Genomic DNA, 112,808 nt, shown 5'->3' on the forward strand with positions numbered 1-112,808 from the left:
GCGGCATGCAGGCGGACATACTCCTCGACTTTTTCCGGCTTCAGCCCCAGAACCATTCCCATCCGCTGCATATCAGTTTCCTTATTTGGTGATCGCCGTGGTGAATTCGGCGATGCTCATGGCCTTGACCGCGTCCCAGTCCCAATCGATGCCGATGCCGGGCTCGTCGGGCGCCAGTGCGTGCCCATCCTCGATGCGCATATGCTTGCCGGTCAACTCATCGAGTTGCGGAATGTACTCGACATATCGCCCGTTCTGAACAGCGCAAGTCAGGCTGACATGCAATTCCATCAGAAAATGTGGGCAGACCGGAATGTCGAAGGCCTCCGCCGCATGCGCGATCTTGAGCCAGGGGGTGATGCCGCCGATGCGGCCGACATCGACCTGAACGATCGAGCAGGCGCCCTTCTGCATGTATTCGCGGAAATGGCGAATGGAATAGAGCGACTCGCCGATAGCAATCGGCGTCGGCGTTGAGTTCGACAGCCTCACATGGCCATCGATGTCGTCGGCCGGCAATGGCTCCTCGATCCAGGCGAGATCCAGGTCGCGCAGCCTTGCCGCGCGCCGGATCGCCTCGTCGACCGAAAACCCCTGATTGGCATCGGTCATGATCTCGTAGCCGTCGCCGACCGCCTTGCGCACCGCCGAGAGGCGCGCAAGATCCTCCGACCCGTGCGGTCTGCCGATCTTCACCTTCGAGCCGCGAAATCCCCTAGCCTTGGCGGCCAGCGCGTCGTCCACCAGCGCCTGCGTCTCGATGTGCAGCCAGCCACCTTCGGTCGTGTAGAGCGGGCAGCGGTCCTTGGCGCCGCCGGCCAGCTTCCACAGCGGCAGGTTCTGCTTCTTCGCCCTGAGATCCCACAGTGCCGTGTCGATCGCCGCGATGGCGATGGCGGTGATCGCTCCGATGGTGGTGGCATGGGTGGCGAATTCGAGATCGTGCCAGATCGCCTCGATCATGTCGGGGTCGCGGCCGATCAGGCGCGGCACCAGATAGTCGGACAAGAGCCGCATTACCGAAGAACCGCCGGTGCCGATCGTGTAGCTGTAGCCGGTGCCGACCGCGCCGTCGGAATCGGTGATCGTGACGATCGGCGTTTCCTGGCTGACGAAGCTCTGGATGGCATCGGTGCGCTTGACCTTGGGCACAAGGTCCACCATCCGCAGGTCTATCTTCTCGATCTTGGCCATGTCGGTCAGCTCCGCAATGTCTTTCCGGTCTCAGTGGCAAACAGATGCGCCTGCGACATGTCCAGGCTCATGGCGACCTGCTCGCCCGGCCTAAGCGGCCTCGGGTTCAGCATGCGCGACACCCAGTCTTCCCCGTTGAATTCGACGAACACCAGCGTCTCATTGCCGAGCGGTTCGGTGACCGTGATCGGCAGCTCTATCTGGTGGACGTCGGCCGCACCTCCGGAACTGATGCCGTGGCCTGTCGGATAGATGTCGTCCGGCCGCAACCCGAACACGACCTTGTGCCCGGTCGCGACATTGGCTTTGAATTGGCCGGGCAAAGGCAGCTTGTCGCCGCTGGCGAAAACCATCTGGCCATCGTCGATCGTGGCCTCATGCAAATTCATCGGCGGCGAGCCGATGAAGCCGGCAACGAAGCGCGTCGCTGGCCGCCGGAACACCTCGTCGGGCGTGCCGACCTGTTCGATATGGCCATCGCGCATGATGACGATGCGGTCGGCAAGCGTCATTGCCTCGACCTGGTCGTGGGTGACGTAGATCACCGTCGACCGCACCTTGGCATGCAGCTTCTTGATCTCGGTGCGCATTTGCGTTCTGAGCTTGGCGTCGAGATTGGAAAGCGGCTCGTCGAACAGGAAGACATCGGGGTCGCGCACGATGGCGCGGCCCATGGCGACGCGCTGGCGCTGGCCGCCGGAGAGTTGCGACGGGCGGCGGTCGAGCATCGTGTCGAGGCCGAGTATGGCCGAGGCTTCGGCGACACGGCGCTCCATGTCCTCCTTGGCCGCCCCGGCGATCTTCAGCGAGAAGCCGAGATTCTCGCGCACCGTCATGTGCGGATAGAGCGCGTAAGACTGGAACACCATCGAGATGTTGCGCGAGCGCGGTGGCAGATCGTTGACGACGCGCCCGCCGATCTCGATGGAGCCGGCGCTGATCTCCTCCAGACCGGCGATCATGCGCAGCGTCGTCGACTTGCCGCAGCCGGATGGGCCGACCAGCGCGATGAATTCGCGGTCGGCGATGTCGAGATCGATGCCATGCACGATCCCGATATTGCCGTAGCGCTTGGTCAGTTTTCTGAGGGAAACCGTTGCCATTGGATCAGCCTTTCACCGCGCCGGAGGTCAGACCGCCGACAAGGTGTTTCTGGACGATGTAGGTGAGGGTGAGCGCCGGAATGATCATCACCACGGCCAGCGCGCACATGCCGCGCCAGTCGATGGTGAACTCGGCGGTGTAGTCGAGCAGACCGACCGGCAGCGTCTTGGCGCTGACCGAGCGGGTCAGCTGCGAGGCCAGCGCGAATTCGTTCCAGCAGGTCAGGAACGCGAAGATCGCGGCGGATGCGATGCCCGGTCCGGCAAGCGGGAACTCGACCTGCCAGAACGCCTGCCAGCGCGTACAGCCGTCGATCTGCGCCGCTTCCGCGAGGTCCTTCGGCACCTGGCGGAAGAAGCCGTCGATCAGCCAGATCGTGAACGGCACGTTGAGCGCGACATAGGCAAGGATCAGCCCGAAATGCGTATCGATGATGCCGAGCCGCACATAGAGGAAGAACAGCGGCAGCGACAGCGCGATACCCGGCACCGTGCGCGTCAACATCAGGCCGAGGAAGACGCTCGATTTGCCGCCGAAGCGATAGCGCGCGAAGGCGTAGCCGCCGGCCATGCCAATGGCCACCGCGATCACCGTCGAGGTCACCGAGACGATCAGCGAGTTGCGGAAATATTCGATGACCGGAATGCCGCCCTTGCCGATGCCGCTGAACATCGCGACGTAAGCGTCGAACGAAATTTCTTGCGGGATCCACACCGGCGGCTTGGCCATGATCTCGACGGTCGGCCGCAGCGACGACAGCACGATCCACAGACCAGGCAGGCAGATGGTCAGCATCGCCAGGAATAGGCCGATGCGATAGACAATGCCAAGAAGCCGGCGCTTCAGGCGGGCGGAAGAATTCTCGTCCATCACCACTCCGCACCGATCTGCGTGCGCGCCGCGGCGAGCTTGTTGAAGAAATAGACGGTGAAGGCGATCGACAGCAGGATCGAGAAATAGGCCATGGCGTTGGCCATGCCCATGCGCCCGTCGCTGTAGGCGGTGCGCGCCACCAGCGTCCACAACAGCTCGGTGCGGCCCGCCGGTCCGCCATCGGTCATGATCTTGACGATGTCATAGGCGCGCGCGACGTCGAGCGAGCGGATGGTCATGGCGATGTAGGCGAAAGGCATGACGAACGGCAACGTCACATAGCGGAATGTCTGCCACGGCGTGCAGCCGTCGACACGCGCCGCCTCGATCGGCTCCTTGGGCATGGCGAGCAGGCCGGCGAGGATCAGGATGGCGAAGATCGCCGTCGACGACCAGATCTCGGCGATCGAAATGGCGATGAATGCGAGATGGCCCTCGATCAGCCACGGTATGGCATCCCTGGTGATGCCGAGCGACTGCAGGGCGTTGTTCACCAAGCCGATATTGTCGTTGAACATGAACTTGAACTGGAAGCCGACCAGGATCGGCGAGAACATCATCGGAAACATCATCAGCGTGCGCAGGATGCGCTGGCCGCGCGTTGCCTTTTCGACCAGCATGGCCAGGCCAAGGCCAAGCAGCATTTCGAGGTTGAGCGCGATGGTCAGCAGCAGCACCGTGCGGCCGAACGCCCACCAGAAATCGCTGTTGGACAGAATAGAGAGATAGTTCCTGAAGCCGACGAAGACGAAGAATGTCTCGGGCTTGGTCAGGCGGAACGGCGTGAAGCTGGAATAGAGCGAGAGCAGCAACGGCACCACGACGACCGCCGCCAGCACGATGACAGCCGGAAGCAGCAGCAGGAATGGCGCGGATGGCTTGAAGCCCTTCATCAGAATCCCTGAGATGTTGTGGACTGGCGGCGATGCGTGGAGCGGGGACGAGGATCAGATGAACCGCTGAACGTCCTGCGAAACGCAACCGCCTCCCCATTGCTGATGGGGAGGCAGCCTTGGGAGTGGTTTTGCTAGAGCTTGCCGGCGTCCTGGAGGATCTGCGTCGCCTTGGCGGCGGCTTCGTCCAACGCCTGCTTCGACGTCTTGTCACCAAGGATCGCCGCCTGCAATTCGGGGTAGACGGCGTTCGAGATTTCGATCCACTCAGGCGTCTGCGGCACGGCGAAAGCGTGCTTGGCCTCTTCCTGGAAGGCGGAGAGAACCTCCTTCTTGTACGGATCGTTTTCGGCCTGCTTCAGGTCCCAGTCCCAAACCGCGGTGCGGGTCGGCAGCGGGCCTGCGGCCGCTTCCAGCTTTTGGCTGTCCTCGTTGGTCAGCCACCACACCAGCGACGCGGCGGCCTCCTTGTTCGGGCAGTTCTCCGTGACCGAGAAGCCGTGGAAACCGGACCAGCCGGTGCGCGTGCCGGAAGAACCCTTCGGCGCGACCTTGACGCCGACATTGCCGGCGACCTTGGACGACTTCGGATCGTTGAAGAATCCGGCCCAACCCGGCCAGTCCAGGTTGATGGCGACGGTGCCCGAGGCAAAGCCCTGGCCGAGATCGTCCCACAGGTAGTTGGTGGTTCCGGCCGGCACGGCCTTGGCCTTGTAGAGATTGACGAACCAGTCGAGCGCCCGGATGCCGGCCTCGGAGTTGAAGACCGGCTTGCCGTCCTTGTCGAGATATTCGCCGCCCTCGGCGACCACCATCTCGTAGAACCGGCCGTTGATCGCCTCTTCCTTGCCGGCGAACTGCGTGCCGTAGAAATTGGGCGGGTTGGCGAAGAACTCGGCCTGGTCGGTGACTTCCTTCCAGGTGTCCGGCGGCACCAGATCGTAGCCGAATTTCGCCTTGAATTTGGTCTTGTTGTCGGCGTTCTCGTAGAGACTCTTTTGGTAGTAGAGTGCCGAGACGTCGAACTGCGCGCGCGGCAGCATCTCCAGCTTGCCGTCGATGGTTGCCGCCTTGATCGTCGACGGCACGAAGGCGTCGATCTCTTCCTTGGGCAGCAATTTGCCGAGATCGGTGTAGAGACCCGTATATTGCGGTGCGAACGAGGAATGGTTCCAGCCGACGCACCAGTTGGTGCTGCCCGAGGCGATGTCGGACTTGAGTTCCTTGTCGATGTCGAAGCCGTTCTTCTTGGTCAGGATGTTGACCTTGGCGCCAGTCGCCTTCTCCCATTCGGGAATGCGCTCGTAGAGCTTTTCATATTGCTGGCCGCCGATCAGCTTCACGTCGACGGTAACGCCTTCGAACTTGCCGGGCAGGTCGCCGGCAAGGGCCGTGCCTGCACCGAATGCAAGCAACAATGCGCCGGCGGACACGCCGGAAAGCAGTCTGTTCATTGGTATCCTCCCTTGGTGCGCCTTGGCCGGCGACCGCAACTCGTCTGATGACAAGAAGTGCTACATTCATATACAAACAAAACATTCATGGAGACGTCAAGGCGAAATTTGTTTCCGCTGGCGATGTTCCTGCGTATATGAAGAATCGATTTCACTGGAGGGATGAGCCATGGATGACAGCGAGGACGAGCGCTACCGTGCGCCGGCGCTCGACAAGGGGCTCGATATCCTCGAACTGCTGGCCGGCGTCGACGGTGGCCTGACGCAGGCCGAAATCGCCAAGAAACTCGAGCGCAGCCCCAACGAATTCTACCGTATGCTGGACCGGCTGGTGCGGCGCGGCTATGTCACGCGGCTGGACGGCGACCGCTATTCGCTGACGCTCAAGCTGTTCGGCCTGGCGCAATTGCATGCTCCCGTGCGGCGGCTGGTCTCCTACGCCACGCCGCTGATGCGCGAACTCGCCGAGACCTCGCAGCAGGCCAACCAACTTGTTGTTTTTGATCGCGGTTCCGCCGTGGTGATCGCTCAGCAGGAGGCCCCGAACTATTGGGGCATCTCGATCCGTGTCGGTTCCCACATCAGCCTGTTCGACACCGGCTCTGGCCATGTGTTGCTCGCCTTCCGCTCAGCGGAGGAACGGCAGATGATGATCTCCGAACACGTCCGCAGCACGGACAAGACCGCGCAGCCGGCCGAGTTCTTCGCCCGGCTCGACCAGATCCGCGACCGCGGCTATGAGATGATGGCCTCGATGCAGACCGCTGGCGTCTTCAACCTGTCGGCACCGGTGCGCAGTTCCGACGGCAGGGCGATCGCGGCACTGTCCATCCCTTATATAACCGTGGTCAATGCGCCTTCGGCGCCCGACATTACCAGGACCATCGAGCTGCTGCTAGCAACATGCGAGAAGCTGTCGCATCTGGCCGGGTCGGCCGTCGGCTCATCGGGCTAAATTCTTATTTGAATGAAGAATTCCTCCGTGAGATGATTGAAAACGCCAGAGGAGGAGCCTCGCCATGATCATCGACACCCATCTGCATCTCATCGATCGTTCGGTGCTGCGCTATCCCTGGCTCGCTGGCGTGCCGGCCCTCAACCGCGATTTCTCCTATGAGGAGTATGCCGCGGAGGCGCAGCGTGTCGGCGTCGGGCGCGTGCTGCATATGGAGGTCGATGTCGATCCGGCCGACATCGAGGCCGAGACCGCCCGCGTCGAAGTTCTGTCGCGGCAATCAGGCAGCATGCTCACCGGAGCGATCGCATCCTGCCGGCCGGAGGAGGCCGGCTTTGCAGCCTACCTCGAACGCCAGCGGGCAAATCCCTTCATCAAGGGTTTTCGGCGTGTCCTCCATGTCGTGCCGGATGACCTTTCGGAAGGCGCGGCATTCCGCGACAACATCAAGCGGCTCGGCGGTACCGGGCTGACCTTCGATCTCGTCGTTCTGCCGCACCAGATTCCGAAAGCGATCGCGCTGGCCGACCTGGCGCCCGATGTCCAATTCGTCCTCGACCATTGCGGCGTCCCCGACATCAAGGGCAATGGCGAGCATCCGTGGCGCGAGCATATGAGCGAGATCGCGCGGCGCCCGAACGTCATGGCCAAGATTTCCGGTGTCGTCGCCTATGCCGATCCCGGCAGTTGGACGGTGGAGACGCTGCGGTCCTATGTCGAACACACCATCGCTGCGTTCGGATGGGATCGTGTCGTCTGGGGCAGCGACTGGCCAGTCTGCACGCTCGGCGGCGGTCTCTCGACCTGGGTTGCGGCGACTCATGCGCTGCTTTCTGGCTGCAGCGTTTCGGAACGCGACAGGCTGTTGTCCGCGAACGCCCGCAAGCTCTGGCGGCTGGATTAGCCGTCTCGTTCAGGCTCCTCCACCGGCAGCGCCGGACACCTGCACGGGAAAACTCTCCCGGAACAGGCGATTGAGATCGGCGACGACCTGACCCGCTCGATGCCTTGAAGTCAGGCCGGCGATGATGCGGTCGGATGCGGCCTGCTGGAACGCCATGTAGCCGTCATGGCGCGGCCGCACCCACGCGGCCTCCAGCGTCGCGCGCGTATCCCTGTAGAAATTGCCGGTTGCGATATTGACCTGCTGGTCCTCCCAGGCCGCGGCGTGGCCGGGCTGACCGCCAGCGGCGGCATAGGCGCCGCGCTGGACATCACCGCTGGCGATCCAATAGGCGAAGTCGATCGCCGCATCTCTGGCTATGGAAAAGGCCGACACCGCTATGCCAGTGCCGCCGAGCGCCGAACCGATCGGGCCGTTCGAGCCGATGACCGGAATATCGGCGAAGGCCAGCCGGTTTGCGCGAAATCCAGCCATCGCATAGGAGACGTAACCGTAGATCAGCGGCGCGCAGACGATCCGGGAACCGGCCTCCGCCATCTGTTCCGAGACGGCAATCGGATCCATGTCGAAGCAGGCCGGTTCGACCAATGAGGCGATCTCCCTCATCGCTTCGAAGACTTCGCTGCCGGTCTCCATGTCGATGAGATCGTGGGATGAGCCCGTCGAGCAGGGACGGCCGAGATTGCCGGCCAGCGTGTAGAACACCATCAGCGAATGCGGCGGCCGCAACGGCAACAGCACGCGGTCTTGCCGGGCGAGATCGAGCACCTCACTCCAGCGCGCCGGCGGTGCATCGAGAGCATCCGGTCGCCAGGCCTGGACTTGGCTGGCCGCGTCGATCGGGAAGGCCCATTGCCGTCCCTGCCAGTTGTAGCTCGGGTAAGATTTTCCGACACTGCCCGAGGCAAGTGCTGCGCACTCCGTCTCGCGGCCGGCGATATCCAGCGGCTCGAGGCAGCGCTCCCCTGTGATCTGGCCGACATGCGGATGGTCGATGACAATGAGATCAAAGGCCCGCGCCAGTTCCTCGACCGGGAAGGTTTCGAAATCTTGCAGCGAGCGCTTGTCCCATTCGATGGCAATGCCGGTCTTTTGTTTCCACTGTGCCGAACACGCGACCATCGGGTCGTAGCCGCGTGGATGGCTCCAGGTCATGCCCTTGAGCACTGTCATAGTCCGAACTCCTCGCGGATTGCGGCACTGTGCTCGCCGATGCGCGGTGCCGCCCGGTCGACCTTGGCCCTGATACCGTCGACCCGGAGCGGCGAACTTGTGGTGAGGATCGAGACATCGTCCTCGCGCGTCACAGTCTGCAGCATGTCGAGCGACTGGAACCCCTCGCTCGCCAGCATTTCCGGCCAGGTCAGTACCTTGGCGCACCAGATGTCGGCGGGCTCCAGAATATCAAGCCACTCGTCGATGGTCTTGGTGGCGATCCTCTGCGCGATGATCGCCTTGATGTCGTCGCGCGCGGTGAACCACGATGCCGGCTTGTCGCGATAAGGCGCCAACTCTTCGAGCGACAGCAGGTCGGCCAGCTTGGGGATCGGCGTCATGGCTATGGCGAGATAGCCGTCCTTGGCCGGGTAGACGCCGTAAGGCGCCGAGAGATAGGCATGCGCGCTGCGGAAGCTGGAGCGGCGCGGCAGGCGCCGTCCATCATTGAGATGCGTGGTCAGCACCTCGAACTGAAAGTCGACCAACGCTTCGAGCAAGCTGGTCTCGATAAGGCTGCCCTGGCCCGTGATACCGCGCCGCACCAATGCGGCCAGAATGCCTTGCGCACAGGCAGCACCGGCCAGCATGTCGCCAATCGCAAGGCCGAACGGCACCGGCCCCTGGTCCTCGTCGCCGTTCAGCCACATCACGCCGGAGCGCGATTGCGCCAGCAGATCCTGGCCGGGGCGCTTGACCCACGGGCCCTCCTCGCCATAGCCACTGATCGAGGCATAGACCAGGCGGGGATTGATCTTGCGCACCGCCTCATAGTCGAAGCCCAGCCGCTCGATGACGCCCGGGCGGAAATTCTGGATCAGCACGTCTGCCTTCACCAGCAGGCCGCGCAAAGCCTCGAGATCCGCCTCGTTTTTGAGGTCGATGGCGAAACTCTCCTTGGCCCGGTTGATGGCGTGGAAGATGGTGGAATCGCCGCCGATCTCTGTGTCGCTGAGATAGAGCCGGCGCGACAGGTCGCCGCCATCCGGGCGCTCGATCTTGATGACGCGGGCGCCGAGATCGAGCAGCCTGAGCGAGCAATAGGGCCCGGACAGGAACTGGCTCATGTCGACGACGACGAGACCGGCAAGCGGCAATTCGGCTGCTGCCGGCATTCTTATTTCTCCGTCTTGCCGACGAAATCGGCGGGGTTGCGGTACTTCACCGTCTGCAGGTGCTCGCAATACAAAACGAGTTCGCCTTCGCCCTTGAACACCTCGTAGCTGGCGCGGATCAGCCCCATCTCCTTGTAACGAGGCTTCTTGTCGAGGTTGGAGCGGATCGAATAGATCGTATCGCCAATGAAGACAGGCTTTATGAAGCGGAGCTTGTCATAGCCATAGGAAAAGGCGTTGACGCAGTTGGTGGCGACCAGGCCCAACCCGGCCGAAAAGACGAAAGCGCCGGCGATCAGCCGCTTGCCGAAAATGCCCTCGCTCTCGGCAAACATCTGGTCCTGCACATAAGGATGGATGTCGAGCACTAGCGTGTTGAAAAGGTGGCTGTCGCCCTCCGCCATGGTACGCCGCAACGAACGGATTTTCTGGCCGACCGGCCAGTCCTCATAGAACCAGTTCTCGGCATTCCACACCGGTAAGGCGGCATGCTCCTCGGGCATATTGCTTGGGTGCGTCGAGGCAACGCCGACGGTGGCTGCGAAGTCGTTCATGGCTGGCTCCACGGGTCTCTCAGGAGGGCCCGGGCAGCCGTTCGAACGCGCGTCACGGCGCCTGATTGCACGACGTCTCCTCCCGCCAATCTTCTTTTGTAAATAGTATTTTCACATATGAGATTTCGTTGCAAGCGTGAACAGGCGAAATTTTGGCCGGTCAAGCAGCGCCCAAGCGCTGCTTGCCGACGCCGGCCAGACCATCGAGATCGACACGCCGATGTGCGTCAAGATCGTGCGCTGAACGCCGCAACCAACCATCGCATCTGCATCGAAGCCTCGGACAGAACTGGCCGGGCTCATGCCTGCTGTATTGCCGAGAGCTTCCAGTTCGAGCCATTCTCACGCATGAATGTCCACAGCTCTGTAGTCTCTGTCGGATGATCATCGTCGCCCTCGACGACTTTGCCGCTGGCCCGTTCGCGCGTCACGTCACGAGACTCATAGCGCAACGCGGCCGTGGCGTAGTCGCGGTCATCCTCGCGCCAGCTTTCCGCGATGTCGGCCTGCAGCAAGGTGATATCCGATACCTCGTTCCTGAGACCTTTCTGGGCATTGTCGGCCAGCTCCTCGGACAGATAGGACACCATTTCGGGAGTCGTCACCCGGCGCAGGGCGGCATGGTCCTCGCGCCCGAATGCTTCCTGGACATCGCTCAGCAGCTGCTGGAATGCGTCGAGGTCGCTCTGCGCCAGCGTGATCTCCTCGGAACCGGCGGCCGGCGAGCCTCCGCCCGAACCGCCGCCAAAGCCCGGAATTGTGAAGGAGCGTGCAGCCTGCTGCTGCGCCGTTGTGCGGTTCTCAAACCGCGAAGCTTGAGCATTGCCGGCACCGGCGAGAGCAGGGGCGGAACCGCCTGCGGATTGCGACCGGAAGAACCTGATAGCCAGCATGATCACGCCGCCGATGAGCAGGGCCTGCAACAGGAAACCGAACATGCCGGCCAGCCCGCCGAAGCCTTGGCCCAGGAGCAGGCCAATCAGGCCGCCGATCAGCAGGCCGCGCATCATTGTTCCACCGAAGCCGCTCATGAAGCCGGGCCTCTGCAGGCCCGCCTGCGGCTGCCGCGCCGCACTGTTCACACCGGTGTTGGGCGTCATCGAACGCTCGACCGGAGCGATGGGCGCCGGGGCGGTCCTGGTCGGCGGTGCCGACTGGAACGTACGCATGCCACGGCTGCCGAAACTGCCGCCGCGACGGGCCTCGGCATGATCGATCGCGACCATGGAGAATGCAAGGAACAGTCCTGCAAAGAGGGCGGCAAATCGGCTTGTGCGCGAAATCATCGGGATGGACCTTTGTCGATGCGGTTTCGGAAGTGTTCAGCAAATGCCGGCCCGGTGGCGGGCCATGCGGTCAATCGAACAGCTCTTCGAAGAATGATTTTTTCCGCTTCGGATAGCGGTGGCCCTGCGAGCGCGAATAGTCGTCATCGCGACCATGGCCCTGTGGTGGCTGGGAGAATGCTGCCGGCTGCGGCGCCGGCGAGGCCTCCCTGCCGGAACGCTCGATGATCTTGTCGAGTTCGCCTCGATCAAGCCAGACACCGCGGCACTGCGGACAGTAATCGATCTCGATACCCTGGCGTTCGCTCATTACGAGCGCGACGCGGCAGGAGGGGCAAACCAAACCAAGATGGGAAGAAGGTGTCATGTGGGGCTCCAAACCAAAAAGGATGAGCCCGCTTGACCGAAAGGTATGGAAACGGGCCCGTTATAGCGGTCCGACATCACAATCGCCAAAAACGATCGTCAGAGGGGCCCGGCCCGCAGACGACAGTTAGGAATACGGGGCCGCGCCTTCAAGGGCGATATTGCCCATGAGAATGATTCGTTGGCCTTGGCAGGCTGGGCGCCTGAATGGATGACGAAGATGGTTTTGCTCAAACCGTCACCACGATCTTGCCGAACTGCTCGTTCGACTCGAGATAGCGATGCGCTTCGACGATCTGGTCGAAGGCAAAGGTCCTGTCGATGATCGGCCCCAGCGTACTGGCCTCAAGCCCTTCCAGGATGAATGCCTTGGCGGCTTCCAGCTTGGCCGGGTTGCCGGTGATCTCGTGGACGAGGTAGCCACGCAGCGTCAGCATCTTGCCCAGGACGGCAGCCAAAGGGAACGGCGTCGGCTCATGGCTGAGGCCGCCATATTCGATGAGAATGCCGCTCGTTGACATTGCGGCCGTCAGCGGCTCGAAGATCGGGCCGCCGACGGCATCCAGCACCACGCGCACGCCTTGCGGTCCGGCGATTTCCTTTAGCCGGGCCTCCAGGTCCTCGTCGGCCAGGGCCACGACTTCAGCCGCCCCGGCATCGAGCAGGGCCTGTTTTTTCGCCGACGTCCGCGTCACCGCGATCGCTGTCGCGCCGACCCTGTTGGCGATCTGGATGGCGGCAAGCCCGACGCTGCTTGATGCCGCGGTGATGACGACGGCATCTCCGCTTCCAAGCTTGGCGATGTCGATCAGCGCGCCATAGGCGGTGAGATATTGCATCCAGAGCGCCGCTGCCGTCCGCCAGTCGAGTGTCGGCGGATGTTTGACGATAAGCCCGGCGGGATAGGTGACCAACTCGCCATAAGCCGGCCAGCGGATCATCGATCGCGGCGGGATGACGCTGACCGCGTCGCCCGGCGCGAAGTCCGTTACATCTTCGCCCACTGCCTCGACGACGCCTGCCGCCTCGAGACCAAGCCCGGAAGGCAGTGCCGGGGTCTCGATATAGGCGCCCGAACGCAAGAGTGCCTCGGCGCGATTGAGGCCGAGCGCCTTGACCCGGATTTGAACCTCGCCCGCAGCCGGTGAGGGAAGGTCGACGTCCTCGATGCGCAGAACCTCGGGACCACCAAGCTGGTGGAAGCGGACCATACGTGACATCAGGGCTACTCCAAATCATCTAAGCCGAATGAGCTATGCAGCCAACCGCCTTATGGATAAATGGCTGTGCAGGTAAGGCAGTAGAAACCAGGAGTTTCGAATATGGATCGGCTTGAGAGCATGGCAGTGTTCGTCAAGGCAGTCGATTTCGGCTCATTCGCGGCCGCGGCGGTCGCGCTCGATTTGTCCGGACCGATGGTCGGCAAGCATGTCCGCTTTCTTGAAGAACGGCTGGGTGTGCGCCTCATAAACCGCACCACGCGCCGGCAGAGCCTGACCGATTTCGGCAGCGCCTACTATGAGCGTTGCCGTGTCGTGCTGGCCGAGGCCGAGGCCGCCGACGACCAGCTCTCGGAACCACGGGGAAAACTGCGCGTCACCATGCCGGCGCATTTCGGCCGCCACTGCGTGACGCCCGTATTGCTGCAACTGGCGCGGCAGTATCCGATGCTGGAACTCGACCTGTCGCTCAGTGACCGCTTCGCCGATCTCGCCGAGGACGGCTACGATCTCGCCATCCGAACCGGCGATCTGGACGACAAGGCCGGCGTGATCGCGCGCCGCGTTGCGCGCCAGGGCATGATCGTCTGCGCGGCGCCTTCCTACCTGCAGCGCCATGGCGAACCGCGCCAAATCGAAGACCTCGCAGATCATCAGGCGATTGTCTACCGCCGGCTCGGCCAGATCGTTCAGCCCTGGCTGTTTGCGCGTGAGGGACAACGCACACAGGAGATCATGCCCAGCGGCCGGTTGCGGCTCGACGATCTCGATGCCATTGCCGATGCCGCCGTCGAAGGCATGGGGATTGCCTGGCTACCTTGGTGGCTGGTTCGCGAGCGCATCCGGGCCGGCGCGCTGATGACACTGTTGCCGGAGCAGCGGCGCTATCCCTATGATTGTTACGCCCTTTGGCTGCAGACGCCGCATCTGCCGCTCAAAGTCCGGTTCGCCGTCGACGCGCTGGCGGTCGCCCTGCCGAAATTGATGGGGTGATCGCCAGCCGCGTGCTAGCGCCGCTCCACTTGTCGACGGCGCGCAAACTCTGATCTCTTATGTGAGCCAGTGCACGCTTCGGTCTTTGAGGCGTCGCCTTCCCTGCCATATGATGGTGGCTGACGGAATGTGCGCGTTGCAGGAGAGACGGTTCATGACCAAAGGTTCGGATCTGTTCGTCGCGGCCCTCGAGAATGAAGGGGTCGAGCGGATTTTCGGCATTCCGGGCGAAGAAAATCTCGACATCGTCGAATCCATCCGGCGCTCGTCGATCCAGCTGATCCTGACCCGCCACGAGCAGGCGGCCGCCTTCATGGCCGCCACCTATGGCAGGCTTACCGGCAAGCCAGGTGTGTGCATCACCACGCTTGGGCCCGGCGCGCTCAATCTGACGACCGGCTCGGCCTATGCGCTGCTCGGCGCGATGCCGATGATCATGATCACCGGCCAGAAGGGCATCCTGTCATCCCGGCAGGCGCGCTTCCAGATCGTCGACATCGTCGCGGCGATGAAGCCGCTGACCAAGCTGTCGCGCCAGATCGTCTCGCCGAAGATGATCCCCTCGCTGGTGCGCGAAGCCTTCCGCGTCGCCCAGGAAGAGCGCCCTGGCCCAGTGCATCTGGAGCTGCCGGAAGACATTGCGGCGGCTGAGTGTGAGCCGGTCGCGCTGGTGCCGACGCATCCGGTCGAGCTGCCTCTGGCCAGCGCGGGTGCGCTCGACCGTGCCGCCCGCATGATCATGGAGGCCAAGCGTCCGCTGCTGATGTTCGGCGCGGCGGCGTCGCGGCCGCGTGTGACGCCGGATGTCGCCCAGTTCGTGCTTCGCACCCAAATTCCCTATTTCACCACGCAGATGGGCAAGGGCACCGTGCCCGGCGGCACCGAGCTCTACATGGGAACGGCAGCGCTTTCGGAGCGCGACTATGTGCACGAGGCCATCGAGCAGGCCGATCTGATCATCACCATCGGCCACGACACGGTCGAAAAGCCGCCCTTCATCATGGGCGCCAAAGGACCGAAGGTCATCCATGTCGGCTACCAGTCAGCGGATGTCGAGCAGGTCTATTTCCCGCAGGCTGAAATCGTCGGCGACCTCGGCCCATCACTGGCGCTGCTGGCCGACCGCATCGAGGGCAAGATCCCCAACGCGCAGGCCCTGCTGCCGTTGCGCGAAGGCATTTTGAGCCGGATCGCGGCGCGCGCCACCGAAGACCGCTTCACGCCGCAGCGCATCGTGCATGACGTGCGTGCCGTGATGCCGGCGGACGGGATCCTCGCTCTCGACAACGGCATGTACAAGATCTGGTTCGCGCGCAATTACCGCACGCGCATGGCAAACACGCTGCTGCTCGACAATGCGCTGGCCACAATGGGCGCCGGCCTGCCGTCGGCGATGATGGCGGCACTGCTCTATCCCAGGCGCCGCGTCATGGCCATTTGCGGCGACGGCGGCTTCATGATGAACAGCCAGGAGCTGGAAACCGCCGTCAGGCTCAAGCTCAACTTCGTCGTCCTGCTGCTCGAAGACCATGCCTATGGCATGATCCGCTGGAAGCAGGCGGTCGACGAATTTCCGGACTTCGGCATGACCTTCGGCAATCCCGACTTCGTCAAATACGCCGAGGCCTATGGCGCCCGGGGGACCAGGGTTGACGCTATTGCGGACTTGCGGCCGGCGCTGGAGCAGGCCTTCACCGGCGGCGGCGTGCATCTCGTCGTCGTGCCCATCGACTATTCCGAAAACACCAGGGTGCTTGTCGACGAATTGCGCCAGCGGCTACCGGCGCCGCAAGTGACCTGACGGCAGCGCGAGGCCGCCCGCCGTCGGTATTGGTTGGTCTCATCTGGCGCCGGGCACCCATTCCGTTTCGATCAACGGGATTTGCGGGGCGGCATCGCGCGGCAACGTTCCCTTGATCCGGGGGTCGTCGGTGATTTCGAAACCCGCCGCGAAGGGTTCAAATCCGCAAGCTCTGTAGAAACCGATGACGTTGTGATGATCGAAGCTGCTGGTGTGCAGCCAGATGCGGCCGGGGCTGAGCCGCCATGCCTGATCGAGCGCGCCGGCCATCAGCCGCTTGCCGAAGCCTTGGCCGGTCAAGGATGGGAACAGGCCGAAATAGGTGATCTCGATCTCGTTGTTGTCGGCCACCGAGAATTCGACCATGCCGACATGGCCGCCGCTTTCATCATGGCCGTAATAGAGATGCTGGCGAGGGTCGGCGAAATGCTTGGCGATTTCGGCATCCGACATTTCGGCGGCGCGATCCCAGAGCCAGGGAGCGCCGATCTCGAGGAAGATCGCGCGGTAGGAGGCGCTGTCGGGCTTGGTGACCCGGGTCATGGTCAGCGGTCGGGCGAGGCCTGGCACCGGAGCAAGCGCTTCCATCCACGTTACCGCATTGATGATCTTGCCGGCCGGCACGCGCCGGTAGCCGGCCGAGAGATCGGTGACTTCATCCGGCAATGTGCCTTCGGTGACCAGCATCTGTCCTCGATCTTCCGTCGCACGGCTTGGCCGGCATGCAAGAAGCTGATGCCAATTCTTCGCTCGCCTGCCAAGGGTTTCCGAAGGTGGGTCATAAGTTTGGCCCGCCTGTCCTCTTGCATTTCCTGAAAATGGCATATGAGATATGATACACCATTCTTGGGAAAGCGGAATATCATGCCTGAACGAATTGCCGACGAAGCCATTTTGAGCGCAGTTGATGACGGCTTCGCGCGGCAAGTCGCATTCCTGGCGGACCTCGTGCGCCTTCCTTCCCAGCGTGGCGAAGAGCACGCGGCGCAATCCTTCATGGCGGCCGCTTACGAGGCCGACGGTTATACTGTCGACATGTGGCGTGTCGACATCGATGCGATCCGCGATCTGCCGGGGTTTTCACCCGTGGCGGTCTCCTATGACGATGCCTTCAACGTCGTTGCCACCCATACGCCACGAAACGCCACCGGCCGTTCGCTGATCCTCAACGGCCATATCGACGTGGTGCCGACGGGGCCGCTCGACCGCTGGCTGCGCGATCCCTACGATCCGGCAATTGAAGACGGCTGGATGCATGGCCGCGGCGCCGGCGACATGAAGGCCGGCCTGTCGGCCTGTCTCTATGCGCTGGCCGCCTTGCGCAGCCTCGGCTATCAGCCGGCCGCGAACGTTTATCTCCAGTCGGTGGTCGAGGAAGAGTGCACCGGCAATGGCGCGCTCGCCTGTCTGCAACGCGGCTATCGCGCTGACGCTGCCTTCATTCCCGAGCCGCTGGAACCGCGATTGATGCGGGCGCAGGTCGGACCGATCTGGTTCAGGGTCGAGGTCGACGGCGATCCGCAGCATGCATCGGGTGCTTTCTCGGCCGGCGCCAATGCCATCGAAAAGGCCTTCGTCATCATCCAGGCGCTGAAGCAGCTCGAAATCGTCTGGAACGCGCGCAAGGTCGATGATCCGCATTTCTGCAATCACCCGCATCCGATCCGCTTCAACCTTGGCAGGATCGAAGGCGGCGAATGGACATCGAGCGTTCCGGCGCGCTGTGTTTTCGAGATGCGGGTCGCTACCTATCCCGGCCAGAAGCTCGAAGACGCGAGGGCCGAGCTCGAGGCTTGCATCGCCGATGCGGCCCGCGCCGATCCGTTTCTCGCCAATCGCCCGCCCAGGATGACGTATAACGGCTTCATGGCCGAGGGCTATGTGCTGGAAGGCGCTGACGAGATGGAAGCCGTGCTGCGCCGCAGCCATGTCGCCGTGTGGGGCGAGCCGCTGACGGAGCACGTCACTTCGGCCACCACCGATGCGCGTTTCTTCGGCCTCTATGCCGGCACGCCGGCGATCGTCTATGGCCCGATCTGCCGCATGCCGCATGGCTATGACGAGGCCGTCGATCTCGACTCGGTGCGCAAGGTCACCCAGACCATCGCCCTGTTCATCGCCGACTGGTGTGGTCTTGAGCCGATCGATCCAGAGGCAAGGCCATGAGCGCGGCCGTGCCTGATGCCTTCGGCGAAACGCTGGCCGAGGATGCGCCTGACGTTTCGATCGCCGACGCGCTTGCCATTTTGCGCCGGCATTACGGTCTCAACGGCGGCGCGCGTCCCTTGCCGGGCGAGCGCGACCACAACTTCCACATCCAGACCGAAGGCGAGGGCGAGTTCGTCCTCAAGATCTCGCATCCGGCGGAGGAGGCGGGCTTCACAGATTTCCAAAACAAGGCGCTCGATCATATCCTTGCGGTCGACCCGACCTTGCCGGTGCCTTCTGTGCGCAAAAGCCTGCAAGGCAAAGCGCAGTTCGCGGTCAGCGTCGGCGGATCGGCGCCGCGCATCGTCCGGCTGGTGACCTATCTGCCCGGCCAGTTGCTTTCGCGCTCGCCCATCTCTGCGGCGCAGGATCGCAATCTCGGCATCTTCCTCGCCCGCCTTGGCCGGGCGCTGCGCGGCTTTTTCCATCCGGCAGCCGGCAGCGACCTGCTCTGGGATATCCGCAAGGTCGCCAAGACGCGGCCCATGCTGGCGCATATCGCCGATGCCGGCCATCGCGCCATGGTGGAGCGCGTCATCGACGCCTTCGAGGAGCATGCGGCGCCGATCATCCCGAGGCTGCGCGCGCAGATCGTCCACAACGACATGAATTCCTACAATGTGGTGATGGACGCGTCGCGTCCGGAGGTGGTCAGCGGCATCCTCGATTTCGGCGACATGATCCATTCGCCGTTGATCTGCGATCTCGCCGTCGGCGCCGTCTACCGCTGGCCGGCGGAAGGTCATCCGCTGGCGCCCGCCGCGCGTTTCGTCGCCGGCTACCACTTGGTGCAACCACTTGAAACCGAAGAGATCAGCATTCTTTTCCATCTGATACGTGCCCGCCTTGCGCTCATCGCCAACATCGCCAGCTGGCAGGCCGAACGCTTCCCGGCAAAGCGCGATTATGTCCTGCGCCTCATCACCGAGGTCTGGGCCTCGCTCGAACGGCTGGACGGACTCTCGCCAACTGAGGCCCACCGTTATTTCCTCGACCATTCCAATCCGGAGTAGATGCCCGTGTCCCAGTCCTCGCTATACCCTGCAAATGCCGGCTCGGCGGCATCCGAGCAAGCCCTGCTCGAACGCCGCGCGAGGCTGCTTGGGCCGACTTATCGCGCCTTCTATCGCAACCCGATCCATCTGGTGCGCGGCAGCGGCGTGTGGCTCTACGATGCGCAGGGCCGCAAATTTCTCGACGCCTACAACAACGTCGCCTCGGTCGGGCACTGCCATCCGCGCGTGGTCGAGGCGCTGTCGGGGCAGGCCGCCACGCTCAACACCCATACCCGCTACTTGAGCGAGATCATCCTCGACTACGCGGAGAAGCTGCTCGGCACGCTTCCGGCCCATCTCGGGCACGCCATGTTCACCTGCACCGGCAGCGAGGCCAACGATCTCGCCATCCGCATTGCCCAGCATTCCAGCGGCGGCACCGGCGTGATCATCACCGACTTCGCCTATCACGGCGCCACGATCGCGACGGCGCAGCTGTCGCCGGCGGCGGTCGGGGCGAAGGGCGTGCCCGCGCACCACCGGACCGTGGCAGCTCCCGACACGTTCCGCGAGCATGGCCGCGCCGCGCATGATTTCGCCAGGAATGTCGCCGCCGCGATCGACGACATGCGTGCGCAAAACATCCGTCCGGCGGCGCTGCTGCTCGATTCGGCCTTTTCCAGCGACGGCATCTACTTTCCGGATGCGACGGTGATGCGCAAGGCGGCCGATCACGTCAGGAAGGCCGGCGGCATCGTCATCGCCGATGAGGTCCAGTCGGGCTTTGGCCGGCTCGGTCAAGGCATGTGGGGCTTTGCCAATTATGGCCTCGATCCAGACATCGTCACCATGGGCAAGCCGATCGGCGATGGGCATCCGATGGGTGCGGTGATCGTGCGGCCGCAGCTTGTTGCCTCTTTCGGTTCGAACACCGGCTACTTCAACACCTTCGGCGGCAATCCGGTCGCGGCCGCCGTCGGCATCGCGGTGCTCGACGTCATCGAGGGCGAGGGGCTGATCGAGAACGCGCGCAATGCCGGCACCTACACGGGTGAGCTGCTGCGCGCGCTGCAAGGTCGGCACGGCATGGTCGCCGACGTCAGGCATAACGGCCTCTATTTTGGCGTCGAACTGGCGGCGGATGGCGATGAGGCCTTGGCCGCCACCAAGACGTCTTCCGTCGTTGAAGCCATGCGCGAGGACGGCGTGCTGATCTCGTCCTGCGGTCCGCGCGGCAATGTGCTGAAGATCAGGCCGCCTCTGCCGTTTGCCAGGGACAATGCCGAGCAACTGGCAGAAACGCTCGATCGCGCACTGTCGAACTAGTGACCGGAGCCGGGCGCGCATGCTGAAGCTCGAACATCAAACCCTCAACGACCGCGCCTATGGCGCGCTCAAGCAGGAATTGATTTCGGGCGGTTTTAGCCCGGGCCAGACACTGGTCATCCGCAAGCTTGCCGAGACGTTCGGCATATCGACGACGCCGATCCGCGAGGCGCTGCAAAGGCTTGTCGCCGAGCGGCTGCTCGAGATGCAGAACAACCGTTCGATCATCGTGCCCTTGCTGTCGGCCCCAGCCTTCGAGGAACTGACCCAGATCCGCATCGCCGTCGAAGGGCTGGCGGGTGAGATGGCCGCATCGCGGATAAGCGAAGGCGGGTTGCTCGACATACGGGCGACACTGGCCAGCATGCAGCGCGCCATCGAGACCGGTGACGCCAGCGCCTATCTCTCGCTGAATGAGGCATTTCATTTTGCCATCTATCAGCATGCCGGCGCCCCGATCCTGCTCAACATGATCCGCGACCTCTGGGGCCGGGTTGGCCCTTACCTGAAGCTGCTGATGCAGGCCGATCGCTACATTCCGCAGTCGAACGACGCGCATCGCAGGATCGTTGCCGCATTGGAGCAGCGCAATGGCCCTGCCGTCCGGGCCTCCCTTGAGCAGGACATCGCGGTAGCGGCCGCTGTCCTCTCCGAAAATCTGCGCACAGCCGGCTGATCGTCCGCTCCACCGGCACGATCCACCTACACCTTCCCGTCCATCCGATCGCGCAGCATGCTCCAGCCGAGCAGCACGTTGGGCGCATGACGCAACACCGCGTGGAACGGGATCGGTGCCGGCAGCGCGAACGGCAGCGGCAAATCACGGGCTTCGGTTCCGGCAGCCCAGTCAGCCAGCACCTTGCCCATCGCCGTCGTCATGGCAATGCCGCGCCCGTTGCAGGCGCGGCCGGCGATCAGCCCCGGCCCGAGGTCCAGGAGATGCGGCAGGAAGTCCGGTTCGACGGCAGCCATTCCCGACCAGCTATGGGCGAGCGGCGGCAGGTCAGGCAGGTCGAGATGTCTGGCGAGCCGCCGCCAGATCGTTTGCGGCACGCGTCTGTCGGCGCCTGCGCCAAGTATATGCATGCCACCACTGATCAGCCGGTTTTCGGCATCGAAGCGGAAGGTGAAGAGATTGCGCCTGGTATCGCCAACGCCTTGCCCGCCTGGAAGCAGACGCGTGCGCACATCAAGCGGCAGCGGCCTGGTCGCGATCTGAAAAACCTTCAGCGGGAAAAAGGTTCGGTGCAGCAACGGATTGAGTGACCCGCCATAGGCGTTGGTGGCGATCAGCACCTTGCCGGCACGCACCGTGCCCGATGGCGTTTTCAGCGTCCAGCCATCGGCCACGGGATCGACCGAGGTGACCGTTGTGCGCTCGAAGATCTTCGCGCCGGCCTTCTCCGCCGCATCGGCGAGCCCGCGCGCGTAGGCGACCGGATTGAGCACGCCGCCCGAACGATCCATCCAGCCGCCGACATAGCCGCGCGCACCCGTCAGTGCTTCGACATCCTGCCGGTCCAGCGTGACGGCAGGCCGCCCGCGCCGCGCCCATTGCCCGGCCCGGGATTTGACCTTTTCGAGCGCGGCGGGCGAATGCGCCGGCTGGATCCAGCCGCTCTGCACGGCGTCGCAGTGGATGCCGTGCCGCCGGATCAGCCCGAAGACGAGATCGGCGCTGCCGGCGGCGAAGTCGATCAGGCGTTCACCGCGCTCGGGGCCGAGATGCGCAAGGATGCTGTCTGGGTCCCTCTTCGCGAAGTTCGGCACGACGAACCCGGCATTCCTGCCGGTCGCGCCCCAGGCGATGCACTCGGCTTCGAGAACGGCGACGGAAAGCCCTTTCCCGGCGGCGTGAAGTGCGGTCGACAGGCCGGAAAAACCACCGCCGACAATGGCAAGGTCGACATCGATCTCGCCTTGCAGCGCTGGCCGCTCGCGCCGATTGCGGCTCACGGCATGCCAGAGCGAAGCGCCATGCGCTTCCTGCCGGGTCACCGCATTCATGAGTTGGAACTGCTCTTGGCCGCGACCGCCTTGGACCGCTTGCCGAAACGCGGCCGCTTTGGCCTGTCGCCAAACAGACCGTTCGGCCGGAGCAGCAGGATGACGCAAAGCATCACGCCGATGGCGACGATCTGAAGCGAAGCGGCGCGTGCCTGCTGCTCGGGCGGAAACAGCACGCTGGTCAGCGTGCCCGATCCGGCCCAGATCGCCCAGACCAGGATGCTGCCGATGACGGCGCCGGGATTGCTGCCCGAGCCGCCGACGATCAGCATCACCCAGACCTGGAAGGTCAGGATCGGCAAATAATTGTCCGGCGCGATGAAGCCGGTGAAATGCGCCTGCAGCGCCCCGGCCAGCGCCATGATGGCGCCGCCCACCGCGAAGGCCTGGACACGGTAGAAGCGCGCGCTCTTGCCGAGCGAAATCGCCGCCCGCTCATCCTCGCGCAGCGCCTTCAGCACGCGCCCCCACGGGCTGCGCGACAGATGCTCCAGGGCGAGATAGGCGATCAGCGTGACAACCGAGACGACGGCAAGATTCGACAGGTTGAACAGCAGCGGCGTCTCGGCAAGGCCGCCGAAGGGACGCGGTATGAAGCCGATGCCGAACGGACCGCCGGTCAGCTTCTGCGCGTTGAGCGCCACCAGTTGAACGACCACGGCGACGCCGAATGTGGTGATTGCCAGATAGTCGGATCTGAGCCGCAGCGTGGCCATGCCGGTAAGCGCGGCGGCGATGCCGCCGATGGCCATGGCGCCCGCCCAGCCGACCAGGATCGGCAGGCCGAAGCCGCCCAGGCGGACGGGATCGTCCGGTGTCGTCAGCAGCGCCGATGTGTAGGCGCCGATGGCGACAAAGCCGGCGAGGCCGACATTGAACAGGCCGGTCAGCCCCCACTGCAGATTGAGCCCGAGCGTCACCAGCGAGAAGATCAGCGCGGTGGTCAGGAAGAAAGCGCCGTAGCCGATGAGATCGATCATCTTTCCCTCACGCCGAAAAGGCCGATCGGCCGCACGAACAGCACCGCCATCAGGATGATGAACGAGACGGCGGCGCGCCATTCGGCGCCGATCAACTGAACCGCGCCAGCCTCGGCGAGACCGATGATCAGGCCGCCGAGCACCGCGCCCGGGATGCTGCCGATGCCGCCGAGGATGGCGGCGGCGAACATCGGCAGCAGCATGTCGAAGCCCATGAAGGGGCGGACCTGCACCAGAATGCCGATCATCACGCCGGCCACGCAGGCCAGCGCGCCGCCGATGACCCAGGTGACGCGTACCACGCTGGCGACGTCGATGCCGACGATACGCGCCAATGCAGCGTTCTGGCTCAAGGCCTGCATGGAGCGTCCGGTCTGTGTGCGCGTCATCAACAGATGCACGCCGAGCACGAGCACCGCGGTCAGCAGCAAGAGCGCGATCTGGTCGGGCGTGATGCGGATGCCGAAGCCGACCGGCATGGCTATCTGGATCGCCCGGCTGAAATAGGTCGGGCGCGAGCTGAAGGTGAACTCGAGCAGGCTTCGGAGCGCCATCGAGGCGCCGAAGCTCGCCATCACCACGATGATCGCCTGGCCTTGTGAGCGCAGTCGCGAAAACAGCACCTTGTCGAGCAGCAGCGCCAAGAGGGCGGTGAAGGCCATGCCGACGATCAGCGCGACCAGGAGCGGCCAGCCGAAGGACAGCGGTGCGATCGGCGCCACCTTGCCGACCATCGCGCCGATGGCGCTGACGACGGCGAGCGTCGCATAGGTGCCCCATGCCATGAAGTCGCCATGGGCAAAATTCGAGAAGCGCAGGATTGAATAGGTGAGGGTCACGCCGATGGCGCCGAGGCCGATCATCGAGCCGGTCAGCAACCCGTCAACGACAAATTGCAGGCTCATGCCGCGCCTCCCTTGCCTGCGTGCGACGACTTTTCCGCGTTGAGCGGTCGCTGGCCGAGATAGAGCTCGGCGACGACCGGGTCGTTCCACAATTCGGAGGCGATGCCCTCGTGCCGGTCCTTGCCCTCGACCAGCACATAGGCGCGGTCACCGATGGCCAGTGCCGCCTTGGCGTTCTGCTCGACCAAAAGGATGGTGACGCCGGACTTGCGGATGCCGGCCAGCATCTCGAACACCATCGAGACGAATTTCGGCGACAGGCCGGCCGATGGTTCGTCCAACACCAGCACCTTTGGGTGGACGATCAGCGCCCGCGCGACCGCAAGCATCTGCCGCTGTCCGCCCGACAGGTTGCCGGCGGCGGTGCGCCGCTGGCGGACGAGGTCGGGGAAGGCAGCATACATCTCCTCGATGCGGCCAGGGATTTCACGCCGCTCGAGGATGCCGCAGGCAACCCTGAGATTGTCCTCGACCGACATCAGCGGAAAGATGTTTTCGGTCTGCGGCACGAAGGCGAGCCCAAGCCGCACCATGGTGTGGGCGGGCGCGGCGGTGATGTCCTTGCCGTCCAGGAACACCGTGCCGCCGGTGATCGGGACAAGGCCGGCGATCGCCTTGATGAAGCTCGATTTGCCGGCACCGTTGGGACCAAGCACGACGACGATCTCGCCCTTGCTGACGGTGATCGACGCGCCGCGCACGATCGGCACGCCGGGCTCATAGCCAGCTTCGAGTTTGCGGACGTCGAGGACGATCTCATTCATGCGGCGCCTCCGAGATAGGCCTCGATGACGCGCGGATCGCGGGCAACCTCTTCCGCCGTGCCTTCGCTCAGCAACTGGCCGCTCGCCATGACCAGGACGCGGTGGCAGAGCCGCGTCACCATGTCGATGTTGTGCTCGATCAAAAGGAAGGTGATGCCGCGCGCGTTGATGTCGCGGATGCGGTCGATGATGACTTCGAGCAGCGTCGCATTGACGCCCGCCGCCGGCTCGTCGAGCAGGATGATCGCCGGGTCGGCCATCATGACGCGGGCAAGTTCCAGCAGCTTGCGCTGGCCGCCGGAAAGCACGCGCGCGGGCTCATGCGCGAGGTGGGTGAGGGTGACGAGCTCCAGCAGGTCGAGCGCCTTCGTTCTGGAGGCTCTTTCCTGCGCCGCCACCCGCCAGGGCGTGACGAAGTTGGCGAGCAGCTTTTCGCCGGCCTGGCCCTGCGCGGCCAGCATTATGTTTTCGATCAGCGTCAGATTGGGCAGTGGCCGGGGAATCTGGAAGGTGCGGCCGAGACCTCGACCAATGCGCAGATGAGCGGCTTCACCGGAGACACGCGTGCCGTTGAGGAAGATATCGCCGCTGGTCGGCAATATGCTGCCGGCGAGCAGATCGAACATCGTCGTCTTGCCGGCGCCGTTCGGGCCGATCAGGCCGAGGATTTCGCCCGCGTTGACGTCGAACGAGACATCGTTGACGGCGACGAGGCCGCCGAACCGCCTGACGACGTTGCTTGCCGTCAGGACCGGCGCCCGGGTCTCCTGCCCTTGCCGTTCCGCTGCCTCGCTCATCAAACCCTCTGGCCGAAGACGATCGTCGCCGTCTCCTGATTTTTGATTTGTGATCACACTTGCTTTGATCACGCTATTCGGCTTTAATTTCATTCGCAAGCCGAAAACGGGGCAAACGCCGGTCATGCAGAAGGCTGCCATCGAAAAGAACAACGAGACGATCGCAGCCCAGCTCACGCCGGTCGGCCGCGAGACCGTGCAGGATCGCGTTTATTCCGAGTTGCGCCGGGCGCTGATCGGCGGGCTTTTCGAGCCGAACCAGGTTCTGACGATCCGCGGTCTTGCCGATGCGCTGGTCACGTCGACCATGCCGGTGCGCGAAGCGCTCGGGCGGCTGATCACGGAAAAGGCGCTGGAGGCGCTTCCCAACCGCTCGGTGCGCGTGCCGCCGATCACGCTGGAGCGTATCGACGACCTTCTGCGCGCAAGGTCGCTCATCGAAGGCGAAGCGATCGCACTTGCCGCCACGCGCATGAGCCCGCGCCAGATCGCTTCGATTGAAGCCATGCTCGGCGAGTGGGACGAGATGCGGGCACTGAAGCACAAGAAGGATATCGACCGCGAAGCGACGCTCAACCAGAGCTTCCATTTCGAGATCTACCGCTGCTGCGGCTCGGCTGTGCTGATCCCAATGATCGAAAGCCTCTGGCTGCAATCGGGACCCTGCATACGCGTCGCCATCTACGCCTTTTCCGACGCCGGCGAGGTCGACACCGCGCACTATCACCGCCGCATCGTCGCGGCCCTCGCCAAACAGGACGCGCAGGCGGCGCGCGAAGCGCTGGTCGCCGATATCAGCCGGCCTTTTGCTTTCCTGCGCGACAAGCTTCGATCCGCCGCCACGAAAGACCCGACATGAACAAGCCAGCCATAGGGATTACCGAGCCGCGCTCGAAGCTGTCTGTGACGGCGCTGTTGCTGCCCGAAAAAGCGCCGGAAAACGCTGCCTTTCTCCAGACGTACCTCGCCTCGCCGCGCGTCGTCCCGGGTATCCATGCGATGTGGACGGGACCTGAGGTTTCCTGCCCGGTTCCATCAGCCGATCTCGAAGGCCAGGCCTATGCCAGCCCCTTGCCGGCGGAGAACGCGACGCTGACGCCGCAACCGGGCGACATCGTGCTCTCCTATGTGCCGCCGCGCATGTGGGGCGGCAATCCCAATGCGATCTTCGACATCGGCTTGTTCTACGGTCAGGGCGCGCGTCTTTTGTTCCCGATCGGCTGGCTCGCCGGCAGCGTGGTGGCGCAGGTGCTGGCCGGCGAGCGTGATCAGTTCGCCGCCGCATGCGGCATCATCCGGCGCAACGGCGCCTGCGACATCACCTTCAGCCTGGTGGAGGCCTCGAATGGCTGACGACAGCTTCGAACTCTTCGATCTTCGCGTCGAGGCGGTCATTCCCGAGGGCAAGCCGATCTATTGTGGCGCCAAGGCAGGCGATTATTTTGAACTCAAGGGCGAGATGCTGTCGATGCCGGCGGGCCAGGGGTTTTCGATCTACTCGCTCGCCGCGGTGTTGCCGTTTCTCGCGGCAAAGCAGCGTCCAACCCACCCGAACGACTGGATGACCTCGGACGCCGAGATCGCCTGTCCCGACCCCAATTGCGGCAGCCGGCTGCGGATCGTCAGGCTGGCCAAGCGGCGGTTCAGCCATGCCGAAACCACGGCGGTCCCGTTGCCGAAGGAGAATGACCTGACATGACCGCCAAGACCTTCGAACTCGGCCCCGGCTACACCATCTCGCGCGTCATTCGCGGCGGCTGGCAGCTCGCCGGCGGACACGGCGCCATCGACCGCAGCCAAGCGGTGGCCGATCTGATCGCCACCTTCGATGCCGGCATCTGGACCTATGATTGCGCCGACATCTACACGGGTGTCGAGGAGTTGATCGGTGCCGCGCGCCTGCGGCTGGCCAGCGAGCGCGGCCTCGACGCCGCCGCCAGGATGAAGGTGCACACCAAGCTGGTGCCCGACCTCGAACGGCTGGCCAGCATCAGCCGCGACTACATCAGGGGCATCGTCGACCAGTCGCTGCGGCGGCTGAAGACCGAACGGCTCGATCTCGTGCAGTTCCATTGGTGGGACTATGACCAGCCTCGCTATGTCGAGGCGATGGGCTGGCTCAACGAACTTCGGCTCGAAGGCAAGCTGCGCAATCTCGGCACCACCAATTTCGACACGCCGAGGCTGGCCGAAATCCTGGCGGCCGGCATCCCGCTGGTCAGCCAGCAGTTGCAATATTCCGTGCTCGACCAGCGGCCGGGCAACAGCCTTGCGGGCCTCGCCGCGAAAAACGGCGTCAGCTTCCTCTGTTATGGTTCGGTGGCCGGCGGCTTCCTCAGCGACAAATGGCTTGGCATGGCCGAGCCCGCCACGCCGCTCGAAAACCGCTCGCTGGTCAAATACAAGCTGATCATCGACGACTTCGGCGGCTGGGACCTGTTCCAGCAGCTGCTTCGAGCCCTGAAAGCCGTTGGCGACCGCCATGGCGTCGACATCGCCACCATCGCCAGCGCCTGGGTGCTGGAGCAGCCGCAAGTGGCGGCCGTCATTGTCGGCGCCCGCAATCAGGCGCATGCGCTCGCCAACGCCAAAATCATGGATGTGGAACTGGATGCCGACGACCGCGCAAGCATCGCTGCCGTGATCGCGCAAAGCCGGGGCCCCTTGGGCGACGTCTACACGCTGGAGCGCGACCGCCATGGCCGCCACGGGTCGATCATGCACTACAATCTGAACGCGGGCCGCACATGAGCGCCACCGACACGACGCTGTTTGCAAAGGCCAGCGCCGAGGTCGTCGACCTGCATCGCTTCTTCGTCGACTGGTTCGTCGAAGCGGACGACACGGTGGACTTCGCCCGTTTCGAGCGCGCTATGGGTGACGGGTTCAGCATGGTCGCGCCGGACGGCAAGGTGCTCGATCGCGAAGCGGTCGTCGATCACGTGCGCTCGAGCCGCGCCACTTGCGACGATGGCTTTGCCATTTCGATCGAGGATATCAGGCCGGGCTGGCAAAGCGCCGATACGATCGTCGTCTTCTACGTCGAGGCGCAGCTGCGCGCGGGCAAGCGCAGCCGCCGCCAATCGAGTGCCGTCTTCACCACCAGTTCATCGGCGCCCAATGGCGTCGAATGGCGACATCTGCATGAAACCTGGCTGCAGGTGCCGGAACGTTGAACAGGCTCCAGAGATTAAATTAGAGTCGAGTAACGAAAGGGGAACAACAATGACAAAGACGATACTCCAACTCACCACAGCGCTCGCCCTCGTGACGATGGCCGGTGCCGCACAGGCCGCGGATTGCAAGATCACCGTCGGCCTCGTCATGGAGTTGACCGGACCTGCCGGCGAATACGGCCAGGCCGGCGCCAAGTCGGTCGAAATGGCCTTCCGCGACATCAATGCCGCCGGCGGCGTGCGCGGTTGCGATCTGGCGACCGCCACCCGCGACAGCCAGAGCCAGGGCAACATCGCCGTCGATGCCGCGACCCAGCTAGTTCAGGTCAAGAAAGTGCCTGTGATCATCGGCGGCATCATCTCTTCGGTGTCGATTCCGATCCTGACCTCGGTCACGGCACCGGCCAAGATCGTCCAGGTCTCGCCGGCATCGTCGTCGCCGACGCTGACGGCGCTCGGCCGCGACGGCAAGACCAACGGCATCTTCTTCCGCACCATCACCTCGGATGCGCTGCAGGGCGTCGCCGCCGCCAAATACGCCATCGACAAGGGCTTCAAGAAGCTGTCGATCATCCATGTCAACAACGACTTCGGCGTCAACATGGTGGCCGAATTCTCGCGCGCCTACAAAGCGCTCGGCGGCACCATCGTCTCCGACACACCCTACAACGAGAAGCAGTCGAGCTACGCCTCGGAAGTCACGGCGGCGATGTCAGGCGAACCGGACGGGCTCTACCTCGTCAGCACGCCGGTCGATGGCGCAACGGTTGCCCGCACCTGGATTTCGCAGGGCGGCGTGCAGAAATTCCTGCTCAATGACGGCATGAACAGTCCCGACTTCATCGAGTCGGTCGGCGCCGACTATCTCAAGGACGCCTATGGCACCTCGTCCGGCACCAGCCCGACAGCATCGACCGACTACTTCATGAAGAACTACAAGGAATTCTCCGGCATCGAACCGTCGAACCCGGCGGCAGACCGTTCCTATGATGCCGGCGCCATCGTCGGCTTGGCCATCGCCATTGCCGGCTCCGAGGATCCGGCCAAGATCAAGGACGCCATGTATAAGGCCGTCGATCCTGCCGGCACGCCGATCTTTGCCGGCAAGGACGAATTCGCCAAGGCGCTCGGCCTGATCAAGGACGGCAAGCCGATCCGCTATGAGGGTGTCATCGGTCCGGTCGCCTTCGACAAATTTGGCGACATCACCGGCCCGTTCCGGTTGTGGAAGATCGTCGACGGCAAGGTGACCACCGATGGCGAAATGACCACCGACGACGTCAACGCGCTGCAGGCCAAGCTTCAGTAGATTTGGCACAGGCCTCCGGCATCGATCGCGTCTATCGCGATTGATGCCGGTGTCGCTTGAGGCAGGCCAAAAACGCTTGCAGGGCACGCGATCACGAATAGGATCGGCCGGCGGCAATCGGAGGGAATGGCGAGCGTGTCGGACAGAAATACCCATCGGGCAGGCGCCTGAGCCCGATGTCGCCTGCAACGCAACGGCTTCTGTCCGCCCTTGGCGATCGGCTGGGCGCGGGCGGCATTCTCGCCGGCTCCGACGTGGACCAGCGCTATCGTGACGATCCCGACGGCAAGCTTGGCGCGCTGCCCGAAGTGGTGCTGCGTCCGCGCGACACCAAAGGTGTCGCGGCAGCACTCGCCGCATGCAACGGCCTCGGCCAGCCGGTCGTCGTCCAGGGCGGCCGCACCGGCCTGGCCGGCGGCGCGCGCGTGCAGCCGGGCGAGATCGTGCTGTCGCTGGAGCGCATGACCGGCCTTGCCGCTCCGGATCGCCAGGCGGCCAGCATCGTCGCCGAAGCGGGCGCAACGCTGCAGGCGGTGCAGGACGGGGCCGACGGCGCCGGCTTGATGTTTGGCGTCGATATCGGCGCGCGCGGCTCGGCAACGGTCGGCGGCAACATCGCCACAAATGCCGGCGGCATCCGCGTGCTGCGCTACGGCATGTACCGGGCGCAGGTGTTGGGGGTGGAAGCCGTGCTTGCCGATGGCAACGTGCTGTCCTCGCTCAAGGGCCTGGCCAAGGACAATTCCGGCTATGACCTCGGCCAGCTCTTCATCGGCACCGAAGGGACGCTCGGCGTCGTCACCCGCGCCGCGCTCAGGCTGCATGCGAAGCCGGCATCCGAGGTGAACGCCTTCTGCGCGCTCCCTTCGCTCGATGCGGCGATCGCCTTGCTCGGGCTGCTGCGGCAAAAGCTCGGTCCGTTGTTATCAGCCTATGAGGTGAATTTCGCGCCGCTCTATGACCTCATGGTTGCCAGTATGGCCATGCCGGCGCCGCTGCCGCCTGGCTCGCCCGTCTACGTGCTGGCTGAAATCCAGGGCAGCGAGCCCGAGCGCGACGGCGAGCGCTTCGCCGAGGTGCTGATGCAGGCTGTCGAGGACGGCGTCATCGACGATGTGGTCGTCGCGCAGTCGCCGCGCGAATTCCGCGCCCTGTGGGACGTACGGGAGGACGCCAACCGCGTCCTGTTTTCGATGAAAGGGCTGATCGGCGTCGACATCAGCATTCCCCTGGCGCGCATGGGAACATTCCTGCGGGAGGCCCACGCCGCCATCCATGCCGCCGATCCCGGCGCCGAGATCTATGTATTCGGCCATCTCGGCGACGGCAATCTGCACTATCAGGTTCGCACTGCGGATCCGGCGGTGGCCTACGGCATCATCTATCGCGGCGTGGCGTCGGCGGGCGGTGGCGTTTCGGCCGAGCATGGCATCGGCCTCGACAAGAAAGAGTGGCTGCATCTGGTCCGCAGCGACGCCGAAATCGCCACGATGCGGCGGCTGAAGACGGCGCTCGATCCGAAGAACATCCTTAATCGAGGACGGGTCTTCGATCTCGATCCAACTCCCTTTCCCCGACGATAAGTGGCGGTCTGTAAGGCGGCACTCAGGTCCGTTCCGTCGCCATCTGCCTGGGGATCAGAAAGCGGGCGGCGAGCACGCAGAGCAGCACGGTGAACATCAGGATCAGCGCCACCAGCGCATTGATGTCGGGCGAGAAGCCAAGCCGCATCATCGCCCACAGCCTGACCGGCAGCGTGCTTTGCGTGCCGGTGACCAGGATGGTGATCATCGTTTCGTCGAACGACAGCGCAAACGCCAGGATGGCGCCGCCGACCATCGCGCTCGACAGGTTCGGCAGTATGATGCGCCAGAAGGTCTGCCAGCCGGTGGCGCCGAGATCGTAGGACGCTTCGACCAGCGTGCGGCTCATCGACTGCAGCCGCATCAGCACGGTGCGATAGACGATCGCCAGCACAAAGACCGTATGGCCGATGACGACAGTCAGCAGCGAGCGTTCGAGGCCGATTTCGCGGAAAAAGATCAGCAGCGCCAGGCCGCTGATGATCGGCGGCATCAGGAAAGGCAGGAAGATGATGAACTGCAGGAAAGAGCGCCCTGAACGGCGACCGTGATAATAGAGCGCCAGCAGCGTTCCGCTGACCACCGACAGGATGACGGTGCAGACGCCGACGATCAGCGTGGTGCGCAAGGCAGCCAGGATATCGTGATTTTCGGCCAGCGCCGCATAGGTCGAAAGGGTCGGCGACGACCAGTCGACATTGCCCTGCGAAATGGTGAAGAACGACGACACGATCGGCACGAACAGCGGGCTGTAGAGCAGCACCGCGACCAGCGTCGTGATCGCGGCCAGAAAGATGGTGGATGGCCGGGGCAGGGCGTTCATAGCGAGGTCCCCCGGCTGCGCCCGAACCGTTCGCCGATGAGGATGGCGCAGATCACCACCATCGCAAGCGCCACCGACAGCGCCGCGCCGAACGGCCAGTTGTAGGCGGTGCCGAACTGGCTGTAGAGGATGCGGCCGAAGGTGAAGCCGCTGATCCCGCCGACCATCTGCGGCGTCAGGAAATCGCCGATCGCCAGCACGAAGACGAAGCTCGCCGCCGAGGCGACGCCGGGCAGGCTGAGCGGCAAGGTGATGCGCAGGAATGTCTGCCATCCGCTCGCGCCAAGATCATCCGAGGCACGCAGCAAAGTCTGGGGAATCCGCTCCAGCGACAGGAAGATCGGCAGGATGGCGAAGGGGATCAAAAGCAGGCTCAGCGTCAACAGGATGGCGTTCATGTTGAACACGAAGAGCGTCGATGGCTGCTGCAGTATGCCGAGCGCCACCAGCGCCTTGTTGAGGAAGCCGTTGAGGCCGAGGATGCTGCGGATCGCGTAGATCTTGATGACGTAGCTCATCAGCAGCGGCACCAGGAGCAGCATCAGCAAGGCGTAACGCCAGCGCCCCTTCAGCGTCGCCAGGAAGTAGGCGGCGGGATAGGCGAGCAGGATGCAGATGGCGGCTACCGACACGCACAGCACGATGGTGTTCCAGAACACCGGGAGGAAGATCGGGTCGGTGAAGAACCTGACATAATTGCCGAGTGTCGGCGCGTAGACGATCGTGCCCTGGTCGACGCCGAAGAAGCTGTAGACAAGGAAGATCGCCAGCGGCACGAGGACAAAGACCACCGGCAAGGCAAAAGCCAGCACCGTGACCAGCAGCGACAATTGCCGTTCCGAAGGCTGTGTCGAGCCGGTCTTGCTCATGCCAGCACCAGATGGCCTTCATGCGGCGCAAAGGACAGCGAAACCGTCTCGCCCGATTTCAGCGCGCTGCCGTCGATCCGGCTCGGCACGCGCAGCCGCAAGCGTTGCGCGGCACCGTTCGCACCCGCTGTGATCGTGGCGACGGTCGACGAGCCGGCAAAGGCCAGATCGGCGATGGTGCCGGAAAAGCGGTTGCCGCTGTCTTCGCCATTCGCAAGATGCAAGGCCTCGGGACGGAACGCGGCAAAGGCGCTGGCGCCGTCCGCCGCGGCCTTCAGATGCGGCTGGCCGCTGATCGAGCAGACCAGGCGCCCAAGCGCGGTCTCGATCGGCCGCTGCTCGCCCTGGACCGGGCCAAGTTTTCCGGCCACCAGATTGTTCTCGCCGAAGAAGCGCGCCACGAACTCGCAATTCGGCTTGTAGTAAAGCTCGTGCGGCGTGCCGAGCTGACGGATATGGCCGGCCTGCATCACGCAGATCCGGTCGGCCATACCGATGGCTTCTTCCTGATCGTGGGTGACGAACAGGAAAGTGGTCTTGATCTCGCGCTGGATGGATTTCAGGAACTCCTGCATCTGCCGGCGCAGCTCGAGGTCGAGCGCGGCCAGCGGCTCGTCGAGCAGGATCAGACGCGGTTGGCAGATCAGCGCACGAGCGAGCGCGACACGCTGGCGCTGGCCGCCGGAGAGCTGTGCCGGAAAGCGGTCGGCGAAACGTCCGAGCTGCACCAGTTCCAGGGCTTCAGCGACACGGCGCGCGATCTCTTTGCGCCTGACATGGCGCACCGAAAGTCCATAGCCGACATTGCCCGAAACGGTCATATGCGGAAACAGCGCATAGTCCTGGAAGACGGTGTTGAACGGCCGCCGGTTGATCGGCATGCGGCTGATGTCCTGGCCGTCCAAGTGGATTTCGCCCGACGTCAGCGGCTCCAGCCCGCCGATCAGCCGCAGCACCGTGGTCTTGCCGGAACCGGACGGCCCAAGAACGGTCAGGAACTCGCCATCGCGGATCGACAGGTCGATGTCGTGCAGCACGGGAACCGGGCCGTAGGATTTCGAGACGGACCGCAGCGTCAGCAGGTCGGTGTTCTCAGTCATGAAATATTCTCACATACGCTGCGGCGGTCCGGAACGTCCGGACCGCCGGGTCCTTCGAAGTCAGGCTCGGACAGGATCAGGGCGTCGCCTTGACCTCGTTCCACATGTCCGATCGCTTGAGCGGGTCCTCGACATTGTTGAGCCAGACCAGCTTGTCGTTGCCGCCGGCGCTGCTGGTTTCCGTCACCGTGTTGCCGAAGCCGGTGCGCTCGGAAAGCGCGCTGCTGACCTTCTTGCTCAACATGAAATCGATCCATTTCTCGGCCGCCGCATTGTCGCGGACGCCCTTGGAGATGACCCAGTTGTCGAGCCAGGCCAGCGCGCCTTCACTTGGATTGACGTAGGCGACGTGGGCGCCGATCTTCTGTAGCGCCTTGACCTGCTGCTGGCCGTAATTGGCCCAGATCAGGGCAACGTCATTGTTCTGGTAGATCTGCTGCGCCTCGTCGGCGGTGGTATAGAAGCTCAGCACGTTGCGCTTCAACTCGACCAGCTTGGCCTTGACCGCCGCCATCTGCTCCGCGTTGAGGTTGAACGGATCCTTGTAGCCGAGCGTCAGCGCGGTGAACGAGAAATTGTGCTCGCCATTGTCGTAGGCCAGAATCTTGCCCTTGTAGGCCGGGTCCCAGAGCACCGACATCGAGGTCGGCGCCGGCTTGACTTTGTCGGTGTCGTAGATCAGCCCGATGGAGTCGAAGCAGAACGGAATGCCGTAGACCTTGCCGTCCTTGGTGTCGCCGCTGACCTGAGACAGATCGCGGAAACGCGGCAGCACTTCCTTCTGGTTCGGCAGCTTCGTCACGTCGATCGGCGACACCAGATCGGCCTTGATGTAGCGCTGCAACTGGGCGGTGTTGACGGCGAAGACGTCGAAATCCTGGCCTTCGCTGCCCTTGATCTTGGCCCAGATCTCGTCGTCGCTGCCGATGAAGACGACATCGACGCCGATGCCGGTTGCAGCGGTGAAGTCCTTCACCCAGTCCGGGTCGGCGTAGCCGTCCCAGGCCAGCACGCGCAGGTTCGCGGCGAGCGCAGCGGATGTCATCAGGCCGATGCCGAGCCCGATTGTCGCTAGTCTTAGAAACGCTTTCTTCAGTCCCATTTTTAATCTCCCATTGTCGTTCTGGTGGACCGTAATTTCCGGACCTTTGCCGTCACAGCTGGGTGACGGTGACCAGTCCCTCGTCCGGCACCGAAACCATCCGGTTGCGCAGCGGCTTGCCGAATGTCTGTGCCTGGATTTCATATTCGTCGCCGGAAGCCGTCTTGACGCCGGAGGCGTAGCTCATCACCGCCGCGCCGAAGAAATAGGCGTGCAGGTCGCCCGCTCTGCGGTGCATCGGGTAGCGGAAATGGAAGTGCTCGAGATTGGCGATCGAGTGCGACATGTGCGCCTCGCCCGACAGGAACTCCTGCTCCCAGATGACAGTGCCGTCGCGCAGGATGCGGGAATGACCGCGCACTTCGTCGGGCAGATCGCCGATCAAAAGCTCCGGTCCGATCGAGCAGGAACGCAGCTTGGAGTGGGCGAGATAGAGGTAGTTCTCGGCCTCCGTCACGTGGTCGGAATATTCGTTGCCGAGCGCGTAGCCGATGCGATAGGGGCGGCCATCCGGCCCATTGAGGTAGAGCCCGACGATCTCAGCCTCCTCGGCGCCGGCGCGTGCGAAGGACGGCATGGGCAGCGCGGCACCAGGCGGCACGACACAGGTGCCGACGCCCTTGAAGAACCATTCGGGCTGGATACCGATCTTGCCTGCGCCGGGCTTGCCGCCCTCCAGGCCCATGCGGAAGATCTTCAGCGAATCCGATTCCTCGGCATCCTCGCCATGGGTCAGCACATGCATCTTGTCGCGCGCGGCGGCACTTCCGGTGTGGGTCAGGCCGGTACCGGTGACCAGGAAGCGCGCCGGCTCCGGATGGTCGACAGGAGCCAGCACGCGGCCATCGCGCAACAGCTCGTCATAGTCGACCGTCGCGGTGCCCGTCCGCTTCTCGACCAGCGCTGCGATGGAAATGCCCTCGCTGATCGCCGCTTCCGCCAGTTCCAGCACAGTGCCGGTCTTTTCGAGCGGATGCAGGTGATTGCCGTCATCGGAGACACGGCCGACCCGCCTGCCGCCATCTGGCATTCTGAATTGAACAAGACGCATGAACACTACCTTCTTCCCTTGAGGCTGTACGGGATCACACCCAGCCCGCATCGACGATGAACTGCTGGCTTGTGCACATGCGGCTGTCGTCGGCGGCGAGGAACAGCGCCATGCGCGCGATATCGCAGGGCTGCAGCCGGTCGGGCAGGCACTGCCTCTCCGCGATCTGGCGCTCACCGGCCGGGTTCAGCCACAGGCGCACTTGGCGCTCGGTGATCACCCAGCCCGGCACCATGCAGTTGACACGGATGCGCTCGGGGCCGAGTTCGCGGGCCAGCGCCCGCGTCATGCCGTAGACAGCGGCCTTGGCGGTGACATAGGCCGGGCAATCCGGATCGCCGACCATCCAAGTGATGGAGCCAAAATTGATGATCGAGCCGCCGCCCTGTGCGCTCATCTGTGGGCGCACCGCCTGCGCCGCGAAGAACTGGTGGCGCAGATTGACCGCCATGCGGTCGTCCCAATACGCGACCGTTACGTCCTTGGTCTGATGACGGTCGTCATTGCCGGCATTGTTGCACAGCGCCTGGATCGGGCCGTTATGCTGCGCGGCCTGCGTGGTGGCCGCCCGCAGCTCTTCGACATTGCGCAGGTCGCAGGGAATGAACAGCGGCACGGCGTGGCCTTCGGCCGCGATCGCCTCTACGAGGCGCCGCGAAGGTTCCTCAGCCAGGTCGACGAAGGCGACGCGGCTGCCTTGCGCACAGAAATGGCGCACCAGGCTTTCGCCGATGCCGCTGCCGCCGCCGGTTATGAACACGCTGCGGCCCTTGAGGCTCGGGTAGGTGGCGTAGCTGCCGATCTGATCCGTCATCGCGCGCCTCTCTAGTGGGAATGCCGGGGGATGCCGGCATCGCGCCGGCCGACCAGGAAGTCGAAGTCGCAACCTTTGTCGGCCTGCAGCACGCGCTCGACATAGAGGCTCTGGTAGCCGCCTTCGGGTGGCGCCGGCGGCTTCCAGTCGCGGCGGCGGATCGCGAGTTCCTCGTCCGATACCAGCAGCTCAAGCCGGCGCCCGGCGACGTCGAGCTCGATGAGATCGCCGTCTCGCACCAGCGCCAGCGCACCACCTGCCGCGGCCTCCGGCGCCACATGCAGCACCACCGTGCCATAGGCGGTGCCGCTCATGCGGGCATCAGATATGCGCACCATGTCGGAGACGCCCTGCTTCAACAGCTTCGCCGGCAGCGGCATGTTGCCGACCTCGGCCATCCCCGGGTAGCCGCGCGGCCCGCAGTTCTTCAGCACCATCACCGAGGAGGCGTCGATATCGAGTTCGGGATCGTCGATGCGGGCGTAATAATGCTCGATGTTCTCGAATACGATCGCCTTGCCGCGATGCTGCATCAGTTCGGGTGTTGCCGCCGACGGCTTGATGACGGCACCATTAGGCGCCAGATTGCCGCGCAGGATCGAGATGCCGCCTTCCTTGGTCAGCGGCTCGCTCAGCGGCCGGATGACCTCGCGGTTGTAGTTGGGCGCGCCGTCGACCAATTCACCGATGGTCTTGTCGCTGACGGTCACGGCGTCGCGATGAAGAAGCCCCACTTCATCAAGCGACGCCATGACCGCAGCCAGCCCCCCGGCATAGTAGAAATCTTCCATCAGGAACCGGCCTGATGGCATCAAATCGACAATGGTCGGAACGTCGCGGCCAAGCCGGTCCCAGTCGTCGAGGCTGAGATCGACACCGACCCGGTGGGCGATGGCGATCAGGTGCAGCACCGCATTGGTCGAACCGCCGATCGCGCCATTGACGCGGATGGCGTTCTCGAACGCTTGCCTGGTGAGGATCTGCGAAATCGTCACGTCCCTGCGGACCAGATCGACGATCTGGCGTCCGGCCAACTGGGCAAGCACGCCACGGCGCGAATCCACCGCCGGGATCGCCGCATTGTCCGGCATGCCGATGCCGAGCGCCTCCACCATGCTGGCCATGGTCGAGGCGGTGCCCATCGTCATGCAGCTGCCGGCGGACCGGCTCTGGCCCTGCTCGGCGGCGAGGAAGTCGGCGACGGGCATGCGGCCGGCCTTTACCTCCTCGGCGAATTTCCAGACGTGCGTGCCCGAGCCGATATCCTGTCCGCGGAACTTGCGTTGAGCATCGGCCCGCCCGAAACGGCGATGGTCGGCAAATTGCACGAAGCGGCCCCCATCAGCAGCGCCGGCGTGGTCTTGTCGCAGCCGACCAGCAGGATGACGCCGTCGATCGGATTGCCGCGGATGGACTCCTCGACATCCATGCTGACCAGATTGCGAAACAGCATGGCGGTCGGGCGCATGTTGCTCTCGCCCAGCGACATCACCGGAAATTCCAGAGGCAGGCCGCCGGCTTCATAGACGCCGCGCTTGACGTGATCGGCCAACGCCCGAAGGTGGGCATTGCACGGCGTCAGTTCCGACCAGGTGTTGCAGATGCCGATCACCGGCCGGCCGTCGAACGCGTCGGCAGGGATGCCCTGGTTCTTCATCCAGCTGCGGTGCATGAAGGCGTTCTTGCCTTCACCGCCGAACCAGGCTTCGGATCGCAGTTTGCGTTTGGTGTCCGTCACGATGCCTGTTTCCGATCCTGGCGGCGCTTGTTGCGGTTCTCGACGCTGCGGCGCACGTCGTCCTCGGCATTGTCGATGAGCACCAGCAGCGCTTTTTGTGCACCCAGTGCGTCGCCGGCGGCGATCTTCTCGGCCACTTCCCGATGCAGCGGCAAGGAATGGCGCTGTCCTTCCGGATTGTCGTTGGAGAGGCGAAAGCTCATCACCAACGCGGTTTCGACCAGTGCGGCCAGCGAGCCGATCAGCTCATTGCCGGTCATCCGCAGGATGGTCTGGTGGAACACAAGGTCGGGCTTGGCGAAGCGATCGCCGTCGTCGACAACCGCTTCCATTTCGGCCAGCGCAGCATTGATTTCGGCAATCTGCGCCGGGTTGGCACGCTGGGCTGCGAGCGCGGCCGACATCGGTTCGATGGCGCGACGCAATTCGAACAGCGCCCGGACATCGTCGGTGCTGACACCTTCGGCGTAGCGCCATGACAGCACGTCGGGGTCGAGGAAATTCCAGTCGGAGCGGGGGCGCACGCGTGTGCCGGTCTTCGGCCGCGATTCGACCAGCCCCTTGCCGGCCAGCACCTTGATTGCCTCGCGCAGCACCGTGCGGCTAACCCCCAGCATCTCGCTGGAATCATCGGCATTGGGCAGTGCCTCGCCGGGCAGGAAGTCGCCCTGTACGATGCGCAAGCCGATCTGCTCGACGACGGTTGCGTGCAGCGCGGTGGAGCCGCTGGAAACCGCCACCGCAACCCTCGAGGTGCGTGCCGTGCTGAAAGATTTTTTATTCTTCATACTATTCATATGATATGTCTTATAGCCATGGCGATCGGAGTCAAGGGAGGGGGAGCGCCGATGACTAAGAATTCCGCTGCCGTTACCGCGCGGCACACGGAGCTGGTCTCGATCAGCGACGGCATAGCGACGGTGGAGATCGCGCCGGCCGCCGGCGGGGCGCTGGCTTCGTATCGGTGGTGGCGAGATGGCTCCGCCGTGGATTGGCTACGCCCGGCCGATCCGGCGGCAATCGGCCGTCGCGATGCCGGCGCCATGGCCTGTTTCCCGCTCGTCCCCTATTCCAATCGCGTCAGGGACGGCCGCTTCGAATTCGCCGGCCGCACCGTCGAGCTGCCGACCAGCTCCGACGATCCACACCATGAACATGGCCATGGCTGGCGTCGCCCGTGGACGATCGTGCGGCACGAACAGGGCACGATCGTCCTGCGTTATCGCCACGCCGCCGATTCCTGGCCATGGAGCTATGAAGCCGAGCAGAAGATCTCGCTGGCCGACGGCAGGCTCTGCATGACCATTGCGGTGCGCAACCTGTCGGACAAGCCGATGCCGGTTGGCTTCGGCCTGCATCCCTATTTCCCGTCGACGCCGTGGACGCATGTCCAGGCGCGGGTATCAGGCATGTGGGAAACCGACGCGGAGGTCCTGCCCACCCGGCAGGTCGTGCCGCCGGCGGGTGCCGATCCGTCCACCGGAATTGACGTATCGGAAGTGGACTTCGACACGGTCTTCACCGGATGGGCGCGCCACGCGCGCATCTCCTGGCCGGAGCACGGGCGGCAGCTCGACATCGAGGCCGACGCACCGCTCGATTTTCTCGTCCTCTACACGCCGCCGGGCGAACCGTTCTTTTGCGCCGAGCCGGTCAGCAACATCACCGATGCCTTCAACCGGATGGGCGACAAGGATATCAACACCGGCTGCATCGCACTGGCGCCCGGGCAGACGCGATCCGCCAGCGTTCGCTTCACGCCGTCATTGACCGTCTGACCTTTTGACCGCCCGAAACGAGGCCCCGGTCAGAACGGATAGTGCTGGCCCGGATCCTCGATTGTCACCCAGCGCAAGTCGGTGAATTCGGCGATCGAGGCCTTGCCGCCGAAACGGCCATAGCCCGAGCCTTTGACACCACCAAACGGCATTTGCGCCTCGTCGCCGACGGTCGGGCCGTTGATGTGGCAGATGCCAGCTTCGATACGCGCGGCGACCGCCATGGCACGTTTGATGTCGCGGCTGAACACGGCTGACGACAGGCCGTATTCGGTGTCGTTGGCAACACGCACGGCCTCGTCCTCGCCTTTCACGCGGATCACCGGCTTGACCGGCCCGAAGGATTCTTCGGCATAGACCCGCATCGCCGGCGTCACATAGTCGAGCAGCGTCGCCTCCACGACGGTCCCCGAGCGCTTGCCGCCGGCGACAAGCTGGGCACCCTTGGCGACGGCGTCGGCGACGAGCTCCTCCATCTTGTCGGCAGCCTGGCTGCTGATCAGCGAGCCCAGCACGACATGGCCGCGCGGGTCTCCCGCCGGCAGCTTTGAAGCGCGTGCGGCGAGTTTGGAGACAAATTCATCGGCGATCTTTTCATCGACGATCAGCCGCTCGGTCGACATGCAGATCTGGCCCTGATGCATGAAGGCGCCGAAGGTCGCGGCATTCACGGCGGCGTCTATGTCGGCGTCATCAAGCACCAGCAGGGGTGCCTTGCCGCCGAGTTCGAGCAGCGCCGGCTTCAGGTGCCGGCCGGCGAGTTCGGCGATGATCCGGCCGATCTTGGTCGAGCCAGTGAAGTTGACGCGCTTCACCGAGGGGTGCGCGACCAGCGCCTCGACGATGCCGGCGGCATCCCTGGGATCATTGGTGACAACATTGATGACGCCCTTCGGCAGGCCGGCCTCGACCAGCACCTGGCCGATCAGCCGGTGCGTGCCCGGGCACATTTCCGAGGCCTTCAGCACCACTGTGTTGCCGCAGGCGATCGGCATGGCGATGGCACGCGTGGCGAGAATGACCGGTGCGTTCCAAGGCGCGATGCCGAGGCAGACACCGGCCGGCTGGCGGATCGCCATGGCCAGCGTGCCCGGTTTATCGGATGGGATGATCTCGCCCGAAATCTGCGTCGTCATGGCGGCTGCCTCGCGCAGCATATTGGCGGCCAGCATGACGTTGAAGCCAGCCCAGGGGCCGGTCGCACCCGTCTCCTCCATCATCAGCCTGGTGAATTCGCCGACCTTTGAAGTCATGACGTCAGCGGCTTTCGTCAGCAAGGCGCGGCGTTCGCCAGGACCGGTCTTCGACCAGGCCATGAAGGCAGCGGCAGCGGCGTCGACCGCGGCATTGGCGTCGGCGACGCTGGCTGCCGCGGCGCGCGTCGCCAGCTTACCGGTGAATGGGTCCATGCGCTCGTAGGAGGCCGAACCGGACGCATCCCTTTTGTCGCCGTCGATCAGAAGCCCGATATCCATGATTGTCTCCCTCGCTCCGTTTGGAGCTTCCTGATTAGAAGCCGAGCACTTCGGCATTGATCGACGCCTCGAGACCACCGTCAACCGGCACATTGGCGCCGTTGACCCAGCGCGCGCCGTCTGAGCACAGGAACAGCACGACCGGCGCGATATCGCCCGACGTCCCGGCGCGTCCGACCCTTGCAATGTCGCTGTCCACGCGGGCGTCGCCAAGCACGGTACGGAACTGTTTCAGGATTGGCGTCTCGACCGGGCCAGGGCTGACTGCATTGACGCGGATGCTACGGTTCTTGAACAAATCTTGATGCGCCGCGCGGAAGGTCCACAGAAGCAGCAGTTCCTTGGAGACGGGATAGCCCTCCTCGTTCCTGACAGCATGGTCCTCGACCACGTTCGCAACATCTGGGAAACCCTCGATGCCAACCATGGAAGCGGCACGATTGAGATTGGCGCGCCAGCCATACCCGGCGATCGAGGCGACGTTGACGATGGCACCCCCTTCGCGAAGCTTTGGCACCAGACCTTCCGACAGCGCCCGCAGCCCGAAGAAATTGACGGCCAGCGCCGATGCCGCGCCGCTGTTGCCGGACAGACCAGCGACGTTGCAGAGCGCATCGATGCGTTGCGGCAGCCGCGCGATGAGGTCGTCGACGCCGGCCTTCGACGAGATGTCAGCCTTGACAAAACTACCCACCGCCGCCGCCGGTTCGCGCACATCGACGCCGATCACATCGGCGCCGAGCTGGCCGGCGAGCTCGGCCGTCCGGGCGCCGATGCCGGAGGCGACACCGGTGATGAGGATCGTCTTGCCGAAAAGCATGGTCATGCCTTCTCCTGATGCTGTGTGGTTCGTTCTGGCGAGGGCGCCTCATCGTTGAGCGGAGTTGCCGGATGTTCCGGCAGCCTGACGCGGTAGCCGACCGGCAGCAGGCGCAGCCCAAAGCGCTCCTCGATCGTGCCCCACAGGCCGCGCGGCAGGAAAAGCGAGAACAGCACCGCGGTGGCGCCGAGGCCGACCAGATACCAGACACCCGTGCCGCCGAACCACGTCTCGATGAGGAAGAACACCAGCGCGCCGAGAATGGCGCCCTCGAAGGTGCCGATGCCGCCGACCAGCACCATGAAGATCATGTAGGCGGTCCATTGCACGTTGAAGTAGGTCTTCGGCTGGAAGGTGATCGAGGTCGCCAGCCACAGCGCACCGGCAACGCCGATGCCGAAGGCGGCAAGCACGAACAAAAGCCGCTTGGTGCCGGTGACGCGCACGCCGACCGAAGCGGCCGCATCCTCATTGTCGCGGATGGCGCGGATCGCGGCACCCGTGCTGCCGCGCAGCAGACCGAACAGGACGGCGAGCAGCGCCGTCATCGACGCCAGTGCCAGCCAGTAGATCGTCACTCGCCTGGTACCGGCATGGTAGACGTTGAGCGAGATCAGCGACGTGCCGGTCTCGCCTTGCACCAGCCGGTCGAGATTGACGAGAAGATGCGTCAATGCCGCGATCACCCACATGCCGATGGCGAACTCGCCGTTCCTCAGCCGCAGCATGAACAGCGAGAGCGGCCAGGAGACCGCGCCGACAACGACCGCCGAAACGAAAAGCGCGGCGAACGGATTGAGGCCGGCATCGGCCAGCCGGATGGCGAAATAGGCGCCGAGCCCGAAGAACACTTGCTGGCCGACCGAGACCAGTCCGCCGAAGCCGGCCAGCGCATTCCACATCGCCGCCAGGATTGCATAGATGAACAGCGCGGTCATGCGGTCGACCGCGCCAGCCGACAGGAACTGCGGCGCGACCGCGAGCAGCGCGATGATGATGGCGACAGCAACCGCCGCGATCCGCGACGTCGCCGTGCCCCGCTCGATGACCGGTGAAGACGAGACCGCGCTCATGACGCGCTCCGGGAAGGCAGCCGCAACAGGCCGCGCAGGCCAAGGCCGGACGTGGAAAGCCGCACGAACAGCACGACGAGGAAGACGGCGTGGCCGCCGATCAGAAAGCCTTGCGGATGCACTTGCGCGCCGACGGTCTGGGCAAGCGCCAGCACGATGCCGCCGATCAAGGTTCCCCAAAGCGAACCGGCGCCGCCGATCACGGCGGCTTCGAAAGCAAACAGCAATTGCGGTGCGCCGGCATAGGGATCGAAAGTGGCGCGCATGCCGAGGAACGCGCCGGCCAGGCCGACCGTAACCATGGCGATGGCCGCGGCAATGGCGTTGGCGCGGCGCGCATCGACGCCGACCAGGCCGGCTGTGTCGGGGTCTTCAGAGGTAGCGCGGATCGAACGCCCAAGCCGGGTGCGGGTCAGGAACAATTGCAGCCCGCCAAGCAGGATCACCGCGGTGGCGAACATGATCACCGCGAGCTTGCCGACGTAGATGCTTCCCGGCCACTCCCAGGAATCATAGGACAGGCTGCCGATATAGGGCGCCAGCGAGCGCGTGTCTGCGCCAAACTGCTCGAACAGCATGTTGTCGATAACGATCGCCAGGCCAAAGGTGGTCAGGATCGGCAGCAGCGCGCCGCCGCGCGCGCTGCGCTCGAGCAGGAAGCGCTGCAGGGCCCAGCCGATCGCCGCCATCAGCGGCAGCACGATGAGCAGGCCGAGGAATGGCGAGACATGAAACCGCGAGGCGAGCAGCCACAACACGTAGGCGGCGAAGATGGCAAGGCTGCCATGCGCGAGGTTGATGATGCGCATCACCGAAAACATGAAGGACAGGCCGCAGGCGATCAGCGCGTAATAGCCGCCGAGAAGAATGCCCTGGATGATCTGGTTGCTCATGCCGGAATGCTCCCGGTGCTCTTCCGGTGCAGACCGAAATAGGCTTTCGTCACCTCGTCACGCGAAACCTCTTTGCTCGACCCTTCGAGCGCGATGCGTCCTTCGAGCATGCAGATGACCCTGTCGGAGACCGCGAGTGCCCGGTTGAGGTCCTGCTCGACCAGGATGATGGTCGTGCCCGAAGCGATCAGGCCCTGAAGTGCTGCATAGACACGGTCGACGATCAGCGGCGACAGGCCGAGCGAAACCTCGTCGAGCAAAAGCACGTCGGGGTTGCTCATCAGCGCGCGGCCGATCGCAGTCGCCTGCTGCTCGCCGCCCGAGAGGTGACCGGTCCTGGCATGGCGGCGCGGCTTCAGATTGGGGAACATCTCCAGCACCTTGTCGACACTCCAGTCGCCCGACCGGCCGGCGGTTCTGCCGAGCAGGAGATTCTCCTCGACCGTCATCTGCACGAACAGTCTTCGTCCTTCGGGCACCAGCGCGATGCCCATGCCGACGCGCCTGTGCGATGGCACGCCGGTGAGATCGGCGCCGTCCAGCAGCACGCGGCCGGCCGCCAGCTGGTGCGCGCCGGCGATCGCCCTGAGCAGCGTGGTCTTGCCGGCGCCGTTGGCGCCGACCAGCGCCAGTGTCTCGCCGCGTTCGACCTTGAAGCTGACGCCGCGCACCGCTTGCAGCAGGCCGTGCCGGACAACCAGGTTCTCGACCGACAGCAGGCTCATTTCGGACCTCCGCCGAGATAGGCGTGGATCACTTGCGGGTCGGCCATGACGGCCTGCGGCTCGCCATCGGCGATGATCTTTCCCGCATCCATGCAGATCAGCCGCTCGGCCACCTGCAGCAGGACGTGCACGATGTGCTCGATCCAGACGATACCGATCTTGCGCCGGCGCAGTTCCTTGATCGTATCGACAAGTTCGCCGGCTTCGCCGTCAGTCAGGCCGCCGCCGATCTCGTCCAGCAGCAGCAGCGTCGGTCGGGCTGCCAGCGCCCGCGCCAGTTCCAGCCGCTTGCGGTCGAGCAGGCCGAGCGTCTCGGCACGGCGGTTGGCGACACCCAGCATGCCGCACAGTTTCAGCGAGCCGAGCGCCTCCTCATAGGCCTCGTCGCGGCCAAGTCCGGCGCCATGCGAGGCGGCGACGAAGACGTTCTCGAATGTGGTCATGCCGCCAAACGGTTTCGGCACCTGATGCGTGCGCACCAGGCCGAGCCGGCAACGCCGCGTCGCCGGCAGCGCTGTCACGTCGCCGCCCTTGAAACGGACCGTGCCCGAGCTTGGTGGAAAGGCGCCTGAAAGCACGCTGAGCAGCGTCGTCTTGCCGGCGCCGTTCGGCCCGACAATGCCGACCGCCTCGTCGGCCTCCATGGTGAAGTCGACGGCATCCAGCACCACGAGCGCGCCGAAGCGTTTGTGAATGCCGGCGGCGGTGAGAACTGCCTGTTGTTGCGGATGGGTCACCAGGCGGTCCTCGTCAGCGGTCCATCAGCCGTTGTAAGGCAGAAGCTTGGCTTCGACGGGCACCTTCGGATCGGTGGCGTTCTCCGTCACCACATAGTCCAGCGGGAATTTGCTGCCTTCCTTGGCGGCCACCCATTGAGTGCCGATGATCGGGCCGGGCGATACATTGGCGACCGGACCGCTGGTGAAGTCCACCTTGCCGATCATGGTCTCGGTCTTGAGCTGGCTCAACGCCTTCGCCACCGCCGCCTTGTCCTTGGCGTCCGTGCTTGCCTTCAGCGCTTCGAAGCCGGCGTCGAGTAGCGACATCGAGGCGCCGAGCTGCTGCGTCCACTGCTTGCCGCTGGCCGCCTCGTAGCCGTCGGCCAGCTCGGTGCCCGAAACACCGGTCAGCGGCGACTTGTAGGGGAAGGCCTTGTGCCAATAGGCGGCGCTCGAAATCTTCACGCCGAGATCGCCGAGCGCCTCGATGTCGGATGGGAACAGCCCTGTCTTGGCGACTTGGGCGATCTTAATCTGCCTGATCAGGCCCTGCTGCGCCGCCTGGCGCCAGAAGGCGGCAAAGTCAGGCGGGATCGGGAAGGAGTTGAAGATCTCGACGCCCTCCTGCTTGAACAGCGCGATCTGAGAGGAATAGTCGGTGGTGCCGGTCTCGTAAGCGCCAGGATCGACGATCGTAAAACCTTGCTTCGCCAAAAGCGGCGCCAGATTGGCGCGAATGGCGTTGCCGTCGGCGTCGTTCGGATACATGACGCCGACCTTCTTGTTGGTCTCGATCAGGTTCCACTGCGAAATGTAGGTCTTGAAGAATTCGCCAACGCCGAAGCCGAAATGATAGGTCCATTTGAAGGGCGAGGGTGCACCGGGCTTGGCGCCACGGCCGAAATACCAGGCTTCCCACGGCATGACGGTCGAGAGGCACGGCACGCCGGCCGCCTCGCAGGCGTCCGCCACCGGATTGATCACCTCCGGCGTTGACACCGCCAGCATCAGGTCGATGGCCTGGTTGTTGATCAGGTCCTTGGCGAGCTGGCCCGCGCGGGACGGATCGGACTGCGTGTCCTGATCGAGGATCTCGACGCTGTATTTCTTGCCGCCGATGTCAAGGCCGCCGGCCAGCGCCTTGCGGGCCAGGTCGAGCACATAGCCGTCGGTCTGGCCGAAGCCGGCCAGCGGCCCGGTGCGCGGGCTGACGAAGCCGACCTTGAGCGTGTCGCCGGCTTGCGCAAAAGCCTTGCCGCCGCCAAGCGCGAGCGCCGTGCCGCCGGCAATCGAGGTGGCGATGAACTGGCGTCGCGAAATGCCGCGAATACTGGATTTTCTGCCGATAGAATGGGTCATGCGTTCCTCCCTCTGTGCTCCTCCATCGGCACAGTGCACCAGCGTTTTGGTTCGGTAAAATGATATTTTGCGGTGTTTCATTAACCCCAGGGTTAGGAGATTCTGGATCAAACGAAGCTCGGCTTGAATGTCCGAGGCCTCAGCGACCCGGCCTCGCCGCTTCGCGAATGGTTTGCAGCAGGATGGTGAAGGCGGGCGAGGGGGCGGTGTCGGTGCGCATCGTCAGGCCGACCGGTCCTTTGGTTTCCTCGGTGTCGACCGGCAAGGCGACGAAGGCGCCGCTTGCGATTTCGTTGGCGACCACGCCGGCCGAAATGATCCACACCGCATTGCTCTGGCGCATAAAGGAGCGGCCGAAGGAATCCGAGACGGTTTCGATCTCGGTGGCCGGCGCGGTCATGCCGTTGGTGATGAACAGGCGATCGACGAAGGGGCGGATGACGGATTCCCGGGTCGGCATCAGCACCGGGAATTCGTCGAGCCTGGCGAAGATGTCCGCCTCTGGCTCCAGCAGCGGATGTCCTGCCCGCACCACGAACAGCACCTGTTCGGAATAGAGATGCTCGAAGAAGAAGCCGGTCATGTTTTCGGGGGCCGCCAGCCGTCCGACGACGAGATCGAGCGCGCCGGTGCGCAATTGTTCGAGCAGCACGGCGTTCTCGCCGGTGACGATCTTGATCGCTGCGCCCGTGTTTTCCCCGAGGAACAGGCTCATGGCCCGCGGCATGACCTTTGCCGAAACTGTCGGCAGCGCGCCGATGCGGATCGGATGGCGATTGACGGCGCCGTCCTGGCGTACGGAATCGACGCCGCGCTTCAACGCTGTAATCGCCGAGCCGGCATGGCTAAGGAAGATCTCGCCAAGCCTCGTGACGCGGATGCCGCGCCCGTCGCGTTCGACAACGGCGATGCCGAGTGCCTCCTCCAGCTCCCGCAGGGTCTTGGTCACCGCCGGCGCGCTGACATGCAGGAAGTCGGCGGCGCGGGCCACGCTGCCCTGCCGCGCGACCTCCAGGAACGCCTGCAGATGACGAAACCGGATGCGGCTCTCGGACATGGATTTGATAACCCCTGAGTTAATGAAACGGCGCAAAATATCATTTTACCGAACCAAATGCGGCGTGCAATGTGGAGATGGAGGATCGAAATCGTGCCATTCGTCACCATTGGCGGCATCACGCTGCACCACCGATATATCGAGGCGAGCGGCAAGGCGCCTCCGGTCGTGTTCATCAATTCGCTCGGCACAGATCTGCGGATTTGGGATGATGTCGTTGCGCTTCTGACCGGCGAGATGCCCCTGCTCGTCTACGACAAGCGCGGTCACGGCCTCTCCGACACTGGCAGCGGCGTCCGCTCGATAAACGACCATGTCGACGATCTCTGCGCCCTCATCGACCACTTCGGTTTCGACAAGGTCGTGCTGTTCGGCCTCTCGGTCGGCGGCATGGTTGCGCAAGGCTTCCATATCTGTCATCCGGAGCGCGTCGAGGGCCTGATCCTCAGCGATACCGCCCACAAGATCGGTACCGCCGAAAGCTGGAACAGCCGCATTGCGGTCGTGGAGCGCTATGGCATTGAGGCGATCGCCGATGGCGTGATGAAAGTGTGGTTCACGCCGCATTTCCACGCCGCGCGCCCTGCCGACCTTGCCGGTTGCCGCAACATGCTGATCAGGCAGGCGCTGCCGGGTTACATCGGGACATGCATCGCTGTTCGCGACGCCGACTTCACCGAGAGCGCGCGCCGCATCACTGTGCCGACGCTTTGCGTCGTCGGCGACCAGGATGGCTCGACGCCTCCCGATCTCGTCCGCTCGCTGGCGGATCTGATCCCCGGTGCGCGTTTCGAAATCATCCGCGACGCCGGCCACATTCCTTGCGTCGAACAACCCGAGGCGCTCACCGCGCTGATCCGCGGCTTTGTCGCATCGCTTGCCCCTGGAGCAGAAAACCATGGATGAAGTCCCCGGCAACGCAGCCAGATATCGCACCGGTCTCGCGGTGCGGCGCGCCGTGCTCGGCGACCGCCATGTCGACCGGGCCGAGGTCGCTGCCACCGATTTCGACCAGCCCTTCCAGGAGCTGATCACCGAGGCCGCCTGGGGAACGGTGTGGGCACGGCCGGGATTCAGCAAACGCGAGCGCTCGATCGTCACGCTGGCGCTCTTGGCCGCGCTCGGCCATGATGAGGAGGTCGCCATGCATGTGCGCGCCACCGCCAACACCGGCGCCACGCGCGAGGATATCTGCGAAGCGTTCCTGCATGTCGCCATCTATGCCGGCGTACCGGCCGCCAACCGTGCCTTCAGAATAGCCAAGGACGTGTTTTCGGAAATGGACGGAGCCAACAATGCAAGCTGAGTCCGGCTCGAACCGGGTGCCCGAGACCGGCGCCTTTTTCCAGCGCGACCGGACATGGCACCCGCCAGCGCTGACGCCGAATTACAAGACCTCCGTGCTGCGCTCGCCGCAGAAGGCGCCGCTCGCCTTCGACAACACGCTGTCGGAAATATCCGGCCCTGTCTTCGGTCATGCCATGCTCGGCGAACTCGACGCCGATCTGATCCACAATTTCGCCAGGCCCGGCGAGAGCGCCATCGGCGAGCGCATCATCGTCTATGGACGGGTGCTGGATGAGCGTGGCGTCGGCGTGCCCGGCGCGCTGCTCGAATTCTGGCAGGCCAATGCCGGTGGCCGCTATCGCCATAAGAAAGACGGCTATCTGGCGCCGCTCGATCCGAACTTCGGCGGCTGCGGCCGCACCATATCAGGCGCGGATGGCGGCTATGCCTTTCGCACCGTCAAGCCCGGCCCCTATCCCTGGCCGAACGGGCCGAACGACTGGCGGCCCTCGCACATCCATTTCTCGATCTTCGGCCACGGCTTCGCGCAGCGGCTGATCACGCAGATGTATTTCGAGGGCGACCCGCTGATCTGGCGCTGCCCGATCGCACGCGGCATCCCCGACAAGGCAGCTATCGAAACGCTGATCGCCGCACTCGATATGCAGGCGACGATCCCCTTCGACGCGCGCGCCTACAAGTTCGACATCGTGCTGCGCGGGCGCCGCTCGTCGCTGTTCGAAAACCGGCTGGAGGGCAATTGATGGCCCAGTCGCTCGACCGGCTCAGGGAAAGCCCCTCGCAGACGGCGGGGCCATATGTCCATATCGGACTGACCCCGAATTTCGGCGGCATCGGCGGCGTCTATGCGAGCGACCTTGGCGCGACCATGGTCAACGACAAGACCAAAGGCGAGCGCATCGGTCTCAAAATCCGGGTGCTCGATGGCACCGGCACGCCGCTCAAGGACGCGCTGATCGAGATTTGGCAGGCGGATGCGGATGGGCTCTACAATTCGCCGGCCGAAATGCGCGGTGCCGCCGATCCGAATTTTTTCGGCTGGGGCCGTTGCCCGACCGACATGGAAACCGGCCTCTGCACCTTCGAGACGATCAAGCCCGGCCGCGTGCCTTTTAGGGATGGCCGCTTGATGGCGCCGCACATCACGCTGTGGATCGTCGCGCGCGGCATCAATCTCGGCCTGCACACGCGGCTCTACTTTTCCGACGAGGAAAAGGCCAATGCGCAGGATCCGATCCTGGCGCGCATCGAGCACCGCGTCCGCGTGCCGACGCTGATCGCCGAGCGCCAGGGCGACACCTACATTTTCGACGTCCATCTTCAGGGGGAGAAGGAAACGGTCTTCTTCGACAGCTAAAGCAATTCCAGGAAAAGTGTGAAACGGTTTTCCGTCCGGAATTGCGTCAAAACAAAGTTAGAGCAGTTCGCCGTTTTCCTGAAACGGCGAACTGCTCAGGAGGAGCAGGACATGACCGTATCGCCTTTCGATCATCCGCTGCTCTCCGCGCTCCTTGGCGACGAGGAGGCATCAAGGCATTTTTCCGTCGAGGCGGAAATCGAGGCCATGCTGGCCTTCGAACGAGCGCTGGCGGAAGCGGAGGCCGAAAACGGGATCATCGCCCGGGATGCGGCGGTGGCGATCATGGCGGCTATTGCCGCGTTCCGTCCGGACACGGCCTTGCTCAGGGCCGGCGTCGCCAAGGACGGCGTCATGGTTCCGGAACTGGTGCGCCAGATCAGGGCCGCGGTCGGCGAACCGCATGGCGACAAGGTGCATGTGGGTGCGACCAGCCAGGATGTCATCGACACCGGCCTTGTGCTCCGTCTGAAATCCGTCGTCGAGCATCTCGGGCTGCTGCTGACCGAAACCATCATTCGGCTCGTCTCATTGGAGGAACGCTTCGGGGGCAGGGCGCTGACCGGCATGACGCGCATGCAACCGGCGATCCCTATCCATGTGGCGGATCGCGTGACAGCGTGGCGGGCGCCTCTGCAACGGCATCAGGAGAGATTGTCGGAACAGTCGAGGCGCCTGCTGGTGGTGCAATTCGGCGGCGCAGCCGGCACGCTGGAAAAGCTTGGCGACAAGGGGCCAGCGGTACGCGCGGCGCTTGCGGTCAAACTTGGTCTTGCCGACGCGCCCCAGTGGCACAGTCAGCGCGATGCGCTCGGCGATTTTGCCGGCCTGATGTCCCTGCTGACCGGCAGCCTCGGAAAATTCGGCCAGGACACTGCGCTGATGGCGACGGCGGGCACGGACATCGCGCTTTCAGGCGGTGGCGGCTCGTCGGCCATGCCGCACAAGCAGAACCCGGTGAAGGCCGAAGCGCTGGTGGCGCTTGCCCGCTTCAACGCCACGCAGCTGTCCGGCATGCACCAGGCCCTCGTGCATGAGCAGGAGCGCTCCGGTGCTGCCTGGACGCTGGAATGGCTGTTGCTGCCGCAGATGGCTGTCGCTACCGCCGCTTCGTTGCGCCTTGCCGCCGAACTGGCCGCACAGGTCGAAAGCCTGGGACACTGATGCGCACGCAGGTGGTCATCGTCGGGTCGGGACCATCCGGCCTGCTGCTTGGACAGCTTCTGGCCGGCATCGGTGTCGAGACGGTCATCCTGGAGCGATCCAGTCGCGAGCATGTGCTTGGTCGCGTGCGTGCCGGCGTGCTCGAACAAGGCACCGTCGAATTGCTAGAAGAGGCGGGCGCAGCCACGCGGTTGCATTCCGAGGGACTGCCGCACAGTGGCATCTCGCTTGCCTTCGACGGCCGCCTGCACCGCATCGATCTCGCGGCGCTTACCGGCGGCAAGCATGTCACCGTCTATGGCCAGACCGAAGTGACGCATGATTTGATGGTCAAGCGCGAGGCGGCCGGACTGACCACGGTCTACGAGGCGTCTGATGTCGCGCTGCACGATTTCGACGGCGCGGCACCGTTCGTCACCTATGACAGGGATGGCGTCAACCATCGCATCGATTGCGACTTCATCGCGGGCTGCGATGGCTATCACGGCGTCAGCCGCAAATCGGTGCCGCAAAGCGCACTCAAAACCTTCGAGCGGCACTATCCGTTCGGCTGGCTCGGCGTGCTGGCCGAGGTGCCGCCGGCCGACCATGAACTGGTCTACGCCAATCACGAGCGGGGTTTTGCGCTGTGCTCGATGCGCTCGACGCACCGCAGCCGCTACTATGTGCAGTGCCCCGAGGGCGATCGTGTCGAGGCATGGTCCGACGACCGTTTTTGGGACGAGTTGCGGCGCCGTTTGCCGGAACGGACGGCGGCGAGCGTCACCACCGGGCCATCCTTCGAAAAGTCGATCGCGCCATTGCGCTCCTTCGTTGCCGAACCGATGCGCTTTGGCCGGCTGTTCCTGGTCGGCGACGCCGCCCACATCGTGCCGCCGACCGGCGCCAAGGGTCTCAACCTCGCCGCCAGCGATGTGCGCTATCTCTTCGCGGGTTTGCGCGACTTCTACGCCGAGAAATCGCAAGCGGGCATCGACGCTTATTCACAAAAGGCGTTGGCGCGGGTCTGGAAGGCGGTGCGTTTTTCCTGGTGGATGACGACGATGCTGCACCGCTTCCCCGATACCGGCGAGTTCGGCCAGCGCATCCAGGAGGCCGAACTCGACTACCTCGTGCACTCACGCGCCGCATCGACCGCGCTGGCCGAGAACTATGTCGGGCTGCCTTATTAAGGGCTCTTCGCCTTACGCAATTCCCAAGGGAAAACGCTATACGTTTTTCCCGGGAAAACCGCCCTACACTTTCCTGGAATTGCTCTATCCCTTGATCGCGGAGCCGACGATGGAATCGACGAAGAAGCGCTGCAGCAGGACGAACAGGATGAGCGGCGGCAGCACGGCAAGCGTGGCGCCCGCCATCACCAACCCGGTGTTGACCGCGCCCCTGTTGTAGCTGAGCAGCCGGCTGAGGCTGATGACGATCGGATAGGCGTCGGCATTGCCCTGCAGCACGGTCAGCGGCCACAGATAGCTGTTCCAGTGGTAGACGAAGGCGAACAGGGCCAGCGCTGCGATCGCCGGGGCAACGCTGGGCGCCACGATCTTGTAGAGGATCAGCAGTTCCGAGGCGCCGTCCATGCGCGCGGCATCGATCAAATCGTCGGGTACGCCTGATATGAACTGGCGCATCAGGAAGATGCCGAAAGCATTGGCGAGGTTGGGCACGATGATGCCGGCCAGGCTGGCATTGAGGCCGATCGAGCCGACGAGGCGATAGAGCGGGATCAGCGTCACGATCGGCGGCAGGAACATGGTGGCGATCAGCACGGAAAACAAAAGCGAGCGGCCAGGGAAATGGTATTTGGCGAAGGCATAGCCGGCCATCATGCTGGTGACGAGGATGCCGGCGGTGGTGATCGAGGCGATGACCAACGAGTTCCACATCGAGCGGCCGACATTGACCACGCCGGAGACTTTTTCATAGGCGTCCAGGCTGGGCGCACGCGGTATCCACACCGGCGGCACCTGCATGCTCTCGGCCGGCGTCTTGAGGCTCGACAGCACCATCCATACCAGCGGAAAGGCCGACGTCACGGCGACGGCCAGCATCAGTGTCGCCAGCAGCGCCTCGCGGCGTGACGGACAATTGCGCGGCAACCGGCTCGACGATCCCGCGCTCATTCGACGTCCTTCCGGTTGGCAAGAGCGAACAGCGCGCAGACCACGACGATCAGCGACAGCATCAGCATCACCGCCATGGCCGAACCCAGCCCGCCCTGCGCGCGCTCGATGCCGACGCGGCGGATGTGGTAGGTCAAGACATTGGTCGAGCCGACCGGCCCGCCCTGCGTGATCAGTGCCACCGGCTCGAACACCTGCACCGCGTTGATGATGGCGATGACGGCGCTGAACAACAGCGTGCGCCGCATCAAGGGCAGGGTGATGAAACGGAACTGCTCGAACCGGCTGGCGCCGTCGAGCTTTGCCGCCTCGTAAAGGCTGCCGGAGATCTGCGTCAGCCCGGCGATCGCCAGCACGGTGAAATAACCGACCTGCTGCCAGACATTGAGGAAGACGATCGAGATCAGCGCCGAGCGCGGCGATGACAGCCAGGGCTGCGGGCCGATGCCGAACAGGCCGAGCATCTGGTTGAGCGGCCCTTCGCTCGGCGAATAGAGCTTCGACCAGACCAGCGCCACCGCGATCATCGGCACCATGTAGGTCGAAAACAGCACCGTCCGCAGCGCCGTGCCGCCGGCCACGTCATGCTGGTAGACCATCAGGCCAAAGGCCACCGACAGCGGCAGGATGAGGATGACGGACAGCGCGGTGTAGATGACGGTGTTGGTGAGCGCGCCCTTGAAGTCGCGCCCGACCGAGGTCGGCCCAAAGATCTCGCGGAAATTGTCGAGGCCGATGAAGCTGGCGCTGGAAAACGGCGTCTGCGTCGACCAGTCCTGGAAGGACAGCCAGATGGTAAGCAGCATCGGCAACAGGATGAAGATGCCGATCAGCGTCACGGCGGGCGCCAGCATGATGCCCGCCGAGGCACGGTACCTCTGAATCATTATTTGGCGGCGCGCTCCAGGATCGAGGTGGCGTCGGCCTGCGCCGTCGCCTGCGCATCCTTGGCCGAGACCTGGCCATACTGCAACGCCTCGAGCGTCTGCTGCAGGGATTCGCTGAATTCCTGTCCGCCGGGCACCACCGGGAATGGCTTGGCGTCGGCGAGCACGCTGACGTAACCGGACAGGAACTCCGAACCGAGCTTGTCCTTGTGCGCTTCGATGTCGGAGATGCGCGAGGGCAGGATGCCCATCGACATCAAGATATCGGACATCGCCGAGGCGCCGTTCTTGCCGGACTTCGGATTGTTCAGCCAGGCGAGGAAATCCCACGCCGCCTTCTGCTCGGCCGCGCCGGCATTGGCGTCGACGACGGTCATCCAGGAATAGGAGATCGAATGCGGCTTGTCGCCGCTCGGCCCGACCGGGATAGGTGCCGTGGCGATGTCAGCGAATCTGTCGCCCATGCCGGTCTTCAGCGCGCTTTCCCACCAGTTGGCCATGATGATCATGCCGGTCTTGCCGGAGACGAAATTGTCGAGGAAGGGACCGGTTGTGTTGGCGTCGGCCGTCGCCATGGCGGGAACGCTGGCGCCCGACTTGATCAGATCCTCGTAGAGCTGGAAGGTCTCTGCCGTCTGCGGGCTGTCCAGCGCCGGCTTGCCGTCCTTGACCAGCTCGCCGCCATTGGAGACCAGCAGCGAGGCGAAGGGGTGAACGACGCCGGCCGCCCAGGAATTGATCATGCCGAAACCTTGCCGGCCGGCATCCTTGTTGGTCAGCTTCTTCGCCGCCTCCTTGAATTCGTTCCAGGTCTTGGGCGCTGCCGCAATGCCGGCCTGCTTGAACAGCGCCTTGTTGTAGTTCAGCGCGTAGACGTCGATCTCGTTGGGGATGCCGTAGAGCTTGCCGCCGACCGACGCCGCACTGGTGACGCCCGCCGGCCATGCGCCCTTGACCTCGTTGGCCACCGCATCGGGAGCAGGTGCGACCAGCTTGTCCCGCGCCAACTCGGGCAGCCAGAGATCATAGATGCCACCGATCGTCGGCCCGTCAGAACCGCCACCCTGGGAGCGCAGCGTGGTCAGGAGATCGCCGAACGGAACGGCGCGCACGGTGACGCTGACATCCGGATTGGTCTTCGCATAATCCTTGGCCGCCGCTTCCAGCAGCGCGACCGTCTCCGGCGACCAATGCGTGAGATACGAGATATTGACCGATTGCGCCCAGCCGGTGGCGGGCAGAATGGCCAGGCTCGCGGCCAGTGCCAGTTTCGAAGTCCAGGCCAGAGACATCCTCATCCTCCCACACAGGCATAACGATCACGATGACGTTATGACAACATGAAGCGATGGCGCAAGGGCCTGTTGCGAAAAAGATGCGTGTGAGCCCGGCTTCGATTTCTTGGCGTGCCATTGCGGAGAATTTTATTGATATAAAACAACACATTATAGCAAATCTCACGCCGGAAGGCCCTCTTCGTTCCGTTCCGGAGGCGTGCCAGACCTCTTGCGAATGCTGCTATGTCGTTATAATGACTTTCCCTTGAGCCAATGACTCTCTCGCGGCATCGGAACGCCGCGAAACGCCAAAGAACTGAGAACAATGGGAGACTGGCAATGAGCATGCTTTCAATTCACCGGCGCGCCGCCCTTGGGCTTATCGGCGGCCTTGCCGCAGCTTGCGCCGGCGTCTTCACCATCCTCCCGGCGAGAGCCGACAGCACGGTGACGCTGTGGAGCTGGCGCACCGAGGACGAGGCCGCGATGCGCCGCATCTTCGATGCCTTCGAGGCGAAGAACCCCGGCATCAAGGTCAACATTCAGTTCACGCCTGACGCCGACTATCAGAACCGGCTGAGCACGGCGCTGCGCGGCGGCCGCGGGCCCGATATCGCCCAGCTCAAGGCCTATGGCGAATTGCAGCCTTTCGTCGAAGCCGGCTATCTCGATGCGCTGGACGACAGCGTGCCGGAGCTGAAGAAGATGCCGGACGCGGCGCTCGGCGGCGCGCGCGGCCGCACCGACGGCAAGCTCTATGGTGTGCCCTATTCAGTGCCGATGATGGGCGTCTTCTACAACAAGGACATCTTCTCGGCCCAAGGCATCGACATCCCCAGGACTTACAAGGATTTCGTCGCCGCCTGCGAGAAGCTGAAGGCAGCCGGCATCACGCCGATCGCCACCGGCGGCGCCAATGGCTCGGCCTGGGAACTGGAGATCGGCGTCGGTGTCATTGGCCCGACCGTCTACGGTCCGGGCTTCTACGACGAGATGATGACCGGCAAGGCGACCTTCGAGGATCCCCGCTATGTCGCGGCGCTGAAGCGCTTCGCCGAGCTGAAACCCTATTTCCCCGACGGCTTCGCCGGCATCGACTACACCACCGCCACGCAGCAATTCATCGGCGGCAAGGCGGCGATGTTCCTTGGCGGCTCGTTCGAGAATGGCAGCTTCAAGTCGCAGAACCCGAAGCTGAAATTCTCGATCTTCCCGTTCCCCGCCGATGATGCCGGGGCAAAGCTCTACACCTCGGCTTTTTCGGACGGCTCCTACGGCCTCGTCTCCGAAAGCGCCAACAAGGAGGCCGCCACCAAGGTGCTAGGGTTCATGGCCTCGGCGCAATTCGCGCAGATGTTCGCCGACGAACTCGGCTGGCCGCCGGCGCGCACCGACATCACGGTGAAGGATCCGGTGCTGGCTGAGATGATGGAGATGTCGAAGAATTCGATGCCCTATCTGACGCTGGTCGGCTTCCGCTGGCAGTCGCCGACGGCGTCTTCGGTCCTGCAGTCGGAGATCATCGACATGGTCGAAGGCAACATCGCGCCGGAAAAGCTCGCCGCCGACATGCAGGCCGCCGTCGCCACCTGGTTCAAGCCGAAGCAGTAGGAGCGAGCCGGCCGCATCGCGGCCGGCCTCTCGTCCGGACAGAACAGCGCATGACCACCCTTCGCCGCAGAAGCAGCCTTCGAAGCACGCAGCAGCGCATGGCCGTGCTGTTCATCCTGCCGGCGCTGGCGGTCTATGCCCTGTTCGTCCTCTATCCCCTGGCGATGTCGCTGTGGGGCAGCTTCTTCATCTGGAAGGGGCTGCGCATGGTCGAGTTCGCCGGCCTTTCGAATTTCAGCCGCCTGTTTGTCTTTCCCAGTGGGGCGCGGCTCTACGGCGCGCTCTGGCACAACACCGCCTGGTTCTTCGGCATCATGGTCTTCCAGAACGGAATCGGCCTGCTGTTTGCCTGGCTGCTTTTCCTGCGTGACAAGGGCGCTGCCTTCTTCCAATCGGTGTTTTTCTTTCCGGCGATGCTGAGCCCGGTCATCGTCGGTGCCTTGTGGCGGCTGCTGCTGGCCCCGGGCGGTGTGATTGAATGGGCTCTCAACGGGCTCGGCCTGCACCAGGGCAGTCTCACGGTGCTCGGCAACAGCCATATCGCGCTCGCCACGCTGATCGCCGTCGACGCCTGGAACTGGATGGGCCTGCCGGTGCTGATCTACACCGCAGGTCTCAGGCAGATATCCGGCCAGATCTTCGAGGCGGCGAAACTCGACGGCGCCGGCAGTGCACGCATGCTGTTTTCGGTCGCGCTGCCGCTGTTGATGCCGGCACTCGGCACGCTGACGACGCTGTCGTTCATCAACACCTTCAACCAGTTCGACATCGTCTATGTGATGCAGGGCGTGCAGGGCAATCCTAGCTATTCGACCGACACGCTGGTGACCTATTTCTACCGGCTGGCCTTCGGCGCGGAGGGCGCCGTCGGCATCACCGATATCGGCCTGGCATTGGCGCTGGGCACCATGCTGTTCCTGATCCTCGGCACCGGCACGCTGATGATGCTGCGCTTCTTCGACCGCCGCACGGTGCAGCTATGAGCGCGCTGGCGATCTCGCAGGGGCCGGCCCTCTCGCGCCAGCTTGCGCGGCTGCCAGGCTGGGCGGTGCTGTCGGTGTGGACGGCGGCCGTGTTGCTGCCGCTCTACATCCTGGTCGTCTCCTGCTTCAAGACCACGGCCGAGATCTACGATAACCGGCTCGGCCTGCCGCAAAGCTTTGCCTTCGATAATTTCGTCAGCGCCTGGACGCGTGCCAATCTCGGTCAGAATTTTGTCAACAGCCTGATCGTCACCGGCGGCGCGGTCATCCTCACCATCGTCGTTTCGGCCATGGCCGCCTATCCGCTCAGCCGCTACAAGCTCGGCTGGAACGCCATCATGCTCGGCCTGTTCCTGTCGGGCATCATGCTGCCGATCCGGCTTGCCTCGGTCGAGCTGTTCACGCTGATGCGCAATCTCGGCCTCCTCGATTCGCTGACCGGGCTGATCCTCGTCTATTCGGCGATCCGCATTCCCTTCGCCGTCTTCATCTTCGCCAATTTCATGCGCGTGCTGCCTTCCGAACTCGACGAGGCGGCGCGCATGGACGGCGCCGGCGAGGCCCGCATCCTGTTCCAGATCATCCTGCCGATGGTGAAGCCGGCGGTGTCGATCGTCGCCATCTTCACGGCGATCGCGGTGTGGAACGACTTCTTCTTCCCGCTGATCTTCATCTTCGACGACCGCTACAAGACCGTGCCGCTGGCGATCAGCGTCTTCGTCGGGCAATTCCGCACCGATTGGGGCCTGGTGTTCGCCTCGCTGGCGATCTCCATGGCACCCATCCTGATCATGTATTGTCTGCTCGCCCGCCAGATTCGCGAAGGCGTCGGCGCCGGAGGAGGCATGAAATGATCGAGGACAGGATCTACGCCGCGCACTCCATCCTGGTCGTCGGGGCGCACGCCTTCGATGCCGAGGTGATCGCCGGGCCGCTGGCGGCGGCTGCCGTGAAGCGCGGTGCTTCGGTGACCTTCCTGCATCTGACCATGGGCGAACAGGGCCATCCCTGCCTCTTACCCGAGCACTATTGCGCTCAGAAGGAAGAGGAGGCGGGCAGGGCGGCTGCCCGGCTCGGCGTCACGGTACGCAGCCTTGGCCTGCGCGACGCCTTCCTGCCTTCCGATGACGAGACGGCGCTGAAAGTGTGCGACGTCATTCGCGAGCTCAAACCCGAGATCGTCATCACCCATTGGCACGGCAGCTGGCACAAGGACCATCGCGCCGCCGCCCATCTGACGCAGACCGGGATCTTCTACGCGGCTCTGCCTACTGTCGTGCGCGACCACGCCGCTCACACGCCGCAGCTGCTTTTGTTCGGCGAGAACTGGGAGGATGACGACGGCTTTCGCCCCGAACATCTCGTCGATGTCAGCGACGGCTTCGACGCCTGGAGCGAAGCGGTCAAGGAATACGAACTGGCGCGCGGGCTGAGCAGCTTTCCCTATGTCGATTATTACAGCGCACTCTACCGCCTGCGCGGCTGCCTGCGCGGCACGCGCCATGCGCAGGCTTTCGCGGCGGCGTCGCATTCGTGGAATGCCGGCAGCGGCCTGTTTGCGCCGCCGGCCCGCGGAGGGCGCGGCCGATGACGCGGGTTCTCGCCATCGATCTCGGCGGCACCAATCTGCGCGCCGCCATCCATACCGGCGACGTCAGCGCGTTGGAGATGCTGAGCCGCGAGCCGGCGCCGACAAGCCTCGATGCCCTGGTTGCCCGCGTCCGGGCGCTGTGCGCCGAGGCCGGATCGGTCGAGGCGCTCGGCATTGCCGTCCCCGGGCTGGTGGAGGGCCCGGTCTGCCGCTGGATTCCGAACCTGCCTTTTCTCGACGGCGTTGACCTCCAGGCCTTGTTTCCGGACCTGCGCATCGCGCTCGGCAACGATGCGCAGATCGCGCTTTTGGCGGAAGCCGCCGAAGGCAGCGCCAAGGGCATGTCGGATGCGATCCTGCTGGCCATCGGCACCGGCATCGGTTCCGCCGTGCTCGCCAATGGCCGTATCGTCGCCGGCGCGCATGGCGGCGCCTGCTCGTTCGGCTGGGCCTGCGCCGACATCAAGGATCATGGCGGGGAGCGCAGCGGCTGGCTGGAGCGTGTTGCCTCCGGCCGGGCGCTCGATGCGCTTGCCGGCCAGATCGGGTTGGCCGATGGCCGTGCGCTGATTGCCGCTGCCCAGGCAGGCGAGCTGGCCGCGCAGACCCTGCTTGAAGTGCCGGCGCGCCAGCTCGGCACAGCACTTGCCGGCGCCGTCGCGCTGCTCGATCCGCAGGCGGTGCTGATTTCTGGCGGACTGGCCGAGGCGCTGGACGTGATAAGGCCGCCGCTGCTCGCGGCGCTGCGCCGCCAGCTGCCGTCGCATCTGCGCGGCGTCGAGATTCAGCCCGGCCAGTTCGGGCCGGGTGCTGGTCTCGTCGGTGCGGCGCTGGCCGGAGCCGCGGGGCAAGAGTGGAGACAGGTGCGATGAGCGAAGCGAGCTTTCAGCAGCCGGACCGCAGACGGCCGGAACCGCTCTGGTACCAGGTCGAGGAGGCGATCCGCGCCATCGTCAAGAGCGGCGAATGGGCGACGGGCGATCAGATCCCGGCCGAGGACAAGCTGTGCGCTTTATTTGGCGTCAGCCGCATCACGCTGCGCCATGCCTTGCGTAACCTGGAGGAAGGCGGGCTGCTGCGCCGCGAACACGGCCGCGGCACCTTCGTGCGCTCCACCACACTTGTCGCCGGCACCCGCGAACTGACCAGCTTCACCCAGGAAATGGGCAATATGGGCGTGGTCGCCGGCTCGCGCCTGCTCGATTGTAGCCTGACCACGGCCAACGCCTCTGCTGCCGGCGCGCTGGAGATCGAGGAAGGCGATCCCGTGGTGCGCATCAGGCGCTTGCGGCTTGGCAACAACGAGCCGATCGGTATCCAGACGGCGCAGCTTGCGGCGGCACGCGTGCCGGGCTTCCTCGATGCCGGCCTGCTGCAGGGGTCCCTCTACGAGGCGCTGGAACGCCATTACGGCATCGTGCCGGTGGCCGCGCGCGAAAACTACCGCGTCGGTGCGGTGGGTGCGGCGGACGCCGAACTGCTTGATCTGCCCGCCGGCAGTCCAGCATTTGTAGTCGAACGCATCACCACCGACGAGCGCGGTCCGTTCGAGTTCACCGTCTCGATCATGCGGGGCGACCGCTACGAAATCCGCTCGACGCTGCGCGCCGGGCGTGTCCCGTCAACCCCAAGAAGCTGATCCATCCAAAGCCGACACAGAACAGGAGTACCCACGTGTCCGATCTCTATATCCACCGTCTCACCGCCCTCATCGACCAGGCAGCGAAAACCAACGAAGAAGCCTTCGGCCAGGCCGCCAGCCGCTTTGCCGATACGCTCGAGGGCGGCGGGCTGGTGCATCTCTACGGCTCGGGCCATTCGGTGCTGCCGGTGCAGGAAGTGTTCCCGCGCTACGGCAGCTATGTCGGTTTCAACCCGCTGACCGACCCGCGCGTGATGTGGCACAACGTGCTCGGCGCCGGCGGCGTGCGCGAGCTGCTGTGGCTGGAGCGGACCGAGAAATACGCCGAGAAATTCCTCGACCACCAACCTTTGAACAAGGGCGACTCGATCATCATCTTCGGCCATAGCGGCCGCAATTCGTCCGGCATCGACACCGCGCTTTATGCCAAGAAGCGCGGCATCTTCGTCGTCGCGGTGACCAGCAAGAACAACCTCGACAAGCCGGCAACGCACTCCTCCGGCAAGCGCCTGGCCGATGCCGCGGACCTCGTCATCGACACCTGCTCGCCGATCGAGGATGCGATCGTTCCGGTCGAAGGCTGGAGCCGTCCGGTCTCGGGCTCGTCCACCGTGCTCGCCATGATCCTGGCGCATGAGCTGATAGCCCGCACCGCCGAGCAGCTGGCGAAGCGCGGCATCGAACTTCCGGTCTTCGCCTCGCCGACAATCGCCGGCGTGACGCTGCACGACACCGATGTCATCTACGGTGTCTACCGCGAACGCATGCTGGAAGCGCAGAAGAAGCACCTGCCGACCTTCCAGGCGACGATGCGTGGCGAGTGATGTTCGGGATGGGAGGTGCCACCCGCGCCTCCCGATTGCCGGTTGCTACCGGCCGAGCAGATTGCGAGCGACGGTTCTGAGATGCGCCAGCATGGCCTGGCTGGCGCTCTCGGGACCGCGGAGTTCCATCACTGCACCTTCTCTTGATCGCGCAACGACTTCCTCAACGAGATCCAAGTCGCCGAGGGGCCGGATCAACCTGTCGCGCTGGCGTAGATGTCGAGAACCTCCGTCACGCCAGCGATCAGCAATTCCCTGGCTTTGGGCGCGACGGATCCGCTGGCCACCGCGCCGTCGAGACGGCCGAGATACTGGCTGATGAGAGGCGAGGGGATGTCGCGGTCGCCGAGCGCCTGCATCAGCGCGTCTGTGGCCCCCTGGGCTGTCGGCGATGGCCAATAATAACGGATGCGATCGCTGTAGGAGAAATGGCGTTCGATCCGCTGTTCGGCTTCCGAGCCGTGATAGTAATTCTTCCAATTGCCGGGCGCCGCCAGCATGACGCGCTCCATCGCCGCCGGCAGGCTTTCCCGTGAGGAGTCGGGAGCAAGAATGTCGGCGATGTGGCTCAAGCCGTAGAGCGCTTCGCGCAGCGCGAAGGTCAGCCACGGCCCGACCTTGAGGATGGCGAAGCCGTCATCGACCAGCGCCGTTAGCGCCGCGACCGGCTGATAGTCGGTCGAATGCGCCTCGAAAACGAATTGCGGCAGGTCTTGCAACGTGCCGGCTAGCGCTCGCGCGCGTTCCGGTTGATAGGTGATCACCTCGGCATTGCCGAATTCGACGCCTGGCTGCACGACGATGCCGATCGCCCGCGCAAAGGCCTGGTCGAGCCCGCGCTGGCTAAAAGCCTGGCGGTGGATGCGCACGGTTTCAAGGGCTGCCTCGGGTGTCGTCACCGCCAGATGGTCCATGGCTTCAAGGGCGCCGCCCGGCACCGGCACTTCCGTGCCGATGACATAGACAGGCTTGGCGCCTTCAGTTCGTTTCGCGGCGGCCTCCGCCACCTCGGCCAGTTCGGCGGCGCGCGCCGCGATCGTCGCGTCGGAAGGTGCCGCACCTTCGCCGGCGCAGCCCATGCTGGCGTCCAGATGGATCTTGGTGAAGCCGGCTTCGGCATAGGCATCGACCATGCGCGAAGCCTTCACCATGGCCTCGGACGCCGGCAGGTGCTTCCAGGGATTGGGGCCGAGATGGTCGCCGCCGAGCACCAGCCTGTCCAGGGGAAAGCCCACCTTGCCGGCGATCGTCTCGACGAAGCGGCGGAAATCCCCTGGCGTCATGCCGGTATAGCCGCCTTCATGATTCACCTGGTTGCAGGTGGCCTCGATCAGCACATCGGCGCCGCGTCCCTTGCCATGGCGCAGTGCTGCCTCGATGACCTGCGGATGGGCCGAGCAGATCGAGGTGATGCCGCGGCGTTCGCCCGCCGCACGACGCGAGGCGATTGCCGCCAGCCTGTCCGTCGCCTGGCTCATGCCGGCGCTCCGGTCTTGGCGGTCTCGAGAAATGCTTCGACGGCGGCAAGCGACGCGATGCCCTCCATCGGCCCCTTCTTCGTCACCGCCAGCGCGCCGCAGGCATTGGCGATGCGCAGTGCTGTCTCGGGGGCCGCCCCGCGCAGCCAGAAGGAGACGAAGGCCGCGGCAAAACAGTCACCGGCGCCGGTCGGATCGATTTCGTCGACGGCGAAGCAGGGCGACACCGTGCGCCCGGTCCGGTCGTAGTGGACAGCACCGTCCGCGCCTTTCTTGACGACCACGGTGGAAATGCCGCGGTCCAGCATTTCACGCGCCGCGCTCTCTTCATCGCTCGCCTTGGCGAAGATGAACAGTTCCGGCCCGCTCGGCAGGAAGACATCGGTCTTCGACAGCACGAAATGCAAGGCCTCGCGCATGCCCGGCAGATCGAGCATCTCCTTGCGGATGTTGGGGTCGAACGAGACCGTGCCGCCGCGCGCCTTGACTGTCTCGATCCCGTTGCGCGCCACCTCGATCACCTCGGGCGAGAACAGCGAGGTGCCCATGACGTGAAAATGATCGGCGCCGGCCAGCAGCGCGCGCGCCTCCTCGCCGATCTCGATCAGGCCGGCGGCACTCTGTCTGATGTTGTAGACGAAGTGCCGACTGCCGTCGGTCTCGTAGGTAACGAAGGCGGTCCCCGTCGCGGCGCCTCGGTGGATTTTAATGGCCGAGATATCCGCCCCGTCGGCACGCAGGCGCTCGATGTTCAAATGGCCGAAATCGTCGTCGCCGACGGCTGCGATCAGCCCCGCTGGCTGGCTGAGCCGCGCCGCCTGGTCGATGAAGATCGCCGGCGCGCCGGATGGAAACGGGCCGACCAGCGGGCCGGGGGCAAGGAAGCTCTGGCCGATCCGCTCGGCCATGATCTCGACCAGGATCTCGCCGGCGCAAACCAGTTTCTTCATGTCCCTCACCATTTCGCCGGCCTGCCGGCGGCCGGTTGCCGAACGCCATCTCTATTGCCGTGCGCGTTCAAAACCTAGGTTGCCGATTTAAGAGCGTCAATAAATAATTTGACGCGCGCAATGGTTTTGCGTTGTATTGGAAACGCGAAAAATTTGACTGAATAAGTTCAGTCAAGCATTGCTGCTCATGGCGCCGGCCGCAAGACTGATTCTGGCCGGACGAGACGGTTGGTGGACGAGGGCAAAGGCAAAGGGGCTGGAAATTCGATGGCGGAGAAGACCCACCGCACGATGGATGATTTCGCCAGGGCGTCCGGCGTATCGCGTCCGACCCTGTCCAAGTATTTCGACGATCCCGCGAGCGTGAAGCCGGCGACGCGGGCGCGCGTCGAGGCGGCACTGCGGTCGTCGGACTATCAGCCCAACGTCTTCGCGCGCAATCTCAACCGCAAGCGTACCCGCAATGTCGGCATCATTGTGCCGGCGCTCACCGATCCGTTCTATGCCGAAATGGTCAGCCGCATCGAACTGCGCTGCCGCGACGAGGGTTTCTGGCCGATCGTCATCTCCTCGCACGGTTCGCCGAAACTGGAGGCGGAATCGGTCAGGACGCTGATGTCGCTGAAGGTCGCCGGCGCCATCGTCGCTCCCCTCGGATCGGTCTCCGAGCCCGGCGTCTTCGAGCGGATGAGCGAAGACATCCCGATCGTCTATTTCGACACGTATATCGAGGGCGACACGCCGTTCGTCGGCAACGACAATCACCAGAGCACGTCAACCATCGTCGACTATCTCTGCCGGTCCGGCGAGCCGCCGGTCTATGTCGACATCCCGCACGTCAATCACAATTCGAGCGAGCGCCTGCAGAGCTATATCGACACAATGCAGGCCGCCGGCCTGGAATCCGTCGTTCTCAAGGCGGCGGCCGACTACAGCTGGGATTTCGAGCGCATCGGCCATGAATGGATGGACAGGACGCTCGGGAATGGCGGCCTGCCGGCCCGCACGCTGCTCTGCGCCAATGACCGTCTCGCCTTCGGCGTCATGGCGGCCGCTTTTTCGCGTGGGCTGAAGATAGGTCGCCGAGCCGATTGCGACTTCCGTGTCGCCGCCCATGACGACCACCCTCTGAGCCGCTACACCTGTCCGGCGCTGACCACGATGGCGCAGGATTTCACTGCCATGGCCGGCCGCAGTGTCGAGATCCTGCTGGCCTTGCTCGACGAAGCCGATCCGCCCGGCCAGGATCTGGCGCGCAACGTCAAGCTGGGCGCGACCTTGGTGATGCGTCAATCGGCCTGAGCCTGCAGCTGCAGCCAGGCCGCCGCCTCGCTGACCGCTTGCCGCGCGGCGAGGATGTGGCGGCCCATCGAGACGAAGCCGTGGATCTGGCCCGGCCAGCGCCGCAGGGCCACCGGCACGCCTTCGGCCTTCAGACGCTCGGCATAGGCCGTGCCTTCGTCGGCAAGGATGTCGTGGCCGGCGACAGCGACAAACGCCGGCGCCGCGCCGGCAAGGCTTGACGCGAGCAGCGGCGAAACGCGCCAGTCCGTGATGTCGTCCTGAGTTCGCACATAGTGGTTGCGGAACCAGGCCATGGTGGTGGCGGTGAGCCCGAAGCCGTCGCCGAAACGCCGATAGCTGTCGGCCGTCTGGCGGGCATCGGTGTTGGGATAGATCAGGATTTGCGCGGCAAACGGCGGCGCCAGTCCGTCACGGGCGAGCAGTGCCAGCACGGCGGCGAGGTTGCCGCCGGCGCTGTCGCCGGCGACGGCAATGCTGCCCGGATCGATGCCCAGCTCGCCGGCGTTTTGCGCCATGAAGCGGAGCGCTGCCGTGCAATCCTCGAGCCCCGCCGGAAATTTGTGTTCCGGCGCCAGCCGGTAATCGGGGCAGACGATCACGGCATTGCCCAGATTGGCCAGCCAGCGGCAGATCTCGTCATGCGAATCGAGATTGCCGATGACCCAGCCGCCGCCATGCAGATAGAGCACGGCGCGCGCCCCTTTCCGTGGCGCGCCGATGCCGCGATGGATGCGGATCGCGACCGGGCCGTTCGGCCCGTCGATCCGCTGCTGCGAGGTCGCCGCGACCGGCTCGTGCTCGCCCTGTTGCGTGGGGAACGAGCTGACGTAGGCGGCTCGCGCCGCCGCCACGCTGCCATGCTCGAATGGTTCGCCGCCGGCCGCACGGCCGATTTCGAGGGCGCGCCAAGCATCGGGGTCGAGCGTCATCGTATCTCCTTGATCGACTAGGCGAGCAGACTGCCTGCTTCGTCCTCGGTCAGCAGCGCTGGCTGGACGACATCGCCGGAAACGGCAACGGAGCTTTTCGTTTCGCCTGACTGCAGGATCGCTTCCATGATTTCCAGCACATGCAGCGCCAGAGTGCCGGACGCGCGAGGTGGGACGCCGGTCTTCTGCGAGCGCACCAGATCGGCGACGCCCAGCATGCGGTAGTTGGCGCGATCGGGCGCCGCATAAGGCCAGTTGCGGGCGCCATAGAGTTCGCCCTCGCTGGCGAAATCCTTCCAGACTGCGCCGCGTTCGGACAGCGAGACGGTACCGCCGAACGTGTCGGGATCGGGCAGGCGCAGCGAGCCTTCCGTACCATGCAACTCGATCGGATGGTTGGAGTGGCGAAAGACATCCCACGAGGCGCCGAAAGTGACGGTAGCGCCGGAGCGGAATTCGAGCAGCGACAGCACGTTGGTCGGCGTGCCGACTTTGAAAATGGTGTTCTTGAACGGTCCTTCGGCTGATATCAGCCGCTCCTCCTGGCCACGCGTTGCCATCGCCATGACACGCGCGACAGGACCAAGCAGATTGACCAGCATGGTCAGGTAATAGGGGCCCATGTCGAACACCGGGCCGCCGCCCGGCTGGTAATAGAATTGCGGGTTGGGATGCCAGTGCTCCATGCCACGCCCCATCATGAAGGCGGTGCCGGTGACCGGGCGGCCGATGGCGCCTTCGTCCATCAGGCGACGTGCCCGGCGTCCGGCGGCACCAAGGAACGTATCAGGCGCCGAGCCAAGCAGCAGCCCGCGCTTTGTCGCCTCCGCCACCAGCCGGCGCCCGTCGCTGGCCGAAGTCGCCAGCGGCTTTTCGGTGAAGACGTGCTTGCCGGCTGAAAGCGCCGACATGGTGACGTCGAAATGCACGCCGGGAATGGTTAGATTGAGGACGAGATCGACCTCCGGATCGGCGAGAAGCGCATCGACGCCGAGCGCGCGGATGCCATATTCCTTGGCTCGCAAGGCCGCCATATCGGCCGAGATATCAGCGCAGGCGCGCAGCTCGATGCTGCCGAAGAGCGCGGCATTGCGAAGGTAGGTCATCGAGATGTTGCCGCATCCGATGACACCGATTCCGAGCTTTTCCTTCGATTTTGCCTGCATTTTCGATCGTACCTCCCGATGCGGTCATGGTCTGCCGGATCCGTTGCGCCAGCAACGGATCGCTTTCGAAAGCGCTATACAACATTTTAAATCTTGACGCGCGTAAAATTTTTATAGAGCATACGAAAATGCTGGCGCGATATCGGGAGGCCGCCAGCCTCTGAGGAGGAGAAAATGACTGACATGAAAAAACGGCCGACCGCCGATGCGAATCCCGTGGGTCATGCGCGCATTGGATATTTCCGTCGCGGCCAGGGACCGCGACGGGGTCAGGCATAGATCACCTTGGCCCCGGTCCTATCAAGCTGGCTGCGTATCGGGTCGGACAGGCCATCGTCGGTGATCACAACATCGACGCTCGACAGCGAAAATGCCTTGGAGGTCCCGCTGACGCCCCATTTGCTCGAATCCGCAAGGAGGACAACGCGCCGGGCCATGCGCACGAGGTTTCGCTTCGTTCGCGCCATGTCTTCGTTCACGTCGACCACATCCAGTGATGAGTCAATCGCATGCGCTCCAACAAGGACCTGATGCGCTACCAAGCCGCCGAGAGCGGTGTCGGCATCGGTGATCAGCGTGCTCACCGTGTCTGGATAGACCCGGCCACCGATCATGTGAACGTCGAGCCCGGGCCGATGCATCAGATGCTGCACGATATTCATCGCCGTGGCCGCGACCACGACATTGGTGAGCGGCGGTAACAGCATGGCAACCTGCATCAATGTCGAGCCGCCGTCGAAGATGACCGATTGGTTGTCCTCGAACAGTTCTACCGCTGCCCGGGCGATGCGTTTCTTTGCATCGAGGTTCGTTTGCATCCGCCGGGCGAACGCGGCCGTGGTCGAATCTGTGGTCCGGGTCACCGCCCCTCCGCGGGTCTTGGTCAGCAGTCCCTTGCGGTCCAGTATCTCGAGGTCGGAGCGCACCGTGACTTCCGACACGCCAAATTCGTCTGACAGGTCCTTGATGCGAACCTGTCCGCTGCGTTGCACTTCACCCAGGATCGATTGGCGTCTCTGCTCTGACAACATTGCCCTGTCCTTGTCTCCATGCGCCAAGCGATCGCTCTGGCCTCGGTTCACTCTACCAAAAATACGCGAATTCGAAAGCTTTCGAAAGATTGCATTTATCCTTTCTTTCGCAAACACTGGGTCCAGGATTTTGAAACCAATCGATTGGAGAGTTTTAGACTCATGAGCCTCGGAACCAAGGTGCGCCTGGCGCGCCTCTTCTCACATCCATCGGGGAATCTTTTTGGCGGCGCGGTCGACCACTTTGTCGGCTATGGCGACGTGCGCAAAGGAGGTCTTGCCGACCTGCCGGGCGCGCTTGCACGCGTCATGGTGGGCAAACCCGACTACGTCAGCATCCAGCCTGGCACCGCGCGTCATCTGTGGCCGCAATACGCGGGCAAGGCTTCCCTGGTGATCCAGGCCGGCTGCTTCACTCCAGACGATCGCATCAGTGAACTGATTGCAACGCCCGAGGATGCGGTGCGCGCTGGCGCCGATGCGTTGGCCGTGGCCATTCCGGTGCGCGGCGCGACCGAGGGCAAATACATACGCTGGCTGACCGATTCGGTGAATGCGGCGGCCCGTTACGGCATGCCGGTGGTGGCGCATATCTACCCTCGCGATTTCACCGACGGGGCAAAAATCGTCTTCACCCCCGACGAGATCGCCTATGCGGCACGCATCGGCTACGAGTCCGGCGTCGACGTAATCAAGATCGGCTACACGGGCGATTTCGAGTCATTTCGAGAGACCGTTCGGACCTGCCCGGTGCCGGTTGTGATCGCCGGTGGTCCGAAGACCGACACGCTGCTCGGCGCCCTTCAGCAGACGGCGGACGCCATCCGTGCCGGCGCGCGCGGTGCCGTGGTGGGCCGCAATCTCTGGGGGCATGGCGATCCGGAAAAGGCAGCGATTGCCTTTCGGGGCGTCATCCATGACGGCCTTTCGGCGCAAGACGCCTTGGCGAAGGCGGGTGCCTGAACAATGCCCGCCGTCCCTTCAATCCTCGGCTTCGGAGCTATTGCGATCGACGACATCGTCTATGTCGATCAGCCGTTGTCGGCGGGCAAGGGGAAGGTTCTCCAAAGTGCCCGAGCTTTCGGGGGAAATGTCGCAACGGCACTTGCCGCCGTCGCGCGGCTCGGCGGAACCGCCGGCTTCGTCGGATGGCTGGGCAGTGCCGCCGACGACGCCGTGTTGTGCGATCTCGTTGCGAGTGGCGTTGAAACCGCGTTCGCGCCGCGCCACCCGCACGCGCGCCCGGTGCGCTCGCGGATCACCGTCGGTTCGGATGGGGAGCGGTTCATCGCGTATGACGACGAAGCGATGCTGGGCACCGCGTCGGACTTTCCGGACGAGGTCCTCAGCCGCGCGACCGTCCTGATCGTCGATAGTTACGGGATCGGGTCGCTGGATGTCGTGGCTCGGGCTCGCGATCTCGGCCTTGCGATCCTCGGCGATGTCGAATGGAGCCGCGGCCCAGCCACCGAGAGACTGATCGGGCTCTGCGACCATCTCATTCTTCCGCTCGGCTTTGCGCGGACCGCCACGGGCCGCCGGTCGCCGGCCGAGATACTCGATGCATTGTGGTCGCCGTCGCGGTCCGCCGTGGTTCTGACGGATGGCGGCAGGGGCGTCTTCTATCGCGGACGCGACGAGACAGGGCTCTGGCACCTGCCTCCGCACCGGGTTGCCGTCGTCGACTCGACCGGCGCCGGTGACTGCTTTCATGGCGCCTATGCCCTTGCATTGACGCGCGGGGCCGACACCGCAGGCCGGGTCGCATTCGCGGCCGCGGCGGCGGCCCTTTCGATAACGGGGCGGGGCGGGCGCGAGGCGCTTCCGACCGACGACCAGGTCACGGAACTCCTGGCATCGACGAACGCGCCGTCGGCAGTCGAACTGAAATATGCGGGGCTCGACACCGGAACATAGTCCGAACTATCCGAGGAAACATTTCGCAGGTGAACATAAGCCGAGGACAATCATAAAAATCAGTGGCTTAGACTTGTGGAGGGAGGAATATGGCAGAAGTCGTTCTTGAGAATATCTGCAAGACATACGGGAACAATTTTCACGCAATCGACCAATTGAACCTGTCGGTCGAGGACGGCGAGTTTTTGATTCTCGTCGGGCCGTCCGGCTGTGGCAAATCCACCGCGTTGCGGATGATCGCGGGATTGGAGGACGTCACCAGCGGCAGCCTTCGGATCGGCGGAGTCGACGTCGTCGACATGCCGCCCAAGGACCGCGACATCGCGATGGTCTTCCAGAGCTACGCCCTCTACCCGCATATGACGGTGTTCGAAAACATCGCCTTTTCGATGCGGCTGGCAGGCAAGCCGAAGGCCGTGCGCAAAAAGCGCGTGGACGAGATCGCCAAAACCCTTCAACTGACGTCTCTGCTGGACAGCAAACCCGCGAACCTTTCAGGCGGACAGCGTCAAAGGGTTGCCATGGGCCGAGCCATGGTGCGCGAGCCGGCAGCCTTTCTCATGGACGAACCCCTTTCCAATCTGGACGCGAAACTGCGTGTTCAAATGCGCGCCGAAATCACCAGTCTGCAAAAGCAGCTCGGCGTAACGACCATATATGTGACCCACGACCAAACCGAAGCCATGACGATGGGCGACAGGGTCGCGGTGTTGAAAGGCGGCGTGCTGCAGCAGGTCGACACACCCAAGAGGCTCTATGAATCGCCGGTGAACGCCTTCGTTGCCGGCTTCATCGGGTCTCCTTCGATGAACCTTTTCGAGGCGACCCTGACGGGCGACGAACTGATGTCCGGCGCCTTGGCCATCCGGCTGCAGGATGCAGCCTTCGTGCGCAGGCCGGGCTTGAGGTCGTATGCCGGGCGCAAGGTCGTGTTCGGGATACGACCGGAGGATCTCTATGACAGCAGCCTCGAATCCGGCCGCAAGTATCAGACGATACCGGCAAGGGTGACCTCGATCGAAGAACTCGGATCCGAACATATCGTCCATCTTAACATCGACGCGGTCCGGGTGGACTCCGGCGACCCTGACGCGGTGCAGGATTTCGGCCTGGCGTCGAATGCGGTGGCGAAATTCGAACCGGTCAGCACAGTCCTCTCCGGCTCGGAAATCAGGGTGGCCCTGGATGACGCCAAGCTCCATTTCTTCGATCCCGAGACGCATCTGACGATCTGAATATCCGCGACAAGACCCGCGGGTGAGGGGTGAGGCGCCTGCATAAGAAGACTTCTGAATAACCAGACGATCGGCCCGCATTGTGCGGTCGATCCTAAAGAAGGAGGAGAAAATGATGTTTCGTATAAAACCCGCGATGCTGAAAATAGCCGCGGCCGCATGGTTGCTTGGCGCAACCGGCGCCATGGCGGATACGACGCTGGAATTCACCCAATGGTGGGAGCCCGAATTGCCGGCGGGCTCGCTCAGGGCAATCATGGATGGCTTCGAGGCCGCAAACCCCGGAATCAAGGTGACGCTGGTCAGCGGCCCCTACGCGACCACGCGAGACCAGATCTCGGTTGGTGCTGCAACCGGAACGCTCAGCGACGTCGTCGGCCTCGACGGCGCCTGGGTGAACAATCTGAATGCGCAGAACGCACTCGCCGACATGAATCCGATGATGGATGCGAGCGGTTTCGATAAGAGCCAGGTCGCGGACATCATCAAGGTGGACGGCAAGGCGGTGATGTTTCCCGTGGCTTCCTTCGTCTATCCGGTCTTCGTGAATTTGGACCTCGCCGCCCAGGCAGGCGTGACCAAGCTGCCGTCGACCCGTGCGGAGTTTCTCGAAGCCGCCAAGAAGATGACGCACGCCGACAAGAACCAGTATGGCTGGGTGCTGCCCCTGTCGCTGCAAACGCCATCCGGCGTCCAGAACGACATGATGTCGTGGGTTTGGGCATCGGGTCAGTCGATGATGGCGAACGGCAAGCCCGACCTCGTTGGCAAACCGGTGGTGGATATGCTCGCCTTCGTCAAATCACTCAATGACGCCGGCACCATCTCGCCCGGCATCGCCACCAAGACCGAGCAGGAAAAGGTCGAGGAGTTCGTCAACGACCGCGTCGGGATGATGATCGACTCGCTCGCGCATGTGAACCTCATCCGCAAACGCAATCCCAAGCTGAACTTCGACCTCATCCCGGTCCCGGTCGTGGAAAACTATACCGGCAAGCGCGGCCTTCCCTATGCCTCCTGGGGCATCGGCATCTCTGCTGCCTCGAAACATCAGGAAGAGGCCTGGAAACTCGTCCAATATCTGATGAGTGAAAAGGTGAACGCCAAGCTCGTGTCGCTTGCAAACGCCTTCCCGGGCAACGTCAACGCCAAGCCCGATTTCGTGACCTCGGACAAGGCTTTCGGCAAGGCTTTTGAAATCTTCAAGACCGGTTATCTCGCCAATGAGTTCACAGGCCTGCCGGTGGCTGAAGACCTGATGACCCAGTTCGACGTGCAAGCCCAGAAGATGCTCGCCGGCGAGCAGTCTCCGGAACAAGCCGCGGCCACCGCTCAGAAGGGCTGGATGGCGAAATTCTGATCGGCCTGTTCCCGTTTGCTATCTTCGACCGGGTGGCCTGACTTTGGGCAGGCCACCCGGCAACAACGGATCGGCAATTTGAGATGGACCTGTTTCCGAAGCTTACCTTCTCTTGAAGGCGTATCCCAAGGTTGGCACATGACCCGGCAAAAGCGCTCCCACCACAAGCTGAAACGAGCGGTCGCACCCTACCTCTATCTGTCGCCATCGCTGCTCATAATCGGGCTTCTGATGCTGCTGCCGATGGTGACGGTGATTGCCTACTCGTTCCAGAACAGCGCGGTGCTGCGTCGTGACCCATCCTTTGCCGGACTGAAACACTACCAGGCGATCTTCGACGACCCCGTGTTCTGGGCTTCGCTGTGGCACACGCTCTACTTCACATGCATGAGTGTCATTTTCCACATGACCATCGGCATGGTCTTCGCACTCATGCTGAACAGCGACCGCATCAATCCGACGCTGCGCAATATTCTGCGCGTGCTCTACATACTGCCCTGGCTGTTCACCGCGGTGATTATCGCCGTGATCTGGCGCCTACTGCTTGAGCCGAACGGTGTCGTGAATAGTATTCTCATGCAAATCGGCATCATCGGTTCCAAGGTCGAGTGGTTTTCCTCGCCCGAGACCGCGCTGCACGCCGTCACCTTCGCCAATATCTGGGCGGGCTACCCGCTTTTCATGGTCAGCCTGCTCGCTGGGTTGCAGGGCATTCCCAAGGATTTCTACGAGGCCGCCGATATCGACGGGGCGAAGGCCTACCAGAAGCTGATCTTCATCACCATCCCGCAGCTGATGCCGATCATCATCAGCATCTCGCTGCTCGACTTCATCTGGACCATGCAGGTCTTCCCGCTAATCTGGATAACGACGGGCGGCGGCCCGATCTACTCGACCGAGGTCCTCAGCACCTACACGTACAAGCTGGCGTTCTCGAGCTACAACCTGTCGCAGGCTTCGGCGAGCGCTGTAGTCATCTTGTTGATCTCTCTCGGCCTGACGCTGTTCTATATTCGCTATCAAAAGGCTCGGTAGTCACCATGAGGAAAAGGCATACGCCGAAAGACAGGCTGATCACCGTCGCGCTCCACGCAGCGCTTGCAGCGGGGCTCTTTTTCGCGGCATTCCCGATCTACTGGATGCTGAGCAGTTCGTTCAAATCGAATACCGAAATCTTTGCCCTGCCACCAACCATCCTGCCAAAGGCCTTCACGCTGGAAGCGTATGCAGCCATCCTTGGCGACCCGGTAAAGCTGCGCTTCTTCTTCAACAGCTATTTCGTGGCGGGAGCGGTGACCGTGCTAACAGTGCTGATCGCCTTGCTGGCGGCCTACGGGTTCAGCCGCTTCAACTTCCGCGGCAAGGGCAGCCTGAACACACTCATCATCAGCACGCAGACGATTCCGCCGATCACACTCTTGATCCCCTTCTTCGGGCTTGTCGTCTCATACGGTATCTTCGATACCTACGTCGCACTGATCCTGACTTACCTGGTGTTTACACTGCCCTACGCAATCCTGCTGATGACGGGATATCTGAACACCTTGCCCCGCGATCTCGATGAAGCCGTGGCTGTCGATGGCGGCACCAGTTGGACAGCGCTTTGGCGGGTGATCGTCCCGATTTCACTGCCTGGTATCGTGGCGACGTCGGTCTACACCTTCCTGTTGTGCTGGAACGAATTTCTCTTTGCGCTGACGCTGACGAAGTCAACGTCCATGCGCACCGTCCCGATCGGCATCCAGCTGTTGATGGGGCAGCACGCCTTCGAATGGAACCAGATGATGGCGATGAGCGTGCTCGGCTCGCTACCGCTCTTGCTCATCTACCTCGTTGCCCAGAGGTACTTCCTCGCCGGCATGACCGCGGGCTCGGTCAAGTAGGATGTCCATCCCACGGAGAACTGATGGAGCAGGCCCCCGCGCATCGCAAGCGATGATTGGACCCTATCTGCTGGCAGGCGACATCGCCGCGGCCGCGGCCGTCGTCACCGTTCCGCTGATCGTGCTGGTGCTGTTCTTCCAGCGCCACATCATCGAAGGGCTGATACAGGGCGCATCAAGGAATAGGCGGTATCAAGGAATGAAAGGATGAACGTGAAAGACCTCAAAGTCGGCTGCCAGACCTTCACCTGGGAAATGCTGGGCCGCGCCTGGACCGGTGGCCCCGACGATCTGTTGAAGGCGATCGCCGACGGCGGCTATGCTGGCATCGAGATCACCGACACCATGATCGGGCGTTACGCCGGCAAACCCGACGAGTTCGCCGTCGCCCTGAAGTCGTCCGGGCTGACGCTCGTGTCCTTCGCCTTCGGCTCTAAAAGCGGCTTCACGCTCAAGGACCAGATCGGCGTCGATCTCGAAACCGCCAAGCGCTGGATCGACTTCGTCGCCGCCTTCCCCGGTGCGCTGGTCTCGATGGGTTCGGCAACGGTGGTGTCCGACGGTCCGCGCGACGACAAGTTCGCCATCGCCGCCGAGGTCTATAACAAAGCCGGCGAACTCGGACGCAAGGCCGGCGTCAAGGTGGCGATGCATCCGAGTTCGCACCACAACACGCTGCTGTTCGACCGCGCTGATTATGACAAGATCTTTGCTTTGCTCGATCCCGATCTGGTCGGCTGGGTGCCCGATACCGGCCACATACTGCGCGGCCACAAGGACATGGCCGACACGCTGCGCACCTACCGCGACCGCATCCGCTACATCCATTTGAAGGACGTCGACGCCAACGGCACCTGGGCGATGCTGGGCAAGGGCATCTGCGACACCGCCCAAGTGATCGAGATCGCGAGTACCGCGCCGCGCTTCAACGGCTGGCTGGTGCTCGAAGAGGAATCCGATACCGCCGCCGCCGATCCCGCCGGCGCGGTCAAGACCAACCGCCAGACAATGCGCAGCTACGGCGCCTGAAGAACGAGACGATGATTAGAAAACAAGACAGACGCCTCAGGGTCGGCGTGCTCGGCTGCGGCCCCATCGCGCAGTTCGCGCATCTGGAATCCTGCGTGAAATCAGGCAATGCCGACCTCTACGCCATTTGCGACGCGGCCCCCGATCTGCTCGCCCGCATGGGCGCCACCTACGAGCCGCAAAGGATGTATGCCGACTATGACGCGATGCTTGCCGATCCCGAGCTGGAAGCGGTGATCGTCGCGACGTCGGACGCCTATCATGTGCCGATGTCGATCAAGGCGCTCGACGCCGGCAAGCATGTTCTCTGCGAAAAGCCGATCGGTACCTCGGTCGAGGAAGGCGAGAAGCTGGCCGAAGCGGTCAAGCGTTCCGGCAAGGTGCTGCAGGTCGGACACATGAAGCGCTTTGATCCGGCGCTTGAGGCGGCACGCGACTTCGTCCGCGACGAGATGGGCGAGGTGCTGGCGCTGAAGGCCTGGTATTGCGATTCCACCCATCGCTACACCAACACCGACGCCGTGCAGCCGCTGCCCGTCACCAGCAAGCTCGCCAAGAAGCCGGCCGGCAATCCGAAGGCCGATCTCAGGCAATATTTCATGCTGGCGCACGGCTCGCATCTCGTCGACACGGCGCGTTTCCTGTGCGGCGAGATCACTGCCGTGCGCGCGCGCCTCAACGAACGCTTCGGCGCCTATTGCTGGTTCGTTGAGACCGAATTCGCCAGCGGCGCGCTCGGTCATCTCGATCTTACCGTCGCCGTACGGATGGACTGGCACGAAGGCTTCCAGCTCTATGGCGAGAACGGTTCGGTCATAGCCAGGACCTTCAATCCCTGGTACTTCCGCGCCAGCGAGGTCGATATCTTTCATGAGAAGGATGCGACCTCGCGAAAACCGCTCGGCGCCGACGGCCACTTCTTCCGCCGCCAGCTGGAAGGCCTCGCCGACACGGTGCTGAACGCCGCGCCGATGCGCGGCGCCAATGTCGAGGACGGCATCGCCTCGATCCGCGCCATGGTGGCGATTGCCCGCTCCGTTGAGACCGGCGAGCGGGTCGAACTCGCCTCGGTTTCGGGTGCGGTCTGATGTATCTAGGCATTTTCGCCAAGACTTTTTCAGGTACCGACCCGGTCGCCGTGCTCGATGCGGCGAAGCAGGCTGGATACGATACGACGCAATTCAATCTCGCCTGCGCCGGCCTGCCGTCGATGCCCGATGCCGTGCCGCCGGATGCCATCGCTGCTATCGGCTCCGCCGCGCGATCATCAGGTGTTTCGCTCGCCGCGCTGTCGGGCACCTACAACATGGCGCATCCCGACAAGGGCGTGCGCGACGATGGCCTTCGCCGCCTTGGCGTCGTCATCGAGGCGGCAGCGGCCTTGGACATTCCGCTGGTCACGCTCTGCACCGGTTCGCGCAATGCCGCCGATCAATGGGCTTATCATCACGACAATGCGACACCGGCTGCCTGGTCAGACATGGCTGCCGAGATGGCGAAGGCGCTGGCGCTGGCGGAAAACGCCGGCGTCGATCTCGGCATCGAGCCGGAGCAGGCCAACATCGTCACCTCGGCCGGAGATGCGACGCGCCTGATCGCCGACATGGGCTCGAAGCACCTCAAGATCGTGCTCGATCCGGCGAACCTGTTCGAGCACGCGACGCCGGATGCGGCGCGCGCCATCGTCGCCGCCGCGATCGATGAGACCGCTGGCCACATCGCCATGGCGCACGCCAAGGACCGGTATGGTGACGGCCGCTTTGCCACGACAGGACGAGGCATCGTCGATTTTCCCGATTTCGTCGCGCGGCTGAAGGCCGTGGGCTTCGACGGACCGCTCGTCACCCATGGGCTGTCCGCCGACGAGGCCCCGGGCGTCGCCACCTTCCTGCGGAGGCTACTCTGATGGCCGCCGCACCGACGATCATGCTTCGTGACGATGCCGCCCTTCGTGTCTTCGACACGGGGCAGGGCAGGCTTCCCATCGTCTTCCAGCATGGTCTCGGCGGCGATGCCGCCCAGGTGGCGCAGAATTTTCCCGACGGTCCGTCACGCCGCCGGCTCACCGTCGAATGCCGCGCGCAGGGCGGCTCCGGTGCCGGCAGCAGGCGTCCCTTTTCGATCGAGATGTTCGCCGACGATGTGCTTGCCGCCGCCGATGCAGCCGGCCTCGACCGTTTCGTCGCCGGCGGCATCTCGATGGGCGCGGCGATCGCGCTGCGTCTTGCCGCCCGCCATCCGGACCGCGTAGCTGGTTTGGTGCTCGTGCGTCCTGCCTGGGCCTTTGAAGCGGCGCCGCAAAACATGCGCCCTTACATTGACGTGGCGGAACTCATCCGCAGGCTTCCACCGGATGAGGCGCGCGGAGCCTTCGCATCCTCCGCGACTGCAGCCCGCTTTCGCCGCCAAGCGCCGGACAATCTCGCCTCTTTGCTCGGCTTCTTCGAGCGTGAAAACGCGACTGTCTTTGCCGAGGTGATGCAGGCGATCGCAGCCGACGGGCCCGGCATTTCGCGGGCTGCCGCTGGCGTGCTTGCCATCCCGACGCTCGTCATCGGCTGCGGCATCGATCTCGTCCATCCCTTGGTGACCGCCCGCGAGCTGGCTGAAACCATCCCCGACGCGATCTTCACCGAGGTGACACCAAAGGCCATCGACAAGGATCGCCATTTCGCCGAAATCCGCGCCGCGATCGGCGGCTTTCTCGACAGAAATTTCAACAATCAGGACCAATCATGACCTCAAAGCCCCTGTCAGGCCCAGCCGCCATCGCCGCCTTGCCGCGCGATCGCTTGATCGCCGAATTCTCGCTCTGGTCGGCCAATCTCGCCAATTTCGAGAGCGACCTCAGGCGCATCGAACCCTATGTCGATCTGCATCATATCGACGTCGCGGACGGTCATTTCGCGCCGTCCTTCCTGTTCTTCCCCGATCTCGTCGCCCGCATCGCCGGGCTGACGGCCAGACCCATCCACGTCCACCTGATGGTCGATGCGGCAATTGTCGAAGCACAGACACGGCAGTTCATCGAGGCCGGCGCCGACATGATTAGCGTCCACGCCGAAAACGGCGAAGCGGGATTGCGCGCCGTCCGGCTGGCGCGTGAACTCGGCGCGCAAGCCGGCGTCGTGCTGAGGCTGGAGACGCCGGTCGAGGAGGTGACGCCTTTCGTCTCCGAAGTCGCCTTCGTCACGCTTCTTGGAACCGCGATCGGCGTCAAGGGCCAGGGCCTGTCGGAGGAAGCCTGCGACCGGCTGCGCGCTGCCCGCGCCATCCTGCGAGAGGCCGGCCGCGAGGCGGCCGTCGTGCTGGCCGCCGACGGCGGCATCCGTCATGAGACCGTGCCGCTGCTGCGTGCCGCCGGCGCCGAGACGGTGGTGCTCGGTTCGCTCGCCTTCGGCGACAAGGATCTCGCCGGCCGCATCGGCTGGCTGCACGGCTTGAAGGTCGCGGCATGAGCAGAGAAGCCGCCCTCGCGATCGATCTTGGCGGTACCGAGCTTCGTGCCGCCCTGGTCGACCGCGACGGCAAGATCCTGGCCTTCGCGGCCGTACCGACGCAGGCGCAGGCCGGCCCCGATGTGGTGATCGGCCAGATCGAGGCGCTGGCCGCGACCGTCCATGCCGAGGCGCCGGACCTCGCCATTGTCGGTGTCGGCGTCGGTGCGCCGGGACCGCTCGATCCGCTGGCCGGCATCGCCGTCGGACCGCCGACGCTCGCCGGCTGGCTGGACGTGCCGCTGGCAGACATCCTCGAGCGCCGGCTCGGCCTGCCTGTGCGGCTGGAGAACGACGCCAACGCGGCGGCGCTCGGCGAATGGCGCTTCGGTGCCGGCCACGGCGCACGCTCGCTGGTCTTCGTCACCGTTTCGACCGGGATCGGCGGCGGCGTCGTCGTCGACGGACGCATCCTGCATGGACGTCGCGGCCTTGCCGCCGAAATCGGCCACATGACCATCACCGATGAAGGCGAGCGTTGCGTCTGCGGTGTCGTCGGCTGCTTCGAGGCCATTGCCTCGGGCACCGCACTTGGCCGTCGCGCCAATGCCGCGACATCGGCCTTCGATGGCTCGACCCTGCGCCGCCTCTCGGCCAACGCCGAGGTCACCGGCCGCCACGTCGTCGAGGCGGCGCGGCTGCAGGACGACCTCGCTGTGGCCCTGCTCGAGGAGGAGGCGCGCTGGCTGGGCGTCGGCTTCACCAACCTCTTGCATCTCTATTCGCCCGATGTGCTGGTTGTCGGCGGCGGCATCGCCAATGGCCTGGACCTGATGGCGCCTGTCATCGAGGCGACCATCCGGCAACGCGCCATGCGCGCCTATCGCGACGTGCCGGTCGTCCAGGCCCAGCTCGGCCGCCACGCCGGGCTGGTTGGCGCGGCCAGTCTTGTCCTGTTCGATGATAGCGGCACGCTGGCGGCGCGCATGCCTGTCGGTCCAAGCACCTATCCGGACGCCAGGAGGGACTTCAATGGCTGAGCTCAAGCTGCGCGGCGTGCTCGCGCCGCTCGGCAAAACCGCCTGACATCGTCAGCGCATGAAAAATGGCCGGAAGCAGCGATGCCTTCGGCCATTTTGCATTGTCATGCGACCGCTCGGATTACTCGGCGGGAACGATATCCGCCGGCAGGCTGTCGTCGGCCGTACCCGCCAGCGCTCTCGCCAGCTTGGCCTCGTCGAGTTCGCCTTCCCAGCGCGCGACGACCAGTGTGGCGACGGCGTTGCCGATGAAGTTGGTCAGCGCCCGGCATTCCGACATGAAGCGGTCGACACCGAGGATCAGCGCCATGCCGGCGACCGGCACCGAGGGAACCACCGAAAGCGTCGCGGCAAGGGTGATGAAGCCCGCTCCGGTGATGCCGGCGGCACCTTTCGAGGAAAGCATCGCCACCAGCAGCAGCAGGATCTGGTCGCCGATCGACAGATGGATGTTCGTCGCCTGCGCGATGAACAGCGCCGCCAGCGTCATGTAGATGTTGGTGCCGTCGAGATTGAAGGAATAGCCGGTCGGGATGACCAGCCCGACCACCGAGCGTTTGGCGCCGGCCTTCTCCATCTTCTCCATCAGCGAGGGAAGCGCTGCTTCCGACGAGGACGTGCCCAGCACCAGCAGCAGCTCTTCCTTGATGTAGCGAAGCAGCGACAGGATGGAGAAGCCGTTGTAGCGGCAGACGGCACCCAGCACGACGAACACGAACAGCAGCGACGTCGCGTAGAAGGTGCCGACCAGCATGGCGAGGTTGATGACCGAGCCGATGCCGTATTTGCCGATGGTGAAGGCCATGGCGCCGAACGCGCCAATGGGGGCTGCCTTCATCAGCACACTGACCAGCTTGAACATCGGCGCCATCAGCGCCTGCAGGAAATTGAGCACCGGTGCGCCCCTGTCGCCGACCAGCGCCAGCGCGATGCCGAACAGCACCGAGAAGAACAGCACCTGCAGAATGTCGCCATCGGCGAAGGCGCCGACAATCGTGCCGGGAATGATGTTCATCAGGAAGCCGGTGACCGACTGGTCATGCGCCTTGGCAGCATAGGTGTTGACGGTCGAGGCGTCGAGCGTCGCCGGATCGATGTTGAAGCCGGCGCCCGGCTGCACGACATTGGCCACGACAAGGCCGATGATGAGCGCCAGCGTCGAGAAGGTGAGGAAGTAGAGCATTGCCTTGCCGGCGACGCGGCCGACCTTCTGCAGGTCGCTCATGCCGGCGATGCCGGTCGCCACCGTCAGGAAGATCACCGGGGCGATGATCATCTTGACCAGCTTGATGAAGGCGTCGCCAAGCGGTTTCATGCTCTCGCCGATCGACGGATAATAGTGTCCGAGCAGGATGCCGATGGTGATCGCCACCAGAACCTGCACGTAGAGTTGGGCATAAAGGGGCTTGCGCGGCGCGGCGAGCGCGCCGGATTGATCTGCGATGTGCATCGAACTCTCCCTGGCCGGATGGACGGAACCCGCCCTGCGTGACTTCTCCCATCGCGGCGTTCCGGTCGCCCGCCGCTAGCCAGGACTTTTGCAAGCGCTGTGCCAGACCGGGGAAAGGCCGGATTCCCCGGGTTTCGGCCTTTGTCCGCAGCCATGCGGCAAATACCTGTGCGGATTTCCGCACTGGTAGCGTTTGCCTGGGCGGATTTTCGCATTACACTGGCGGCGAAGCCGTGAGGACAAATGGACAGGCCAGCGCCGGAGGCAGGCACCGATAGCGGTACGGCGGGGACCGTCGGCCGTGAATTGCTGCGCGAGACGGTTGGCCTGCTGCGCGGTGGCCGCTGGCTCGTCGTCGTCATCGCGCTTGCGGTTCTGGCTGGCGCGATCGCCATCGCCGGGCGTATCGCCTCCGGCCAGGCGGCGGACAATCTGCGCGACAGCGCGCTTGCCGCTTTGCCGCTGGCGGCGGGAACCCTGACCGGCGAAATCGAGAAGCAGCGGCTGGTGCCATTGGTGCTGGCCCGCGACGATGCGGTGCGCGGGGCGCTGCGCCGGGCCGGAAAGATGCAAGAAGCGTCCCTCAACGACAAGCTCAAGGCGATCGCCGGCGACGCCTCGGCGTCCGCCATCTATGTCATCGACACCGCGGGCATCGCGATATCAGCCAGCAATGCCGGCGAGCCGACGAGCTTTGTCGGCATAGACTATAATTTTCGGCACTATTTCCAGGAAGCGATGGCGAAGGGGGCTGCCAGCCAGTATGGCCTCGGAACGATCAGCGGCCGCGCAGGGCTCTACCTTGCCAGCCGCGTCGACGATGGCGGCAAGCCGCTGGGGGTCGTGGTGCTGAAGGTCGAGCTCGACGGCGTCGAAGCCAATTGGCGCTCCAGCGGTTTTCTCGTCTTCGTCACCGACGAACGCGGTGTCGTGCTGGCCACCAGCCAGCCCGAATGGCGGTTTCATGCGCTGGCGCCACTCTCCACCGAAGATACCGCCGCTGCCCATGAGCGGCTGCAATTGGCCGATGCCGCCTTCGAACCCCTGCCGATACGGCGCGGTGCCGGCGACGGACTGGCGACGATCGACAGTTCGGGCAAGCCACGCCAGCTCGTCGAGGTGGTGCAGGATCTGCCCGCTGCCGTCCCCGGCTGGCGCCTCTGGCTGCTGACGCCTGCGGACGCCGCTCTCTCGTCAGCCGCCAACACGGCGCGCCTGACGACGCTGCTCGGGCTGCTGCTGACGGGCTTGCTTGCCTACGTGCTCACAAGGCGCCGCCGCACACGCCGGCTGCGGCAGGAGGCGCTGGCGCGGATGAATGCCGAACTGGAAAGCCGGGTCAGTGCCCGAACGGCGGAGCTGACGCGCTCCAACACGGCACTCGCGGGCGAAATCGCCGAGCGTGAAAATGCCGAGGCCAAGGTTCGCCGGCTGCGCGACGATCTCGCACAGGCCAACCGCCTCTCGATCCTCGGCCAGATCGCTGCCGGCGTGGCGCATGAGATCAACCAGCCGGTCGCCGCGATCCGCACCTATGCCGAGAATGCCGGACGTTTTCTCGACAGCGGCAAGACCGAACCGGCGAGCGGCAATTTGACCTCGATCGTCTCGATGACCGAACGCATCGGCGCGATCACCAGCACGCTGCGCACTTTCGCCCGCCGGCCCGGTACGGCGGCCTCGCCCTTGCCGGTGCGCGAGGCGATCGACGGCGCGCTGTCGCTGCTCTCGGGCCGCATTCGCGATTCCGGCGTCACCATCGTCAAGCCGCGCGGCAGCGCCTCGCCAATGGTGATGGCAAGCCGCATTCGGCTGGAGCAGATCCTGGTCAACCTGTTGCAGAATGCTCTCGACGCCATGAAGGACCAGCCTGATCCCCGCATCGAGATCGAACTCGCCGAGCGCGACGACCGGGTGCTGATTTCGGTGCGCGACAACGGTCCCGGCCTCGATCCGGCAGCGGCCGGCAATCTGTTCATGCCGTTCCAGACCACCAAGGAGAAGGGGCTTGGCCTCGGCCTGGTGATTTCGCAGGAGATCGCTCAGGAATTGGGCGGCACGTTGCGGCTCGATCCCGGCAATGGCACCGGCGCATCCTTCACCATCGACTTGAGGCGGATTGAATGACTGAGGGAACAGGGCTGGTGGCGCTCGTCGACGACGATGCCGACCTGCTTCACGCCACCACGCAATTGCTCGAGCTTGCCGGCTTCACCGTGGTCGCGCTCGACGCCGCCGACGCAACGCTTGCCGTCGTCGACAGGGATTTCGCAGGCGTGGTCGTCAGTGACATCCGCATGCCGGGCATGAACGGGTTGCAGCTGTTCGATCGCATCAAGGCGGTCGATCCTGACATACCGGTGATCCTGGTCACCGGGCATGGCGACGTCGATCTTGCTGTGGCCGCGCTCAAGGACGGTGTCTACGACTTCATCCCGAAACCCTATGCGGGCGATCGTCTTGTCGAAGCGCTGAGACGGGCGAGCGAAAAGCGGCGGCTGGTGATCGAGAACCGGCGGCTGCGCGAAGCTGCGGCACTGGCCGCCGACGGCCTGCCGCTGATCGGCGAAGCGCCTGCCATCCGGCGCCTGCGCGAAACCTTGCGGCAGATCGCCGACATGGATGTCGACGTGCTGGTGGAAGGAGAGACCGGGACCGGCAAGGAAGTGGTGGCGGACCTCCTGCACCGATGGGGCAGGCGCCGGGCGAAACCTTTCGTGGCGCTGAACTGCGGCGCTCTCCCCGAGACCGTCATTGAAAGCGAGCTGTTCGGCCATGAGGCGGGCGCCTTTACCGGCGCGCAGCGGCGGCGGATCGGCCGCATCGAGCATTCCAGCGGCGGTACGCTGTTTCTCGACGAGATCGAATCCATGCCGCCGGCCCTGCAGGTCAAGCTGCTGCGGGTGTTGGAGACACGCAGCCTCACCCCGCTCGGCTCGAATGATGTCAGGCGCATCGACCTCAGAGTCGTGGCGGCGACGAAGATCGATCTCGGCCGGCCAGACCAGCGCGGTGATTTTCGTGAGGACCTCTATTTTCGTCTCAACGTGGTGACGCTGCGCATTCCGCCGCTGCGCGAGCGGCGCGGCGATATCCCGATGCTGTTCGGGCATTTCCTAGGCAAGGCGGCGGAGCGTTTCGGCCGGCCTGTCGCAAGGGTCAACGCCGCGGTGACCGATCATCTTCAGGCACATGCCTGGCCGGGTAATGTGCGCGAACTCGCCCATTTTGCCGATCGCGTCGCGCTCGGTCTCGGCCCGGACGAAGAAACGAGGGCGCTTTCCCCGCAATCGTCCGAACCAGCGGCCTCGCTGCCCGAACGTGTGGGCCATTACGAAGCACAACTCATTCGTGATGCGCTGCGCGACCATGGTGGCGATGTGCGCGGCGCCATCGACGCGCTCGGCGTGCCGCGCAAGACGTTCTACGACAAGCTCAAGCGCCACGGCATCGCCGCGTCCGACTTCCGCAACGGCGGCGATCCGGATTCGCACCCTGTTCGAGAGCAGACATAGAGTTACGCAAGGACGCTGCGCTTCATAACGCTTCATTCCTGCCCAGTTGCACATTCCGGAAAGAGCCATGAAAACGACACTCGAAACAACGGCAAACCCCCCGCCGGAAGAACTCGCCTTTCTCGGCGAGCGCCTGGCGGCGTTCAACGACGGGGATGTCGGCGCTTCCGAAAGGAAAGCCCTGGCGGTGTTCGTGCGTGATGAGGAAGGCGCGGTCGTCGCCGGCATTTCGGGCTACACCGCCTGGGGCTGGCTTTATGTGCAGTGGCTGTGGGTCGACGAAAGGCTGCGCGGCCAGCACATGGCCGGCAGGATGCTGGACGCGGCAGAACAGGAAGCCATGGCACGCGGCTGCAACAATGCCTGGATCGATACCTTCAATCCGAACGCCGCCAAGGTCTATCAGCGTCAGGGCTACCAGCCCTTCGGCACGCTGGCCGATTTCCCGGTCGGCCGCAGCCGCATCTTCCTGCAGAAGAGGTTGGCTGGTAGGTGATCAGCCAGCCAACCGCCCGCCACGCATCGGCTGCGGCGCGCCGGTGGTGCTTGGAAAACTGATCGGCAGGCCGCGCAACACGCGCACCGCGAGGAAGGCGAAACACTCGGCCTCGACAGCGTCGCCGCTCCATCCCAGGCTTTCGGCCTGCACCACCTCGACGCCGGCGCGGCTGGCGAGCATTGCCATCATCGTCGGGTTGTGGCGGCCGCCACCGCTGACCACCAGCTTTTTCGGCCGGCTTGGCAAGAGGTCGAGCGCCTTGCCGACGGCGGCGGCGGTGAAGGCGGTGAGCAGGGCCGCGCCGTCCTCGGCATTCAGCCCGTCCGCCATGGCGGCGCCGAAGTCGAAGCGGTCCAGCGATTTGGGATAGGGCTTGGTTAGATAAGGGTGCTGCAGCAGCTTGGCGAGCCGGGCTTCGTCGACCGTTCCCGCGCTGCCAAGCGCGCCGTCACGATCCATTTCGCCGAGCCCCTTCGACTTGATGAAATCGTTGAGCGGCGCGTTTGCCGGGCCGGTGTCGAAGGCGACGACATTGTCGGCGCCATCCCACCAGGTGATGTTGGCGACGCCGCCGAGATTGAGCACGGCCACCTCGCCGCTGGCGCCGGCGCTGCGCATCAGCGCGGTGTGATAGGCAGCGGCCAAGGGTGCGCCTTGCCCGCCGGCGCGCATGTCGGCCGAGCGGAAATCATAGGCAACCTTGGTCCCCAGCAGGGCGTGCATCAGTTCGCCGTCACCGAGCTGCCGGGTCTGGCCGAGCCGTCCGACCTGCGGCGCGCGGTGCAGCACCGTCTGGCCGTGGAAGCCGATGACGCCGATATCGGCCATCGTCATGCCATAGCCTTCGACCAATTCCCTAACCGCCGCCGACTGCGCCCGCGTCAGCGCTTCCTCCGCCTTGCGGAAGATTGCCGGCTCCGGTCCGACAAAATTCCAGGCCCGCGCCTCTGTCAGCGTCTCTTCCAGCAGGGAGCGGATCGACGCGGGATAGGGCATCAGCCGGTACGTGCCGAAATCATCGATCCGCTCGCCATCGGTCTTGATCAGCGCGACATCGATGTTGCCGTCAAGCACGGTGCCGGTCATCAGGCCAACGGCCCAGATTGGTTCCATCATCTAGCTCCTAAAATCCATTGACGAGATCGCCGACCGCCTGGCGCAGCGAAACGATGCCGCTATCGAAATGACGTGTCGGATGGATCCGGTTGGTGAGCAAGGTCCATGTCGTGCCCCTGTCGAAGTCGATCCATAGGCCGGTGCCGGTAAAGCCGGTGTGGCCGATAGTGCCCGGGCTGCACAAGGCCCCGCCGGACCAACCCTCATAAGGGAGTTCCCAGCCATGGGTGCGGGTGGCGGACAGGGGTGTGCGCATCAATGTGATAGAACGTTCGGACGCGCCACCGCCATTCAGCAAGCCTTGTGCGAAGTCGAGCACCGAAGCCGCCGTTCCGAACAGGCCGGCATGACCGGCCCCTTGCAGCGCCGAGCAATTGTCGTCGTGGACCTCGCCCGACAGCACGCGATGGCGCCAGGTGCAGTCCTCGGTCGCGGCGGCGGAATCCGGTTCGGCGGACCAGGCGAATCCGGAGCCGGGATCCATATCTCGGATGGTCTTGCCCGACAGCCGCTCGAGCACAAAGCCGAGCAGGATGAAATTGATATCGGAATAGACCGGATCGCGGGCTCGCCATTCGCGCTGCAGGATGAAAGCGCGCAGCAGTTCCGGGTCGCGACCGTAAGTGTAGATCGGCTCGACGGCAGGAAATGGCGTCTGGTGGCCGAGGCACTGGCGAAACGTCACCTTCCGCTCCCAGGCCGCTGCATCATACTGGCGCAGGTCCGGCAGCATCGAGATCAGCGGCGCATCGAGATCGATGACGCCGTCTTCCGCCAGCGCCAGGATGCGTGGCGTGGTGAAGATGACCTTGGTCAGCGACGCCAGGTCGAACCAGGTTTCGACATGCATCGGTCGCTGCTTCGGCATGAGCTGCGCGGCGCCGATCGATCTAATGATGCGCTCGCCATTCCTTTCGACGATGCCGAGCACACCGCCGGGAATGCGCTTGGCGGTCACTGCGGCTTCCAGCGGTGCGAACGCGCGGTCGAAGAGCTGGGCGAGGGCGGTCAACGGCAGTCTCCACTCGAAAGTTGGCGATCCTTGGCGCCCCCCTCTGCCCTGCCGGGCATCTCCCCCTCAAGGGGGGAGATTGGATGCCGCCATCGCTTTCGCCAAACTCCTGCGTTGGAAGGTGGGCGGAAGCTCAAAGCTGTCAATCTCCCCCCTTGAGGGGGAGATGGCCGGCAGGCCAGAGGGGGGCGCTGTCCCGCCGACCTCACACATCCCAAGACACCGCCCATCACACCTCAACCCTCGCTCGATGATCCCCGCCAAACTGCTCCCACCTCGCGGGCGCCGGCTCGAACCCTTGCGGGCGCACCAGCGAGGGAACCTGCCGTGTGTCCAGTTCGAAATGGTCGCGCCGCCGCTCAATCGTCGGAACGGCGGCAATGAGCTTCTTCGTATAGGAATGCTGCGGCTGCGACAGCACCGAGGTCGCGTCACCAATCTCGACGATCTGGCCGGCATAGATGACGGCGATGCGGTGGGCGATCCGTTCGACGACCGCCATGTCATGCGAGATGAAGAGATAGGCCAGCCCGAACTCGCGCTGCAGGTCGACCAGCAGTTCCAGCACCTTGGCCTGCACCGAGACATCGAGCGCCGACACCGCTTCGTCGAGAACGACCACGGAAGGGTTGAGCATCAGCGCGCGGGCAATGCACAGCCTTTGCCGCTGGCCGCCGGAGAATTCATGGGGGTAGCGTTCCAGGCTATTCTTGGGCAGGCCGACGCGTTCCAGCAGGCTCGCCATCCTGGTCCGGGTTTTGGCATTCACAGGGCCGCCGGTGGCGATCACAGGTTCGGCCAGGATGCTTTCGATGCTTAGCCTCGGGTTGAGTGAAGCGTAGGGGTTCTGGAACACCATCTGCACAGGCCTGGCGCTGCGATCCGCCGAGGCTTCCCGAGCACCGACCGAGAAGCTGCCACGCGTCGAGCGCACCAGCCCGAGGACCGCCTTTGCGGTGGTCGATTTGCCCGAACCGCTCTCGCCGACAATCGCCAGCGTCTCGCTTGGCATCAGGTCGAAGTCGACGCCGTCGACGGCGTGCACCGCGCCCGTCGCGCGGCTGAAGAAACTGCTCTTGAGCGGAAACCGCACCACGAGACCGTCGACTTTCAAGGCCGGTTCTGCGTGTACGTCCTTGTCGCGCTGCCCGTCGGCGCGGGTCGCGCGGCCGTTGGCGAAATGCGGCACGGCGTGCAGCAGATGCTGCGTGTAGGGGTGCTGTGGGTTGTCGAGGATCTGGTTCAGCTCACCTTGCTCCACAGCCTGCCCGTTCTGCATCACCATCACCTTGTCGGCGATCCCGGCAACCAGGCCGATATCGTGGGTGATGAAGATCATCGACATGCCGCTTTCCTGTTTCAGTTCGGCAAGCAGCGCCATGATCTGCGCCTGCACGGTGACATCGAGCGCGGTCGTCGGCTCGTCGGCGATCAGCAGGCGCGGATTGCAGGCGAGCGCAATGGCGATCATCACCCGCTGCAGCATGCCGCCCGACAACTGGTTGGGCGTATATTTCAGCCGCCGTGCTGCATCGGGGATGCGCACGCGGTCGAGCGCATCCTTGGCTGCCGCCGTGGCCTGCCTGCCGGTCAGCCCGCGATGCAGGCGAAACGATTCCTCGATCTGCGAACCGATGGTCAGAACCGGGTTGAGCGACGTCATCGGCTCCTGGAAGATCATGCCGATCTCGGCGCCTCGAATGCGGACCAGCTGCGGTTCGGTGGCGGCCATCAGGTCGAAGAGGCTGCCATTGGCCCGCTTCAGTTTCATTGAGCCGCCAGTAATGCGGCCGCCGCCGAAATCGATGAGGCGGTTGATCGACAATGCAGTGACGGATTTGCCCGAGCCGCTTTCGCCGACAATGGCAAGTGTTTCGCCATCGGCGAGATCGAAGCTGACGCCGCGCACCACTTCATTGGCGTGCGGATTGCGGCCGAAGCCGACGCGCAGGTCCGAAACGGACAGTAGCGGGGTCATGCCGGCGCCCTCCGCATCTTCGGATCAAGGATGTCGCGCAGGGCGTCCCCAAGCAGGTTGAAACCGAGGATGCTGATCATGATCGTCAGCCCCGGGAAGATCATCAGCCAGGGCGCGGTTTCCATCAGATTGCGGCTGTCGCTCAGCATCAGGCCGAGCGAGGCGGCGGGCGGCTGCGTGCCGAGCCCCAGAAAGCTCAGGCCGGCTTCCGTGAGCAGCGCCCAGGCCAGCGCCAGCGTCACTTGCACGGTCAACGGCGCCACCAGGTTGAGCAGCAGGTGCCGCGTGACAATGTAGAACGAACTGCTGCCGAAGGTGCGCGCGGCGTCGACGAATTCGCGTGCCTTGAGCGATAGAGCAGGGCCGCGCACCACCCGCGTGAAGATCGGCGTGTAGACGATGCCGATGGCGATGACGCTGGTCCATGTGCCAGGGCCGGCCACCGTAACGATGAGCAGCGCCAGAAGGATCGCCGGGAAGGCAAGCAGCACATCCATGATCCGCATCACCACGCCGTCCCAGCGGCGTCCGAGCCAGGCGGCGGCGAGCCCCAGCACCGTGCCGGCAAGGGTGGCGAAGGCGACCGAGAAGAAGGCGACCGTGAACGACTGGCCGATGCCCGCCATCAGCCGGCTCGCCACGTCACGGCCGAAAAGGTCGGTGCCCATCCAGTAGGCGCCGTTGGGCGCGTGCAGCCGGTCGATCCGGTACTGCGTGATCGGATTGTGCGGCGTCAGCCCGAGCAGGCCGAGGATGGCAAGCATGAGATAGAGCCCGACGATGATGCCGCCGATGCGGCCGCTGCCGTGGCCGAAAATGGCGCGCAGGATGCGCATCACTGTTCTCCCAGCCGGATGCGCGGATCGAGCCCGACATAGGCGAGGTCGACCAGGAGATTGACGATCATGAAGTTGAAGGCGATGAACAGCACGCTGCCCTGCACCAGCGCATAGTCGCGCTGCAGGATCGCATCGAGCACCATGCGTCCGAGCCCCGGCAGCGCGTAGATCTGCTCGACGATGACGGCGCCGCCCAGCAGGTAGCCGAACTCGATGCCGCTCAGCGTCACCACCGGGATCAGCGCATTGGGCAAAGCATGGCGCCAGATGACGCTGCGCGCCGACGCGCCCTTGCTGCGGGCGGTGCGCACATAGTCGTCGCTCAGCACGTCGAGCATCGCCGAGCGCGCTATGCGGGTGACCGACGCTGCGAAGGCGAAACCGAGCGTGATGGCGGGCAGGATCAGTTGGCTGAGATTGCGCAAGGGGTCCTGCCAGAGCGGCGCGAATTCGCCCATCGCCGGCAGCACGCCGAAGCCAGCCGACAGCGTATAGATGATCAGCAGGCCAAGCACGAAGCTCGGCGTCGACTGGCCGACCATGGCGACGACGCGGACCCCGAGATCGGACGGTTTTTCGCTATGCGTGGCCGCGTAGATACCCGCCGGCATGCCGACGGCCAGCGCGATGATCATCGACAGGAGAGCCAGTTCCAGCGTCAGCGGAAAGCGCTCTAGGATGACGTCGAGAACCGGCCTGCCATAGGTTACGGAGATGCCGAAATTGCCGTGCAGGATGCCACCGATCCAGCGCCAGTACTGGACGAACCAGGGCTGGTCGATGCCGAAATAGGCGGCGAGCGAATCCCGCTGCGCCGGCGTCAGCAGGCCGGCCTCGGTGCCCAGCATCGCCGTGATCGAATCGCCCGGCACCATCCGGATCGCCACGAAGACCAGGATGGACACGCCAAGCAGGACGAGAGGAAACGTCGCCAGTCGCCGCATCAGATAGTTCACGCGAAGAAGTCCTCTCGTCCGATACCTGCGGCTACTGCTGGATGGTAACCTTGCTCAGGCTGAACAGCGTGCCCGTCGGCGTCGGCACGAAGCCGGCGACCGTCTTCTGCTGGGCCGTGTAGCTGTAGGACGTGTAGAGCCAGATCCACGGCGACACCTCCGCGAGATGCTTCTCGAACTCGGCGAAGATCGCCTTGCGTTTGGCCGGATCGGTCTCGGCGCGGCCCTTCTGCATCAGGCTGTCGAGGGTGTCGTCGATGTAGTTGGCCACCTTCTGCAGATTGCCTGTCTTGGTCCAGTAGCGGTTGTACATGGTATAGGGGTCGGCCCGGCCGCCATTGAGCGCGATCGCCATATCGAAATCGCCCTTCAGCCAGGCGTCGACATAGACGTTGAGCTCCATCATCTTGATATCGAGCTTGACGCCGATTTCAGCGAGCTGCGACTGGATGACCTGGGCTTCCGCCGCCGCCGTCGGCGGCTCGCCAGTGGCGCCGATCACGGTCGCCGAGAATCCATCGGCAAGGCCGGCTTCCGCCATCAGTTTCTTGGCCTTGTCGAGATCGCGCTTGTAACAGAACAGTTGGCTTGGATCGGTCGCCAGGGCAGGGATCGTCAGCGGGCCGGTGACCTTGCCTTCGCCGAGCGCCGCGGTGTCCAGCACCTCCTGCCGGTCGATGGCGCAGGAGATCGCCTGGCGCACCTTGAGTTCGGTCATCGGCTTGCGCGACGGATTGAGCTGCAGCACGTTATAGGCCAGCACCGGCACCCGGTTCAGCTGCAGGCCGGCCTCCTTCGGCACCAGCGTGGCGACGAGCGGATCGTTGAGCAGCGCGAAGTCGATCTGCTTGGTGCGCATGGCGGCCAGGATCGCCGCTTCGTCGGGCAGCACGCTGATCTCGATGCCGTCGACGCCGGTCGCTCCCCCGGCCCAGTCCTTGTTGGCGCTCAACACTTCCTTGGCGTTGGGGTCCCATTTGTCGAGCTTGAACGGTCCCGAGCCGACCGCCTTGGTGCCAACAGAGCCGGCTTTGATCTCGCTTGCCGGAACGATAGCCGCGTTGACGTCGCTCATCGCTGTCAGGATCGGCACGTCGGGCTGCGACAGGTGGAACACGACGGCCGCCGGATCGGGCGTGTCAATGCTGGCGATCGACAGGAAATTGGCGCGCGCGGCCGCGCCCGTCTTCTCGTCGAGGATGCGCTCGAACGAGGCCTTGACGTCGGCCGAGGTCACGGCCGTGCCATCCTGGAATTTCGCCTTGGGGTCAAGCTTGAAGGTCAGCTCCTTGCCATCCTTGGAAAACTCCCAGGACGTGGCGATGGCGGGGATGATCCGCAGGCTGGCATCGACCCGCACCAGCGGCTCATAGATCAGCTCCAGCAGCCGCAGCGACGAAAACGCCGTCTGCTTGTGCGGATCAAGCCCGGTTGCGTCCTGCGACCAGGCCATGTGCAGCGTCGCCGCCTGCGTCGAAACCGCGGCTACGCCGAGCATCGCGGCAACCGTGATACCCGACAGCAATGTTCTTGTGAGATGCCCTATCATTTTCGTCTCCCATTATGATTTGACCTGATGCCTTGCAGTTTCTCCTGACCGCTTCCAAGGTACACATGCTTTGGAGTATCGGCCCAGTCTAAGCGGCTTCACGCCGTCTTGTCCCTCGCGTCGTGCCGTCCGTCGCTAATTGCCTTTCGAAGGAATCCTCCGGCCTTGCCGAGAGCTGTCCGCGCGTCCTCGATGCCCATCCCGGTGATCGTCACCAGGATCGCCAGCTTGACGTCGTTGCCGGTCCGGGCGAGTGCCTGTTTGGCCTGCTGCGCCGAGCAGCCGGTCGTCTGCATGACGATCCTGATCGCCCTCGCCACCAGCTTCCTGTTGGACGGATTGAGGTCGACCATCAGATTCTCATAGCTCTTGCCGATGCGGATCATCGAGGCCGTGGTCAGCATGTTGAGCACCAGCTTCTGCGCGGTTCCCGACTTCAGCCGCGTCGAGCCGGTCAGCACCTCCGGGCCGACAACCGGCGAGATGGCAATGTCGGCGACGCCGGCAATGGTCGACGCAGGATTGCAGGACAGGGCGACCGTGGTGGCCCCTACTTGCCTGGCATAGTTCAATCCGCCGATGACATAGGGCGTACGCCCGCTGACCGCGATGCCGACCACGACGTCGTCCGGTGTAAGCCCGATCTCCTGCAATGCCTTGGCGCCTCGCCTCGGATCATCCTCAGCGCCTTCTGTTGATCGCACCAGGGCGTCGCGACCACCAGCAATCAGCCCGATGACCATCCCTTCGGGCACGCCGAAAGTTGGCGGGCATTCCGAAGCGTCGAGAACCCCGAGCCGGCCGCTGGTGCCGGCACCCAGATAGATCAGTCGTGCGCCTTTCTGGAAGGCAAGCACGATACGATCGACCGCCGCGGCGATTTCCGGCAGCACCTTTTCGACAGCCGCCGGGACCACCCTGTCCTCGTCATTGATCCTGCGCAGGACGTCGATGGTCGCCAGCAGGTCGATGTCGATAGTCCTTGGATTGCGGCCCTCGGAAACCAGCCGGTCCAGCTCGGACATCAACCCTTGCTCGGTCATCCCAGTGCTTTCAACTCATACGGCAGAGCCAACAGAGAGCATTGCCCTTCGTCTGAAACGCTGTGCACGGCTCATAGGGTCCATGGTTGCTGCCGTGTTAGCCTTTGTTAACTTTTTAGAATTGGATATTCGTACCGTCAACACATATTTGGAATATATTATTCCTGCCCTGTCAGGCGCAGAGCGATCGTTTGGCAAGGATGATCGCGCCGGATACGGCGTCGCCGTCAGCTGGCTTCAGGCGGCGCCGGACATCGGGGGAGAGCCAGGGTTCGAGCGGGCTGGCGAGGCCGCCCAGCAAGGTCACGCGTGGCGCGCCCTTTTCGAACAGTACCCGCACCAGCGTATCGATCTGCTCGGCGGCACCTTGCACGATGCGCCGTCCGGCCGGATCGCCCTGGTCGGCATGGCGCATCACCATCGGCGCGAGGGCCGCATAATCCGTGGCGCTGGCGCGGTCCATCCAGGCAACGGCTTCCATCGGGTCGCCGTCGAAGCGCTGCATCACCTCTGCCAGCAGCGCCGTCCGCTCGTGCCGGCCGTCATGGGCGCGCAGCGCCAGTTGCACGGCTTTCAGCCCAAGATCGGCGCCGCTGCCTTCGTCAGAGATCGGAAAACCGTATCCCCCGACGCGCAGGTCGCGGCCCTCGACGAAGCCGAGCCCGATCGAGCCCGTACCGGCAATGACGATGGCGCCGTCCTGACCGGAATGTGCGCCAAGGCAGGCGCCGACGCCGTCGCTGACGAAATCGATGCTGGCAAACGGATGCGCGATTGTCCGCAACGCCTCCAGCGCGCCCTTGCGGCCGATACCGGCCAGGCCGATGCCCGCGCGAATCCCAGCAGTCTCGGCCGGTCCGAACCCTGCCTCCTCGATCGCCGCGCCAAATGCTCTGGCAATGGAGGCCCAGGCCGCCTCGATGCCGAGCCGCGTCGTCGCCGGGCCGGATAGGCCCTGTCCCAGCACGGTTCCCTCCGCATCTTCGATACGAGCCCGGCAGCCCGTGCCGCCGCCATCGACGCCGAGAAAATAATCCGCGCCACTCATGCGCTCAGCCGCTCGATGTCGGCGCCGCAAAGGCGAAGCTTACGGTCCAGCTGCTCATAGCCGCGGTCGAGGTGATAGACGCGGTTGATCGTCGTCTCGCCCTCGGCGACCAGCGCCGCCAGCACGAGCGACACCGACGCGCGCAGATCGGTGGCCATCACCTGCGCGCCGTGCAATCTCTCGCCGCCGCGCACCAGCGCCGTGGTCCCCTGCAGCTTGATGTTGGCGCCGAGCCGCATCAGTTCGGGCACATGCATGAAGCGGTTCTCGAAGATGGTTTCACGCAGCAGCGAAGCGCCGTCGGCGCAACACATCAGCGCCATGAACTGCGCTTGCAGGTCGGTCGGAAACCCCGGATAAGGTTCCGTCGTGAGGTCGACAGCCCTAAGCGGCCGGTCGCGCGACACGATGAGCCCGCGGTCGCCGGGCCAGACGCTGACGCCGGTAGCCTCGAGCAATTGCACAACCGAGGCCATGTGCTCGAGCCGGGCGTGCGTCAGTTCGAGCTGGCCGCCGGTGATAGCGGCGGCGATGGCATAGGTGCCGGCCTCGATACGGTCCGGGATGATGTCGTGCCGGGCCGCGTGCCAGCTGGTGCCGCCGGCGATCAGGATGCGGTGCGTGCCGGCGCCCTCGATGCGCGCCCCCATGGCATTGAGACAAGCGGCGAGATCAGCCACCTCCGGCTCGCGCGCCGCGTTGAGGATCTCGGTTTCGCCCTTGGCCGTGGTTGCCGCCATGACGGCGGTTTCCGTTGCCCCGACCGATGGCGAGCTCAAGACAATGCGCGTGCCGGTCAGTCCGTTCGGCGCAGAGGCGACGATCAAGCCGTTCTCGATGGCGATCCGGGCGCCCAGTGCCGCGAGTGCCGCGACATGCATGTCGACCGGCCGGGCGCCGATCGCGCAGCCGCCCGGCAGCGAAACCCGCGCGTGGCCGAAACGGGCGAGCAGCGGCGCCAGAACGAGCACCGTCGCGCGCATCTTCCGCACCGTGTCGTAGGACGTCTCCTTGGAAACGGCGGCGCTGGTGTCGATCGTCGCGGCATGGACCGACCGCGTGACTTCGGCGCCGTGCAGCCGCACCACACCGAGCATGTTCTCGACGTCGGTCACATCGGGCAAATTGGTCAGTTCGAGCGGGTAGGGGCTGAGCAGGGCAGCCGCAATCTGCGGCAGTGCGGCGTTCTTGGCGCCGGATATGGTGACCGCGCCTTGCAGCCTTTGTCCGCCGACGATCCGCAATCTGTCCATGCGCCGAAAACCTTGTGTGACCAGTCGAGAGTTAATTGTGCATTCTTGGCTGTCAATCGAAATTGGAATAATTTATTCCTTTGTGGCGACCCAGTCAGCCGGCTGCGCGGCTTGCGGCCTGAAAAGCGAGAGGGAATCCGTGTCCGTTCTGAACAGGATCAATGCGAAGCTCGATGGCATGGCGCCCGGCGATCGTGAGATCGGCCGGTACATCGTCAACAACCCCGACCAGATGCTGCGGCTGTCGACGGCCGCACTCGCCGCCGAGATCGGACGCAGCCAGTCGAGCGTCGTCAAGTTCAGCCAGAAGCTCGGCTATGCCAGCTACCAGGAGCTGAAGCTCGCGGTCAGCGAGGCCAAGGCGCAGGAATGGCATGTGCCGGCCGGCGTCATCCACGGCTCGATCGAGGTCGGCGACGGCTACCCGGTCATCCTGAAGAAGCTGATCGGCAGCAAGCTTCTGTCGATGCAGCAGACCGTCGCCGCCAACAGCGAGCGCATCATCTCCAGGACGCTGGAACTGCTGGATGGCGCGCGCCGCATCCATCTGGTCGGCGTCGGCGCCTCCTCGCTGGTGGCGCGCGATTTCTCCTATAAGCTGATGAAGCTCGGCCGCAATGTCCTGCACGACAGCGACAGCCACATCCAGATGGCCAATGTCTCGACGCTCGGGCCAGGCGACGTGCTGTTCGCACTCTCCTATTCCGGCGCCAGCATCGAAACCTTGCGTATCGCCGAGCTTGCCCGCAAGCGCGGCACGATGGTGATCGCGGTCACCGGTCTGCATGACAATCCGTTGAGCCGGGTCGCCGACATCCGCCTCTACACCATCGCCGATGAGGAGCGCGCGCGCTCATCCTCCATCACCGCACGCGACGCGCAGCTGACGCTGACCGACCTCCTGTTCATCCTGCTGCTGCAGAGGCAGCCGGACGCCAACGACTATGTCCACAACAGCGAGGCGGCAGTCTCGGTGCTGAAGGCCGAGCAGTCGTCGTAAATGCCTCAGACGCTTTCGAGATAGGTCTCGATCTCGAAGTCGCTGACGTTGAGGGCAAACGTGTTCAGCTCCTGGCGTTTGCAGGCGATGAAGGAGTCACGCAGGATCGCCGGGAAGATCTCCGCCACATGCGTCCCGCTTTCGAATGTCGCGATCGCCGAGGCCCAGTCCGGCGGCAGCTTGGCCGGCGCGACGCCCTGGCCATCGCTCCGGGCCGGATCGCCTGGCGACATCTGCTTTTCAATGCCGATCAGCGCCGCGCCCAGTATGGCGGCAAGCACGAGATACGGATTGGCGTCCGCTCCCGACACGCGATGCTCGATGCGGCGCGCGGCCGCAGGGCCGCCGGGAATGCGGATCGCGACCATGCGGTTCTCGTAACCCCAGGCGACCGCGGTCGGTGCATAGGAGCGCGGGCGAAGCCTGCGGTAGGAGTTGAAATGCGGTGCGAACACCAGCGTGCTCTCGGCCATTGCCGCCAGCAGCCCGCCGACCGCGTGCCGCATGGTTTCCGAGCCCTGATCCGTGCCGTCGTCGAACACGTTGCGTCCCTCGGTATCGACCAGGCTGAAATGGACGTGAAAGCCGTTGCCGGCACGGTCGCCATAGGGTTTGGCCATGAAGCAGGCGGCAAAGCCATGCTTGCGGGCAATGCCCTTCACCGTGCGCTTGAACAACACCGCATCGTCGGCCGCCCGCAAGGCATCGGCGACATGGTTCAGATTGATTTCGAACTGGCCGACGCCGTTTTCGGCAATGGCCGTGTCGACGGGAATGCCTTGCGCGCGGCAGGCTTCGTAGACATCGTGGATGAAGGCCTCGAAATCGTCGATCTCGTCGATCGACAACGCCGCGTCGGAATCGAGACGCCGCCCGGTGACCGGCGAGACAGGCCCAACCGGCCGCTGCGATTGCGGATCGACCAGATAGAATTCAAGTTCCGTTGCCGCGACCGGGGTCAGGCCGAGCGCCTTGTAGCGGTCGAGGATGCGGGCCAGTGCCCGCCGCGGATCGCCGAGATAGGGCGCGCCGTTTTCGTCGGCGAGCCAGAGCGGGACGAGTGCCGTCGGATGCGCAGTCCATTCCACCGGCAGGATGCCGCGTCCCGTCCATTGGCAAAGGCCGTCCGCGTCGCCGGTCGAAAAAACCAGCGTGTTGCCCTCGATATCTTCGCCCCAGATGTCGAGCCCGATCAGCGAATAGGGCATGCGCAGCTTGCCCTCCAGCGCCTTGCGCGCCTGCTCGACCGGAATGCGTTTTCCCCGCATGACGCCGTTGAGGTCGCACACCGCCGCCCTCAGGCTTTGGATGTCGCTTCGGCTTTCAAGCCAGCTCAGGACGTCCGCAATTGCATCGCTCAATTTTAAAACCTCTGGTTTTCGAAAATGCCCAAGCCTGATCGGCTGTGCTATCCCTGGTAAAAATGCTTGTGAGTTTTCGGAAAGCATATCCGGTCGGTGCCGGATATTTTTCCTTATTTTTTCAATTCACTAGCTGGGATGTCGGGAGGCATTTTAAAACCAATTTCGCGATCTGCGATCGCAACATAGAGACAAGGCGCCGGAAAGCCAAGGGGCATTTCGGGTCGACTTGAGCTGGCGGATTGTTCGGCACTATGATCAGGCGGCACTGCCGGAGGATTGCGGATGCCACAACGCCCCTATGATGAGCGCCTGCTCCGTCAGGCATTCGAAGTCGCGCGCAAGGCCCGTGACGCCGGCGAACATCCCTTTGGTTCGCTCCTCGCCGACAAGGACGGCAATGTGTTGCGCGAGCAACCCAACGCTTACAAGGCCGGAGGGGGCGACCGCACCGCTCATGCCGAAAGGCTGCTGGCCTCGTGGGCGGGCATGAATTTCAGTCTCGAAGAGCTGGCCTCTTGCACACTCTACACTTCGGCCGAACCTTGCGCGATGTGCTCCGGGGCAATCTATTGGGCGGGCATCGGAAGGGTCGTCTTTGGGCAGAGCGAACATGGCCTCAAGGTGTTGACGGGTGCACATGTCGAGAATCCCACACTCGACCTGCCCTGCACGATCGTCTTCGAAGCTGGGCAGCGTCCGACTGAAGTCGTCGGCCCGCTGCTTGCCGATGAAGCGGCGCAACTCCAGGCCGACTTCTGGAAAGACAAGTAGCTCAATTGCCGCGCGGCGGTACTAGTTTCCCGTTTCCGGAAATCGGGCCTGCCGCAGGATGTGCTCGGCGCCTTCGTCAATGTCGCGAACAATGGCTGCGCGGGCGCGCGTCACGTCCTGGGCTTCGATCGCGGCGACGACTTCCTCGTGATAGTCGATGTCGAGGATGGAGGAGAGATCGTCCTCGAACCCCATGGCGAGATTCCGCAGAAACGGGCCGACCTGCATCCACACGGTCTCGATCAGGAAGATCATCTGTTCGTTGCCGCAATGGCGATAGATCGAAAATTTGAAGGCGTAATTCTTCCTGAGATAGTCGTCGATATCGCCCTGGCGCGCCGCCTGGGTCAATTCCGTGGAGTGGCGCCGGATCGTCCGCAGATTGTTGCCGTTGATGCGTTTTGTCGCGAGTTCCGTCGCCGAGCCTTCCAGGATCGTGCGCACGGCGGTCAGCTGCGAGAACCGGTCGGCTGAAATCACCGGCACCTCGACGCTGCCGTTCGGCATCGGACTCAGCGCCCGCAGCGCCTGCAGCCGCATGAAGGCGCTGCGCACCGGCATGTCGCTGGTGCCAAGTTCCTTGGCGAGCTTGCGCGAGGTCAGTTTCTGGCCGGGCGTGAACTGGCCGGACATCAGGGCCCGCACAAGCTCCAGATAGACCTTCTCATGCAAGGGAACGGTGTCGACGGCGCTCAACCCGAATTGTGTTCTGTCGGCCATGGGCGGGAGCGCTACTTCACTCGTTCTGAAATCTGGCCTGGCAACAACAGCCGCGGACGGTGCATGATAGACGCTTCAATCATCGACCGGCAAGCCAACTCGCGATGCGGCCGCAGGCGTATGACATCGCGGTTCTCGGCCGGCACCGACGCGATTTCCATGGTGCCGCTCGCCGGCCCGACAACGCTCATCGCCCAACGTCGCCGCTCTTTGCCGCCGCCAGGTGCGTCAGCAAATTCTTCGTGATCCTGCCGACGTCGTTCATGGCATCGCCCGCCGGCAAGGCGCCGCACCAGGCGACCGAACTCGCGCAGAAGATCAGACCGCCCGAAGGCAGATGGCGGAGCGTCATCTCCGCGCAGCGCCGCGATGCGTGCTCGTCCGCGCCACCCTCGTACCAGCGCGTCGCGTCGTGGACGAAGCTGTCCGGGAAGCCGGTCGCGCGGGCAATGACTATCGTATCGGGAGAGGTGCCAAGATGCGGGTCGGTGGCGTCGACCTCATAGCCGGCAGCACCCCCGAGCACGATGCCTTCGTCGCCGAAGGTCTCGCTGGCGACCCCGTCGAACAGCCAGGCGGCTGAAGCGTCATGGCTTTCCGGCGTGCGCGTGAAGGGCCGCGCGCCGTCGAAACCCATCAGCGAAATAGCGACGCCGGTCAGCGAGAATTCGCCGCGCCCGCTGGCGCGGAGATAACCGCCCGGCTGGTTGGTGATCGACAGCGACTGTTCGGCGATCGGCCCGTCCCAGGTTCGGCCCGCCTCGAGCGGCGAGCGGCGCAGTTCCATCAGATCGTCCTGGAACGCGACCTTGCCGGCAAAACCATTGCCGCCGAGATAGGCGATGCTGCCGCCCGTCGCCGCGAACTGGCGCAGCGCATGCTCCATGTCGACCGACATGTATTCGGGATGACTGCCGGTGACGACCGCCCGGTAGCCCTGCAGGCCAGCAACGCCCCGCTCATGCAGGTCGCGGTCGGTGATGAGATCGAAAGCGATGCCGTTGTTGTGGCAGAAGCGCAGAAAATGCAGGTCGACCGGTAGGTTGTGCGGGCAGCCGCACAGGGGGTAATTGTAATCGTCGCGCAGCGTCGCCTTCGGCTTCTTGTAGGAAGAGATCGACACGCCGCTGAGGTCGCTATGATAATCGTAGAGCGATTTCAGATTGTTATCGATCGCGAAGCGATGGCCACGGTCCTCGCACATCCATTCGTAGAGATGCGCCGGCAGGAATTCATCGGCATAGGCGAGATAGGTGGCGGTCGGCACCAGGAACAGCAACGGCGCCCGGCGTGCCGACGAGGTGATGAAGAAGACGATGCGCTCCGATCCACCGTCATGGCCAATCTCGAAGGCATAGACGGCGGCAGACGCCTCGGCCGGGATCTGCAAATGGTAGGAGGCCGGCCACTGCAACGCGCCCATATCGTCGTCATGGCAATGCACCGCGTCATAATGCGACGGCACCAGCCTTGGATCGAAGCTCGACCCGTCCCAGCGGCGCGAGGTCATGCAGAAGGCCGGCTGGTTGACTGCCTCCAGCAAAAGGACGCTGTCTCCGCCTGTCGAGGCGATCGGGCCGCTCGGCAGCAGGGTAGGGAAGGTCCAGGCAATGCGTCCGGTCTCGCTTTGCAGGGCGATCGACCCGAATTTGGCGTTGAGCGACCTGACATCGTTTGCCGCGCTGGCGCCGAAGATCATGTCGCCGGACACGGACCAAGGCAGGTCGAATTGACGATGCAGGCGAAACGGCGACAGGAGATCGTCGGAACTGATCTTCAGCACCGTCCCGCTGCCACCCGACGAAATGTCGACCGCCAGCCAGGTGTTTGCCGGCAAGCTCTGCCCGATTTCCTGCGGCTTGCCGTCAGCGCCTGACGTCAGCCGCCCGTCCTGCAATCCGAGACGCAGGTTTCCGCACTCGAAGAGCACGCGGGCGCCGTCATTGCGGGTCAAATACACTTCGAAGGCGACGCCGGTGATTTCCGCGGCCTTGGCCAGTTCCGACGCCGCGATCTTGAGGAAGGATCCATGATCGAAGTCGCGATGCGCAACCGCATCCGCGGTCGGCTCGACATGCCAGTCCATGAACTCGGCCGTGGGCGTGTCGAGCCGAACGATCCGCACAGTGCGCACTTGCCGCGACGACGAGACATGGAGAGCGATAGGCGTTCCGGCCGCTGTGTGCCAGGGAACCGTGTAGCCTGAAACGGCCATGGCGCCATGATCGACAGGACGTTTCATCGCCGCGATCCCGGCCTGTGCGCTCTCCTGGATGGCAAATTGGACAATTCTCTCGTACCCCTGTTTTTCGTAAGCAGCTCTACGACAAATGCAGCCTTCATCGCAGGCGGAATCGTTCGCGCTCATGATGCCGATCCTGGAACGGGCGACCAGCCAAATCCAGCAGCGCAAGGCGTCCTGAGGCTGCCGGATCGAGCGCGATCGCCCGGGGCCAGACAGGCCGGTCGCGCAAGGTCTGCCTGTTCATCACAAATCTTGACCTTGTCCGCACTTGCACGTCTGGCCGGTCTCTGGCTTTTTGGGGTACCCATCCGAACGGACTGATTCGCGTCATGCCGCTCGATTGCACTCTCGACAGGGGCAGTTGCGGGTGGGCCGTGAAGCGCGCGCAAATTGGCCAAGGAGAAAGCGGCATGGCGGAGTTCAAGAAGCCCGAGATCTCCGAGATGAGACCGAAGATCACCGTTATCGGCGTCGGTGGCGGCGGCGGCAACGCCATCAACAACATGATCGCGGAACAGCTTCAGGGAACCGAATTCATTGCCGCCAACACCGATGCCCAGGCGCTGACCATGTCGAAGGCGACGCGGCTGATCCAGCTCGGCGCTCACGTGACCGAAGGGCTGGGCGCCGGATCGCTGCCCGAGATCGGCCGTGCCGCGGCCGAGGAATCGCTCGACGAGATCATGGACCATCTGGCCGGCACGCATATGTGTTTCGTCACCGCCGGAATGGGCGGCGGCACGGGAACCGGCGCTGCTCCGATCATTGCCCAGGCGGCGCGCAAGGCCGGCATCCTGACGGTGGGCGTCGTCACCAAGCCTTTCACCTTCGAGGGCCGGCGCCGCATGCAGATGGCCGAGGAGGGCATCGAGCGGCTGCGCGAGGCCGCCGACACGGTGATCGTGATCCCCAACCAGAACCTGTTCCGGATCGCCGATGCCAAGACCACCTTCGCCGACGCCTTCGTCATCGCCGACCGGGTGCTTTATTCCGGCGTCAGCTGCATCACCGATCTCATCGTCAAGGAAGGCCTGATCAATCTCGACTTCGCCGACGTCAAGTCGGTCATGCGCGGCATGGGCCGTGCCATGATGGGAACCGGCGAGGCTTCGGGCGAAAGCCGGGCGATGAAAGCGGCGGAAGCCGCGATCGCCAATCCGCTGCTCGACGAGGTGTCGATGAAGGGCGCCAAAGGCGTGCTGGTTTCGATATCGGGCGGCCGCGACATGACGCTGTTCGAGGTCGACGAGGCCGCCACCCGCATCCGCGAGGAGGTCTATGAGGACGCCGACATCATCGTCGGCGCCATCTTCGACAAGAGCATGGAAGGCCGCTTCAGGGTTTCGGTGGTGGCGACCGGTCTCGACCGTGCGCTCGGCGTCGGGGATGCCGACGCCGGCATCGCGCATGACCATTCCATGCCGCCCGCCGCACGGATTTTACAGTAGGCTCTCTCAATTTTCGATTGACTGGCCGGTAGGGTGCCTGCGGAGCAAAGCAGGCACCTAGGCTTGCGTGCACTCCCTCCTTCCCGAGCTGAAATTCGAGACGCCGATACCCCTGAGTGAAATTTAAAACGTTTGCAATTTTGTGAAACGCGATTACAAACGTTTCAAACTCGCCTGAGGGAGGATCGGTGACGACCCGTGTCATCACGCTGAAGGAGCTTGCGGCAAGCCTCGACCTGTCGATCACGACGGTCTCGCGCGCGCTCGCCGGCCATGAGCAGATCGCGCAGAAGACACGCGAGCGCGTCGCGCAGGCGGCGCGCCAGGCCGGCTATGTGCCCAACACGGCGGCGCGCACACTGGTCTCCGGCCGCAGCGGCTTCGTCGGCCTTGTGTTGCCGATACGCGGACCCAACCTTGTCGATTCCTTTCTCGGCGAATTCGTCACCGGGCTCGGCGAAGGATTGGTGTCGCATGGCGCCGACCTCATCCTTGCCACCGCCGCACTTGGTCATTCGGAGCTGTCGGTGCTTCGCCATGTCGTCGAATCCGGACGCGCCGATGGCGTCGTCGTCACGCGCATCGCCGAGACAGACGAGCGCCTTGCCTATCTGCGCGAGCGTGGCTTTCCGTTCGTCGCTCACGGCCGGCTGCTCGACAGCGACTTCGGCTACAACTGGCTCGACACCGACGGCGCGCACGCCTTCGGCGAAGCCTTCGACATGCTCTATGATCTCGGCCACCGCCATTTCGGCCTGGTGACGATCTCCGAACCGATGACCTTTCGTCATCTCAGGCAGGACGGTCTCGCCGCGGCAATCGCACGGCGGGGCGACCCGTCGGTGCGGCTGGACGTGGTCACGGCGCCGCGTTTCGACCAGAAGGCGCGCATCGAGGCGGTCAACCGCATGCTGCAAGGTTCTGATAGGCCGACTGCCATCGTCGCCCTGTTCGACGAACTGGCGCTGACGGTGATGGAGGAGGCCGCGCGGGCGGGTCTTAGCGTGCCGCGCGACCTTTCCGTCATCGGTTTCGACAACATCGCCGCCTCTGCCTATGCGCCGCCGGGCCTCACCACCTTCGACGCCTCGATCCGCCAATGCGCGCGCGAAATCGCCGACATGCTGCTCAGGGTCATCGGCGACCGGCCTGCGGTGCCGCTGACGCGGCTGATCCAGCCGACACTGGTTGCGCGGGCAAGTCACGGGCCCGCACCGCGGACAAGAAACTGACGCCGCCATGACGGCGCAAATCCAGGGAGGAGATCATGATGAAAGCATTGAAGATACTGGCAGGCGCGGCGCTGGCACTGGCGGTCGCCGCTGGTGGCGCCGAGGCCCAGCAGGTGCTGTTCTGGTCGACGCAGGCGCGCCCGGTCGAAGAGACGCAGAAGATGCGCGACGAGGTGCTGAAGGGTTTTGAGGGCGCGGTCGACTACCAGGTCGCCGAAACCGGCCCTTGGCTCACCCGCCTGCAGGCCGAATTGCAGGCGGGCACCGGCACCATCGGCGTGCTTGGCGGCTTGCACGGCGATTTCTCCAGCGTCGGCGCCAACCTTGTCGACCTGTCCGGCGCCGATGTCGGTGGGGTCAAGATCAACGAGGCCTACAGGAAGCTCGGCATGCTCGGCACCGGCGAGCAGAAATACATGCCCTGGATGCAGGCCACCTATTTGATGGCGGCCAACAAGCAGGCGCTGCAATATCTGCCCACGGGCGTCGACCTCAACACCATCACCTATGACCAGCTCATCGAATGGTCGAAGAACATCGCCGAGAAGACCGGCTCGCCGAAGTTCGGTTTTCCGGCCGGTCCCAAGGGGCTGAGGCACCGCTTCTTCGAGGGTTTCCTCTATCCGTCCTACACTGGCTCGATGGTCACAAAATTCCGCTCGGCCGAGGCCGAGACGGCGTGGAACAAGTTCAAGGAATTGTGGCAGTACACCAACCCGAACTCGACCAACTATGCCTTCATGCAGGAACCATTGCTCTCAGGTGAAGTCTGGGTGGCATTCGACCATGTCGCGCGGCTCGCCGATGCCTTCAACAAGAAGCCGGACGACTTCGTCGCCTTCCCGGCGCCTGCCGGCCCTGCCGGTCGAGGCTTCATGCCTGTCGTCGCCGGTGTCGCCATTCCCAAGACCTCGCCTGATATCGACAAGGCCAAGGCGCTGATCGCCTACATGCTGAAGCCGGAAACCCAGATCGCCACGCTGAAAGCGACCAACTTCTTCCCGGTCGTCGACGTCAAGCTGCCTGATGACATGCCGGCCTCGGTCAAGGCCTTCGGCCCGGCGATCGCCACCATGACCGGGGCTCCCGATGCGGTGCCGGCGCTGCTGCCGATGGGGCTCGGCGATCTCGATGGCAAATTCAACCAGGTCTATACCGACAGTTTCGAGCGTATCGTGCTCGGCGGCGAAGACGTGCACGGCGTGCTTGGCGAGGAAGCGACGGCGCTCAAGGCGATCATCGATCAGTCGAAGGCGCCATGCTGGGCGCCCGACAAGCCATCCCAGGGCGCCTGCCCCGTCGACTAATATCCTCCCGAGGGGCGCCCGGAGTTTGTTGCACTCCGGGCGCCCAGGCCGCGGCGCTCGACCATGGCATCGCAAAGGACAAACACCATGCATGGCAAGGCTCTGCCCTATCTGCTGCTGATGCCGGCGACGGTGTTCCTCTGCCTCTTCTTCCTCTATCCATTCGTGCTGGTCGCCTTCGAGGCGGTCACCCGCGACGGCGCCTTCACCCTCGACAATTTCCGCACCATGGCCGGCAGCTGGAAATTCCCCGTCACCGTCCGCAAGACGCTGTTTCTTGCGGCGATCGTGGTGCCGATCCAGCTCACCATGGCGCTGCTGATGGCGAGCGTGGTGTCGCGGCTCCAGACCGGGCGCAGTGCCGCGCTCTATGTCTTCGCCATTCCGCTCGGCATTTCGGACCTCGCCGCCGGCCTGATCTGGCTCGCCATCTTCGATCAGTCCGGCTTCCTCAACACGCTGCTGTCGAGCCTTGGCGTCGTCGACAAACCGGTCATGTTCCTTGGCTACCAGAGCAAGCTGACCATCTTCATCGCCGTGGCGCTGGCCGAGATCTGGCGGGCCACCGCGATCATGATGGTCATCCTCGTCGCCGGCATGGGCCTGATCCCCAGGGAATATTACGAGGCGGCGGAGGTGTTCGGCGCCAGCCCGTGGCAGCGCTTTGCGCGCATCACGCTGCCGCTGCTTCGGCCCAGCCTGCAGACGGCGATCATCCTGCGCGTCATCCTCGCCTTCGAGGTCTTCGCCGTGGTCGCCGCCCTTGGCGGCACCAATCTGCCGGTGCTGATGGGCGAGACCTACAACTGGCAGTTCACGCTGCAGGACCGCAATGTCGCCGCCGCCTCGGCGTTGCTCATCCTCGCCATCTCGATCGGCTTCACGCTGTTCTTCCTCAGGGTGCTGCGCGTGCCCCGGGAGGCGCGGATATGAAGGAGGCCCGGATATGAGCGCTGTCGCCGAAGCGCCGCTCGCGGCCGCGCCCGCCGATGCACGCAAGGCCGGCGACTGGCTGCTGATCGCCACCGCCATCCTGCTTTGCGTCTGGGTGCTGCTGCCGATCTATCTCCTGATCGTCAACGCGCTGTCGTCGCCGGAACAGGTAACAGCCTTTCCAAAGCGCTTCTTCCCGTCCTTTGATCTTGGCAGTCTCTCATTCTTCATCAATTTCGCCGGCGTCGCCAGGGCACTGTGGAATTCGGTGCTCGTCGCCACGCTGACGATGATCCTGGCCATCGGCCTCGGCGCGCCGGCCGGCTACGCACTGTCGCGCTTCGATTTCCCGGGCAAGGGCACGTTCCGCTTCCTGGTGCTGATGACCCGCGCCTTCCCGCTGCCGCTCCTGGCGCTGCCGCTGGCGGTGATGTTCATTCGCACCGGCCTCGACGACACTGCCATCGGGCTGGCGCTGGTGCACACCACGCTGGCATTGCCGTTTGCCGTGCTGATCACCTTCTCGCTCTTCTCGGGCATTCCCGTCGAACTGGAGGAAGCGGCCTGGACGCTCGGCTGCACGCGTTGGCAGGCCTTTCGCAAAGTCATCCTGCCGCTGGCGCTGCCCGGCATCGCCGCCTCGGCGGTGTTTGCCTTCACCATCTCCTGGAACGAGGTGTTCGCCGCCGCCGTGCTCACCATCGAGAACCGCACGCTGACCGCCTTCCTGCTGCAAAGCCTTGGCGAGTCGCCGCTCTATCTCAAATTCGCGGGCGGTGCCGCATTGGTCGTGCCGGCGCTGATCTTCATCTTCGCCGTTCGAAAATATTTGTTCGCCATGTGGGGGATCGCCAACCGATGACGCGCGACACGGAGACGGCCCATGGCTGAAATCGCAATCAAGGGCGTGGCCAAGCGCTTCGGCGGCTTCACCGCGCTGCATCAGGTCGACCTCACCATATCAGACCAGGAATTCATGGTGCTGCTCGGCGCCTCGGGCTGCGGCAAGACCACGCTGCTCAGGATCGTCGCCGGGCTGGAGACGCCGAGCCAGGGCGAGGTTTGGATCGGCGGCCGCCGCGTCGACCATCTGCCGCCGCGCGACCGTGGCATCGCCATGGTGTTCCAGAACTATGCCGTCTTCCCGCATCTGACCGTGTTCGAGAACATCGCCTTCGGCCTGCGCATGAAGAAACTGCCGCAGCAGGAGGTCGAGCGCCGCGTCAACCGCACCGCCGAGCTGATGCATATCGAGCAGCTGCTGAAGCGCTACTCGGGTCAATTGTCCGGCGGCCAGCGCCAGCGTGTCGCCGTCGCCCGCGCGCTCACCATGGAGCCCGACGTCATCCTGATGGACGAGCCGCTGTCGAATCTCGACGCGCTGCTGCGGCTGGAAATGCGCGCCGAGCTCAAGGGCGTGCTCGCCGCCTCGAAGACCACAACCATCTATGTCACCCACGATCAGGTCGAGGCGATGAGCCTTGCCGACCGCATCGCCGTCATGCATCAGGGCCGCATCGTCCAGGCGGCCTCGCCGGTCGAGGTCTACCGCAATCCGGCCGCGCGCTTCGTCGGCTCCTTCATCGGCAGTCCGCCGATGAATTTTATCCCGGCGACCAAGGCCGAGAATGGAGACTGGACTGTTGCTGGGCTCACGCTGTCCGGCCCCAAATCAGACAGGCAGAAGCTCGAATTCGCCATTCGCCCCGAGGATGTCGATGCCGGCGACAAGGGCCTTCAGGCCACAGTGCGTGTCATCGAGCCGCTCGGACCGCACACGCTGGTCACCTGCGATGTCGAGGGCGGTCTGTTCCGCGCCATCCTGGACTCGGATGCCGGCGTAAAGGTCGGGGATCACCTGCGGCTGGCGCCCAAACCCGATCGCATCCGCTGGTTCGACCCCGAAACCAGCAATGCCCTTTGACGCCGAAAGTCCTGAAATGCCCATGACCGCTGCCGCCATCAATGAAATCATCGCCCGCGCCGTCGAAGTGCTCAAGGAGAACGACCAGGGCGACTACACCATTCCGACGAAGGGGCTTTATCCCTTCCAGTGGAATTGGGATTCCTGCCTGACCGCGCTCGGCCTTGCCCATTACGACGAGGCGCGCGCCTGGACCGAGATCGAGACATTGTTCGCGCATCAGTGGCCGGACGGCATGGTGCCGCACATTGTCTTCCACGTCTGGAACGACAGCTATTTTCCCGGCCCCGAGGTCTGGCGCACCGGCCGTCCGACCGCCACCTCGGGCATCACCCAGCCGGCGGTCGCAGGCTTTGCCGCGCGCCGCCTGTTCGACAGGGCGAAGGACAGGAAATTGGCCGCGGAGCGGGCCCGTGCATTGCTGCCTAAGATCGACGCCTGGCACCGCTGGTTCTACCAGAACCGCGACCCCAAGGGGGAGGGGCTGGTCGCCATCATCCATCCCTGGGAGTCAGGCCGCGACAATTCGATCGACTGGGACGACGCCTTCGAACGTGTGCCGACCGAGGGCGTCGAGCCCTACACGCGCCGCGACACCCTGCACGCCGATCCGGCGCACCGTCCGACACGCGAGCAGTATGACCGTTACATCTGGCTGGTGCAGCACTTTCGCGGGCTTGGCTGGGACAATGCCAGGCTGCACGACGCC

General features: G+C 64.2%; 110 protein-coding genes and 1 pseudogene (2 of these 111 only partly in view). 55 read left to right on the top strand and 56 right to left on the bottom strand.

Annotation, left to right across the window (positions count from 1 at the left end):
* The 6 genes from JT360_RS09260 to JT360_RS09285 form a co-directional block, all read right to left on the bottom strand.
* Nucleotides 1–71, bottom strand: partial view of an L-rhamnose mutarotase gene (locus JT360_RS09260; RefSeq protein ID WP_214471219.1) — the 5' end (the start) only. 259 nt of this gene lie to the left of the window's left edge; the window shows 71 of its 330 coding nt (coding positions 1–71); the start codon lies at nt 69–71; its stop codon lies beyond the left edge, outside the window.
* A gap of 10 nt (nt 72–81) precedes the next feature.
* Entirely contained in the window at nt 82–1,194 is a 1,113-nt protein-coding gene (locus JT360_RS09265; protein WP_214471220.1) for a mandelate racemase/muconate lactonizing enzyme family protein, read from the bottom strand.
* A 5-nt stretch (nt 1,195–1,199) separates the two neighbouring features.
* Nucleotides 1,200–2,297, bottom strand: a complete 1,098-nt coding sequence (locus JT360_RS09270; RefSeq protein WP_214471221.1) for an ABC transporter ATP-binding protein — start codon at nt 2,295–2,297, stop codon at nt 1,200–1,202.
* 4 nt (nt 2,298–2,301) lie between these two features.
* On the bottom strand, nt 2,302–3,168 hold the full coding sequence (locus tag JT360_RS09275) for a carbohydrate ABC transporter permease (RefSeq protein ID WP_214471222.1): 867 nt from the start codon (nt 3,166–3,168) through the stop codon (nt 2,302–2,304).
* Entirely contained in the window at nt 3,168–4,064 is an 897-nt protein-coding gene (locus JT360_RS09280; protein WP_214471223.1) for a carbohydrate ABC transporter permease, read from the bottom strand. The genes JT360_RS09275 and JT360_RS09280 overlap by 1 nt, the downstream gene beginning before the upstream one ends.
* Before the next feature lie 134 nt (nt 4,065–4,198).
* Complete coding sequence (locus JT360_RS09285; protein ID WP_214471224.1) at nt 4,199–5,518, bottom strand: ABC transporter substrate-binding protein; 1,320 nt, start codon at nt 5,516–5,518, stop codon at nt 4,199–4,201.
* A 169-nt stretch (nt 5,519–5,687) separates the two neighbouring features.
* Here JT360_RS09285 and JT360_RS09290 point away from each other — a divergent pair, with 169 nt between their 5' ends.
* Nucleotides 5,688–6,473 carry an IclR family transcriptional regulator gene (locus JT360_RS09290; RefSeq protein ID WP_214471225.1) on the top strand — a complete coding sequence of 262 codons (786 nt, stop codon included), beginning with the start codon at nt 5,688–5,690 and terminating at the stop codon, nt 6,471–6,473.
* 64 nt (nt 6,474–6,537) lie between these two features.
* Nucleotides 6,538–7,377: an amidohydrolase family protein gene (locus JT360_RS09295; protein ID WP_214471226.1), complete on the top strand. Its 840-nt coding sequence runs from the start codon at nt 6,538–6,540 to the stop codon at nt 7,375–7,377.
* 9 nt (nt 7,378–7,386) lie between these two features.
* Here the strand turns inward: JT360_RS09295 and JT360_RS09300 are convergent, their stop codons facing one another.
* The 6 genes from JT360_RS09300 to JT360_RS09325 all read right to left on the bottom strand — a co-directional run bounded on the left by JT360_RS09300 (nt 7,387) and on the right by JT360_RS09325 (nt 13,133).
* Nucleotides 7,387–8,550: an extracellular solute-binding protein gene (locus JT360_RS09300; protein ID WP_214471227.1), complete on the bottom strand. Its 1,164-nt coding sequence runs from the start codon at nt 8,548–8,550 to the stop codon at nt 7,387–7,389.
* Entirely contained in the window at nt 8,547–9,707 is a 1,161-nt protein-coding gene (locus JT360_RS09305; RefSeq protein ID WP_214471228.1) for a CaiB/BaiF CoA transferase family protein, read from the bottom strand. Before JT360_RS09305 ends, JT360_RS09300 begins: the two co-directional genes overlap by 4 nt.
* 2 nt (nt 9,708–9,709) lie before the next feature.
* The gene (locus JT360_RS09310; RefSeq protein WP_214471229.1) at nt 9,710–10,261 is read right to left on the bottom strand and encodes a MaoC family dehydratase; all 552 of its coding nucleotides are present in this window, start codon (nt 10,259–10,261) and stop codon (nt 9,710–9,712) included.
* Nucleotides 10,262–10,560: 299 nt separating this feature from the next.
* Nucleotides 10,561–11,547: a Tim44 domain-containing protein gene (locus tag JT360_RS09315; RefSeq protein ID WP_214471230.1), complete on the bottom strand. Its 987-nt coding sequence runs from the start codon at nt 11,545–11,547 to the stop codon at nt 10,561–10,563.
* Nucleotides 11,548–11,617: 70 nt separating this feature from the next.
* Complete coding sequence (locus JT360_RS09320; protein WP_214471231.1) at nt 11,618–11,914, bottom strand: TFIIB-type zinc ribbon-containing protein; 297 nt, start codon at nt 11,912–11,914, stop codon at nt 11,618–11,620.
* A gap of 229 nt (nt 11,915–12,143) precedes the next feature.
* Nucleotides 12,144–13,133 carry a zinc-dependent alcohol dehydrogenase family protein gene (locus JT360_RS09325; protein ID WP_214471232.1) on the bottom strand — a complete coding sequence of 330 codons (990 nt, stop codon included), beginning with the start codon at nt 13,131–13,133 and terminating at the stop codon, nt 12,144–12,146.
* A 102-nt stretch (nt 13,134–13,235) separates the two neighbouring features.
* On the opposite strand from JT360_RS09325, the gene JT360_RS09330 reads away from it, so the two are divergent.
* Together JT360_RS09330 and JT360_RS09335 are read left to right on the top strand one after the other, a co-directional pair.
* Nucleotides 13,236–14,126, top strand: a complete 891-nt coding sequence (locus JT360_RS09330) for a LysR family transcriptional regulator (protein ID WP_214471233.1) — start codon at nt 13,236–13,238, stop codon at nt 14,124–14,126.
* 154 nt (nt 14,127–14,280) lie between these two features.
* Entirely contained in the window at nt 14,281–15,927 is a 1,647-nt protein-coding gene (locus tag JT360_RS09335; RefSeq protein ID WP_214471234.1) for an acetolactate synthase large subunit, read from the top strand.
* A gap of 39 nt (nt 15,928–15,966) precedes the next feature.
* Here JT360_RS09335 and JT360_RS09340 read toward each other — a convergent pair whose 3' ends face one another.
* Nucleotides 15,967–16,614 (bottom strand): GNAT family N-acetyltransferase, encoded by a 648-nt coding sequence (locus tag JT360_RS09340; RefSeq protein ID WP_214471235.1) that lies wholly within the window; start codon nt 16,612–16,614, stop codon nt 15,967–15,969.
* 177 nt (nt 16,615–16,791) lie between these two features.
* Here JT360_RS09340 and JT360_RS09345 point away from each other — a divergent pair, with 177 nt between their 5' ends.
* The 4 genes from JT360_RS09345 to JT360_RS09360 are packed head-to-tail and all read left to right on the top strand — an operon-like array spanning nt 16,792 to nt 21,132.
* On the top strand, nt 16,792–18,093 hold the full coding sequence (locus JT360_RS09345) for an ArgE/DapE family deacylase (protein ID WP_214471236.1): 1,302 nt from the start codon (nt 16,792–16,794) through the stop codon (nt 18,091–18,093).
* Nucleotides 18,090–19,148, top strand: a complete 1,059-nt coding sequence (locus JT360_RS09350) for a phosphotransferase (RefSeq protein WP_214471237.1) — start codon at nt 18,090–18,092, stop codon at nt 19,146–19,148. The genes JT360_RS09345 and JT360_RS09350 overlap by 4 nt, the downstream gene beginning before the upstream one ends.
* On the top strand, nt 19,149–20,456 hold the full coding sequence (locus JT360_RS09355) for an aspartate aminotransferase family protein (protein WP_214471238.1): 1,308 nt from the start codon (nt 19,149–19,151) through the stop codon (nt 20,454–20,456).
* A 19-nt stretch (nt 20,457–20,475) separates the two neighbouring features.
* Nucleotides 20,476–21,132 (top strand): GntR family transcriptional regulator, encoded by a 657-nt coding sequence (locus tag JT360_RS09360; RefSeq protein WP_214471239.1) that lies wholly within the window; start codon nt 20,476–20,478, stop codon nt 21,130–21,132.
* A 26-nt stretch (nt 21,133–21,158) separates the two neighbouring features.
* On the opposite strand, the gene JT360_RS09365 is transcribed toward JT360_RS09360, so the two are convergent.
* The 5 genes from JT360_RS09365 to JT360_RS09385 are packed head-to-tail and all read right to left on the bottom strand — an operon-like array spanning nt 21,159 to nt 25,909.
* A complete protein-coding gene (locus JT360_RS09365; protein WP_214471240.1) occupies nt 21,159–22,463 on the bottom strand; it encodes an NAD(P)/FAD-dependent oxidoreductase in 1,305 nt (434 codons plus the stop codon).
* A complete protein-coding gene (locus JT360_RS09370) occupies nt 22,460–23,443 on the bottom strand; it encodes a branched-chain amino acid ABC transporter permease (RefSeq protein WP_214471241.1) in 984 nt (327 codons plus the stop codon). Before JT360_RS09370 ends, JT360_RS09365 begins: the two co-directional genes overlap by 4 nt.
* Nucleotides 23,440–24,348 (bottom strand): branched-chain amino acid ABC transporter permease, encoded by a 909-nt coding sequence (locus tag JT360_RS09375; RefSeq protein ID WP_214471242.1) that lies wholly within the window; start codon nt 24,346–24,348, stop codon nt 23,440–23,442. Before JT360_RS09375 ends, JT360_RS09370 begins: the two co-directional genes overlap by 4 nt.
* A complete protein-coding gene (locus JT360_RS09380) occupies nt 24,345–25,112 on the bottom strand; it encodes a branched-chain amino acid ABC transporter ATP-binding protein (RefSeq protein WP_214471243.1) in 768 nt (255 codons plus the stop codon). The genes JT360_RS09375 and JT360_RS09380 overlap by 4 nt, the downstream gene beginning before the upstream one ends.
* Nucleotides 25,109–25,909: an ABC transporter ATP-binding protein gene (locus tag JT360_RS09385; protein ID WP_214471244.1), complete on the bottom strand. Its 801-nt coding sequence runs from the start codon at nt 25,907–25,909 to the stop codon at nt 25,109–25,111. Before JT360_RS09385 ends, JT360_RS09380 begins: the two co-directional genes overlap by 4 nt.
* Before the next feature lie 124 nt (nt 25,910–26,033).
* Here JT360_RS09385 and JT360_RS09390 point away from each other — a divergent pair, with 124 nt between their 5' ends.
* The 7 genes from JT360_RS09390 (at nt 26,034) to JT360_RS09420 (ending at nt 31,977) form a co-directional block, all read left to right on the top strand.
* Nucleotides 26,034–26,768 carry a GntR family transcriptional regulator gene (locus JT360_RS09390; RefSeq protein WP_214471245.1) on the top strand — a complete coding sequence of 245 codons (735 nt, stop codon included), beginning with the start codon at nt 26,034–26,036 and terminating at the stop codon, nt 26,766–26,768.
* The gene (locus JT360_RS09395) at nt 26,765–27,262 is read left to right on the top strand and encodes a DUF3830 family protein (RefSeq protein WP_214471246.1); all 498 of its coding nucleotides are present in this window, start codon (nt 26,765–26,767) and stop codon (nt 27,260–27,262) included. Before JT360_RS09390 ends, JT360_RS09395 begins: the two co-directional genes overlap by 4 nt.
* Nucleotides 27,255–27,608, top strand: a complete 354-nt coding sequence (locus JT360_RS09400; RefSeq protein ID WP_214471247.1) for a TIGR04076 family protein — start codon at nt 27,255–27,257, stop codon at nt 27,606–27,608. Before JT360_RS09395 ends, JT360_RS09400 begins: the two co-directional genes overlap by 8 nt.
* Entirely contained in the window at nt 27,605–28,660 is a 1,056-nt protein-coding gene (locus tag JT360_RS09405) for an aldo/keto reductase (RefSeq protein WP_214471248.1), read from the top strand. The genes JT360_RS09400 and JT360_RS09405 overlap by 4 nt, the downstream gene beginning before the upstream one ends.
* Nucleotides 28,657–29,085 carry a DUF4440 domain-containing protein gene (locus tag JT360_RS09410; protein WP_214471249.1) on the top strand — a complete coding sequence of 143 codons (429 nt, stop codon included), beginning with the start codon at nt 28,657–28,659 and terminating at the stop codon, nt 29,083–29,085. Before JT360_RS09405 ends, JT360_RS09410 begins: the two co-directional genes overlap by 4 nt.
* A 49-nt stretch (nt 29,086–29,134) precedes the next feature.
* On the top strand, nt 29,135–30,394 hold the full coding sequence (locus JT360_RS09415; protein ID WP_214471250.1) for an ABC transporter substrate-binding protein: 1,260 nt from the start codon (nt 29,135–29,137) through the stop codon (nt 30,392–30,394).
* A 176-nt stretch (nt 30,395–30,570) separates the two neighbouring features.
* Entirely contained in the window at nt 30,571–31,977 is a 1,407-nt protein-coding gene (locus JT360_RS09420; protein ID WP_214471251.1) for an FAD-binding oxidoreductase, read from the top strand.
* Between the two features lie 22 nt (nt 31,978–31,999).
* Here JT360_RS09420 and JT360_RS09425 read toward each other — a convergent pair whose 3' ends face one another.
* From JT360_RS09425 to JT360_RS09460, 8 genes and pseudogenes are all read right to left on the bottom strand, one after another.
* Nucleotides 32,000–32,800: an ABC transporter permease gene (locus JT360_RS09425; protein WP_214471252.1), complete on the bottom strand. Its 801-nt coding sequence runs from the start codon at nt 32,798–32,800 to the stop codon at nt 32,000–32,002.
* Nucleotides 32,797–33,669, bottom strand: a complete 873-nt coding sequence (locus JT360_RS09430) for an ABC transporter permease (RefSeq protein ID WP_214471253.1) — start codon at nt 33,667–33,669, stop codon at nt 32,797–32,799. Before JT360_RS09430 ends, JT360_RS09425 begins: the two co-directional genes overlap by 4 nt.
* Entirely contained in the window at nt 33,666–34,769 is a 1,104-nt protein-coding gene (locus JT360_RS09435) for an ABC transporter ATP-binding protein (RefSeq protein WP_214471254.1), read from the bottom strand. The genes JT360_RS09430 and JT360_RS09435 overlap by 4 nt, the downstream gene beginning before the upstream one ends.
* A gap of 76 nt (nt 34,770–34,845) precedes the next feature.
* Nucleotides 34,846–35,871 carry an ABC transporter substrate-binding protein gene (locus JT360_RS09440; RefSeq protein WP_214471255.1) on the bottom strand — a complete coding sequence of 342 codons (1,026 nt, stop codon included), beginning with the start codon at nt 35,869–35,871 and terminating at the stop codon, nt 34,846–34,848.
* A 52-nt stretch (nt 35,872–35,923) separates the two neighbouring features.
* Entirely contained in the window at nt 35,924–36,922 is a 999-nt protein-coding gene (gene araD1 / locus JT360_RS09445) for an AraD1 family protein (protein WP_214471256.1), read from the bottom strand.
* 34 nt (nt 36,923–36,956) lie between these two features.
* The gene (locus JT360_RS09450) at nt 36,957–37,736 is read right to left on the bottom strand and encodes an SDR family NAD(P)-dependent oxidoreductase (protein ID WP_214471257.1); all 780 of its coding nucleotides are present in this window, start codon (nt 37,734–37,736) and stop codon (nt 36,957–36,959) included.
* An 11-nt stretch (nt 37,737–37,747) separates the two neighbouring features.
* Nucleotides 37,748–39,474: pseudogene (locus JT360_RS09455) on the bottom strand (IlvD/Edd family dehydratase).
* Entirely contained in the window at nt 39,471–40,214 is a 744-nt protein-coding gene (locus JT360_RS09460; protein WP_352127003.1) for a FadR/GntR family transcriptional regulator, read from the bottom strand. The pseudogene JT360_RS09455 and the gene JT360_RS09460 overlap by 4 nt, the downstream one beginning before the upstream one ends.
* A 108-nt stretch (nt 40,215–40,322) precedes the next feature.
* Here JT360_RS09460 and JT360_RS09465 point away from each other — a divergent pair, with 108 nt between their 5' ends.
* Nucleotides 40,323–41,252: an aldose 1-epimerase gene (locus JT360_RS09465; protein WP_214471259.1), complete on the top strand. Its 930-nt coding sequence runs from the start codon at nt 40,323–40,325 to the stop codon at nt 41,250–41,252.
* 29 nt (nt 41,253–41,281) lie between these two features.
* On the opposite strand, the gene JT360_RS09470 is transcribed toward JT360_RS09465, so the two are convergent.
* From JT360_RS09470 to pcaQ, 8 genes are all read right to left on the bottom strand, one after another.
* Complete coding sequence (locus tag JT360_RS09470; protein ID WP_214471260.1) at nt 41,282–42,727, bottom strand: aldehyde dehydrogenase; 1,446 nt, start codon at nt 42,725–42,727, stop codon at nt 41,282–41,284.
* Nucleotides 42,728–42,761: 34 nt separating this feature from the next.
* Complete coding sequence (locus tag JT360_RS09475; protein ID WP_214471389.1) at nt 42,762–43,547, bottom strand: coniferyl-alcohol dehydrogenase; 786 nt, start codon at nt 43,545–43,547, stop codon at nt 42,762–42,764.
* 2 nt (nt 43,548–43,549) lie between these two features.
* A complete protein-coding gene (locus JT360_RS09480; protein WP_214471261.1) occupies nt 43,550–44,620 on the bottom strand; it encodes a branched-chain amino acid ABC transporter permease in 1,071 nt (356 codons plus the stop codon).
* Nucleotides 44,617–45,513: a branched-chain amino acid ABC transporter permease gene (locus JT360_RS09485; RefSeq protein WP_214471262.1), complete on the bottom strand. Its 897-nt coding sequence runs from the start codon at nt 45,511–45,513 to the stop codon at nt 44,617–44,619. Before JT360_RS09485 ends, JT360_RS09480 begins: the two co-directional genes overlap by 4 nt.
* Complete coding sequence (locus tag JT360_RS09490; RefSeq protein WP_214471263.1) at nt 45,510–46,238, bottom strand: ABC transporter ATP-binding protein; 729 nt, start codon at nt 46,236–46,238, stop codon at nt 45,510–45,512. Before JT360_RS09490 ends, JT360_RS09485 begins: the two co-directional genes overlap by 4 nt.
* Nucleotides 46,235–46,978, bottom strand: a complete 744-nt coding sequence (locus JT360_RS09495; protein WP_214471390.1) for an ABC transporter ATP-binding protein — start codon at nt 46,976–46,978, stop codon at nt 46,235–46,237. Before JT360_RS09495 ends, JT360_RS09490 begins: the two co-directional genes overlap by 4 nt.
* 21 nt (nt 46,979–46,999) lie before the next feature.
* Complete coding sequence (locus JT360_RS09500; protein ID WP_214471264.1) at nt 47,000–48,316, bottom strand: ABC transporter substrate-binding protein; 1,317 nt, start codon at nt 48,314–48,316, stop codon at nt 47,000–47,002.
* Between the two features lie 139 nt (nt 48,317–48,455).
* Nucleotides 48,456–49,373, bottom strand: coding sequence for a pca operon transcription factor PcaQ (gene pcaQ / locus JT360_RS09505; protein WP_214471265.1), 918 nt, complete (start codon nt 49,371–49,373; stop codon nt 48,456–48,458).
* Between the two features lie 93 nt (nt 49,374–49,466).
* Between pcaQ and pcaD the strand changes: the two genes are divergently transcribed.
* From pcaD to pobA, 6 genes are all read left to right on the top strand, one after another.
* A complete protein-coding gene (pcaD, locus tag JT360_RS09510) occupies nt 49,467–50,279 on the top strand; it encodes a 3-oxoadipate enol-lactonase (RefSeq protein ID WP_214471266.1) in 813 nt (270 codons plus the stop codon).
* Nucleotides 50,272–50,679: a 4-carboxymuconolactone decarboxylase gene (pcaC, locus tag JT360_RS09515; protein WP_214471267.1), complete on the top strand. Its 408-nt coding sequence runs from the start codon at nt 50,272–50,274 to the stop codon at nt 50,677–50,679. The genes pcaD and pcaC overlap by 8 nt, the downstream gene beginning before the upstream one ends.
* Nucleotides 50,669–51,424 carry a protocatechuate 3,4-dioxygenase subunit beta gene (pcaH, locus tag JT360_RS09520; RefSeq protein ID WP_214471268.1) on the top strand — a complete coding sequence of 252 codons (756 nt, stop codon included), beginning with the start codon at nt 50,669–50,671 and terminating at the stop codon, nt 51,422–51,424. The genes pcaC and pcaH overlap by 11 nt, the downstream gene beginning before the upstream one ends.
* On the top strand, nt 51,424–52,038 hold the full coding sequence (gene pcaG, locus JT360_RS09525; RefSeq protein WP_214471269.1) for a protocatechuate 3,4-dioxygenase subunit alpha: 615 nt from the start codon (nt 51,424–51,426) through the stop codon (nt 52,036–52,038). The genes pcaH and pcaG overlap by 1 nt, the downstream gene beginning before the upstream one ends.
* Nucleotides 52,039–52,149: 111 nt before the next feature.
* Nucleotides 52,150–53,202 carry a 3-carboxy-cis,cis-muconate cycloisomerase gene (locus JT360_RS09530; protein ID WP_214471270.1) on the top strand — a complete coding sequence of 351 codons (1,053 nt, stop codon included), beginning with the start codon at nt 52,150–52,152 and terminating at the stop codon, nt 53,200–53,202.
* On the top strand, nt 53,202–54,374 hold the full coding sequence (pobA, locus tag JT360_RS09535; protein ID WP_214471271.1) for a 4-hydroxybenzoate 3-monooxygenase: 1,173 nt from the start codon (nt 53,202–53,204) through the stop codon (nt 54,372–54,374). Before JT360_RS09530 ends, pobA begins: the two co-directional genes overlap by 1 nt.
* 84 nt (nt 54,375–54,458) lie before the next feature.
* Here pobA and JT360_RS09540 read toward each other — a convergent pair whose 3' ends face one another.
* Genes JT360_RS09540 through JT360_RS09550 form a run of 3 tightly spaced genes read right to left on the bottom strand, consistent with a single transcriptional unit; the run spans nt 54,459 to nt 57,501 of the window.
* Nucleotides 54,459–55,322: a carbohydrate ABC transporter permease gene (locus tag JT360_RS09540; RefSeq protein ID WP_214471272.1), complete on the bottom strand. Its 864-nt coding sequence runs from the start codon at nt 55,320–55,322 to the stop codon at nt 54,459–54,461.
* Nucleotides 55,319–56,209 carry a carbohydrate ABC transporter permease gene (locus tag JT360_RS09545; RefSeq protein ID WP_214471273.1) on the bottom strand — a complete coding sequence of 297 codons (891 nt, stop codon included), beginning with the start codon at nt 56,207–56,209 and terminating at the stop codon, nt 55,319–55,321. Before JT360_RS09545 ends, JT360_RS09540 begins: the two co-directional genes overlap by 4 nt.
* Nucleotides 56,209–57,501 (bottom strand): ABC transporter substrate-binding protein, encoded by a 1,293-nt coding sequence (locus JT360_RS09550; RefSeq protein ID WP_214471274.1) that lies wholly within the window; start codon nt 57,499–57,501, stop codon nt 56,209–56,211. The genes JT360_RS09545 and JT360_RS09550 overlap by 1 nt, the downstream gene beginning before the upstream one ends.
* Before the next feature lie 324 nt (nt 57,502–57,825).
* Between JT360_RS09550 and JT360_RS09555 the strand changes: the two genes are divergently transcribed.
* From JT360_RS09555 to JT360_RS09585, 7 genes are read left to right on the top strand one after another with little or no spacing between them, the layout of a single operon-like run.
* The gene (locus JT360_RS09555; RefSeq protein WP_214471275.1) at nt 57,826–59,097 is read left to right on the top strand and encodes an extracellular solute-binding protein; all 1,272 of its coding nucleotides are present in this window, start codon (nt 57,826–57,828) and stop codon (nt 59,095–59,097) included.
* A gap of 50 nt (nt 59,098–59,147) precedes the next feature.
* On the top strand, nt 59,148–60,080 hold the full coding sequence (locus tag JT360_RS09560; RefSeq protein WP_214471276.1) for a carbohydrate ABC transporter permease: 933 nt from the start codon (nt 59,148–59,150) through the stop codon (nt 60,078–60,080).
* Nucleotides 60,077–60,934 carry a carbohydrate ABC transporter permease gene (locus tag JT360_RS09565; protein WP_214471277.1) on the top strand — a complete coding sequence of 286 codons (858 nt, stop codon included), beginning with the start codon at nt 60,077–60,079 and terminating at the stop codon, nt 60,932–60,934. The genes JT360_RS09560 and JT360_RS09565 overlap by 4 nt, the downstream gene beginning before the upstream one ends.
* On the top strand, nt 60,931–61,671 hold the full coding sequence (locus JT360_RS09570) for a PIG-L deacetylase family protein (protein WP_214471278.1): 741 nt from the start codon (nt 60,931–60,933) through the stop codon (nt 61,669–61,671). The genes JT360_RS09565 and JT360_RS09570 overlap by 4 nt, the downstream gene beginning before the upstream one ends.
* Entirely contained in the window at nt 61,668–62,543 is an 876-nt protein-coding gene (locus tag JT360_RS09575) for an ROK family protein (RefSeq protein WP_214471279.1), read from the top strand. The genes JT360_RS09570 and JT360_RS09575 overlap by 4 nt, the downstream gene beginning before the upstream one ends.
* Complete coding sequence (locus tag JT360_RS09580) at nt 62,540–63,310, top strand: GntR family transcriptional regulator (protein ID WP_214471280.1); 771 nt, start codon at nt 62,540–62,542, stop codon at nt 63,308–63,310. Before JT360_RS09575 ends, JT360_RS09580 begins: the two co-directional genes overlap by 4 nt.
* Before the next feature lie 35 nt (nt 63,311–63,345).
* A complete protein-coding gene (locus JT360_RS09585) occupies nt 63,346–64,137 on the top strand; it encodes a sugar isomerase domain-containing protein (protein WP_214471281.1) in 792 nt (263 codons plus the stop codon).
* A gap of 194 nt (nt 64,138–64,331) precedes the next feature.
* On the opposite strand, the gene JT360_RS09590 is transcribed toward JT360_RS09585, so the two are convergent.
* Complete coding sequence (locus JT360_RS09590) at nt 64,332–65,615, bottom strand: D-tagatose-bisphosphate aldolase, class II, non-catalytic subunit (protein WP_214471282.1); 1,284 nt, start codon at nt 65,613–65,615, stop codon at nt 64,332–64,334.
* Nucleotides 65,612–66,565 carry a tagatose kinase gene (locus JT360_RS09595; protein ID WP_214471283.1) on the bottom strand — a complete coding sequence of 318 codons (954 nt, stop codon included), beginning with the start codon at nt 66,563–66,565 and terminating at the stop codon, nt 65,612–65,614. Before JT360_RS09595 ends, JT360_RS09590 begins: the two co-directional genes overlap by 4 nt.
* Before the next feature lie 267 nt (nt 66,566–66,832).
* On the opposite strand from JT360_RS09595, the gene JT360_RS09600 reads away from it, so the two are divergent.
* Nucleotides 66,833–67,867, top strand: a complete 1,035-nt coding sequence (locus JT360_RS09600; RefSeq protein WP_214471284.1) for a LacI family DNA-binding transcriptional regulator — start codon at nt 66,833–66,835, stop codon at nt 67,865–67,867.
* On the opposite strand, the gene JT360_RS09605 is transcribed toward JT360_RS09600, so the two are convergent.
* From JT360_RS09605 to JT360_RS09615, 3 genes are all read right to left on the bottom strand, one after another.
* Complete coding sequence (locus JT360_RS09605) at nt 67,855–68,799, bottom strand: alpha/beta hydrolase (protein WP_214471285.1); 945 nt, start codon at nt 68,797–68,799, stop codon at nt 67,855–67,857. The two genes, JT360_RS09600 and JT360_RS09605, sit on opposite strands and share 13 nt — an antisense overlap.
* A gap of 17 nt (nt 68,800–68,816) precedes the next feature.
* Nucleotides 68,817–69,965 carry a Gfo/Idh/MocA family protein gene (locus JT360_RS09610; protein WP_214471286.1) on the bottom strand — a complete coding sequence of 383 codons (1,149 nt, stop codon included), beginning with the start codon at nt 69,963–69,965 and terminating at the stop codon, nt 68,817–68,819.
* 269 nt (nt 69,966–70,234) lie between these two features.
* On the bottom strand, nt 70,235–70,996 hold the full coding sequence (locus tag JT360_RS09615) for a DeoR/GlpR family DNA-binding transcription regulator (protein WP_214471287.1): 762 nt from the start codon (nt 70,994–70,996) through the stop codon (nt 70,235–70,237).
* A 162-nt stretch (nt 70,997–71,158) separates the two neighbouring features.
* Here JT360_RS09615 and JT360_RS09620 point away from each other — a divergent pair, with 162 nt between their 5' ends.
* From JT360_RS09620 to JT360_RS09680, 13 genes are all read left to right on the top strand, one after another.
* A complete protein-coding gene (locus JT360_RS09620) occupies nt 71,159–71,959 on the top strand; it encodes a beta/alpha barrel domain-containing protein (protein ID WP_023756676.1) in 801 nt (266 codons plus the stop codon).
* Between the two features lie 3 nt (nt 71,960–71,962).
* Nucleotides 71,963–72,913: a PfkB family carbohydrate kinase gene (locus JT360_RS09625; protein ID WP_214471288.1), complete on the top strand. Its 951-nt coding sequence runs from the start codon at nt 71,963–71,965 to the stop codon at nt 72,911–72,913.
* 89 nt (nt 72,914–73,002) lie between these two features.
* Nucleotides 73,003–74,148 (top strand): ABC transporter ATP-binding protein, encoded by a 1,146-nt coding sequence (locus JT360_RS09630; RefSeq protein ID WP_214471289.1) that lies wholly within the window; start codon nt 73,003–73,005, stop codon nt 74,146–74,148.
* A gap of 112 nt (nt 74,149–74,260) precedes the next feature.
* On the top strand, nt 74,261–75,508 hold the full coding sequence (locus tag JT360_RS09635; RefSeq protein WP_214471290.1) for an ABC transporter substrate-binding protein: 1,248 nt from the start codon (nt 74,261–74,263) through the stop codon (nt 75,506–75,508).
* Nucleotides 75,509–75,646: 138 nt separating this feature from the next.
* Nucleotides 75,647–76,543 carry a carbohydrate ABC transporter permease gene (locus tag JT360_RS09640; RefSeq protein ID WP_023764771.1) on the top strand — a complete coding sequence of 299 codons (897 nt, stop codon included), beginning with the start codon at nt 75,647–75,649 and terminating at the stop codon, nt 76,541–76,543.
* Nucleotides 76,544–76,548: 5 nt separating this feature from the next.
* Nucleotides 76,549–77,391 (top strand): carbohydrate ABC transporter permease, encoded by an 843-nt coding sequence (locus tag JT360_RS09645; protein WP_214471291.1) that lies wholly within the window; start codon nt 76,549–76,551, stop codon nt 77,389–77,391.
* A 52-nt stretch (nt 77,392–77,443) separates the two neighbouring features.
* On the top strand, nt 77,444–77,602 hold the full coding sequence (locus JT360_RS09650; protein WP_214471401.1) for a hypothetical protein: 159 nt from the start codon (nt 77,444–77,446) through the stop codon (nt 77,600–77,602).
* On the top strand, nt 77,599–78,420 hold the full coding sequence (locus JT360_RS09655) for a sugar phosphate isomerase/epimerase family protein (RefSeq protein ID WP_214471292.1): 822 nt from the start codon (nt 77,599–77,601) through the stop codon (nt 78,418–78,420). Before JT360_RS09650 ends, JT360_RS09655 begins: the two co-directional genes overlap by 4 nt.
* 11 nt (nt 78,421–78,431) lie before the next feature.
* Nucleotides 78,432–79,508 (top strand): Gfo/Idh/MocA family protein, encoded by a 1,077-nt coding sequence (locus JT360_RS09660; protein WP_214471293.1) that lies wholly within the window; start codon nt 78,432–78,434, stop codon nt 79,506–79,508.
* On the top strand, nt 79,508–80,326 hold the full coding sequence (locus tag JT360_RS09665) for a sugar phosphate isomerase/epimerase family protein (protein ID WP_214471294.1): 819 nt from the start codon (nt 79,508–79,510) through the stop codon (nt 80,324–80,326). Before JT360_RS09660 ends, JT360_RS09665 begins: the two co-directional genes overlap by 1 nt.
* Nucleotides 80,326–81,159, top strand: coding sequence for an alpha/beta fold hydrolase (locus JT360_RS09670; RefSeq protein ID WP_214471295.1), 834 nt, complete (start codon nt 80,326–80,328; stop codon nt 81,157–81,159). The genes JT360_RS09665 and JT360_RS09670 overlap by 1 nt, the downstream gene beginning before the upstream one ends.
* Nucleotides 81,156–81,878 carry a ribulose-phosphate 3-epimerase gene (locus tag JT360_RS09675; RefSeq protein ID WP_214471296.1) on the top strand — a complete coding sequence of 241 codons (723 nt, stop codon included), beginning with the start codon at nt 81,156–81,158 and terminating at the stop codon, nt 81,876–81,878. Before JT360_RS09670 ends, JT360_RS09675 begins: the two co-directional genes overlap by 4 nt.
* Complete coding sequence (locus JT360_RS09680; RefSeq protein ID WP_214471297.1) at nt 81,875–82,897, top strand: ROK family protein; 1,023 nt, start codon at nt 81,875–81,877, stop codon at nt 82,895–82,897. The genes JT360_RS09675 and JT360_RS09680 overlap by 4 nt, the downstream gene beginning before the upstream one ends.
* 121 nt (nt 82,898–83,018) lie before the next feature.
* Here JT360_RS09680 and JT360_RS09685 read toward each other — a convergent pair whose 3' ends face one another.
* Nucleotides 83,019–84,347: a dicarboxylate/amino acid:cation symporter gene (locus JT360_RS09685; protein ID WP_214471298.1), complete on the bottom strand. Its 1,329-nt coding sequence runs from the start codon at nt 84,345–84,347 to the stop codon at nt 83,019–83,021.
* A gap of 243 nt (nt 84,348–84,590) precedes the next feature.
* Here JT360_RS09685 and JT360_RS09690 point away from each other — a divergent pair, with 243 nt between their 5' ends.
* From JT360_RS09690 to JT360_RS09700, 3 genes are all read left to right on the top strand, one after another.
* Nucleotides 84,591–86,474: a sensor histidine kinase gene (locus JT360_RS09690; protein ID WP_250888692.1), complete on the top strand. Its 1,884-nt coding sequence runs from the start codon at nt 84,591–84,593 to the stop codon at nt 86,472–86,474.
* Nucleotides 86,471–87,862, top strand: coding sequence for a sigma-54-dependent transcriptional regulator (locus tag JT360_RS09695; RefSeq protein WP_214471299.1), 1,392 nt, complete (start codon nt 86,471–86,473; stop codon nt 87,860–87,862). The genes JT360_RS09690 and JT360_RS09695 overlap by 4 nt, the downstream gene beginning before the upstream one ends.
* A 67-nt stretch (nt 87,863–87,929) precedes the next feature.
* Nucleotides 87,930–88,358, top strand: coding sequence for a GNAT family N-acetyltransferase (locus JT360_RS09700; protein WP_214471300.1), 429 nt, complete (start codon nt 87,930–87,932; stop codon nt 88,356–88,358).
* Here the strand turns inward: JT360_RS09700 and JT360_RS09705 are convergent, their stop codons facing one another.
* The 9 genes from JT360_RS09705 to murA form a co-directional block, all read right to left on the bottom strand.
* Nucleotides 88,359–89,474: an anhydro-N-acetylmuramic acid kinase gene (locus tag JT360_RS09705; protein WP_214471301.1), complete on the bottom strand. Its 1,116-nt coding sequence runs from the start codon at nt 89,472–89,474 to the stop codon at nt 88,359–88,361.
* Nucleotides 89,475–89,484: 10 nt separating this feature from the next.
* Nucleotides 89,485–90,489 (bottom strand): serine hydrolase domain-containing protein, encoded by a 1,005-nt coding sequence (locus JT360_RS09710; protein ID WP_214471302.1) that lies wholly within the window; start codon nt 90,487–90,489, stop codon nt 89,485–89,487.
* Nucleotides 90,490–90,718: 229 nt separating this feature from the next.
* Nucleotides 90,719–92,467 (bottom strand): ABC transporter ATP-binding protein, encoded by a 1,749-nt coding sequence (locus JT360_RS09715; protein WP_214471303.1) that lies wholly within the window; start codon nt 92,465–92,467, stop codon nt 90,719–90,721.
* On the bottom strand, nt 92,464–93,303 hold the full coding sequence (locus JT360_RS09720) for an ABC transporter permease (RefSeq protein ID WP_214471304.1): 840 nt from the start codon (nt 93,301–93,303) through the stop codon (nt 92,464–92,466). The genes JT360_RS09715 and JT360_RS09720 overlap by 4 nt, the downstream gene beginning before the upstream one ends.
* On the bottom strand, nt 93,303–94,262 hold the full coding sequence (locus tag JT360_RS09725) for an ABC transporter permease (RefSeq protein WP_214471305.1): 960 nt from the start codon (nt 94,260–94,262) through the stop codon (nt 93,303–93,305). Before JT360_RS09725 ends, JT360_RS09720 begins: the two co-directional genes overlap by 1 nt.
* A 31-nt stretch (nt 94,263–94,293) precedes the next feature.
* On the bottom strand, nt 94,294–95,811 hold the full coding sequence (locus tag JT360_RS09730) for an ABC transporter substrate-binding protein (protein WP_214471306.1): 1,518 nt from the start codon (nt 95,809–95,811) through the stop codon (nt 94,294–94,296).
* Nucleotides 95,812–95,909: 98 nt separating this feature from the next.
* A complete protein-coding gene (gene murQ / locus JT360_RS09735) occupies nt 95,910–96,854 on the bottom strand; it encodes an N-acetylmuramic acid 6-phosphate etherase (protein ID WP_214471307.1) in 945 nt (314 codons plus the stop codon).
* A 172-nt stretch (nt 96,855–97,026) separates the two neighbouring features.
* Nucleotides 97,027–97,902 carry a glucosamine kinase nucleotide-binding domain-containing protein gene (locus JT360_RS09740; protein ID WP_214471308.1) on the bottom strand — a complete coding sequence of 292 codons (876 nt, stop codon included), beginning with the start codon at nt 97,900–97,902 and terminating at the stop codon, nt 97,027–97,029.
* Nucleotides 97,899–99,155 carry a UDP-N-acetylglucosamine 1-carboxyvinyltransferase gene (gene murA, locus JT360_RS09745; RefSeq protein ID WP_214471309.1) on the bottom strand — a complete coding sequence of 419 codons (1,257 nt, stop codon included), beginning with the start codon at nt 99,153–99,155 and terminating at the stop codon, nt 97,899–97,901. Before murA ends, JT360_RS09740 begins: the two co-directional genes overlap by 4 nt.
* A 139-nt stretch (nt 99,156–99,294) precedes the next feature.
* Between murA and JT360_RS09750 the strand changes: the two genes are divergently transcribed.
* Nucleotides 99,295–100,155: a MurR/RpiR family transcriptional regulator gene (locus tag JT360_RS09750; protein WP_214471310.1), complete on the top strand. Its 861-nt coding sequence runs from the start codon at nt 99,295–99,297 to the stop codon at nt 100,153–100,155.
* A gap of 5 nt (nt 100,156–100,160) precedes the next feature.
* Here the strand turns inward: JT360_RS09750 and JT360_RS09755 are convergent, their stop codons facing one another.
* The gene (locus tag JT360_RS09755; protein ID WP_214471311.1) at nt 100,161–101,516 is read right to left on the bottom strand and encodes a glutamine synthetase family protein; all 1,356 of its coding nucleotides are present in this window, start codon (nt 101,514–101,516) and stop codon (nt 100,161–100,163) included.
* Between the two features lie 285 nt (nt 101,517–101,801).
* On the opposite strand from JT360_RS09755, the gene JT360_RS09760 reads away from it, so the two are divergent.
* Nucleotides 101,802–102,290 carry a nucleoside deaminase gene (locus JT360_RS09760; RefSeq protein WP_214471312.1) on the top strand — a complete coding sequence of 163 codons (489 nt, stop codon included), beginning with the start codon at nt 101,802–101,804 and terminating at the stop codon, nt 102,288–102,290.
* A gap of 21 nt (nt 102,291–102,311) precedes the next feature.
* Here JT360_RS09760 and JT360_RS09765 read toward each other — a convergent pair whose 3' ends face one another.
* From JT360_RS09765 to JT360_RS09775, 3 genes are read right to left on the bottom strand one after another with little or no spacing between them, the layout of a single operon-like run.
* Complete coding sequence (locus JT360_RS09765) at nt 102,312–103,010, bottom strand: GntR family transcriptional regulator (protein ID WP_214471313.1); 699 nt, start codon at nt 103,008–103,010, stop codon at nt 102,312–102,314.
* Between the two features lie 11 nt (nt 103,011–103,021).
* Entirely contained in the window at nt 103,022–103,201 is a 180-nt protein-coding gene (locus JT360_RS09770) for a hypothetical protein (protein ID WP_214471314.1), read from the bottom strand.
* The gene (locus JT360_RS09775; RefSeq protein WP_214471315.1) at nt 103,198–105,252 is read right to left on the bottom strand and encodes a N,N-dimethylformamidase beta subunit family domain-containing protein; all 2,055 of its coding nucleotides are present in this window, start codon (nt 105,250–105,252) and stop codon (nt 103,198–103,200) included. The genes JT360_RS09770 and JT360_RS09775 overlap by 4 nt, the downstream gene beginning before the upstream one ends.
* Before the next feature lie 413 nt (nt 105,253–105,665).
* Between JT360_RS09775 and ftsZ the strand changes: the two genes are divergently transcribed.
* The 7 genes from ftsZ to JT360_RS09810 all read left to right on the top strand — a co-directional run.
* Entirely contained in the window at nt 105,666–106,703 is a 1,038-nt protein-coding gene (gene ftsZ, locus JT360_RS09780; RefSeq protein WP_214471316.1) for a cell division protein FtsZ, read from the top strand.
* Between the two features lie 188 nt (nt 106,704–106,891).
* A complete protein-coding gene (locus JT360_RS09785; RefSeq protein WP_214471317.1) occupies nt 106,892–107,935 on the top strand; it encodes a substrate-binding domain-containing protein in 1,044 nt (347 codons plus the stop codon).
* 35 nt (nt 107,936–107,970) lie between these two features.
* Entirely contained in the window at nt 107,971–109,242 is a 1,272-nt protein-coding gene (locus JT360_RS09790; RefSeq protein WP_214471318.1) for an ABC transporter substrate-binding protein, read from the top strand.
* A gap of 87 nt (nt 109,243–109,329) precedes the next feature.
* The gene (locus JT360_RS09795; RefSeq protein WP_214471319.1) at nt 109,330–110,175 is read left to right on the top strand and encodes a carbohydrate ABC transporter permease; all 846 of its coding nucleotides are present in this window, start codon (nt 109,330–109,332) and stop codon (nt 110,173–110,175) included.
* 13 nt (nt 110,176–110,188) lie between these two features.
* A complete protein-coding gene (locus JT360_RS09800; RefSeq protein ID WP_214471320.1) occupies nt 110,189–111,037 on the top strand; it encodes a carbohydrate ABC transporter permease in 849 nt (282 codons plus the stop codon).
* A gap of 21 nt (nt 111,038–111,058) precedes the next feature.
* On the top strand, nt 111,059–112,099 hold the full coding sequence (locus tag JT360_RS09805; protein ID WP_214471321.1) for an ABC transporter ATP-binding protein: 1,041 nt from the start codon (nt 111,059–111,061) through the stop codon (nt 112,097–112,099).
* A 22-nt stretch (nt 112,100–112,121) separates the two neighbouring features.
* Nucleotides 112,122–112,808, top strand: partial view of an amylo-alpha-1,6-glucosidase gene (locus JT360_RS09810; protein ID WP_214471322.1) — the 5' portion only. Its footprint extends 591 nt past the window's final position; 687 of the gene's 1,278 nt are visible here — the first part of the coding sequence; the start codon lies at nt 112,122–112,124; its stop codon lies beyond the right edge, outside the window.

This window comes from Mesorhizobium sp. dw_380 (assembly GCF_018588885.1).
GTDB lineage: Bacteria > Pseudomonadota > Alphaproteobacteria > Rhizobiales > Rhizobiaceae > Mesorhizobium.

Bases quoted from the DNA above. Each gene is read 5' to 3' on its own strand.
- JT360_RS09395 (WP_214471246.1), top strand. From the start codon at position 26,765: ATGAACAAGCCAGCCATAGGGATTACCGAGCCGCGCTCGAAGCTGTCT.
- JT360_RS09600 (WP_214471284.1), top strand. From the start codon at position 66,833: ATGGCGGAGAAGACCCACCGCACGATGGATGATTTCGCCAGGGCGTCC.
- araD1 (WP_214471256.1), bottom strand. From the start codon at position 36,922: ATGCGTCTTGTTCAATTCAGAATGCCAGATGGCGGCAGGCGGGTCGGC.
- JT360_RS09285 (WP_214471224.1), bottom strand. From the start codon at position 5,518: ATGAACAGACTGCTTTCCGGCGTGTCCGCCGGCGCATTGTTGCTTGCA.
- JT360_RS09630 (WP_214471289.1), top strand. From the start codon at position 73,003: ATGGCAGAAGTCGTTCTTGAGAATATCTGCAAGACATACGGGAACAAT.
- JT360_RS09580 (WP_214471280.1), top strand. From the start codon at position 62,540: ATGAGCGAAGCGAGCTTTCAGCAGCCGGACCGCAGACGGCCGGAACCG.
- JT360_RS09540 (WP_214471272.1), bottom strand. From the start codon at position 55,322: ATGAGCGCGGGATCGTCGAGCCGGTTGCCGCGCAATTGTCCGTCACGC.
- JT360_RS09470 (WP_214471260.1), bottom strand. From the start codon at position 42,727: ATGGATATCGGGCTTCTGATCGACGGCGACAAAAGGGATGCGTCCGGT.
- JT360_RS09610 (WP_214471286.1), bottom strand. From the start codon at position 69,965: ATGCAGGCAAAATCGAAGGAAAAGCTCGGAATCGGTGTCATCGGATGC.
- JT360_RS09435 (WP_214471254.1), bottom strand. From the start codon at position 34,769: ATGACTGAGAACACCGACCTGCTGACGCTGCGGTCCGTCTCGAAATCC.
- JT360_RS09355 (WP_214471238.1), top strand. From the start codon at position 19,149: ATGCCCGTGTCCCAGTCCTCGCTATACCCTGCAAATGCCGGCTCGGCG.
- JT360_RS09405 (WP_214471248.1), top strand. From the start codon at position 27,605: ATGACCGCCAAGACCTTCGAACTCGGCCCCGGCTACACCATCTCGCGC.
- JT360_RS09575 (WP_214471279.1), top strand. From the start codon at position 61,668: ATGACGCGGGTTCTCGCCATCGATCTCGGCGGCACCAATCTGCGCGCC.
- JT360_RS09450 (WP_214471257.1), bottom strand. From the start codon at position 37,736: ATGACGGATCAGATCGGCAGCTACGCCACCTACCCGAGCCTCAAGGGC.
- JT360_RS09350 (WP_214471237.1), top strand. From the start codon at position 18,090: ATGAGCGCGGCCGTGCCTGATGCCTTCGGCGAAACGCTGGCCGAGGAT.
- JT360_RS09530 (WP_214471270.1), top strand. From the start codon at position 52,150: ATGACCGTATCGCCTTTCGATCATCCGCTGCTCTCCGCGCTCCTTGGC.
- pobA (WP_214471271.1), top strand. From the start codon at position 53,202: ATGCGCACGCAGGTGGTCATCGTCGGGTCGGGACCATCCGGCCTGCTG.
- JT360_RS09385 (WP_214471244.1), bottom strand. From the start codon at position 25,909: ATGAGCGAGGCAGCGGAACGGCAAGGGCAGGAGACCCGGGCGCCGGTC.
- JT360_RS09800 (WP_214471320.1), top strand. From the start codon at position 110,189: ATGAGCGCTGTCGCCGAAGCGCCGCTCGCGGCCGCGCCCGCCGATGCA.
- JT360_RS09645 (WP_214471291.1), top strand. From the start codon at position 76,549: ATGAGGAAAAGGCATACGCCGAAAGACAGGCTGATCACCGTCGCGCTC.
- JT360_RS09320 (WP_214471231.1), bottom strand. From the start codon at position 11,914: ATGACACCTTCTTCCCATCTTGGTTTGGTTTGCCCCTCCTGCCGCGTC.
- JT360_RS09765 (WP_214471313.1), bottom strand. From the start codon at position 103,010: ATGGCCGACAGAACACAATTCGGGTTGAGCGCCGTCGACACCGTTCCC.
- JT360_RS09430 (WP_214471253.1), bottom strand. From the start codon at position 33,669: ATGAGCAAGACCGGCTCGACACAGCCTTCGGAACGGCAATTGTCGCTG.
- ftsZ (WP_214471316.1), top strand. From the start codon at position 105,666: ATGGCGGAGTTCAAGAAGCCCGAGATCTCCGAGATGAGACCGAAGATC.
- JT360_RS09565 (WP_214471277.1), top strand. From the start codon at position 60,077: ATGAGCGCGCTGGCGATCTCGCAGGGGCCGGCCCTCTCGCGCCAGCTT.
- JT360_RS09665 (WP_214471294.1), top strand. From the start codon at position 79,508: ATGTATCTAGGCATTTTCGCCAAGACTTTTTCAGGTACCGACCCGGTC.
- JT360_RS09425 (WP_214471252.1), bottom strand. From the start codon at position 32,800: ATGAACGCCCTGCCCCGGCCATCCACCATCTTTCTGGCCGCGATCACG.
- JT360_RS09770 (WP_214471314.1), bottom strand. From the start codon at position 103,201: ATGAGCGTTGTCGGGCCGGCGAGCGGCACCATGGAAATCGCGTCGGTG.
- JT360_RS09280 (WP_214471223.1), bottom strand. From the start codon at position 4,064: ATGAAGGGCTTCAAGCCATCCGCGCCATTCCTGCTGCTGCTTCCGGCT.
- JT360_RS09545 (WP_214471273.1), bottom strand. From the start codon at position 56,209: ATGATTCAGAGGTACCGTGCCTCGGCGGGCATCATGCTGGCGCCCGCC.
- JT360_RS09270 (WP_214471221.1), bottom strand. From the start codon at position 2,297: ATGGCAACGGTTTCCCTCAGAAAACTGACCAAGCGCTACGGCAATATC.
- JT360_RS09365 (WP_214471240.1), bottom strand. From the start codon at position 22,463: ATGAATGCGGTGACCCGGCAGGAAGCGCATGGCGCTTCGCTCTGGCAT.
- JT360_RS09670 (WP_214471295.1), top strand. From the start codon at position 80,326: ATGGCCGCCGCACCGACGATCATGCTTCGTGACGATGCCGCCCTTCGT.
- JT360_RS09330 (WP_214471233.1), top strand. From the start codon at position 13,236: ATGGATCGGCTTGAGAGCATGGCAGTGTTCGTCAAGGCAGTCGATTTC.
- JT360_RS09360 (WP_214471239.1), top strand. From the start codon at position 20,476: ATGCTGAAGCTCGAACATCAAACCCTCAACGACCGCGCCTATGGCGCG.
- JT360_RS09400 (WP_214471247.1), top strand. From the start codon at position 27,255: ATGGCTGACGACAGCTTCGAACTCTTCGATCTTCGCGTCGAGGCGGTC.
- JT360_RS09805 (WP_214471321.1), top strand. From the start codon at position 111,059: ATGGCTGAAATCGCAATCAAGGGCGTGGCCAAGCGCTTCGGCGGCTTC.
- JT360_RS09590 (WP_214471282.1), bottom strand. From the start codon at position 65,615: ATGAGCCAGGCGACGGACAGGCTGGCGGCAATCGCCTCGCGTCGTGCG.
- JT360_RS09685 (WP_214471298.1), bottom strand. From the start codon at position 84,347: ATGCACATCGCAGATCAATCCGGCGCGCTCGCCGCGCCGCGCAAGCCC.
- JT360_RS09695 (WP_214471299.1), top strand. From the start codon at position 86,471: ATGACTGAGGGAACAGGGCTGGTGGCGCTCGTCGACGACGATGCCGAC.
- JT360_RS09500 (WP_214471264.1), bottom strand. From the start codon at position 48,316: ATGACCCATTCTATCGGCAGAAAATCCAGTATTCGCGGCATTTCGCGA.
- JT360_RS09690 (WP_250888692.1), top strand. From the start codon at position 84,591: ATGGACAGGCCAGCGCCGGAGGCAGGCACCGATAGCGGTACGGCGGGG.
- JT360_RS09795 (WP_214471319.1), top strand. From the start codon at position 109,330: ATGCATGGCAAGGCTCTGCCCTATCTGCTGCTGATGCCGGCGACGGTG.
- JT360_RS09410 (WP_214471249.1), top strand. From the start codon at position 28,657: ATGAGCGCCACCGACACGACGCTGTTTGCAAAGGCCAGCGCCGAGGTC.
- JT360_RS09420 (WP_214471251.1), top strand. From the start codon at position 30,571: ATGTCGCCTGCAACGCAACGGCTTCTGTCCGCCCTTGGCGATCGGCTG.
- JT360_RS09650 (WP_214471401.1), top strand. From the start codon at position 77,444: ATGATTGGACCCTATCTGCTGGCAGGCGACATCGCCGCGGCCGCGGCC.
- JT360_RS09440 (WP_214471255.1), bottom strand. From the start codon at position 35,871: ATGGGACTGAAGAAAGCGTTTCTAAGACTAGCGACAATCGGGCTCGGC.
- JT360_RS09305 (WP_214471228.1), bottom strand. From the start codon at position 9,707: ATGCCGGCAGCAGCCGAATTGCCGCTTGCCGGTCTCGTCGTCGTCGAC.
- JT360_RS09660 (WP_214471293.1), top strand. From the start codon at position 78,432: ATGATTAGAAAACAAGACAGACGCCTCAGGGTCGGCGTGCTCGGCTGC.
- JT360_RS09345 (WP_214471236.1), top strand. From the start codon at position 16,792: ATGCCTGAACGAATTGCCGACGAAGCCATTTTGAGCGCAGTTGATGAC.
- JT360_RS09300 (WP_214471227.1), bottom strand. From the start codon at position 8,550: ATGACAGTGCTCAAGGGCATGACCTGGAGCCATCCACGCGGCTACGAC.
- JT360_RS09680 (WP_214471297.1), top strand. From the start codon at position 81,875: ATGAGCAGAGAAGCCGCCCTCGCGATCGATCTTGGCGGTACCGAGCTT.
- JT360_RS09790 (WP_214471318.1), top strand. From the start codon at position 107,971: ATGATGAAAGCATTGAAGATACTGGCAGGCGCGGCGCTGGCACTGGCG.
- JT360_RS09720 (WP_214471304.1), bottom strand. From the start codon at position 93,303: ATGCGCATCCTGCGCGCCATTTTCGGCCACGGCAGCGGCCGCATCGGC.
- JT360_RS09605 (WP_214471285.1), bottom strand. From the start codon at position 68,799: ATGACGCTCGACCCCGATGCTTGGCGCGCCCTCGAAATCGGCCGTGCG.
- JT360_RS09265 (WP_214471220.1), bottom strand. From the start codon at position 1,194: ATGGCCAAGATCGAGAAGATAGACCTGCGGATGGTGGACCTTGTGCCC.
- JT360_RS09615 (WP_214471287.1), bottom strand. From the start codon at position 70,996: ATGTTGTCAGAGCAGAGACGCCAATCGATCCTGGGTGAAGTGCAACGC.
- JT360_RS09775 (WP_214471315.1), bottom strand. From the start codon at position 105,252: ATGAAACGTCCTGTCGATCATGGCGCCATGGCCGTTTCAGGCTACACG.
- JT360_RS09480 (WP_214471261.1), bottom strand. From the start codon at position 44,620: ATGAGCGCGGTCTCGTCTTCACCGGTCATCGAGCGGGGCACGGCGACG.
- JT360_RS09560 (WP_214471276.1), top strand. From the start codon at position 59,148: ATGACCACCCTTCGCCGCAGAAGCAGCCTTCGAAGCACGCAGCAGCGC.
- pcaG (WP_214471269.1), top strand. From the start codon at position 51,424: ATGGCCCAGTCGCTCGACCGGCTCAGGGAAAGCCCCTCGCAGACGGCG.
- JT360_RS09485 (WP_214471262.1), bottom strand. From the start codon at position 45,513: ATGAGCAACCAGATCATCCAGGGCATTCTTCTCGGCGGCTATTACGCG.
- JT360_RS09295 (WP_214471226.1), top strand. From the start codon at position 6,538: ATGATCATCGACACCCATCTGCATCTCATCGATCGTTCGGTGCTGCGC.
- JT360_RS09715 (WP_214471303.1), bottom strand. From the start codon at position 92,467: ATGACCCCGCTACTGTCCGTTTCGGACCTGCGCGTCGGCTTCGGCCGC.
- JT360_RS09625 (WP_214471288.1), top strand. From the start codon at position 71,963: ATGCCCGCCGTCCCTTCAATCCTCGGCTTCGGAGCTATTGCGATCGAC.
- JT360_RS09275 (WP_214471222.1), bottom strand. From the start codon at position 3,168: ATGGACGAGAATTCTTCCGCCCGCCTGAAGCGCCGGCTTCTTGGCATT.
- JT360_RS09740 (WP_214471308.1), bottom strand. From the start codon at position 97,902: ATGAGTGGCGCGGATTATTTTCTCGGCGTCGATGGCGGCGGCACGGGC.
- JT360_RS09730 (WP_214471306.1), bottom strand. From the start codon at position 95,811: ATGATAGGGCATCTCACAAGAACATTGCTGTCGGGTATCACGGTTGCC.
- JT360_RS09635 (WP_214471290.1), top strand. From the start codon at position 74,261: ATGATGTTTCGTATAAAACCCGCGATGCTGAAAATAGCCGCGGCCGCA.
- pcaQ (WP_214471265.1), bottom strand. From the start codon at position 49,373: ATGTCCGAGAGCCGCATCCGGTTTCGTCATCTGCAGGCGTTCCTGGAG.
- JT360_RS09475 (WP_214471389.1), bottom strand. From the start codon at position 43,547: ATGCTTTTCGGCAAGACGATCCTCATCACCGGTGTCGCCTCCGGCATC.
- JT360_RS09375 (WP_214471242.1), bottom strand. From the start codon at position 24,348: ATGAGCCTGCAATTTGTCGTTGACGGGTTGCTGACCGGCTCGATGATC.
- JT360_RS09390 (WP_214471245.1), top strand. From the start codon at position 26,034: ATGCAGAAGGCTGCCATCGAAAAGAACAACGAGACGATCGCAGCCCAG.
- JT360_RS09415 (WP_214471250.1), top strand. From the start codon at position 29,135: ATGACAAAGACGATACTCCAACTCACCACAGCGCTCGCCCTCGTGACG.
- JT360_RS09620 (WP_023756676.1), top strand. From the start codon at position 71,159: ATGAGCCTCGGAACCAAGGTGCGCCTGGCGCGCCTCTTCTCACATCCA.
- murQ (WP_214471307.1), bottom strand. From the start codon at position 96,854: ATGACCGAGCAAGGGTTGATGTCCGAGCTGGACCGGCTGGTTTCCGAG.
- JT360_RS09675 (WP_214471296.1), top strand. From the start codon at position 81,156: ATGACCTCAAAGCCCCTGTCAGGCCCAGCCGCCATCGCCGCCTTGCCG.
- JT360_RS09310 (WP_214471229.1), bottom strand. From the start codon at position 10,261: ATGAACGACTTCGCAGCCACCGTCGGCGTTGCCTCGACGCACCCAAGC.
- JT360_RS09595 (WP_214471283.1), bottom strand. From the start codon at position 66,565: ATGAAGAAACTGGTTTGCGCCGGCGAGATCCTGGTCGAGATCATGGCC.
- JT360_RS09315 (WP_214471230.1), bottom strand. From the start codon at position 11,547: ATGATTTCGCGCACAAGCCGATTTGCCGCCCTCTTTGCAGGACTGTTC.
- murA (WP_214471309.1), bottom strand. From the start codon at position 99,155: ATGGACAGATTGCGGATCGTCGGCGGACAAAGGCTGCAAGGCGCGGTC.
- JT360_RS09325 (WP_214471232.1), bottom strand. From the start codon at position 13,133: ATGTCACGTATGGTCCGCTTCCACCAGCTTGGTGGTCCCGAGGTTCTG.
- JT360_RS09290 (WP_214471225.1), top strand. From the start codon at position 5,688: ATGGATGACAGCGAGGACGAGCGCTACCGTGCGCCGGCGCTCGACAAG.
- JT360_RS09655 (WP_214471292.1), top strand. From the start codon at position 77,599: ATGAACGTGAAAGACCTCAAAGTCGGCTGCCAGACCTTCACCTGGGAA.
- JT360_RS09570 (WP_214471278.1), top strand. From the start codon at position 60,931: ATGATCGAGGACAGGATCTACGCCGCGCACTCCATCCTGGTCGTCGGG.
- JT360_RS09550 (WP_214471274.1), bottom strand. From the start codon at position 57,501: ATGTCTCTGGCCTGGACTTCGAAACTGGCACTGGCCGCGAGCCTGGCC.
- JT360_RS09335 (WP_214471234.1), top strand. From the start codon at position 14,281: ATGACCAAAGGTTCGGATCTGTTCGTCGCGGCCCTCGAGAATGAAGGG.
- JT360_RS09705 (WP_214471301.1), bottom strand. From the start codon at position 89,474: ATGGAACCAATCTGGGCCGTTGGCCTGATGACCGGCACCGTGCTTGAC.
- pcaH (WP_214471268.1), top strand. From the start codon at position 50,669: ATGCAAGCTGAGTCCGGCTCGAACCGGGTGCCCGAGACCGGCGCCTTT.
- JT360_RS09555 (WP_214471275.1), top strand. From the start codon at position 57,826: ATGAGCATGCTTTCAATTCACCGGCGCGCCGCCCTTGGGCTTATCGGC.
- pcaC (WP_214471267.1), top strand. From the start codon at position 50,272: ATGGATGAAGTCCCCGGCAACGCAGCCAGATATCGCACCGGTCTCGCG.
- JT360_RS09760 (WP_214471312.1), top strand. From the start codon at position 101,802: ATGCCACAACGCCCCTATGATGAGCGCCTGCTCCGTCAGGCATTCGAA.
- JT360_RS09465 (WP_214471259.1), top strand. From the start codon at position 40,323: ATGACTAAGAATTCCGCTGCCGTTACCGCGCGGCACACGGAGCTGGTC.
- JT360_RS09370 (WP_214471241.1), bottom strand. From the start codon at position 23,443: ATGATCGATCTCATCGGCTACGGCGCTTTCTTCCTGACCACCGCGCTG.
- JT360_RS09340 (WP_214471235.1), bottom strand. From the start codon at position 16,614: ATGCTGGTCACCGAAGGCACATTGCCGGATGAAGTCACCGATCTCTCG.
- JT360_RS09700 (WP_214471300.1), top strand. From the start codon at position 87,930: ATGAAAACGACACTCGAAACAACGGCAAACCCCCCGCCGGAAGAACTC.
- JT360_RS09380 (WP_214471243.1), bottom strand. From the start codon at position 25,112: ATGAATGAGATCGTCCTCGACGTCCGCAAACTCGAAGCTGGCTATGAG.
- JT360_RS09490 (WP_214471263.1), bottom strand. From the start codon at position 46,238: ATGAGCCTGCTGTCGGTCGAGAACCTGGTTGTCCGGCACGGCCTGCTG.
- JT360_RS09640 (WP_023764771.1), top strand. From the start codon at position 75,647: ATGACCCGGCAAAAGCGCTCCCACCACAAGCTGAAACGAGCGGTCGCA.